Raw genomic sequence first — 115,343 nt, forward strand, 5'->3', positions numbered from 1 at the left:
GCTGAACGGGGCGGTGGTGAACCAGCCGCGCCCGCGCTCCCAGACCACCGGCGGGTTGAGGCACTCCTCGATGAGCGTCCAGATCGAGAACGCGGGCGCGAACGGCCTGCCCGGGACGACGAGGTTCCCGCCGTCGCGCACTCCCAGCTCGTCGACCCGGGAGAACAGGTGGTCCGCGGCGTAGCGGGCGAACACGTCGGAGAGCCCGGGCTCGACGCCGATCCCGACCAGCGCGAGCACCCCGGCGTCGACGAGGTCGTCGTGCAGGGCGAACTGCTCGTCGCCGAGCTTCACCCCGCACTCCTCGTAGGGCCGCTCGGGATGCGGCACCGACATGGACATCGCCATGTCCAGGTAGGTGACGCGCGCGGTGAGACAGGCCCGGAACAGCGGCATGACGAATCGCGGATCGGTGGCGCACAGCAGCGCGTCCACGCGGTGGGTCGCGATCAGCTCCTCGACCCCCGCCTGGTCCGCTGCGTCGACCCGGGCCGCGACGAGCCGCGGATCGCCCAGCCGGTCCACGACGGCGCGGGCCCTGGCGGCGTCGTAGTCGGCGAGCACCAGCTGTTCCACGAACCCGCGGCGGGCGGCGATCGCCGCCACCGCGCTCCCGACACCACCGGCACCGACGACCAGGATCCGCATGAGGCCGAAAGGTAACCGTACAGTCCCTTGTGGGTGAACGGTGTAACGCACAGTATCTGCGCATGACAGCGGAGCCCGACGCGCCTGCCGAGCTGAAGCACGGTGCCATCTCCTTCCTCGACGCGACGGTGATCGGGCTCGCGTCGACCTCGCCCGCCTACTCGCTGGCCGCGGTGATCGGGCCGATCGTCGCGCTGGTCGGCGTGTACGCCCCGGGCGTGCTGCTCGCGTCGTTCGTGCCGATGCTGCTGATCGCGTCGGCGTTCTACTTCCTCAACCGGGTCGACCAGGACTGCGGCACCACGTTCTCCTGGGTCACCCGGGCGATGGGACCGTGGTTCGGCTGGATCGGCGGCTGGGCCATCGCGATGACCGGCGTGCTGGTCGTCGGATCGCTGGCCGACACCGCGGTGCGGTTCACGCTGCTCACCGTGGGGCTGGACGACCTCGCGTCGAACCTCGCGGTGATCATCCCGCTGACCGTCGTCGTCATCGTGGTCATGACGGCACTGTGCGTGCTGGGCACCGAGCTGTCCGCGCACGTCCAGAACGTGCTCATCATCGCCCAGATCGGGGCGCTGCTGATCTTCGCGGTGGTCGCGATCTGGCGGGCGCTGGCCGGCGACAGCCCGCTGGACGCGCTCACCCCGTCGATCAGCTGGCTGAACCCGTTCGGCGAGGGCGGGTCGGCGCTCACCGCGGGGCTGCTGCTCGGCGTGTTCGTCTACTGGGGCTGGGAGTCGGCGGTCAACCTCACCGAGGAGACCACAGACTCGGCCTCCGCGCCGGGCAAGGCCGGGATCCTCTCCACCGTCCTGCTGCTGATCACCTACCTCGCCGTCGCCTACGCGATCATCGCGTTCGCCGGCACGGACTTCCTCTCCGAGAACGAGGAGGAGGCCGAGCTGATCTTCGGCCTGCTCGGCACCGAGGTGCTCGGGGGCTGGGACTGGATCCTGCTGCTGGCGGTCGCCACCAGCGCGCTCGCCTCCACCCAGACGACGATCATCCCGGCGTCGCGCACCGGGCTGTCCATGGCCCGGCGCGCCGCGCTGCCGCACCGGCTGGCGCACATCCACCCGCGCTTCCGCACCCCGGACGTCTCGACGTGGCTCGTCGCCGTGATCGCCGCGGCCTGGTACGTGCTCGTCAGCCTGATCAGCGAGAACGCCCTGCTGGACTCGCTCACCGCGCTCTCGCTGCTCATCGCGTTCTACTACGCGCTCACCGGCATCGCGTGCGCGATCTACTACCGGCGCCAGCTGCTGCGCTCGGCGTCGAACCTGCTGCTCATCGGGGTCGGGCCGGTGGTCGGCGCGGTCCTGCTGGCCTGGCTCCTGATCCGCTCGGTGATCGACCTCAACGACGCCGAGGCGTCCGCAACCGGTACGTCGTGGTTCGGCTTCGGGCCGCCGCTCGTCATCGGTGTCGTGATCTTCGCCCTCGGCGTCGTGTTCATGATCTGGTGGCGGATCGGCCATCCCGAGTACTGGCGCGAACGACCCGGCGTGGCGCCGGAACCCCAGGAGGTCTGACCGCCGTGCCCGGCATCATCCTCGGCTACGACAGCTCCCCCGGCGCCCGCCGCGCCCTCGACATCGCGATCGAGCTGGCGCGACGCTACGAGGTGCCGCTGGTGCTCGTGCACGGCATCGCACCGCCCACCCGGGTCGGCGAGGAGGCCGAGGAGGCCCGCGCCGCGATCGAGGAGCTCGACGAGTCGCTGCTGGAACCGGCGGTCGCGGCCGCGCGGGCCGCGGGCGTCACGCCCGTCGTCGAGGTGATGGACGAGAAACCCGCCCAGGCCCTCGTCGAGGCCGCCGACGCCCACGACGCCGCCGTCATCGTCGTCGGCACCTGGGGCGACAGCCCGCTGCGCGGCGCGCTGCTCGGCTCGGTGGCCCACAAGCTGCTGCAGCTGTCGCAGCGGCCGGTGCTGTGCGTTCCCGGGGACGCACCCGCCTGATCGAGCTCCCCGCGCACACTCGGCGCCGGTGCGTTCGCCGCCCCCGGGGCACCGGGATCAGGCCGCGTAGCGCAGGATCGCGGCCAGGTCTCCCCGGCCGGGCACGTCCTCGCGACGCACGGCGACCAGCCGGGCCCCCGAGAGCCAGGCGCGCCGCGCGATCTCGTCCACCACGCCGACGGTGCCCGGCCCGAGCTCCTCGGCGAAGGTGACGGCGCCCTCGTCGTCGACGGTGCCGGGGACGACGGCGTCGATGTCGAAGAACAGTGTGCCGACGGCGCCCTGGGTGGCCAGCCGGGCGACCGTGGCGACATCGGTGGACACCCGGTTCTGGCCGGCGCGCTGCTCGAACAGCGCCGTGAGCTCGGCGAGCTGGGCCGCGTGGTGGCGGTCCAGCACGGCGCGGGCCGCCTCGACGAGGTCGACATCGGAGACGACCTCGGGGCTGCCCGGCACGGACTCGGGCACGAGGTCGGGATAGCGGCAGACGGACCGGAAGATCGCGTCCAGCGGCTCGGTGGCGGCGAGCACCAGGGGCACGCCGTGGCCGGGCAGGACCTCGCGCAGCGCCGCGTCGACGAGGCGGGCGTACTGGCGCATCCGCACCTTCTGGCCCTCGCTGCCCTGCAGGCGCCGCACCGGCGCGCGGTCGGCGATCGAGGACTTGCCCACCGCGCTCGCCACGTCCGCCGGCAGGTCCGGGACGCGGACGACCTCGGGTGCGGCGTCCGGCACGGTCTCGAGCAACCGCACCCCGCCCTGGGCGAGGGCGAGCAGGAACGCCGTCTGCGGGAACGTCACCGCGCGCATCAGCGGCTTGACGTACAGCCGGTCCGCGCCGACGGCGAGCGCGCCGAGGTGGTTGGGCAGGCGGAAGGTCCGCACCCAGCCGGGGGTGGCGAACACGGCGAGCGTGCGGGCCTGGTGGCGCCAGAAGCCCGTGTCGTCGTCCTCGAGATCGGTGAGCGCCTCCTCGATCGCGGCGACGTCCTGCTTCGCGTCGTCGGCCGCCGCGAGCTGTTCCAGCGCGTCCCGCGCGAGGTTCTTGAACGCGATCCGCTCGGCCTCGCCGGAGGATGCGGGTGCGGTCGGGACGTAGAGCGAGATCGCTGCCGGCGCCGCCACCGACCAGAGCGCGTCGAGCTCACCACGGGTCGGGATGTCGGTGTAGAGCGTCATCACGGCTCCTTCTCCGGATCGGGGTCGTCAGGTCCACCCTGCCCGGGCGCACCGCGTCCCGCACCCATCCACCGGCCGTCGCGCACCGGCCACCCGCAGGACCGCGACAGGGCCCGAAAGGCCCTTGCGGTCGCCGCGTGAGGTCAGGAGCGGGTCACGAAGGGAACGCCGTCCACCGCGCGGCGGCCCACAGCCCGGCCAGGATCAGCGCCGCGGCCGCCGCACCGAACCACACCGAGAGCTCGACCTCGCGGTGCTGGGTGGTGACGCTGCGTGGCAGGTCGGTGAGGACCTGCTGGAGGCGCTGGGCGTCCTCGGCGGCGAAGTACTCCCCGCCCGTGATCGAGGCGACCTCGCGCAGCGTCGGCTCGTCCGCGACGAGGTAGCTGCCGCCGATGGCCGTGGTGGTGCGGCGCGCGCCGCCGTAGCCGTCGGTGCGGCCGCCGAGCTGGGCGGCCGAGCACACCATCATCGTCGGGTTGCGGGTGCCGAACCCGATCGGGTAGACGCGCACGCCGCGGGCGGCGGCGGCGTGGGCGGCGTCGATCGGCTCCACGCCGCGGGTGTTGGCGCCGTCGGTGAGGAGGACGACGATCTCCGGTACGTAGGATCCAGGCGCCCGCGGCGGCGCCGGGGCCGCGCCGGGTGAGCCGTCGACCGACGACGGGGCGACGTCGGGGTCGATCTCGGCGATGGCGTCGACGGACTTGAGGACGGCCGCGCCGATCGCGGTGCCCCGGCCGGTGGTGATGGCGTCGAGCGCGCGCAGCACCGGTTCCCGCTCGGTCGTGGGCGCCACCGCGATCTGCGCGAACCCGGAGAAGATGATCAGGCCGACGCTCGTGGCCGGGTCCTGGGCCGCGACGAACTCGCGGACCGCGGCCTGCGCGGCGCCGAGCCGGTTGGGATCGACGTCGGTCGCGCACATGGACCCGGACACGTCCAGCGCCAGGATGACCGTCGATCGCGAGATCGGCACGTCGATCCCCACCTGCGGACGGGCGGCGGCCAGGCCCAGCATGCCGAGGGCCGCGAGCAGCAGCGCCACCGGGACGTGGCGGCGCCACGCGCGCCGCTGCGGTGCTGCGGCCCGGACCAGCGCCAGGCTGGACAGCCGCACCGCGTTGCGGCGACGCCGCCGCTGCTGCCACACGTACGCCCCGGCGAGCAGCGGCACCACGACCAGCCCGAGCAGTGCGAGCGGCCACTGGAACGAGGGGAACATCATCAGACCGCCCGTCCCGTCCACGCGAGCGACAGGGCGACCCCGGTGAGCAGGAGCAGCCCGGCCACGGCCGCGACCAGCCCCGTCACCTCCACGCGCTCGACGGCGACCGTCCACGCCGGGTCGACGGCGTCCGCGATCCCGGCGAGCGACTGCTCGTCGGGGGCCGGCACGTAGCGGCCGTCGGTGCGCTCGGCGATCTCGCGGAGCAACCGCTCGTCCAGTGCGGTGGCGACCTGGAAGCCGTCGATCTCGACGACGGTGCCCTCCGGGCTGCCGAGCCCGACCGGGTAGACCTTCACCCCCGCGGCCGAGGCCAGATCCGCGACGTCGAGGGGATCGGGGTCGCCGGTGTTCTCGCCGTCGGTGAGCAGCACGATGACGGCCGATCCGTGGTAGCCGAGGTCGGGCCCGCGGGGCTCCACGGAGCTGCCGGTGCTGCCGGTGTCGCCGGCCCCGACGAGCACGGGACGCCCGACGATCGCGCCGAGTGCGGCCTGCATGCCGCCGCCGAGTGCCGTGGCGCCCTGCGGGCTGAGCCGGTCGACCGCGGCCAGCACGGCCGTCCGGTCCGGGGTGACCTCCTGGGTGACCACGCCGGTGCCGCCGAACGCGACCACGCCGATCCGGATCGTCTCGGGCTGCTGCGCCACGAAGGCGCGGGCGGCGGCCTTCGCGGCCTCGATGCGGCTGGGCCGCAGGTCCGTCGCCGCCATGCTGCCCGAGACGTCCATGGCCAGGATGACGGTGCCCTCCCGGCGGGGCTGGGGCACCACGGCCTCGGGCCGGGCGAGCGCGGCGATCAGCAGCCCGACGGCGACGAGCATCAGGATCGCCGGGACGGTGCTGCGGCGCGACGGCGCCCGCGTGGCGACCAGGCCGAGCTCGGCGAGCTCGGCGCGCCGGGCCGCCCGGGCCCGCAGCAGCCGCCGGTACCACACCACGACGAGCGGGAGCGCGGCGAGCGCGAGCAGCATCCACGGCCAGAGGAAGGTCATCGGATGCGCCTCCGGGTCGCGGTGAGGCGCAGCAGCGCGCGCACCAGGTCGTCGTCGGTGGCGACGGTGTGCAGCCGCAACCCGGCCGATGCGAGCTCCGCGACGAGCTCCGCCTGCCGCGCGTCGCCCGCCTCCCGCAGGCGCCTGCGGAATCCGGCGTCGTCGGTGTCGACGAAGATGACCTCGCCGGTCTCGGCGTCCTCTACGTAGAGCATCCCCGCCGAGGGCAGCTCGAACTCCCGCGGATCCACCACCTGGACCGGCACGACGTCGTGGCGGCGGGCCAGCAGCGTCAGGGGCCGCTGCCAGCCCGGTGGGGAGAGGAAGTCGGTCACCACCACGATCACGCTGCGGCGCCGGGCGATCCCCGCGGTGGCGCGCAGGGCGGCACCGAGATCGGTCTGTGCCCGGCCGGCCGTGCCGTCCGGGCGGGGGGCGAGCAGCCGCGCGAGCAGGTGCAGGACGTGGCGGCGCCCGCTGCCGGGCGGGACCGTCTCGCGCACCTGCGAGTCGAACAGCACCGCGCCGACCCGGTTGCCGCCGCGGGAGAGCAGCTGCGCCACCGCCGCGGCCACCTCGGTGAGCACGACCTGCTTGCGCCGCTGCACGGGCCCGAAGTCCATCGACGCGGACCGGTCCAGCACCAGCCACGCCGTGACCTCGCGGTCCTCGAGGTACTCGCGCACGTGCGTGACCGTGGTGCGGGCGGTGACGTTCCAGTCGATGTGGCGCAGGTCGTCGCCGACCTGGTATTCGCGCAGGTCGGCGACGTCGATGCCGTTCCCGCGGAACGCCGTGCGGTACTCGCCCTGCATCCGGCCGTCCAGGCGGCGCAGGACCCGCCACTCGAGGCGCCGCAGCAGACGCTCCGGGGTCGGCGGGACGGGGGTCATCGGTGCCTCATCGGTGCCTCATCGATGCCTCATCGATGGGGCACGACGGGCTCGACGTCGGGGACCGGGACGCCGGCCAGCAGGGGGCCGAGCAGGTCGTCGGGTGAGACGTCGTCGGCGAGCGCCTCGTAGGACAGCACGATCCGGTGGCGCAGGACGTCGCGGGCGAGCTCGCGGACGTCGGTGGGCAGCGCGTACTCGCGGCCGCGGACGAACGCGAGCGCCTTCGCGCCCAGCACCATGTTGATCGACGCGCGGGGGCTCGCACCGAACTCGACGTAGCGGGCGAGGTCGGGGTGGCCCGCCGCCGCGAGGTCGCGGGTGGCCCCGCTGAGCGCCACGGCGTACTCGATGACCTGCGGGTCGACGTACACCTGCGCCACGGCCTCCTGGAACCCGCGCAGGGTGTCGAGGTCCAGCACCCGCGCGGGTGCCTCGATCGCCGAGGTCATCCGCTCGACGACCACGTACTCCTGGGTCGCCGAGGGGTAGCCCACGAGGACCTTGAACATGAAGCGGTCCAGCTGCGCCTCCGGCAGCGGGTACGTGCCCTCGGACTCGATCGGGTTCTGCGTGGCCATGACGAGGAACGGGTCCGGGGCCGGGAACGTCTCGCGCCCGATCGTCACCTGGCGCTCCTGCATCACCTCCAGGAGCGCGCCCTGCACCTTCGCCGGCGCCCGGTTGATCTCGTCGGCGAGCAGCAGGTTCGTGAACACCGGCCCGAACGAGACCTGGAACTGCCCGTCGTGCTGGTTGTAGATGCGGGTGCCGACGACGTCGGCGGGCACGAGGTCCGAGGTGAACTGGATGCGCTGGAACTCGCCCCCGACGACCTGGGCCAGCGTCCGCACGGCCATCGTCTTCGCCAGGCCCGGCACCCCCTCCACCAGCAGGTGGCCGCGCGCCAGGAGCGCGACCAGCATGCGCTCCAGCAGCCCGTCCTGGCCGACGATGATCTTCTTGACCTGGTAGAGGGTGGGTTCGAGCGGGAGCGGCGTGGAATCGGACATCGGTCTCCCGGTCACTGTTGTGGGCCGCCGGCGCCCCCGGCGGCGGTCGCGATGGGCACCGCGAACCCGATCCCGACGAAGAAGTCCTCGTCGGCCGGGTTCGCGAGGGCGGTGACGATGCCGACGACCTGGCCCGCCCGGTTGAGCAGCGGGCCGCCGCTGTTGCCGGGGTTCACGGCCGCGTCGAACTGGATGAGATCGCCCAGGGTCGGGCTGCCGGCACCGCCGATCGTGCGGTCCAGCGCGGAGACGACCCCCGCGGAGAGGCTGCGGCGCAGCCCGAGCGGGTCGCCGACGGCGAACACCGGCTCGCCGATCGCGGGCGGGCCCGCGAGGACGGCGGGCACGACGACCTCCGGGAGCCGGTCCACGGTGAGCACCGCGACGTCCTGCTCCGGGCGGGCGGCCGCGACCGTCGCCGTGCCCGAGGTGCCGTCGGCGAAGTCGACCCGGATCACCTCCGCCCCCGCCACGACGTGCAGCGCCGTGAGCACGGACCCGGTGGCGTTGACGACGATCCCGCTGCCCAGACCCAGCAGGTCGCCGCGGCGTGCGGTGACCGTCACCAGCGACGGGCTGATGGTCTGGTAGGCGACCGCCGCGTCCGGCGGGAGCGCCTGCTCGGCCTCCTGCGCCGCTTCGACCCCGCGCTGCACCGCGGCATCCACATCGGCCTGGGTGAGCTCGGGCGGGCGGGTGGACTCGTACCACCACACGCCCCCTCCGGCGAACAGCGCGAGCGCGGCCACGCACGCCACGAGGATCCGCCTGCGCCTGGTTCCGGGGCGGGAGACCGCGGCCCCGGCCTCCTGCGATCCCACGCTCACGACGGTACGCGTGGGCGCTGGAAAATCGGCGTGAGCTGCAGCGACGTTCCCCGGATGCCGCACCGGCGCTGCGCCATCCGGGGAATCCGTCTCCGCGATCCGCAGCACCGATGACTTCCGCGGCCGCGGGTCGTCACACACTGCGACCGGATCCACCACGTGAGGAGCCCCGAGATGCGCCAGATCGTCCCCTGCCTCTGGTTCGACGGCCAGGCCGAGGAGGCCGCCGAGTTCTACTGCTCCCTGTTCCCGGACGCAAAGATCGTCGAGGTGGTGCCGTACGGGGACGCCGGGCCGGGCGAACCGGGGGCGGCGATGACCGTCGTGTTCGAGCTGATGGGTACGCAGTACGTCGGGCTCAACGGCGGGCCGCAGTTCCGGTTCAACGAGGCGGTGTCGTTCCAGATCCACTGCGACGACCAGGCCGAGGTGGACCGGCTGTGGGCGGCGCTCACCGAGGGCGGCGAGGAGGGGCCGTGCGGGTGGCTCAAGGACCGGTGGGGCCTGTCGTGGCAGGTGACGCCCGTCCGCCTGCTCGAGCTGGTGCAGGATCGCGACCCGGAGCGGGCGCGGCGGGCCATGGAGGCGATGTTCGCGATGAAGAAGATCGACATCGCGGCGGTGGAGCGGGCTGCGGACGCCGCGTGAGCGCCGGCAGGACGGCTATCGTGCGGCGGTGAGCACGCGAGCGGCCCGGGTCGAGGACGTCCACGAGCTGGCGGCGGCGATGCCGCACGTCACGGTCGAGCACGGCCCGTCGGGCAACGCCGTCTACCAGGTGGGGGGCAAGTCGTTCGTGTTCTTCCGGACCCCTCGCCCCGACGCCGTCGACCCGCAGAGCGGGGAGCGCTACCCGGACGTCATCGTGTTCTGGGTGCCGTCCGAGTCGGACAAGCAGGCGCTCGTGCAGGACCCGGACACGCCGTTCTTCACCACGCCGCACTTCAACGGGCACCCGTCGGTGCTCGTGCGGGCCGCGCACCTGGGCGAGCTGACCCGCACCGAGCTGGCCGAGGTCGTGCAGGACGCATGGCTCGCGCGGGCGTCGAGGCAGCGCGGCAAGGCGTGGCTCGCGCAAGAGAGCTGACGCGGGAGCGCAGGTCGGCAACGCTCAGCCGCTGATCGCCGCGACCCGCTTGCGGGCGTCGCGGGCGACCCCCTCGGCCTGCTTCGCGACCTCGTGGCCGACGACCGCGGCGCGGTCCGCGACGTCGTGCCCGAACCGGGCGGCCTGGGTGGCGACCCGGTCGGCGATCACCGGGGCGCGCCGCTCGACGTCGGCCCGGGTGTGCGCCGCGGCCTTGACGAGCTCGACCCGCTTCGCGGCGGCGGTGCGCTCCAGCTCGGCACGCTTCGCGGCGGCGGCCTTCTGCCAGGCGGCACCCTTCCTCGCGGCGCGCTTGCGCAGCTTGGCGCTGCGCTTGGCCGCGTGGCGCTGCAGCTTGGCGCCGCGCTTCTCCGCCCGCTTCGCGGCCTTGCGCGCGGACTTGAGAGCCCGCTGCGACCACTCGTCACCGAGCTCGGAGGCCCGCGCGCCGGCGGCGGTGGCGCGGGAGGAGAGCGCGGCACCGGGGGCGAACCCGGCGAGCCCCGCGGCCAGCCCGGCGGCGGCGCCGGAGGCACGGCCGCCCAGCTCGGCGGCCCGGTCGGCCGCCTGCCCGCCGAGGACGGACGCCCGCTCGGCCGCGACCCCGCCCAGCTCGGCGGCCCGCTCCGCGGCGGCCTCGCCGAGCTCCGAGGCGCCGGCCGCGGCCCGCGCGCCGAGGTCCGACGCGACGGCCGCGACCTCGGCGAGCCGCCCCTGCGACCCGGACGCGGTACCGCCCGGGCCCCACCCGCCCAGCCCGGCGACGGCGCCGGAGACCCGCTCCCCGATGTCGTGGGCCGCTTCGCCGACCGCGGCGGCCTGCGCGGACGCCGCCGCGGCGGCGTGCCGCGCTGCGCGGCGGCCGCGCCAGCCCAGCGACGGCTTGCCCTCCGTGTCGGCGGCGGCGAGGAGCAGGCCGCCGAGAATGCTCACGTTCTTGAAGAAGTGGATCTGCTGTGCCTGCCGCTGCTGCGGGTCCTCGACCTCCCAGAACCGGTGCCCGGCCAGCGTCGTGGGCAGCACCGAGGCGGCGAGCGCGGTGGCGGCCAGGCGCGGGCACCTGTTGAGCGCGAGCATCGAGCCCGCGACGATCTTCACCCCGGCATCGATCTTGACGAGCGTCTCGTCGTCGGGGCGGTGGTCGAGCCCGATCGGGGCGAGCTCGACGGCCCGGTCGAGGGCGGGTCCCGCCGCGTCCAGTACGGGCCGGGCGACCTGGACGTGCCGCTGCGGTGCCCGGAGCGCGGAGATGCCCCCGCTGATGAAGATGGACGCGAGCATCGGTCGCGCGATTCGACGAAGCAGCATGCCGAGGCGTTCCCCCGGCCGTCGCGGCGCAAACGCGGCCCGGGTGGTTACGACGCGGCTGCGTCGGCAATCATCCTGCGGGTGAACAGCGACGCGCGCCGGGCCGTCGGGATCGACGTCGGCGGCACCAAGATCGCCGCCGGGGTCGTGGACGGGCGCGGGCGGCTGCTGTCGGAGCTGGTCGAGCCGACGCCGGTGCCGTCGTTCGGGGAGTCGGTGACGCCGATCCTGCTGGATCTGGTGGCGCGGCTGCGCAAGGAGGACCCGGACGTCGAGGCCGTCGGGCTGGGCGCGGCGGGCATGGTGCGCTGGCCGGAGGGTCGGGTGGTGTGGGCCCCGAACAACGCCTACCGGGACTGGCCGGTGCGCGCCGAGCTGGCGGCGGCGACGGGCTTGCCGGTGGCGGTCGACAACGACGCGAACGTGGCGACCCTCGCCGAGTCGCGCCTGGCGGAGCGGCCGTACCGCGACATGGTGCTGCTCACGCTGGGCACCGGCATCGGCGGCGGGATCCTGCTGGGCGGCGAGCTCTACCGCGGCCCGACGGGGATGGGCACCGAGCTGGGGCACATCGTCGTCGACCCGGACGGGCCGGTCTGCGCGTGCGGCGGGCACGGCTGCCTGGAGGCGTACGCGTCGGGGTCGGCGCTGGGCCGGATGGGCCGGGAGGCGGCGGCCGCGGATCCGGACGGCCTGATCGCGCGGCTCGGCGGGCCGGGCGGGGTCACCGGTCCGACGGTGACGGCAGCCGCGATGCGCGGCGACGCGGTGGCGCGAGGCCTCTTCGACAGGCTCGGCCGCTGGCTGGGCGTCGGCATCGCCTCGCTGGCGACGATCTTCGAGCTGGAGGCCGTACTGATCGGCGGGGGGCTGAGCGAGACCGGGGAGCTCCTGCTCGCGCCGACCCGGTCGGCGGTGGCGGAGTTCGCCTACGCGCGGGAGGCGCGCGGCGTCGTCCCGGTGCTGGCGGCATCGTGCGGCAGCGACGCCGGCATGATCGGTGCGGCACTGCTCGCGCTGGACGCCCGGGACTCGATGGGTTGACCGTCCCTCACTAGGGTGACCGGGAGCACTGTCAGCACTGTCGGAGGGAGGACCCGGTGGTGGCTGGGGGCGCAGCGGGACAGGCGCGGCTCCTGCTCGGCCCCGTGCTGCGCCACGTCGGCGAGACCACGGCGTCGGTGTGGGTGCAGGTCGACTCGTCCGCGACCGTGACGGTGCTGGGCTGCTCGGCACAGACGTTCGAGGTGGCCGGGCACCACTACGCGCTCGTGGGCGTCACCGGCCTGGAGCCCGGCAGCACCACCCCGTACGAGGTCCACGTCGACGGGGAGAAGGTCTGGCCGCCACCGGTGAGCCCGTTCCCACCCAGCATCGTGCGCACCCGTGGCGGGACCACCACGGGGCACGCACGGCTGGTGTTCGGCTCGTGCCGGTACCCGAAGGTGGCCGATCCGGGCGCGGCCGCCCGGCTCGGCATCGACGCGCTCGACGCCTACGCCGCGCGGATGGCGCGCCGTCCCGTGGACGAGTGGCCGGACGTGCTGGTCCTGCTCGGCGACCAGGTCTACGCCGACGAGCTCACGCCGCAGAACCGCCGCCGGATCGGCGGCAAGCGCGACCGGCATCCGGACTGGCCTGCCGACGAGATCGTCGGGTTCGACGAGTACGCGGGCCTGTACGCGGACTCGTGGTCGGACCCCGAGGTGCGGTGGATGATGTCCACCGTCGCGGTCGCGATGATCTTCGACGACCACGACATCCGCGACGACTGGAACACCTCCCAGGCCTGGCGCGAGCAGATGGCCGCCATGCCCTGGTGGCGGGACCGGATCCGGGCGGGGCTCGCGTCCTACTGGGTCTACCAGCACATCGGCAACCTCGCGCCCGAGCACCTGGCCGCGGACCGCGACCACGCCGCCGTCGTCGGCCACGGCGGCGACACCTGGCAGCTTCTGGCCGAGCTCGCCGATCGCGCGGACGCCGAGAACTGCGGGGTGAAGGGTGTGCGCTTCAGCTACCGCTGGAACCTCGGCGACACCCGCCTCGTCATGATCGACTCCCGCAACGGGCGGATCCTGGCCGACGGCGCGCACCTCATGCTGGGCGACACCGAGTTCCGGTGGGTCGAGGAGCAGGTGTTCGCCCCCGGCCGGGTGGACCACCTGGTGCTGGGGACGTCGCTGCCGTGGCTGCTCCCCCCGGCGATCGGCGACGTGCAGGGGATCAACGAGGTCGCGGCCGCCCGGCCGGGCTGGCGCGGGCGCCTCGGCGAGGCGATCCGCCAGGCCGCAGACCTGGAGCACTGGGCGGCGTTCGACGAGTCCTTCGACCGGCTCACCCGGCTGATCACCCGCGCCGCCGCGGCGGGCCCGGCCACGGTCACCGTGCTGTCCGGCGACGTCCACCACAGCTACGCCGCCCGCGCGACCCTGCCCGGCGACCCGCCGGCAGCGGTGCACCAGCTCACCTGCTCGCCCGTGCACAACCACGTCGACTGGTTCCTCCGGCCCGGCTTCCGGCTGGGCTGGTCGCGGGTGGCCGCGCGCCTGACCCGGGCCTGGTCGCGCCACGTGGGCGTGGCCGATCCGGAGGTGTCGTGGCGGCGCGTGGCGGGCCCGCTGTTCGGCAACATCGTCGCCACCCTCGCCGTCGCCGGCCGCACGGCACGGGTGACGTTCGAGCAGCCGCGCACGGCCGCCACCCTCGACGAGCTCGCTGCGCTGCAGCTCACCGCCCAACCCGCCGACACCCCCGCGGAGGTGCCGTGACCGCTCCCGGAGCCATCGCAGGCCAGACCGTCGTACTGCGGCCCACCACGGCCGCCCACGTCCCGGCCTTCCTGGAGATCCTCGCCCACCCCGACGTCGCGAAGTGGTGGGGCGGCTACGACCTCGAACGCGTCCGCCGGGAGCTGCTCGGCCCGCACGGCTACGCCGTCGAGCTCGCCGGTGAGGTGATCGGGCTGGTCATCTTCTACGAGGAGACCGACCCGGACCACCGCCACGCCCGCGTGGACGTGGCGTTGCACCCGGACCACCACGGCCACGGACTGGGCGCGGACGCGGTGCGCACGATGTGCCGCCACCTGTTCGGCCGTGGCCACCACCGGATCGTCATCGACCCGGCGGCGCAGAACGAGCGTGCGATCCGCAGCTGTGCGCGGGTCGGGTTCCGGCCCGTGGGGGTGATGCGCCGCTACGAGCGTGCGAGCGACGGCACGTGGCACGACGCGCTGCTGATGGACCTGCTGGCCGACGAGCTCGGCTAGCGGCCGCGCCGAGCGTGCACCCGCTCAGCCCTCGGCCGGACGGAACGCACGCTCGACGGATGCACGGGTCGACTGCCGACACGTTCCGACGCGCGCAGGAGGAGCCATGACCCGGACGACCGTCGTGATCGGCGCCAGCATCGCCGGGATGCTCGCCGCGGCCGCCGCGAGCCGGCGGAGCGATCGCGTCCTCGTCCTCGAGCACGACGACCTCCCCGACCGGCCGCAGGGCCGGCCCGGCACCCCGCAGGCACCGCACACCCACGGCCTGCTCGCGTCGGGCCGCGCCGCCATGGAGGAGATCCTGCCCGGCCTCACCGAGGACCTGGTCGGCGCGGGTGCGCTCGCCGGCGGCGACGCCGGCCGGGCCGGGCGCTGGTGGATCGGCGGCGGCCTCATCGCCGACTGCGACCTCGGCCTCGGGGGCGCGGTCGTCTCCCGGCCCACCCTGGAGCACGCCGTCCGGGTGCGGGTCCAGAAGCTGTGCCCGGCCGTCGAGATCCACTCCGAGGCGGACGTCGTGGGGCTGCTCGGGGACGCGGGGCGCGTCACCGGTGTGGCGGCGCGCGCCCGCGGCGCGGGTGCCACCACCCGACGGATCGAGGCCGACGTGGTGATCGACGCCTCCGGTCGCGCGGGGCGGGCGATGCGGTGGCTGCCCGCCGTCGGCGCCGTCGCGCCGCGGGAGGAGCGCGTTCAGGTGGGTGTGCGGTACGCGACCGTGCACGTCGCGTCCGCTCCGGAGGATCTCGGCGGGCGCGTGGTCGTCGTCTGCGCGGCCACGCGCGAGGTGCCACGCGGAGGTGTGGCGATCCGGCAGGAGGACGCCACCTGGATCCTGACGCTGTTCTCCTACGGCGACACGGCCATCCCGAGCGACACCGACGGCCTGCGCCGGTTCGCGGCCACCCTCGTCTCGCCGGACCTCACCACGCTGCTCGCGGACCGGGACCCGCTGCACGCACCGCTCGCCTACCGGTTCCCCGACTGCCGGCGCCGCCGGGTCGAGGAGGTCGACCTCCCGCTGGGGTACGCCCCGATCGGCGATGCCGTCGCGAGCTTCGACCCCACCTTCGGGCAGGGCATGACCGTCGCCGCCCTGCAGGCCCTCGCCCTGCGGGACGCGCTGGCCGGCGGACCCGAGCAGCTGCGCGGCGCCTACGTCCGGCGGGCGACCGGGATCGTCGACCGCGCGTGGACGGTCGTCGTGGGTGCCGTCGTCCAGCTCCCCGGAGTCAGCGGGCCCGCCCCGGCAGGCCACGCCGTCATGAGCCGCTACGTCCGGCGCCTGCAGCGCGTGGCCCGCCACGACCCCCAGGTGGCGCGGGCGTTCCTGCGCGTCACGAACCTGATCGACCCGCCGCAGTCCCTGATGCGTCCGGCGCTCGCGGCGCGCGTCCTGCGGCCGGGGGCGGCCTGACCTCGCCGCCGAGCGTGCACCCACGCATGCCCCGACCTGACGCAGCCCACGCTCGGCGAACCCGGCAGGACACGCACCCGGGCCGGTGAAAACCGCAACTCGCGGCGGTGAGATGCGGAACTCGCGCTAGAAGCCCGTGCGGGCGAGCCAGGTGTCGAGCACCGCAGCGTCGCCGAGCACCTCCACGCGCTCCGGCGGCAGCCGGCGCAGCAGCACCAGCAGCAGCTCCGCCGCCGGGCCCCGGACGGCGACGGTGCCCTTCGCGTGCCCGGGCTCCCAGGTGACGCCGTCGCCCGCGGGCCGGATCATCCACTCCCCCGCCGTGCCGAGACCATCGTCGGTGGCGTGGAGGTGCATCGTCGCGACGCCGCCGAGCGGATGCTCGGCCGAGCCCGGCCGGGCGGCGAGCAGGGTGAGCCACTCGGAGACGCCGTCCGCTGCGACGTCCGCGGGCACCTCGAACGCCGCGCCCACGGCGAGTGCGGCGTCCGCGCGGTGCACGACGCACTCGTGCAGGCGCCGCCGCAGCCACCACGCGGCGGGCTGCGGGCCGGTGAACGTCCAGACCGGCGTGGTGGGGCCGGTCCTCGCGACGGCGGTGGCGAGCGCATCCACGCCGGCCAGCAGCCAGTCGACGGCGCCGCCCTCGGGCGGCTTCCCGTCGGGCACCTCCCGCGGGTCCAGCACCGTGTCCATCCGGCGCGCCACCATCGTGGCCGCCCACCGGTCCCCGCGGCCGACGTGGGTCGCGAGGTTCGCGAGCGTCCAGCCGGGGCAGGTGGGGACCGTCGTGTCCAGGTCGTGGGTGCGCAGGAGGTCCGCGAGGGCCTCGTTCTGCGCGCGCCAGGCGGCAGTGACGCCTGTCGTGACGTCCGCGGCGAGGGACGCGCCTGCGGTCGGGTCGAGTGCGGACATGGGGCGAACCTAGCGCGGCGGCATCCGGCCCACGGCCCGGCCTCGCAGGCCGTCGCTGCGGATGTCACACCTGGAAACGCTTTCGCTTCCGATAGTAGGATGCCAAACTAAATCGGAGCCCAACGAGGGAGCTGCGATGAGCCTGCACGTGCCCGCCCACCCCGTCCGGTTCGTCACGGCGGCGAGCCTGTTCGACGGTCACGACGCCGCGATCAACATCATGCGGCGCATCCTGCAGCGCCAGGGGGCGGAGGTGATCCACCTCGGCCACAACCGCTCGGTGGACGAGGTCGTCACGGCCGCCATCCAGGAGGACGTGCAGGGCGTGGCGATCAGCTCCTACCAGGGCGGGCACGTCGAGTACTTCACCTACCTCGTGGAGCTGCTGCGCGAGCGCGGCGCGGGCCACGTGAAGGTCTACGGCGGTGGCGGCGGCGTCATCGTCCCGCGCGAGATCGAGCTGCTGCACTCACGCGGCGTCGCGCGCATCTTCTCCCCCGGCGACGGCCAGCACCTCGGCCTCCCCGGGATGATCAACATCATGATCCGGGAGTGCGACGTCGACCTGGCGGTGCAGCCGCCCACCTCGTTCGACGGCCTCTACACCGGCGACCACGCGACGCTCGCCCGCACGCTCACCCTCGCCGAGACCGGTCGGCTCCCGGCGGACGTGGACCTCACCCCGCGCCGGCGCGTGCCCGTCCTCGGCATCACCGGCACCGGCGGGTCCGGCAAGTCCAGCCTGACCGACGAGCTGGTCCGCCGCTTCCGCCTGGACCAGGAGGACAAGCTGCGCATCGCCGTCCTCGCCGTCGACCCCACCCGGCGCCGCGGCGGCGGCGCCCTGCTCGGCGACCGCATCCGGATGAACGCGCTGTCGAGCCAGTCCGTCTACTTCCGCTCGCTGGCCACCCGCGGAGGCGGAGGCCGGGCGAGCATCGCAGGGAGCGCCGGCGACCGAGGAGCGCAGCCCGGGCGGGAGTCGACCATCCCGCACGGCAACGGCGGCGGGCTGCCCGAGAACCTCGGCGACGCCATCGCGGTGCTCCGCGCGGCCGGGTTCGACCTGGTGATCGTCGAGACCCCCGGCATCGGCCAGGGTGACGCCGGGATCGTGCCGTTCGTCGATCACTCGCTGTACGTGATGACGCCCGAGTTCGGCGCCGCGTCGCAGCTCGAGAAGATCGACATGCTGGACTTCGCCGACGCCGTGGCGATCAACAAGTTCGAGCGCCAGGGTGCCGAGGACGCCCGCCGGGACGTCTCGCGCCAGCTCGTGCGCAACCGCGACGCGTTCGGCGCGAAGTGGCAGGACATGCCCGTCTTCGGCACGAGCGCCGCCCGGTTCAACGACGAGGGCGTCACCGCGCTCTACCAGCACCTCGTGGCGCTGCTCGGGAAGAGCGGCCTGGTCACCCACGGCGGGCGCCTGGCCCGCACCGACCGGCGCACCTCGGTCGAGCACGCGAGCGCCATCCCGTCGAACCGCGCGCGCTACCTCGCCGACATCGCCGACACCGTCCGCGGCTACCACGAGCGGACCGCCGAGCTGGTCGAGGCCGCCCGCACGCGCCAGCACCTGCGCACCGCCGCGGCCGCGCTGGAGGCGGCCGAGGCCGACGCCGGCGGGCTGCCGGAGCTGGTCGCGCGGGCGGAGAAGGAGCTCGACCCCGAGGCGGCCGCGCTCCTCGACATCGAATGGCCGGAGTGGGTCGAGGCGTACTCGGGCGACGAGATGGTCGTGCACGTCCGGGACAGGGAGATCCGCACGCAGCTGACCCGGGAGACGCTGTCCGGCTCGAAGGTCCGGCGCGTCGCGCTGCCGCGGTTCACCGAGGACGCCGAGCTCCTGCGCTTCCTGCGCACGGAGAGCCTGCCCGGGAAGTTCCCGTACACGGCCGGGGTGTTCGCGTTCAAGCGGGACAACGAGGACCCCGCGCGCATGTTCGCGGGCGAGGGCGACGCGTTCCGCACCAACCGCCGCTTCCACTACCTGTCCGAGCACTCCGAGGCCAAGCGGCTGTCCACCGCGTTCGACTCCGTGACGCTCTACGGCCGCGACCCGGCCACGCCGCCCGACGTCTACGGCAAGGTCGGCACGTCCGGCGTCTCGATCGCGACGATCGACGACATGCGGGAGCTCTACAAGGGCTTCGACCTCTGCTCGCCCACCACGTCGGTCTCCATGACGATCAACGGTCCGGCCCCGACGATCCTCGCGTTCTACCTCAACGCCGCCGTCGACCAGCAGGTGGCGAAGTTCCGGGAGGCGCATGGGCGCGAGCCGTCGGAGACCGAGCGGGCGGAGCTCACCGCGTTCGCGTTCGCGAACGTGCGCGGCACGGTGCAGGCCGACATCCTCAAGGAGGACCAGGGCCAGAACACCTGCATCTTCTCCACCGAGTTCAGCCTGCGGATGATGGCCGACATCCAGGAGTGGTTCATCCGCCACAAGGTCCGCAACTTCTACTCGGTCTCGATCTCCGGCTACCACATCGCCGAGGCCGGCGCGAACCCCATCAGCCAGCTCGCCTTCACCCTCGCCAACGGCTTCACCTACGTGGAGAGCTACCTCGCGCGCGGGATGGACATCGACGACTTCGCGCCGAACCTGTCGTTCTTCTTCTCCAACGGCATGGACGCCGAGTACTCCGTCATCGGGCGGGTGGCGCGGCGGATCTGGGCCGTGGCGATGAAGGAGCGCTACGGGGCGAACGAGCGGTCGCAGAAGCTCAAGTACCACGTGCAGACGTCCGGCCGGTCGCTGCACGCGCAGGAGATGGACTTCAACGACATCCGCACCACGCTGCAGGCGCTGTGCGCGCTCTACGACAACGCGAACTCGTTGCACACCAACGCCTACGACGAGGCCGTGACGACGCCGACCGAGGCGTCGGTGCGCCGGGCGATGGCGATCCAGCTGATCATCAACCGCGAGTGGGGCCTGTCGATGAACGAGAACCCGCTGCAGGGCTCGTTCGTCATCGACGAGCTCACCGACCTCGTCGAGGAGGCGGTGCTGCGCGAGTTCGACGCGATCGCCGCCCGCGGGGGCGTGCTGGGCGCGATGGAGACCGGGTACCAGCGCGGCAAGATCCAGGACGAGTCGCTCCTCTACGAGCACCGCAAGCACGACGGCTCGCTGCCGATCATCGGCGTCAACACCTTCCTCGCCCCGGAGACCGACGACGCGCCGAAGGAGATCGAGCTGGCGCGGGCCACCGAGGCGGAGAAGGAGTCCCAGCTCGAGCGGCTGGCGGACTTCCAGGCCCGGCACGCCGGCGAGGCGCAGGAGGCGGTCCGGCGGCTGCAGGACGTCGCCCAGACCGACGGCAACGTGTTCGACGAGCTGATGCGCGCCGCGCGGGTGTGCTCGCTGGGCCAGCTGACCGAGGCGTTCTTCGAGGTCGGGGGGCAGTACCGGCGCAACATGTAAGGGGCTGCGGCTCGCGCTCCCGTCGCACGCCGCACCCCTCGCCCGGCCCCCTCGCGCCGCGCCCTCGCCCGGCCCCCTCGCGCCGCGCCCTCGCCCGGTCCCCTCTGCGCGAACGGCACGTACGGGAAGACCTATTTCCCGTACGTGCCGTTCGCGCGCACTGGTGGGGGCGGCAGCGCGCACTGGTGGGGCACGGCGGCGCGCACTGGTGGGGCACGGCAGCGCGCACTGGTGGGGCACGGCGGCGCGCACTGGTGGGGCACGGCAGCGCGCACTGGTGGGGCACGGCAGCGCGCACTGGTGGGGCACGGCGCGGGCGGGTACGCGCCGGCGCCACGCGCTCAGCGGCCGGGGCGGTGGGCCTCGATCACGCGCGTGAGCCCGGCGGTGATCGACGCCTGCTCCTCGGGCGTGAGGTGGTCCGCGAAGTGGCGGGCGATGCCGTCCAGGTAGCCGGGGGCAGCGGCACGCAGCCGCTCGCGGCCCTCCGGGGTGAGCACCGCCCAGCTGCCCCGCCGGTCGCCCTCCACCTGCTCGCGCCGGACGTACCCGGCGCGGGCCAGCTCGTCCACCAGCCGGCTCACCCGCGTGCGGGAGAGCACCGTACGCTCCCCGAGCTCCTGCATCCGCAGGCGGCGCTCCGGCGCGGCGTTGAGCTCCAGCAGCACGTCGTACCAGGTCAGTGGCAGGTTCTGGGCCTTCTGCATCTCCTGCTCCAGCTCGCGCAGCACCGCGGCATGTGCGCGGAGCAGGGCGGACCAGGTCGCCACGCCGTCGTCGGTCACGCCGGAATGCTAGACGCTTGTGCGTGCGCACGCACTTTGACTATTCTGTGCGTGCGCACGCACTTACGAAGGAGCCCGCCATGACCCTTGTGCACATCTCCGCCTCACCCCGGGGCGACGCCTCCGAGTCCCTCGCGATCGCCCGGACCTTCCTGGACACCTGGGCGGAGGTCCACCCCGACGCCGAGATCGTCCACCGCGATCTCTGGGACGGCACGCTGCCGGCGTTCGGCCCTCCGGCCGCCGCGGCGAAGATGGCCGTCTTCGCCGGGCAGGAGCCCCGCGGCGAGGCCGCGCAGGCCTGGGACGCCGCGACCGCGGAGTTCCGCCGCTTCGACGCCGCGGACCGCTACCTGTTCGGCGTCCCGATGTGGAACGCCGGCATCCCGTACGTGCTCAAGCAGCTGATCGACGTGATCAGCCAGCCCGGCATGGTGTTCGGATTCGACCCCGAGGCCGGCTACACCGGGCTGCTGCGGGGCAAGAAGGCCGTGGTCGTCTACACGAGCGCCGTGTACGGCGACGGGCGCGGCCCCGCGTTCGGCACCGACTTCCAGGCCACGTTCTTCACGGACTGGCTGCACTGGGCCGGTGTCGCGGACGTCGAGGAGATCCACTTCCGGCCCAACCTCGCCACGGCGGACGCCGAGTGCGGCCGCCAGGCCGCCCACGCGCGGGCACGGGAGCTCGCGAAGACCTGGTGACCCCGCCGCGAACGGGACGGATGGGAAGACCTATTTCCCGTACGTGCCGTTCGCGCGCTCGGGGACGCGGGGTGCCCCGGCAGCTCGCGAAGACCTGGTGACCGGAAGGTCAGCCCGGCTTCACCCGCACCACCGTGTCGTCGTCGGCGTTGGTGATCCACACCGTGCCCTCGGGGTCGATGTGGATGTCGCCCGCCCCCTTGCCGACGCCGTTCACGGCGGTGCCGCGGTCGGTCAGCGTCGTGATGTCGATGCGCCGCAGCTGGTTCTCGAACGGGTAGGTGATCCACGCGGCGCCGTCGCGGATCGCGAACAGGCTCCCGCCCTTGACGGGGATCGGCCTGCCGATCACGAAGGAGCGGCGGTCCACGGGCGTGACGTCGTCGACCGTGCCGACGTAGAGCACCCCGTCGTCGGCGAGGATGCCGCCCTCGGCCTGGTCTACGGCCAGCGGCGTGCCGAGGACCTGCCCCGAGGTGCCGTCCACGGTGCTGATCGTGCGGTCCGCGGTGTTGACCACGTAGAGCAGGCCCGCGTCGTAGATCATCGACACCGGCTTGTCCCCGACCTTCGCCGACTCGCCCTCGACCTGCAGCGTCTGCATGTTGACGCGGCTGATCGTGCCCTCGTTCTCGTGGCTCACCCACACGTAGCCCCCGCCGACGGCGATGCCGCTGATGGTGGCCGTCCCGGTGGTGATGGGGTCGCTGACCTGGCCGGTCGCGATGTCGACGCGGGTGATCGAGTCCGAGTAGTTCCAGACCCAGACGGCGCCCTGGTCGACACCGAGCTGGATCGGCACGCCGCCGACGGTGATCTGCTCGCTGCGCCCGGTCGACGGGGTGATCTTGGATATCGTGTCGGCGCCGCTGTTGGCCGTCCAGAGGAAGCCTGCGCCGTCCTCGATGTCGAGCGGTTCGGGACCGACCGGGATGGGCGAGCCGATCAGCGCGCCCGCGACGGCGGGGGGTGGCGGGGGCGGCTCCTCCCCGCGGGACACGAGCGCCACGACGCCGCCGATCAGCGCGAGCACCGCCACCACGGCGACGGCACCGATCACGAGCGGCGCCGAGCTGCGCTTCGGTGGGGGGCCGCCGGGGTGGCTCGGCGGGCCGGGCGGCCACGCCGGCGCCTGCGGCGGAGGGGCCCACCGCGTGGCCGCGGCGAGCGGGGCGACGTGCTGGGGACCCGAGTGCGGGCCCGACGGGTGGGGTGTCAGGTGGGGCGCGTGGTGGACCACGAATGCCGTCGGGGCGCTCCCCGTCGTCGGTGGCCAGCCGACGGGGGCGGTGAGCGCGCGGCCGGTCGCGGCGGCCAGGGCGGCCCGACCGAACTCCCCCGCCGTGGGGAACCGGTCGGCGGGGTCCTTCGCCATCGCCCGCTGGACCACCGGGTCCAGCTCAGGCGGCAGGTCCGGCGCCACCTCGGACAACCGCGGCGGCGGCTGCTGGACGTGCGCCCACATCTTCGCGGCGTCGGTGTCGCGGGGGAACGGCACGCGCCCGGTGAGGGCCTGGTAGAAGACGCAGCCGAGCGCGTAGACGTCCGCACGGGCGTCCACCGCCCGCCCCTCGAGCTGCTCCGGGGAGATGTAGTCCATCGTCCCGAGGACGGTGCCGGCGCGGGTGAGCCCGTCCGCCCCGGTCGTCTGCTTGGTGAGCCCGAAGTCGGTGAGGTAGGCGTGCACGGCCGGGCCCGTGGAACCGTCGGGGCGCTCGGCGATGAGGATATTCGCGGGCTTGACGTCGCGGTGCACGAGGCCGCGGGCGTGCGCGGCGTCCAGGGCGCCCGCGACCTGGTCGATGATCGTGGCCGCCAGGACGGGGGCGATCCGGCCGTCGCGGACGATCATCTGTCGCAGGTCGGTGCCCTCGACGAACCTCATGGCGACGTAGAGCCGCCCGTCCTCCTCCCCCGCGTGGAGCACGGGTACGACGTGCGGGTGGTCGATGGAGGCGGCCAGCTCGGACTCGCGCTTGAACCGCTCACGGAACTCGGGGTCGTCCGCGAGCGCGGGTGCGACCACCTTGACGGCCACCGCGCGGTTCAGCGCCAGCTGCGTGGCCTTGTACACCACGCCCATCCCGCCCTGCCCGGCGACGCCGTCGATGCGCAGCCCCCCGAGCACGGCCCCCACTTCGAGGTCCGCCACGCGCGGACCCTAGCCGCCCCGCGCGGCGCCGTGAAAGGGCCGGGCGGGGCTAGTGTCGAGGCCGTGATCGTGCAGGCGGTCGGCGACGACGAGGGGCGCGCGGTGGCGGTGCCCGCGCGGGTGCGGCGGGTCGTGTCGATCGTGCCGTCGCTCACCGAGGCCGTCGCGGCGACCGCCCCGGAGCTGCTCGTCGGCGCCACGGACTGGTGCACGCACCCCGCGGACCTGGACGTCGTCCGGGTGCGGGGGACGAAGAACCCGGACGTCGAGCGGATCGTCGAGCTGGCGCCCGACCTCGTGCTCGCCAACCACGAGGAGAACCGCCCGCCGGAGCTGGACGCGCTGCGCGGCGCGGGCCTCGCGGTGTACGTCACCGACATCCGCACGGTGGACGGCGCGTTCGCGTCGCTGCGCCGGATGCTCGCAGCCTGCGGGCTGGGCGAGCCGGCATGGCTGGCCGCGGCCCGCGCGGCATGGGCGGCGCTGCCCGAGCCCGCCGTCCGCCGCCGCGGTGTGGTGCCGATCTGGCGCAAGCCCTGGATGGCGGTGGGCAGCGACACGTTCACCGGCGCGGTGCTCGCGCGCCTGGGGGTGGACAACGTCCTGGCGGACTCGCCGCAGCGCTACCCGCGCTTCGACCCGGCCGACCTTCCCGAGCACGACCTCGTCGTGCTGCCCGACGAGCCGTACCTGTTCACCGCACAGGACGGTCCCGAGGCGTTCGCGGCACCGTCGGCGCTGGTCAGCGGCAGGTTGCTCACCTGGTACGGGCCGAGCCTGCTGGAGGCGGCCGACGAGCTGCCGCGGGCGCTCGCGTGACGGCGACGGTCCTCGCGCGGGTGCAGGGCGCGGCCGGGCGGCTCACCCTCAACCGTCCGGCCGCCCTCAACGCCCTGGACCTGCCCATGATCCGCGCCCTCACCGCGGCACTCGCGGAGTGGGAGCGCGACGACGCCGTCGCCGTGGTGGTGCTCGACGGCGCGGGCCCGAAGGGGTTGTGCGCGGGCGGCGACGTCCGGTTCATGTATGACGACGTGCGCTCCGGCGGGCACGAGTTCGCGACCCTGCTCGCCGAGGAGTACGCGCTCGACGCGGGGATCGCCCGCTACCCCAAGCCGTACGTCGCGCTGATGGACGGCGTGGTGATGGGCGGCGGCGTGGGGCTGTCGGCGCACGGCGGCGTCCGGGTGGTCACCGAGCGGACGGTGCTCGCGATGCCGGAGTGCTCGATCGGCTACGTGCCCGACGTCGGCGGCACGTGGCTGCTCGCGCGGGCGCCCGGGGAGCTGGGCACGCACGCGGCGCTCACGGGCGCGCGGCTGCGCGCAGCGGACGCGATCGCGTGCGGGCTGGCCGACGTCCACGTGCCCTCCGGCCGCCTTCCGGAACTGGTGGCGGCGCTGACGGCCGTGACCGGGGGGCCGGGCTGCGTCGAGGAGACCGTCCGCGGGTTCGCCACCGATCCCGGCCCGTCCGCGCTGGTGGCGGACCGCCCGTGGATCGACGGCTGCTACGCCGGCGACACCGTCACCGAGATCGTGGACCTGCTGCGCGGCGCCGGGCACGCCCCCACCGCCGAGCAGGTCCTCACCGGCGCCCCGCTCGCCCTGGTGATGACGCTGCGCGCGGTGCGGTCCGCGCGGACCCTCTCGCTGCCCGAGGCGCTGCGCCAGGAGTACCGGCTGACCCGGTCCTGCACCCGGTGGCCCGACTTCGCCGAGGGCGTGCGCGCCCGCCTGATCGACCGTGACACCCCGCGGTGGGAGCCGGCGACGCTGCGCGGGGTGACCGTGGACGTCGTGTGCGAGTTCCTGCGCGGCGGCACGGACCCGGCCGATCCAGAGATCGCGTTCCCACCGCAGTGATCGTCACGGCAGGCGCACGGCGCTCGTCCACGAGCGCTTCGCACCGGCCGTGGTGATCATGAGTCGGGTGCGGCGGGCCGCTGCGGCTCGCGCGTCGCCCCGGCGGTGGCGAACGCGACCACCAGCGCCACCACGACCACCAGCAGCGCGTGCAGGATCCCGATGCGCTCGGCGAGCAGCCCGATCAGCGGCGGCCCCGCCAGGAACGCGGTGTAGCCGATCGAGCTGACCACGGCCACCCGCGCCGCCGCGCGGCGGGGGTCGTCGGCCGCGGCGCTCATCCCCACCGGGAAGCCCAGCGCGGCGCCCGCACCCCACAGCGCGGCCCCGGCGAGCGCCCAGCCCGTCCCCGAGCCGAAGACGACGACGAGCAGCCCCACGAGGGCGAGCAGCACGAACGCGCGCAGCACCGCCACCCGCCCGAACCGGGTCAGGAGCGCCCCGCCCCACACCCGCGCGGCGGTCATCGACGTCATGAAGAGGCCGTAGCCCAGGGCGCCCACGGCCTGGGCGGCGCCGTGCCCGTCGACGAACGCGACGGCCGACCAGTCGTAGGCGGTCCCCTCGGTGAACGCGGACGACAGCACCAGCACGCCCACGAGCAGCGTGCGCGGATCCCGCCAGGCGGCGAGGACCGCGCGCGGGCCCGCGTGCTCCTCGCCGGGATCGGCGGGCAGGAACGCGCGCACCGCGGGCACCACCACGGCGGCGACCAGCACCGCCACCCCGACGAGCTGCGCCGCGAACGAGACACCCAGCCCCGCGCACGCCGCCGCGATCCCGGCCCCGGCCACCGCGCCGAGGCTGAACCCGGCGTGCAGACGCGGCATGAACGGGCGCGCGAGCGCCCGCTCCACGGCCGCCCCCTCGACGTTCATCGCGACGTCCCACACCCCCGCGCCCAGGCCGACGAGGAACAGCGCCGCACCCGCCGCGGCCTCCTGGCCCGCGCCGAGCGCTGCGGCGAGCGCGACCATCCCGGCGACCGACGTCGCCATCGCCGCCACGACCGCCCGGGCCGCGCCGATCCGGCCCACGACGACCCCCGACAGCGGCAGCCCGATCACCGAGCCGGCGGACAGGCACAGCAGGAGCAGCCCCAGGCCCGCGGGGCTCAGCCCGAACGCGTCCCGCAACGCCGGCGTGCGGGCGAAGATCGACGCGAACAGCGTCCCGTTCGCGACGAACACGACGGCGACGGCGGTGCGGGCCCGGATCACGGCCCCCTCGTCGACGAGCACCCGGCCCATGGTGCCTGCCCGGCCCGCGGATGGCCCGCGGATCGGAAGCCGGTCCCGTCACACTCCGCGACGGATCGGCGGGGATCGGCGGGGATCAGGCCTGGATCGGCAAGGATCGGCTCTGTGCCGTACACGACGACCGACGACGGCGTCGCGCTGCACTGGCGCGAGACCGGCAGTGGCGCCCCGGTGCTGTTCGTGCACGAGTTCGGCGGGGACTCCCGCTCGTGGCGACCTCAGATCGCCCACTTCGCGCGGCGCCACCGCTGCCTGGTCCACGACGCCCGCGGCTACCCGCCCTCGGGCGTCCCGACCGATCCGGGCGCGTACTCCCAGGATCGCGCGGTGGCGGACGCCGTGGCCGTGCTCGACGCGGCCGGGGTGGACACCGCGCACGTCGTCGGGAACTCGATGGGCGGCTTCTGCGCGCTGCACCTGTGCCTGCGCCACCCGGAGCGCGTGCGCTCGGCCGTCGTGGCGGGCTGCGGCTACGGCGCCCACCCGGACGTCGCCGCGCAGGCCCGGGCGGCGTTCCTCGCGCTGGCCGACCGCTACCGCGACGAGGGCGCCGCCGCCGTCACGGCCGACTACGGCCACTCGCCCGCGCGGCAGCCGCTGCGGGAGAAGGACCCGGACGGCCACGCCGAGCACCTGCGCGTCCTCGCCGAGCACGATCGCGTCGGCGCCGCGCTGACGCTGCGCGGCGTCCAGGCGGCGCGGCCGTCGCTGTACGGGCTGCGCGCCGAGCTGGCGGCCGTGCGGGTGCCGGTGCTGCTCGTCGTCGGCGACCGTGACGACGACGCGCTCGACGCCACGCTCATGCTGCGGCGCACGATCCCGGGCGCGCGCCTCGCGGTGCTGCCGAACTCGGGGCACCTCACCAACCTGGAGGAGCCCGCCCTGTTCAACGCGCTGGTGGAGGCGTTCCACGCCGACGTCGCGGCCGGCCGGTTTCGGCCGTAGCCCCGCGAGTTGCGCGTTCCGCCAGGGCGAGTTGCGGAATCCGCCGGAGCGCCCCGGCCGCGTGCCGGCCGCCGACGGGCGGGACGTGCGGGAGCCCCCGCCCGGTCCGGGCGGGGGCTCCCGGCTTCAGGGCCGGCGAGAGGTCAGTGCGCGACGGCCTTCTCCGCCCCCGCTCCGGTGAGGGAACGGACCTCCATCTCGGCGTACTTGGCGGCATCGCCCGCGTCCCGGCGGCCGATCCAGGCGCCGATCGCGCCGAGCAGGAAGGACAGCGGGATCGAGATGATGCCCGGGTTGTCCAGCGGGAACCAGTGGAAGTCCACGCCCTGCAGCATCGACGGGCTGCGCCCGGTCACCGGGTCGACCGGCTTGCCGGACACGACCGGCGAGAACACGATCAGCACCACGGTGACGAACAGGCCGCCGTAGATGCTGAACAGCGCACCGGTGGTGTTGAACCGCTTCCAGAACAGCGAGTAGAGGATCGTCGGCAGGTTCGCCGAGGCCGCGACGGCGAAGGCCAGTGCGACGAGGAAGGCGATGTTCTGGCCGTTGGCGAGGATGCCGCCCGCGATCGCGACCACGCCGATGACGACGGCGGTGATCCGCGCGACCCGCACCTCGGCGTTCGGGTCCTCGACGTTGCCCCGCTTGATCACGTTGACGTAGATGTCGTGGGCGAACGACGCCGACGCGGTGATCGTGAGCCCGGCGACGACGGCGAGGATCGTCGCGAACGCGACCGCGGCGATGATCCCCAGCAGGAGCGGTCCACCGAGCTCGAAGGCGAGCAGCGGCGCGGCAGAGTTGGCCGCCCCCGGGGCCTTCTTGATGACGTCGGAGCCGACGAGCGCACCCGCGCCGTAGCCCAGCACCAGGGTGAACAGGTAGAACAGGCCGATCAGCCAGATCGCCCACACCACCGAGCGGCGGGCCTCCTTGGCCGTGGGCACGGTGTAGAAGCGCATGAGGATGTGCGGCAGGCCAGCGGTGCCGAGCACGAGGGCGAGGGCGAGGGAGAGGAAGTCGAGCTTGGAGAGCTCGGACTTGCCGTACTGCTTGCCCGGGCTGAGCAGCGCCTGGCCTGCGTCGCCGGCGCGGTCGACGGCCGCGCCGAGCACCGCCGAGAGGTTGAACCCGAACAGCGCGAGCACCCACAGCGTCATGATCCCGGCACCGCTGATGAGCAGGACGGCCTTGATGATCTGCACCCAGGTGGTGCCGCGCATGCCGCCGATGAGCACGTAGGCGATCATCACGACGCCGACGATCGCGATGACGATGCCCTGCTGCGCCTTGCTCGTGACGTTGAGCAGCAGCGCGACGAGGCCGCCCGCGCCCGCCATCTGCGCGAGCAGGTAGAAGAACGACACGGCGAGGGTCGACGTGGCCGCGGCGGCGCGGACGGGGCGCTGGCGCATGCGGAACGCCAGCACGTCGCCCATCGTGTACTTGCCGGTGTTGCGCAGCAGCTCAGCGACCAGCAGCAGCGCGACGAGCCATGCGACGAGGAAGCCGACGGAGTAGAGGAAGCCGTCGTAGCCGTTGATGGCGATGGCACCCGCGATGCCGAGGAACGACGCGGCGGACAGGTAGTCGCCGGAGATGGCGACCCCGTTCTGGGGGCCGGAGAAGCCGCCGCCCGCGGTGAAGAAGTCCGAGGCGCCGCTGGATGCGCGCCTGCTCACCCGCACCACGATGGCGAGGGTGGCGACGACGAAGAGGCCGAAGATCGAGATGTTGAGGATCGGGCTGCTCGCGACGATGCCCTGGGCGAGGACGGTCTGCGTGGTCACTTCTCACCCTCCAGGCGCTCGCGCAGGCTGCTCGACAGGGGGTCGAGGCGACGGTCGGCGAAGCGCACGTACCAGGCGGTGATCGCGAACGTCGAGACGAACTGGAGCAGGCCCATCACCAGGCCGACGTTGATGTTGCCCCACAGCGGGATGCTCATGAAGCCCGCCGCGTAGGTCGCGAGGAGCACGTAGAGCGCGTACCAGCCGAGGAAGAGGGCGGTGACGGGGAAGACGAACCGGCGCAGCCGGCCGCGCAGCTCGGCGAACTCGGGGCTCGCCTGGACCGTCTGCCAATCCTCCGAGCTGGGGGATCGCGAGCCCGGCGGGGTCTCGATGGTCACGTCGCTGAACCTCCTTGTCCGCGCCCGGCGTCCGCGGGCATGGCGGACACGCAACCGTGCCGCGACGCCCGGCGGTAGCACGAAACGCCACGACGACGGACGGCGCGACCGGCGGCCGACGAACGGCACCACGGACGGACGAGCGGTCCGGTCTCACCGCTCACGCAACGGAGTGGTCGGCGCTCCTACGCCCCCCTGGACGGGTGGCGGGACGGGGTTCGTCGTCCAGGTGCAGCCGCAGCATGGCGTCCTCGGCCCAGCTCGGCGGCTCGGTGCGCCACGAGACGACGATCATCGTGGCGAACGCCAGCGGCACCGACAGGAGGGCGGGCGAGGTGAGCAGCAGCGCGAGCATGCCGGGCTCGACCGGCAGCACCACGCCCAGCGCCATCACCCCGGCCGACGCGGCCAGCCCGACCGACATCCCGGCCATCGCCCCGCGCCGGGTGAGCCCCGACCACCAGATCCCGAGCACCAGGAGCGGGCAGAACGTCGACGCCGCCACCGCGAACGCCGACGTGACCAGCGGTCCGACGTCCAGCTGGGAGGCGGGCAGCGCGAGCAGCACCACGACCCCGGCCGCGAAGAACCCGGTGAGCCGCAGCCGCCGCAGCGACCCCGGCACGAGGTCGTGGGACAGCGCCCCGGACATCGCGAGCACCAGGCCCAGCGACGTCGCGAGGAACGCTGCGATCGCACCGGCCGCGAGCATCGCCGTGAACATCGCCCCGACGCTGCCGGGATCGACCCGTGACGGGAGCGCGACGACGACCGTGTCCGTCGCCCCGGACAGGTACAGCTCCGGCAGGAGCACCCGGCCCAGCGCCCCGTACACCACCGGGAACAGATAGAACGCCCCGAGCAGCGGCACCGTGAGTGCGGCCGTGCGCCGCGCGGCGCGGCCGTCCGGGCTGGTGTGGAACCGCACCAGGATGTGCGGCAGGCCCATCGTGCCGAGCACGGTCGCCACCAGCACCGACCACGTCGACAGCAGCGGGTGTCCCGTCTCCCCCGCGTCCAGCAGCGGGACGCTCCACTCCGGACCACCCAACGGCGCCGAGCCCACCACCCGGGGCACCGCAGCACCCGCCGGGAACACCCACGTGCTGCCGCCCGCGGCCTCGTGCTCCCCCGCCGGGATCTCGCGGACCGGGCCGCCGTCCACCGCGATCGCGAGCGGGGCGTCCAGGACCATGACCGTGTCCAGCTCGAACTGGACCGGCGTCGGCGCCGCGAACGTCGTGACGTGCAGCGGCGTGAACGCCTCGGCGCGCACCTGCGGCCCGACCTGCACGAGCAGCCACACCGCGGGCACGGCGAACAGCAGGAGCTTCACGAGGAACTGGAACGCCTGCACGTAGGTGGCCGCGCGCATCCCGCCCAGCGCGAGCGTCGTCGCCACGACAGCGCCCGCCGTGACCACGCCGAGCCAGTAGGGCGTCCCCGAGACCCGCATGAGCACCTGGCCCGCCGCGATGAACTGCGGGACCAGGTACATCGTGGCGATCACGAGCACCACCACCGCCGAGAGCCTGCGCAGCCGCACCGACCCCAGCCGGGCCTCCGCGAAGTCCGGCACGGTGAGCGCACCGGTGCGCCGCATCGGCGCCGCGACGAGGGTGAGCATCGCGACGTAGCCCGCCGTGAAGCCCACCGGGTACCACAGTGCGCCCACGCCGTCCTTCACCATGAGCCCGGCGACCCCGAGGAACGACGCCGTCGACAGGTACTCCCCCGCCACCGCGGCGGCGTTGAGCAGCGGCGACACCCGGCGCGAGGCCACGAGGAAGTCCGACGTGGACCGCATCGCGGCCACGCCGCGGGCGCCGATCACCAGCGTCGCGCCGATGATGGCGAACACCGCGATCGTCGTGACCGAGAGCCCCGCGGTCACGGGCTGCCGTCGCGCTCGATCCGTTCGGCACCGCGCAGCTGCCCCGCCGCGATCGCCGCGAGCATCGGGTAGGGCAGGATCGCGACCGCGAACCAGGCCAGCGGCATCCCGGCCACCTGCACGTCCACGAGGCCCGGCGCGAGCCACAGCAGCAGCGGCCCGCCGATCGCCAGCGCCGCGACGACGGCGAGGCCGAGCACCGCGAAGCGCAGCTGGCGGCGGCGCACCCAGCGGGCCCGTGCTGCGGACGCGGCCGGCAGGCGGGGCTGGCGGCGCGGCGGCCCGGACCGGGGGCGGGCGAGCGCGAGGCGCGTCTGGGGGCTCGTGACGGTGACGCGCCGCGGGGTGCGCCCCGGCCGGCCCCGCCCGGCCTGCGGACGGTCGGTCACGACGACCCCGCCTCGAAGTCCCCGCGCGCCGCCGCGGCCATCAGCTCGTCGCGCAGTCCCCGGGCGTGGCGGCGGCTCACCGGCACGTCCCCGACGTCGGTGTGTGCGAGCAGGCCGCCGCTGACGTCGCTGCGCAGCTCCTGGACCGCTGCGATGCCGAGCAGGTAGCTGCGGTGCACCCGGACGAACCCGGCGTGCGTCCAGTGCTCCTCCAGCCGGGAGATCGGGATGCGCACGAGGTGCGCCCCTGACGGCGTGTGCAGCCGCACGTAGTCCCCGTGCGCCTCGACGAACCGGACGTCCGCGCGCGGCACGAACCGGGTGCGCCCGCCCAGCTCGACGGGGATGACGGCGAGCGCGTCCACCGCGGCGGCCGCCCGGGCCGCCCCCTCGCCCTGGGGGGTGGAGCGGCGGATCCGGCGGATCGCGGCGGCGAGCCGGTCCGCGGCCACCGGCTTGAGGACGTAGTCGACCGCGCCGATCCCGTAGGCCTGCACGGCGTGCTCGGCATGCGCGGTGACGAACACGATCAGCGGTGGCTCGGCCATCCGGCCCAGCAGCTCCCCCAGCTCGAGGCCGTCCAGGCCCGGCATGGAGATGTCGAGGAAGACGGCGTCGAAGGGCCGGTCCCGGATCAGGCGCAGCGCGCTGACCGGGTCGCCCGCCGTGGCGACCTCGGCGACCTCGGGCGACTCCTCAAGCAGGACCCGGAGCTCCTCCAGCGCCGGGGCGACGTCGTCGACGGCGAGCACGCGCAGTCCGGTCACGACACCACGACCCCGGGGTGGAACCGCGGCATCCGCACGGTGACCTTCGTGCCGGCCCCCGGCGCGGTCTCCAGGACGAGGCCGAACGCGGGGCCGTACACCGCGCGCATCCGGCGGTCCGCGTTGACCAGGCCGAGGCCGTCGCCTCCTCCCGTTCCGGCGAGCATCGCCCGGGCCACGTCCGGGTCCATCCCCGGGCCGTCGTCCTCGATCGTGATGACGCAGTCCGGGCCGAGGGCCTCACCGCTCACCTGCACCGTCCCGCTTCCACCCGACAGCTCCACGCCGTGCTGCACGGCGTTCTCCACCAGGGGCTGCAGCACGAGGAAGGGCACCGCCACCGGCAACACCTCCGGCGCCACCCGCACCTGCACCCGCAGCCGCTCCCCGAGCACCGCCCTGGCCAGCGCGAGGTAGGCCTCGATACCGCCGAACTCCTGGGCGAGCGTCGTGTAGTCGCCGTGGCGGCCGAGGCCGTGGCGGGTGTAGTCGGCGAAGTCCAGCAGAAGGTCGTGGGCACGGTCGGGATCCGAGCGGACGAACGACGCCACCGTCGTGAGTGCGTTGTAGACGAAGTGCGGCGAGATCTCCGCACGCAGCGCACGCAGCTCAGCGGCCTCCGCCACCTCCGCCGAGGCCTCCAGCCTGCCCCGCTCCACCGCGTCCCCGACCCAGGCCGCCGCCTCCTCCGCGGAGCGCACCCGCACCGGCCCGGTGACGATCAGCACGCCCACCAGCTCGTCGCGCACCCGCAGGGGCAGTGCCAGTGCCCCGGCGCCGCCGATGCGCCCGGCGCCCACCCGAGCGTCGGTGCGCAGCACCTCCTCGACCAGCCGATCCGCGTCCGCAGGCGCGCGCCCCGACCAGGACGGCTCACCGGACAGTCCCACGAGGCCCACCGCGTCCGCCTCCAGCAGGCGCCGCAGTTCGCGGGCCGCCAACCCCGGGCCCGGGCCGGTGAGGCCGCCACGCAGGTGCGCCGCGACCCGCCGCGCGACCGCGAGGACATCCGCAGCCGCCGCGCCGTCGCGGCGCCTGCGCCGGTGCGTGCCGCGCCCGTCCACCGGCGGATCGGCGGAGGCCCCCACGTCGGTGCCGGTCGCGAGCATCCCGCCCCCCGCCTCCTTTGTCACCGGGGGCGCCACCGGGAGCGCCACTGGGAGCCTGACGTTAGCCAACCTGGGCCGTCCCGTGCACGCGACACCGTCGGCGGGATCCTCAGCCGCGCCCGCTCTCGGCCGCGGTCAGGGCCCGCTCGGCCACCGGGAGGTCGCGCGCGTAGGTGATCTTCAGGTTGCGGCCGGTCGCCACCACCCAGCGCGCGCCCACGCCCGCATACCGCTCGACGCAGGACGCGGTGTCCGTGCCGACGAAGCCGTCGCGCAGCGCCGCCTCGCACGCCGCGAGGAGCGGTCCGGCACGGAAGCCCTGCGGCGTCTGCACCGCGACCAGCCCCGGCACCGTCGCCGTCAACCGTTCCCCGACCGGGAACGGCATGTCGTCGCTCTCCGTGACCGCTGCCGCCGCTGCGGCGACTGCGAGATCGGGCACCGCCACGCCCGGCACCGCCCCGCCGTGCGCGCGCGCCATCGCCAGCACCTCGCGCGCCAGCTCAGGCGTCGCGAGGGGCCGTGCACCGTCGTGGACCAGCACCGCATCGATCAGACCTGCCGCGACGCGCCCGGACAGCGCGCGCAGTCCGGACAGCTCGGACTCCTGGCGCGACGCCCCGCCGTCCACGACCAGCAGCTCGGCCGCCCCGGCGAGGTCCGGATCGGCTTCGATCATCGCGCGGGCGGCCGCCCGCTCCTGCGGCCGCGTGACCAGCACGATCGGGCCGATCTCGGGCATTCGCACGAACGTCGCGAGCGATCGGGCGAGCACCGGCCTGCCTGCCACCGGGAGCAGCACCTTGTTCCGGTCCGCGCCCACCCTGGTGCCGCTCCCGCCCGCGAGGACGACCGCTGCGGCGAGGATCTCCGTCACTTTCAGTAGGCTAGTCGTTGGACTCGACATGGCTGCGGCACGCGGGTCCCGTCCGGGACGGCTCGCCGGCATGCCCCGCGACGCCGCGGGAAGGCACGGGACGGGCATCGGACGCGACGGCACACGGGCCGTCCGGCACAGGACGGGCGGCACACCGACCGGCACGGGCAGCAGACCGGCCGAAAGGCGAGGAGGGCGCGGGGTGGAGGACACCTCCGTTCCACGGGCCGGCGGTCGCCCGCCGGGCCGCAGGCCCGCGCCGCCACGCGGCCCCGCCCGGCCCGGCCCGGACCCGCAGAACGGCGTGCCCGGCCCCGTCCCCGGCCCGCAAGCGGGTGGGCCCGGCCCGCAGGCGGGTGGGCCCGGCCCCGTCCCCGGCCCACAGGCGGGTGGGCCCGGCCAGCCGCCCACGCCGGGTGGCCAGCAGGCGCCGCCCGGAGCGCAGCCGACCCCGTCCCCGGCCGGCCCGTCCGCACCCGCTCTCTCCGACACCGCTCTCTCCGACACCGCGACCCGCCCCCTGCGCGGGATCCTCCCCCCGGCGGGCGAGCTGCCGACCCGCCGACTGCCCCGCACCGTCGACGACCCCGACGACCGGCCGACCACGCTGATCGGACCGTCCGGGCCGGCCCCGGGCGCGGCCTGGGACGACGCCCACGACGGGGCGGGTGCTCGCCACGACGGCGCCGAGGCCGCGCAGGATCCGATCGCTCCCTGGACGGGGGCCATCCCGGCCACGAGCCCGGACGAGGCCGGGGACCGGGCCGCAAAGCCCGGGGCGCCGCCCACCGATCCGCCGGCCGCGTCCCCGCAGCTGCGCCGCGTGGCGTGGCCGGAGAAGCGCGACCCCCGCACGCTGAAACGGGCGCTGCTCGCGGCGGCGGCGTCCACCGTCGCGCCCGGCGCCGGGCAGATCCTGCTGCGCCGCCGCCATCTGGGCACGGTGCTGCTGGGCGGCTTCGTCGTCGTCGTGGCGGTCGTCGCGGCGCTGGCGGCGACCACGGACCGCGCGGCACTGCTGGAGAAGCTGCTCTCCACCCGGGTGCTCATCGGCGCCGCGATCGTGTGCCTCGCCGCCGCCGCCACCTGGATCGGCGTGATCGTGCACGCCTACCTGATCGGCCGCCCGCGCCGGATGCGCGCGGGCAAGCAGGTCCTGGGGGCGGCCACGGTGGCCGTGCTGTGCCTCGCGGTGGCCACCCCCCTCGGCCTGGCGGCGCACGTCGCGAACTCCCAGCGCAGCCTGCTCGACGCGCTGTTCCCGAGCGGTGGCGCGGACGCCGCGGCCGCGATCGGCAAGCCGCGGCTCACCATCCTGCTCGTCGGCAGCGACGCGGGTCCGGACCGCACGGGCACGCGCACGGACACGATGATGGTCGCGAGCATCGACACGAGGACGGGCCGGACCACGCTGTTCGGGCTGCCCCGCAACATCGGGTTCGCCCGGTTCCCACCGGGCTCGCCGATGGCCGAGAGGTTCCCCAACGGCTTCCACGACCGGTCCCAGCCGCTGTCCGGGGACTACCTTCTGAACGCCGTCTACGCCTACGGGCACGCGTTCCCGCAGGTGGCGCCGCCCGGACCGACCGCGGACCCGGGGCTGAACCTGCTGCAGTCGTCGATCTCCTACATGCTCGGGCTGCCGATCGACTACCAGATCGTCGTCGACATGGCCGGGTTCGCGGCGCTCATCGACGCCCTCGGGGGCCTGACGGTGGACGTCGGGCCCGAACGGATCACGATCGGTGGCATCGGGCCCCACGGGCAGAAGGTCAGGCCTCAGGGCTTCATCGAGCCGGGCGTGCAGCAGCTCACCGGGGAGCAGGCGCTCGCGTTCGCCCGGTCGCGAACGAACTCGAGCGACTACGTCCGGATGGGGCGCCAGCGCTGCCTCATCCAGTACGTCCTGGAGCAGAAGACGCCCACGGACCTCCTGACCAACTTCCAGGCGGTGGCGCGGGCGACCACGGCGAGTGTGTCGACGGACGTCCCGCGCGAGGTGCTCCCCGCCCTCGTCGCCCTCGCGGGCGGCGACGGGTTCACCCTGGAGAGCATCGCGTTCGACCCGAACCTGCCCGACCCGAACACCCCGGACGGGCGGTTCAACACCTACAACCCGGACGTGCCGTACATGCGTCAGGTCGTGCGGGAGGCGATCAGCCGGCCCGCCTCGGCGCCCGCCGGGTCCGCTGCAGCGCCGCCCGCCGCCCCGTCCGTCGAGCCGGATGACGGCGCGACGGCGGCGAGCACGCGCGGCTCCCGCGCCGGGTCCGGGCAGACCGGCGCCCCGGTGTCGCCCCCGGTGCCGCAGGCCCTGGCCGAGTCCTGCACGCCGTCCGCGGTGGCTGCCGCAGCGGCGTCGGACGCCGGGCCCGCCCCCGACGCGGTCGAGGCCCCCCGTCCGCAGGTGACGAAACCCCCGCGGAGCTCGTCCTCCCAGGCGACGAGCTCGCGGGGCTCCTCGTCGGGCAGCTCCCGCAACTCGGCCTCCGCGGAGGGGTCGGGGTCCTCGACGAGCGGCAGCGACGCGGCGTCCGACGGGCCGTCGAGCACGCGTTCCCGGTCCTCCGGTGGCACGAGCGACTCCTCGGACGACTCCGGGGACGGCAGCACCTCCGACGGCACCTGACACCCCCGCCGACCGGTCCCGCCAGCGGATTTGCCACCCTGGGCCCCGACGAACATCGTGTCGCGCGCCGTTCGGTTGCCGGCACGGAGAGGAGAAGACGTCATGGCACTGCCCCAGCTCACCCCCGAGCAACGCGCCGAGGCCCTGAAGAAGGCCGCCGCGGCCCGCACCGCCCGCAAGGAGCTGCGCGACGCCATCGCCCGCGGTGACGAGACCATCCCGGCGGTGCTCGGACGCGCGAAGTCCGACTCGGTCGTCGGCAAGACGAAGGTCGCGGACCTGCTCAAGAGCCTGCCCGGCTACGGTCCCGCCAAGGTGTCGGCGCTCCTGGAGCAGACGGGGATCGACGCGTCGCGGCGGGCCGCCGGCCTGGGCGAGCGGCAGCGCCAGGCGCTGCTGGACGCTCTCAAGTAACCCGGGGGGAACTCCCAGGGCGTCCTCAGGGAGCTACCAGGTTCGGTCCCCATCCTGGGAACCATGAACCAGACCGCCCCGCTCCCGGGGCCCGGCCGGGTGCCGGGCTCCCCCTCCCCCGCCGAGCCCTCCGGCGTCGACGCGCCCATCGCCGGGTACGCCGCAGCGGGGCCCGCCGCAGGTCCGACCGTCCCGGGGCCGTCGTGGCCGCCGGTCGGCCCGCCGCCCGCCCAGGCCCCGCCGGGCGCCGCCCGCCCGGGTGGGCGGCGCCCGGTCACCGCCGTCGTGACCGCCGCCGTGGTCGCCGCCCTCGTGGGTGGGGCCGCCGGTTTCGGCGGTGCGTACCTGGCGGAGGGCCGCACGTCCAGCCCGGTGCTCGGCTCGGTCTCGTCGGCCACCACGAGCACCGCGGACGGCACGGTCGCCGGGGCCGCGGCGGTCGCGACGCCGAGCACCGTCGACATCCGGGTGACCACGGCGCGCGGGGCGGCCGAGGGCAGCGGGGTCGTGCTCACCGCGGACGGCGCGGTGCTCACCAACAACCACGTCGTGGCGGAGGCGGCGTCCGGCAACGGCTCGATCACCGTGACCCTCGCCGACGGCAGCCAGCACCCGGCGCGCGTCGTCGGCACCTCCCCCAGCTACGACATCGCCGTGCTGCGCATGGACGGTGCCACCGGGCTGACCCCGGCCGCGCTCGGTCGCAGCGCCGATCTGACGGTGGGCCAGCAGGTCGTGGCGATCGGCTCGCCGCAGGGCCTGGAGGGCACCGTCACCACCGGCATCGTGAGCGCGCTGAACCGCACGGTGGCCGTGGCGGGCGACGGCGGTCAGGCCGTGGTCTACAACGGCCTGCAGACCGACGCCCCGATCAACCAGGGCAACTCCGGCGGCCCGCTGGTGGACCTGTCCGGGCACGTCGTGGGCATCAACTCGGCGATCGCGACAGCGGGCCAGCAGAGCACCGGCAGCATCGGCCTTGGCTTCGCGATCCCGATCGACCAGGCTCGCCGGGTCGCGCAGGAGATCCTGGACTCCGGCGTGGCGACCAAGCCCCTGCTCGGGGTCCAGGGCAGCGGGGGCGGCAGCCTCGCAGGCGGGTTCGGCGGCAGCGACGGCACCGGGGCCACCGGGGGATCGGCCACCGGTGCGACGGTCCAGGCGGTCACCAGCGGCTCGCCCGCGGCGAGTGCGGGCATCGTGGCCGGGGACACCGTCCTGCAGGTCGGCGACGCCCGTGTCGCGGACTTCACCGACCTCGTCGCCCGGATCGGCGCGCACGCCCCTGGCGAGACCGTGACGCTCACCGTCCGGTCCGCGGACGGCCAGCAGCGGCAGGTGCAGGTGACGCTCGCGAGCACCGAGGACCGCGCCCCGACGACGAGCAACCGGGTCGTGCCCGGCGGGCTCAACTGACCCGCCCGGCCGGGCGGCGGCGCGCCGTTCGGCCGGGCATTCCGCCGGGCCGGCTCGACCACCCCCTGGGCGGGCCGGCCCGGCCCTGATGCGCGAACGGCACGTACGGGAAGACCTATTTCCCGTACGTGCCGTTCGCGCATCTCGGGCGGGGCGGGGCGGGTGACCGGGTGACCGGGTGACCGGGTGACCGGGTGACAGGGCGGCGGCGATTCCGACGGTTGACCGGGCGGGAAGTGGGGACCCTCCCACGGTGACGCTGCGTCGACGACGCAACGAACTCGTTGCTGCGACCGTGCGGATTTTTCGCGACCGCTACCTCGCCAAACGCTACCGAAGAGTATAGTTACGCGTCACTCCGTGATGCGCGACAGGTGCTCTTGTGCTCCATGCGTGGGGTCGGTTGGGTTGGCGTCACCGCATCGTGCCCGTCCGGAGGGAGACCCCACTCGTATGAAACCGTTCGTCGTCAACAGGCACGGCCGCCTCGTCTTTCCGGCGACGGTCCTCGGCGAGCTCGACGTCTCGGTCCTGCAGACGCTCGACCAGCTGTCGGCCGTGATCTCACGCGACTTCGAGGCGAAGGCCCCGACGGGAACCGACATCCTGGAGCGCGTCGAGGCCGGCTCCTACCCCGGCCGCTTCGAGCTGCTGCGCGATCTCGGGCAGAACCTCTTCTGGGTCAACCGCTACTCCCTGCCGCTCTACGACAAGCGCCCCACCCGGTGGCGTGACGTGCCGCGCAACCGCTCCGACGTGTTCCTCCCGGTGCTCACCCCGTGGCAGGACGGCGACCGCAAGGTCGCGGCCGTCGAGAAGGCCTACCGCGAGCTCCCCGCCTCGTTCGACGCCGCAACCGAGGACCGGATCTTCGGCCTGCTGTTCGACGTGTTCGGCCACCGCCGCCACCACGCCACGGAGCTGCCCGCCGTGAAGCCGACCGTCGCCGAGCTGCTCGCGCAGCCGGGCGCGCTCACCTTCGTGCTTCCCGAGCACGACCCGGACTACCCCGTGTTCGGCACGGCCGCGGTCCTCGACGCCCACGCCGACGTGCCGGAGCTGGAGGCCCTGCTGCGCTGGGCGATGGTGCTGCACGACCAGTACCCGTGGGACCGCTCGCGCACGGAGCTGCGCCCGCTCTCCGAGGTCGGCGACGACGAGTTCGTCGTGACGTTCCACCCGCGCAACCGCGACGTGGAGGCGTTCCTGGAGCGGGCCCGCTCCGGTTCCGCGACGCGTCCCGCCGCCGCGACCACCCCGGTCGAGGCCAAGCCCCCGGTCCGCCCGTACCCGGCGGTGCGGGTGCAGGAGACGTTCGCGGTGAAGCCGCGGATCGAGTCGCTCGCGGTGGCGCGCGGCGAGATGGTCTGCTCCAACGAGGACGTCATCCGCAACGCGAGCTTCTCCTGGTCGCCCATGAGCGCGAGCGAGATCAGCCGCAAGACCGGCATCGACGCACGCCGCTACTCCGCGCGGGACCTGGAGGAGCTGGCCCTCGACGCGGCCCGCGACGCACTGGCCCATGCCGGGCGCGAGCCGGAGGAGATCGGCGCCGTCCTGGTGGCCACGTGCACCAGCACCCGGCTCATCCCGTCCGTGGCGTGCTGGCTGTCCGGCGAGCTGGGGATCCTGCAGACCCACGCGTCGGCCGACATCGTCGCGGCCTGCGCGGGGATGCCCTACGGGCTCTCGGAAGCGGTGCGCCTGCTCCAGGAGGTGGAACGTCCCATCCTGCTGGTCTGCGCGGAGAAGTTCTCCGACAAGATCGGCGGCGTGCGCACGTCCCGCATGATCTTCGGCGACGGAGCGGCCGCGATGGTCGTCGCGCCCGCACCCGACGGCGACGCGGGCGACGTCGAGCTGCTGCAGACCTACGCGAGCGGCCCCTGGTCCCAGGTGAACTCGATCATCTGGCCGAACCCCGAGTTCGACAACGACATCACCGTCTACGGTCCGCAGGTCAAGGCGCTCGCCGGCCGCTACCTCACCCAGATGATCGACGAGCTGGGCGCGATGCCAGCGGACGGCGGCTCGGTGATCGACACCGTGGACCTGATCGTCCCGCACCAGGCCAACCGCACCATGATCGTGGACCTGGCCGAGAAGGCCGGGCTGCGCGAGGAGCAGCTGTACTTCAACATCGCCGACGTCGGCAACGTGTCGTCGGCGTCGATCCCGCTCGCGCTCTACGACGCGGTGCGCGACGGCGTGGTGGACCGGCCGATGCGGGTGTTCGCGCCCGGGTTCGGCGCGGGCGCGGTGGGCGGCTACGCCGTGTTCACGATGGATCCCGCGATCGTCGCCCCCGAGCGGGCGGTCCCGGCCGGAGCGACGGCGTCGCCCGGCACCGACGGGGACGGCGCCGCGCCGCACTATCCGCCCGTCCCGCCCACGAGCGACAACGTCGAGGCCGCATTCGGGTGAGACCGCCCGGGAGCAACACCGAGACCAGCACCGCGACCGACCCCCCGCTCCAGGCACCGATCCACGGAGGTTCATCGATGTCCTCGCCGCAGTCCGCCCCGGCAGCCGACATGCGGCAGCTGCGCCGGGTGGCGATCGTCAACCGCGGGGAGCCGGCGATGCGCCTGATCCACGCGGTGCGGGAGTGGAACGCCGAGCATCCGGACGACGAGCCGCTGCAGACGATCGCGGTGCACACCGCGGTGGACCGCAGGGCGATGTTCGTGCGTGAGGCGGACGAGGCGATCCTCATCGGGTCCGACGATCCGGACGACATGGGCCCGAACCCCTACCTCGACTTCGCCGTGCTGGAGCGCGCACTGCGGGAATGCCGGGCGGACGCGGTGTGGCCGGGCTGGGGCTTCGTGTCGGAGAAGGCCGAGTTCGCGCAGCTGTGCCGCGATCTGGGCATCGCGTTCGTGGGCCCGCCGCCGGAGGTCATGCGCCGGCTGGGCGACAAGATCGAGTCGAAGCTGCTCGCCGAGGCCACCGGCGTGCCGATGGCGGCGTGGAGCGGCGGCCCGGTCGCCGACGTGGACGCGGCGCGCGCCGCCGCGGAGCGGATCGGCTTCCCGCTGATGGTGAAGGCCACGGCGGGCGGCGGCGGGCGCGGCATCCGCAAGGTCGAGCGGCCGGAGGACCTCGCCGAGGCATTCGAGCGGGCGAGTGCCGAGGGGGCCCGCACCGCGGGTGACGCCACCGTGTTCATGGAGCGCGCCATCCCGGGAGGGCGCCACGTCGAGGTGCAGGTCGTCGCGGACGCCACCGGCGACGTGTGGACGCTCGGCGTGCGGGACTGCTCGGTGCAGCGACGCAACCAGAAGGTCATCGAGGAGTCCGCGTCCACGGCGCTGGACGCCGAGCAGGAGCATCTGCTGCGCTCCTCCGCCGCGGCGCTCGCGAAGGCCGCGGGCTACGTCAACGCGGGCACCGTCGAGTTCCTCTACGAGCCCAAGGAGCGGCTGCTGTCGTTCCTGGAGGTCAACACGCGGCTGCAGGTGGAGCACCCGGTCACCGAGCTGACCACGGGCGTGGACATCGTCAAGCTGCAGCTGCACGTCGCGATGGGCGGGCGGCTCAACCAGGTCGCGCCGTCGGCCCCGCCCGCGCGCGGGCACGCGATCGAGGCGCGGCTCACCGCGGAGGACCCGGAGCTGGGCTTCGCGCCCGCGCCGGGGCGGATCGAGCACCTCGCCCTGCCCAGCGGGCCGGGCATCCGCGTCGACACCGGGGTGACCTCGGGCGACGTCATCCCGCCGCAGTACGACTCCATGATCGCCAAAGTCATCGCCTGGGGTCGCGACCGCGACGAGGCCCGCGCCCGCCTGGCCCGTGCGCTGCGCCAGACGATCGCGGTGATCGACGGCGGCACCACCAACAAGTCCTTCCTGCTGGACCTGCTGGAGCGGCCCGAGGTCGTCACGGGCGAGGTCGACACGACCTGGCTGGACTCCATGATGGCCGGCGGCTACGCCCCGCCGCGCAAGCTGGACGTGGCGCTGCTCGCCACCGCCGTCGAGGCGCAGGACCTGCACGTCACGCGCCAGCTCGACCGGCTGTTCACCTCGGCTGAGCGGGGTCGTCCGGAGGTCAACGCCGAGACCTGGCACCAGGTGGACGTGCGGGCGGCCGGGCAGTCCTACCGCCTGCGGGTCGCCCAGATCCGCGGCGCGCACTACCGCGTCGTGCTCGACGGCCGCGCCGTCGACGTCCGGGCGGAGCGCAGCGGCCGCTTCGAGCGCCGCCTCACCGTGGGCGGGCGGACGTACGCGGTGCTGTCGGTGCCGCAGGGCTCGGACTACCTCGTCGAGGTGGACGGCGCCGTGCACCGCATCTCCGGCGGTGAGCTCGGCCTGGTCCGCGCGCCCGCGCCGGCGATGGTCGTGTCCATCCCGGTGGCGGCGGGGGACGAGGTCGCCGCGGGCGACGTCGTGGCCGTCGTCGAGAGCATGAAGCTGGAGACGCCGCTGCGCGCGCCGGTCGCCGGACGGGTGCGCGAGGTGCTCGTCGCGGCGAACACGCAGGTGGAGGGCGGTACCAAGCTCGTGCGGCTGGAGCCCGAGGCGGCCGGTGAGGACGCCGCCCCGGGTGAGCGGGCGAGCTTCGCCGCCTTCGACGGCTCCGGCGGGGTCACCACCGCGCCGGACGCGCTGACGTCGCTGCGCGCGCTGGTGCTCGGCTTCGACGTCGACGAGGGCGTGGCCCGCCCGGCACTCGCGCAGCTCGCGCGCTCCGACGCGGCCGCCCCGGACACCGTCGCCGCCGAGATCGGCGTGCTGCGGATCTTCGCGGACCTCTGCGCGCTCTCGCGCAACCGCCGCGGCCCCGAGGGCGCGGACGTGTCCGATCCCGCCACCGGCTGGGGCGGCGAGGACGCCGGCAACACCCAGGAGTACCTCTACGCGTACCTGCGCTCGCGCGACGCCGACGCCGAGGGGTTGCCGGAGTCGTTCCGGGAGAAGCTGCGCCGCGCGCTCGCGCACTACGACGTCCACGACCTGGAGCCCGCACCCGCGCTGGACGCCGCGCTGTACCGGATCTTCCTGGCGCACCGCCGCGCCACCGGCCACGTGCCCGTGGTGATGCAGCTCCTGCAGTGGCGGCTGCGCCATCCGGAGGCGCTGCCGGCGGACCTGCGCGAGGAGTACGAGAGCGCCCTGGACGCGCTGGTGATCGCCACCCAGGTGCGCCACCCCGCCGTCGGCGTGCTGGCGCGGCGGGTGCGCTACCGCTGCTTCGACGGACCGGTGATCGCGCAGTCCCGGGTCCGCGGCCAGCAGCAGGTGCGCGACCTCCTCGGACGGCTCCCGGACCGCGAGGCGGACCCGCAGGGCTGGCGCGCGGGCATCGACGCGATCGTGGCGGCCGCCGAGCCCATCCTCGGCGTGTTCGACGCGGGCCAGCACGCGGCGATGCTCGAGGTGATGACGCGGCGCTACTACCGCATCCGCACCCTCACCGACGTCACGCTGCTCGACCGCGACGGCCGGCCGACCCTCACCGCGAGCTACACCCACGACGGCACCGAGCGCCTCGTCGTCGCGACGACGGTGTACACCACCCCGGACGCCCCCGCGTGGGGCGACCCGAAGGCGGTGGCGGGCGACCTGCGGCGGCTGCTGCCGACGCTGCCGGGCCGACCGGTGCTGCTGGACCTGTACGTCATCGCGGGCGAGGCGCCGGACTCCGACCCGGAGCGCTCGGCCGAGAAGATCAAGGCGCTGCTCGGGCGGCTCCCGGCCCCGCTGGAACGGATCGCGGTGGCGGTACGGCGGCCCGAGGGCGACGAGCGCTCGTCCTGGTTCACGTTCCGGCCGGGCGAGGACACCCGGCCCGTCGAGGACCGGACGCTGCGCGGCCTGCACCCGATGGTCGCCGAGCGGCTGGGGCTCTGGCGGTTCACGCACTTCGAGCTGACCCGCCTGCCCTCGCCCGTCGACGTGCACCTGTTCCGTGCCGTCGGCAGGCAGACTCCGGACGACAAGCGGCTCATCGCGCTGTCCGACGTGCGCGACTTCGAGGTGCTGCGCGCCGAGGACGGCCGGATCCGGGCGCTGCCCCAGCTGGAGCAGGTCCTGGACTCCTGCCTGGACGCGCTGCGTGACGCCCGGGCCGCGGATCCGGCGGACGGCAGGCTGGACTGGAACCGGGTGCTGCTCTACGTCTGGCCGGTGATCGACCTGCCGCTCTCGGAGTTCGACTCCGTCGTACGCCAGCTCGCGCCGCGCACGGACGGGCTGGGGCTGGAGCAGGTGATGGTCCAGTTCCGGGAGTCGGCCTCGACCGGCGAACCACGGGAGCGCATGCTGCGGCTCTCACGCCCGCCGGGGCAGGGCCTCACGCTGGCCGTCACCGCGCCGCCGACGGAGCCGATGCGCGAGCTCGACGCCTACACGCAGAAGGTGATCCGGGCCCGCCGCCGCGGGGCGGTGTACCCCTACGAGCTCGTCCCGATGCTCCTGCGCAGCCCGGACGGCGGCGCGCCTGGCACGTTCACCGAGTACGACCTCGACGAGCACGGGGTCGCGGTGCCGGTGCAGCGCCCGCCGGGGCAGAACACGGCCAACATCGTGCTGGGCGTGGCGACCACGCCGACGACGCGCTACCCGGAGGGCATGACGCGGGTCGTCCTCATCGGCGACCCGACGAAAGCCCTCGGGGCGCTCGCGGAGCCGGAGTGCGCGCGGGTGATCGCGGCGATCGAGCTGGCTCGGCGGCTCTCCGGGGACGCGAAGGGCGTGCCGATCGAGTGGTTCGCCGTGTCCGCAGGCGCGAAGATCGCCATGGACTCCGGCGTGGAGAACATGGAGTGGATCTCCCGGGCCCTGCGGGCGATCATCGAGTTCACCCAGGACGGCGGCGAGATGAACGTCGTCGTCACCGGGATCAACGTCGGCGCCCAGCCGTACTGGAACGCCGAGGCGACGATGCTGCTGCACACCAAGGGCATCCTCGTCATGACGCCGGACTCGGCGATGGTGCTCACCGGCAAGCAGTCGCTGGACTACTCCGGCGGCGTCTCGGCCGAGGACAACTTCGGCATCGGCGGCTACGACCGGATCATGGGCCCCAACGGCCAGGCGCAGTACTGGGCCCCGGACGTCTCCGGGGCGGTGGACGTCCTGCTCGCCCACTACGCGCACACCTACACCGCACCCGGCGAGCGGTTCCCGCGGCCTGCGGCGACCTCGGACCCGGTGGACCGCGACGTCTCGCCGTCGCCGCACTCGGGGCCGGGAACGGACTTCCGGCGCGTCGGGGAGATCTTCACCGACAACCCCGAGCGGAAGAAGCCGTTCGACATCCGCTCGGTGATGCGGGCGGTCGCCGACGCCGACCACCCGACGCTGGAGCGGTGGGCGGACATGATCGACGCGGAGGGCGTGGTCGTGCTGGACGCCCACCTGGGCGGGCAACCGGTGGCCCTGCTCGGCGTCGAGTCGCGGCCGCTGTCGCGACGCGGGCGGATCCCGATGGACGGGCCCACCTCGTTCACGGCCGGGACGCTGTTCCCGCGGTCGTCGAAGAAGATGGCCCGCGCGATCAACGCCGCCAGCGGCAACCGGCCGCTGGTGGTGCTCGCGAACCTGTCGGGCTTCGACGGCTCGCCGGAGTCGTTGCGCCTGCACCAGCTGGAGTACGGCGCCGAGATCGGCCGGGCGATGGTCAACTTCGACGGCCCGATCGTGTTCTGCGTGGTCTCCCGCTACCACGGCGGCGCGTTCGTCGTGTTCTCCGGGACGCTCAACGACAACATGGAGGTCGCCGCCGTCGAAGGCTCCTACGCCTCGGTCATCGGCGGTGCCCCGGCCGCAGCGGTCGTCTTCTCCGGTGAGGTGAACAAGCGCACGGCGGCCGACCCGCGGATCGCCGGGCTGGAATCCCGGCTCGCCGACGCCCGCCGCGCGGGCGAGGAGAGCGAGGTGGCGCGGCTCACCACCGAGCTCGCCACGGTACGGCCGGCGGTGCGGGCGGAGGTCCTGGGCACCGTCGCCGACGAGTTCGACACCGAGCACAGCATCGAGCGCGCCCAGCGCCTCGGCGCCGTGCACCGGATCGTCGAGCCGACGCAGCTGCGGCCCTACCTCGTCGACGCCGTGCGGCGGGGGATGGCGCGCTACGGAGTCGAGTTCGCACAGGCCGGGTCAGCAGAGGGGAAGGGATAGGACATGACGAACACATCGCCGCAACGGGTAGCGATCGTCACGGGCGGCGCGCGGGGCATCGGCGCCGCCATCACCACCGCCCTCGCGAAGTCGGGCGTCCACGTGGCTGCGGGGTACTCCAGCAACGCCGCCGCCGCGGAGGAGCTCGCGGGCAAGCTCGGCGCCGAGGGCTGCTCGGTGTCGGTCCACCAGGGCAACGTCGGCGTCCCCGAGGACTGCGAGCGGGTCGTGCAGGAGGTCCTCGACTCCCACGGCCGCGTGGACGTCCTCGTCAACAACGCGGGCATCACCGTCGACAAGACGATGCGCAGGATGAGCGTCGAGGACTGGCACGCCGTCCTGCGGATCAACCTCTCCGGCGCGTTCTACATGTCGAAGTCCGTGCTGGAGCAGATGATCGCCAACAAGTACGGGCGGATCGTGAACATCAGCTCCGTGGTCGGCCAGATGGGCAACATCGGCCAGGTCAACTACGCGGCGTCCAAGTCGGGCCTGTTCGGCTTCACGCAGAGCCTCGCGCGGGAGACGGCGAACAAGGGCATCACCGTCAACTGCGTGGCGCCGGGCTACATCGAGACCGAGATGGTCGCCGCGGTGCCGGAGGCGGCGATGGAGAAGATCCTCGCCAGGATCCCGGTCGGCAGGCTGGGCCAGGCCCACGAGATCGCGCGGGCCGTGCAGTTCCTGGTCGACGACGACGCCGGCTTCATCACCGGCAGCGTCATCTCGGTCAACGGCGGCATGGACATGTAGGTCCGCCGGGGTCGCCCCGGTCGTCCGGGTCACCCCGGTCGCCCGGGTCACCCCCGTCACCCGGGTCGGCGGTCGCGAACGGCCCGTATGGGAAGTGGGATTTCCCGTACGGGCCGTTCGCGGTCACTGCGCCGATCGCTGTGCACCGGTCACGCTGCACCGGTCACTGTGCACAGCGGCCCTTCGCGATCAGGATGCGGGTGACGGCGCGGTCGTTGGCCGCCGCGTCCAGCTCGCTGCGCGCGAGGGCCGCCTCCAGGTCGTCCAGCACCGTTGCGGGAGACACGGGGTTGCTCCACAGCGCCATGTCGGCACCGGCGTCCAGGGCCGTGCGGACCGCGTCGGCAAGGCCGAAGCGGCCGGTCACGGCCTTCATCGCGCCGAGGTCGTCGGTCATGACCACGCCGTTGAACCCGAGCTCGCCGCGCAGCAGCGCGTACGTGGCCGGGGTGAGCGAGGTCGGCAGCCCGGAGGTCAGGCCGGGAACGTCGAGGTGGCCCACCATGACGGCCGCCGCCCCGCCGGGGAGCAGCTCCGCGTAGGGGCGCAGGTCCGCGACCCGCAGCTGCTGGAGCGGCGGGGTGGCGACGCGGCCCTGGTGGGAGTCCCCGTCGGCGCGGCCGTGGCCGGGGAAGTGCTTGAACACCGGCAGGACACCGGCGTCGCGCAGGCCGTCGGCGAACGCTCCCGCGTAGCGGGCGACGGTGGTGGGGTCCGTCGAGAACGCCCGGTCCCCGATCACCGCGGTGCGCGGCTGCCCGCCGAGGTCCACGACGGGGGCGAGGTCGGTCGTCACGCCGCGGGCCTTCAGCTGCTCGCCGCGGGCCCGCGCGAGGGCCCGCACCTGCTCGGGTGTCATCGTGGCGGCCATGCGGGCCGCGCTGGGCAGCTCGCCGTCCAGGTCGTCGATGCGCTGCACGCGCCCGCCCTCGTCGTCCACCGACACCCAGACGGGCACGGTCGCGGCCCCCTGCACGCGGGCGAGCGCACCGCCGCGCAGCAGCGCCGTCGCGTTCCCGCCGAGGAACACGCCCCCGACCTGCGTGGAGCGCACCAGCTCCGCCGTCGCGTCCGGATCGGCCGCGTCCACCCCGACCATCAGGCGCTGGGCGAGCCGCTCCCGCACCGACATGGCCTCGACGATCGGGGCGCACGGTGGCCCGGCGGGCACAACCGGCTCGGCGGCGGGCGGGGGCGGATCGGCGGCGGGGATCTCCCGCGACGGCAGCACGGTGAGTGCGGTGGCGATGACACCCGCGGCGAGCAGCCCGGCGAGCAGCGGCAACGCCGTCCGCCGCCGCCGTCGCCCGGGCGCCGGTGGTACCGGGGGCGGGATCGGGGACGTGCGCGGGCGGGCCATCACCGCCCATCCTGCCGCTCAGCCCGGCGGCGGGCCGAGCGGCCCTCCGCGGTCGTGCCCCTCGTCGATCAGCCGTCGTCGTCGTTCCCGCCGCCGCCGTTCCCGCTGTCGCCGTCGCTGTCGCCGTCGCCGCCGTCGCCGCCGTCGTCGTCGTCCTGCGTGACGCCCGGGACGCCGCCCTCCTCCCCGTCCTCCCCGCCGCCGCACGACCCGGCGGCGGTCAGGACCACGGCGAGGCCGGCGAGCACGGCGAGGACCGGTCGGCGCAGACGCGTCATGACCCCACCGTGCCAGCCCGGGCGGTACCCGGCATCACGGAGCGGGCGCGGCGGCGACCTCGGGGACGGTGATCGCCGAAGCGATCGGCGCGGTCGGGGCGAACACCCAGGACCGCAGCAGCAGGAACCTGCCCATGCCGCCGAGCAGGCTCGTCGTGGCGATCGACAGCGTCTCCTGCAGGCGGGTGGGCTCCGCGACCACCACGTGCAGCAGCGCCAGCACGACGGCGCTGTACCAGGCGTAGAACGCGATCGTCCCGAGGCTCTGCAGGTGGAGCCGCCAGCGATGCACCACGGGCGCGCCGAACGTGTAGCGGCGGTGCGCCTCGGTGCTGTAGGCGGTGCTGAGCACCAGCGACAGCGCCGCCGCCGGGGCCGGGTCCCACCACGCGCGCAGCAGGTAGAACAGTACGGCGTTGAGGGCGGTGGACGCGCCGCCGACCACCGCGTAGCGCACCACCTGGCGCAGCGCGGGCGGCAGCCGCTCCGTCGGCAGCGTGCGGGGCCGGGCGGTGGTGACACCTGCGGCGAGTGACGTCGCGGGCACCCACACCTCCTCCGCAGACACCCGGCACCTGGCCTTCCACGCTAGATCAGGCGCCGCCCCCGCGTCCCCGTGCAGCGGCGTGATCCACCCGACAGGAGGGTGTGGATGCGCGGGATTCTCCGGATACCGCACCGCTGCGGGCCGCCGCAGCATGGTCCGGCGCCGACCGCCGGACCGACCGGGAGAACCCATGCCCCGAGATCTGCCCCACTCACCGATCCACGCCGGGTTCCCCGCGGCACCCCGAGACCTGCCCCACTCACCGATCCACGCCGGGTTCCCCGCGTCGGGCACGCGGCCGGCCGCGAGGATCGCCGTCGCACTGCTCGCGCTGCTCGCCCTCCTGGCGGCAGGCTGCGGCGCCGCCGATCCGGCGACCCCGGCGTCGCCCGCCCCGGGCGGCCTGCGGGAGTTCGCGGGCCCGGTGCCCGGCACCGACGCCTTCCTGGCCGTGCTGAGCACCGACGGGGCCGCCCTCGCCTACCTCTGCGCCGGGGACTCCCTCGCCGAGCTGTTCGACGGTCCGGCCCTGCCGCTGCACAGCCCGTCGGGGGCCGAGCTGGTGGGCACCGTGGGGCCGGACGGCTTCAGTGGGACGGTCCGGCTCGCCGACGGCCGCAGCCTGCCTGTCGACCTGCCGGAGGTCGGCGGTCCGGCGGGGCTCTACGCCCTCGTCGACGGGGCGGGCGTCGCGCAGCGGGCGCTGTGGATCGTGCTTCCCGACGGCAGCCAGCGTGGCGCGCTGACCGATCGCGAGGGGAAGCGGCGGACGGCGCCGCGGCTGGAGATACGGGGCAAGGACGGCGGTGGCTCCTCGGGCAGCAGCTCCTCGGGCAGCGGCCCCGACGACAGCGACAGCAACGACACCGACACCGACAGCGCAGACAACAGCGGCCCCGGCGCGGTCGCGGAGGTCGACGGCGCAACGGTCGGCGCCGGCAAGGTGATCGCCGGGCCGGGGAGCCCGACCGGCGGCACCGGGTCCGGCCAGGGTGGCTTCCAGTCCGGCGGCTTCCAGAGCTTCCAGCCCGAGGGCGGCCAGTCCGGCGGCTTCCAGAGCTTCCAGCCCGAGGATGGCTTCCAGTCCGGCGGCTTCCAGAGCTTCCAGCCCGACGATGGCCAGTCCGGCGGGTTCCAGAGCGGGTACCAAGGTGGCTGACCCGCACAGCACGACCCGGCCGCACAGCACGACCCCTCCGCACAGCACGACCCCGCCGCCCGGCACGCGGTGCCGGATCGTCGCGACCGCGATCTGGCTCGCCGCCCTCCTCGGCTGCTCGCTCGGGGTGCTGCCCGAGGCGTGGCCGGTCGGCTCGGCGGCGATGTTCGCCTTCACCGCCGACACCGCCACCGAGTACCACCTCGACGGCACGAGCGCCGACGGGCGGGCCGTGCCGATGCCGGCCGCCGCCTTCGGGGTGACGACCTACGAGCTCGGCCGCCACCTCGCCGAGGTCACCCGCCCCGGCACCGGCTTCGCCGGCAGGCGCGCCCTCGCCGATCTCGCCGCCTGGTGGAACGCCCACCACCCCGACCGCCCCGTCGCGGCCGTGACGCTGCGGGCGCGGATCATCGAGATCCGCCCGGGACTGCCCGAGCGCCGCGTGACCCTGATGACCTGGCCGGGGGCGCCGTGACCAGCGGGCTCAGGGGGATCACCGACCGCCTGCTCCCCGAGGTGCCGGTACGCAGGCTCGCGGCAGTGCGCATCCTGGTCGCGGCCTACGTGGCCGTCGACCTGCTCGCCCACCACCACTGGATCGGCTACGGCGACGCGCCCGCGGCGCTGTACCACCCGCGGGGGCCGCTGGCCGGGACGGCCGCCGGCAGCCTGCTCGATGCGGCGCGGCTGGGGACCGCGGAGCTGACGCTGCTCTGGAGCACCTGCCTCACCCTCGCCGTCCTGGCGCTCGCGGGCCGCTGGAGCCGCGCCGGCTGCGCCGTCCTCGCCGTCACCTACTGGTGGTGGGTGGTCGAGCACCACGCCTACGGGTTGCCGACACACGGACGGACGGCGATCGTCGTCGCCCTCGCCGCGCTCGCGACCGCCCCGGCAGGCGCCGCATGGTCGCTCGACGCCTGTCGCAGGCGTCGCCGCGGGCTCCCGGCCGAGCCGTCGGACAGCCGCGCCGCCGGGTGGGTGCTCTCCGTGATCGCCCTGCAGCTCACCTACCTCTACCTGTCCTCGGCGATCTGGAAGCTCGCCGTCGGCGGGCCTTCCTGGTGGAGCCGCGGTGCCGTCGACACCGGGATCGTCCTGTTCGGGCCGTCCTGGGCCGTCCGGATCGTGGGCGAACACCCCGGGGCCGTGCACGCGGCGGCGCTGGCCGCCCTGCTCTGGGAGCTGTGCGCGCCGCTGCTGCTCGTCCCGGGGCGCCCACGCCGCCTCTTCGCCGCGAGTGCCATCGCCTTCCACCTCGGCGTGCTCGCCACGATGCGGATCGACTTCACCGGCACCGCCGTGGCCTGCCTCGCGCTGCTGCTGGCCTCTCGGCCCGCGCGTCAGCCCGCGGCCGTGTCCTCCTGCGAGCCGTCGCCCGCCGCAGCGGACATCACCATGAACACCGCTCCCTGCGGGTCGGTGAGGCACGCCATCCGTCCCCAGGGGCTGTCCTGCGGACCGGCCACGACCTGGCCACCCGCCGCCGTGGCCGTGGCGATCGCGGCGTCCGCGTCCGCCACGGCGAAGTACGGCAACCAGTGCGACGGGACCCCGTCGGGCAAGCCGTCGAGCCCGCCGAGGCCACCCAGCGGATGACCACCCGTGTGGAAGATCGTGTAGCCGGCCGGTGCGCCCTCGACCGGCTCGTACCGGTGGCCGAACACGCTCGCGTAGAAGGCACGGCCCGCGTCCGGATCGGACAGCCGCGCATCCTCCCACAGCAGGCCGCCGGGCTCGTTGTAGATCCCGATGCCGACCATGCCCTGCGACTCCCACACGCCGAACACCGCCCCGGCGGGATCCTGCGCGATCACCATGCGGCCGTTGCCGGGGATCTCCATGGGCGGCACCAGCACGTTGCCGCCCGCCTCGCCGATCGCCTTCACGGTGGCGTCCGCGTCGTCCGAGGCGAGGTAGACCGTCCAGGCGCTGGGCTGGCCCTCCTCCATGATCGGGCCGATGCCGGCCGCGGCGCGGTCGCCGACACTGCAGATGTGGTAGTGGCCCATCTCCTCGCCGCTGTCGACCGCCGTCCAGCCCAGCAGGCCTCCGTAGAACTCCGCGGCGGCCGCGACGTCGGGCACGGCCAGGTCGACCCAGCACGGGGTGCCGTGGGGCCAGGGTTCGGTGCGCGTGGGCACGGGATACCTCCTCTGATCGGGCCTCTGATCGGGCTCCGTTCGGGAGGTCAGTGAACCAGCGGGCACCGACAATCCGGTGGCGCGAGGATGAACGGATGGACGGGCGGTGGGTCGAGGTCGGTGACGGGGTCCTGGCGCGCCGGTACGCGGAGCTCGACCTCACGGTCGGGCTGGTGGTCGGCGACGAGCGGGCGCTGGTCGTGGACACCCGCGGGGACGCGACGCAGGGCGCGGAGCTGGCCGCGGCCGTGCGGGAGGTGACGGCGCTGCCGCTGGTGGTGGCGATCACGCACGCCCACTTCGACCACTGCTTCGGCACCGCGGCGCTCGCCCCGGACGCGGTGTACGCGCACCCGCGGTGCACGGCCGCGATCCGGTCGACCGCGGCGGCGCAGCGGGCGCGCTGGTCGGCGTGGTACCGGGCCCGCGGCGATCCGGGCGACGGGGCGGTCGCGGCGGCGCTCGCCGCCACCGATCCCCCGCTGCCGGACCGGGCCGCCCCCGCCGTGGTCGATCTCGGCGGCCGGACCGCGGCCCTGCTGCACCTCGGCCCGGGCCACACCGACCACGACCTCGTCGTGCACACCGGCGGGGTGGTCTTCGCGGGCGACCTCGTCGAGCAGGGCGCCCCGCCCGACCTGGAGGACGCGGTGCTCGGCGGGACCCTCGCGGCCTGGCCCGCCACCCTGGACCGGCTGCTCGCGCTCGGCCCGCGGACCGTCGTCCCCGGGCACGGCGATCCCGTGGACGCGACGTTCGTCGCGGCCCAGCGCGCCGAGCTGGCCGAGTTGGCGGGCCTGTGGGCGCCCGACGGCCGTCCATGATCCGCTTCTGCGGTGCAGGACGGCCACGGATGGCCGCGCCGTACCACGGATGCGGATCACGACCGGAACGACGGCCGCGTTCGGCGGCACCCCTGCCGCCGTGCGCGACACGTGCCCGTCACATCGAGCACATACGGTCGGTGCATGCCCGCGACGCCCGAGCCCTCGTCCGGCACCCCCGCGATCGGGGTCGAGGAGGAGTTCCACGTCGTCGACCTGGAGACCCGCCGTTCCGCCCCCGAGGTCGATGCGCTGCTCGCCCAGCTCGACGGCGAGGAGTTCGCCCCTGAGCTGCAGCGCTCCCTGGTGGAGACCAACACCCCCGTCTGCCACACCCTCGACGAGCTGCGCGGGCACCTCCGTCGGCTGCGGGCCACGCTGGAGAGCGTGGCCGAGCCGCTCGGGCTGGGCGTCGTCTCGGCCGGCACGGTCCCGCTGGTCGACCTGTCCTCCGACGCGATCTCCGCGGGCGCCCGGTACGAGCGGATGCAGCACGAGTACCAGATGCTCGTGAGCGAGCAGCACATCTGCGGCGCCCAGGTGCACGTCGACGTCCCGAACCGGGACGTCGCCGTCGAGGTCGTGCAGCGCGTGGCACCCCACCTGTCGACGCTGCTCGCCATCTCGGCCAGCTCCCCGTACTGGCGCGGCCGGGACTCCGGCTACGCGAGCTACCGCAGCATCGTGTGGTCGCGCTGGCCCACCTCCGGCCCGCCGGCGGACGTCGCCACCGGCGCCGAGTACGACGCGATGGTCGACGAGCTCATCGCCTCGGGCACGATCAGCGACGCCGGGATGGTCTACTTCGACATCCGGCCCAGCGCCCACGTGCCCACCGTGGAGCTGCGGGTGTGCGACGCATGCCCCCAGGTCGACGACGTGGTGCTGATCGCGGGGCTGTTCCGCGCCCTGGTAGCGCGCGCCCGCGCGGACGCCGACGCCGGGCTCCCGCCGCCCACCTTCCGCCGCGAGCTGCTGCGCGCCGCAAGCTGGCGGGCCGCCCGCTCGGGTTTGGAGGGCGACCTCGTCGATCTCGTCGGGCCACGTCTGCAGGACCCGGCCCGCCTCATCGGCAGGCTCGTCCGGCACCTGCGCCCGCAGCTGGAGGACGCCGGCGACTGGGAGCAGGTGCTGGAGCTGTCCGAGGCCACCCTGGCGCGCGGCAGCTCCGCCGCGCTGCAGCGGCGCGCGTACGGCCGCCGCGGCGAGCTCGCCGACGTCGTGGACGCGCTCGTGGCCCGCACCCAGGGCCGCGCCGTCCGCACCGAGCCGCCCGCCGCCGTCCCGGTCGCGCCCGCGCTGCTCGCGAACTACGGGTCCAGCGCCGTCGACGCCCCGTTCGACGAGGCCGTGGGCCCGGACCTCGCCGTGCTGCCCCACTACGGGTTCCTCTTCCGCGCGCTGGACCGGCTGGGGCCGCGGGGCATGGTCGCCGCCGAGTCCGCGCTGCGGACCGAGCAGCGGGCCCGTGGGGTCACGTTCCGCGTCGGGGACGGCCAGCCGGACCGCCTGTTCCCCCTCGACCTGGTGCCGCGGATCATCACCGCCGAGGAGTGGGCCGACGTCGGCGCCGGGCTCGCCCAGCGCGTGCGGGCGCTGGAGGCGTTCGTGCGCGACGTCTACGCGGGCCGCGAGATCGTCGTCGACGACGTCGTCCCGGCTTCGATCGTCGACGCCGCGCCCGGCCGCACGCGGCTCGGCAAGCTCGCGCCCGCGGACAGCGTGCGGATCGCCGTCGCGGGCATCGACCTGGTGCGCGACCGCGCCGATCGCTGGCTCGCGCTCGAGGACAACCTGCGCGTGCCGTCCGGCATCGGCTACTCGATCATGAGCAGGCGGCTCGTCCGCTCGGTGATGCCGGACCTGGAGCCGCCCGGTGGCGTCGTCGGGGTCGAGGCGGTGCCCGCGGCGCTGCGCGCGGCGCTGCTGTCGGCCACCGAGGACGACGAGCCCGGATCGGACGAGGTCGCGGTGCTCTCGGCAGGCCCGTCGGACTCCGCGTGGTTCGAGCACCAGCTGCTCGCCGACCAGATGGACGCCCCGGTCGTCACGCCGCGGGAGCTGCAGGTCACCGACGACGGGGTGTACCTCGTCGGCGAGGGCGCCCGCCGCCGCCTGGCGGCGCTCTACCGCCGCATCGACGAGCGCGACCTCATGGAGTCCATCGGCGCCGACCGCAGACCGCTGGGCCGGGCGCTCGCCAACGCCGTCGCCCGCGGCCGGGTGAGCCTCGCCAACGCGCTCGGCAACGGCATCGCGGACGACAAGCTCGTCTACGCCTACGTCCCCGACATGATCACCTACTACCTCGGGGAGAAGCCGCTCCTGGACAACGTCGCGACGTACCCGTGCGTCGACCCGCAGCGGCGTGCGGAGGTCCTCGACCGCATCGGCGAGCTCGTGATCAAGCCTGTCGACGGCTACGGCGGCGTTGGCATCGTCATCGGCCCGCACGCGAGCCGCGCCGAGCTGGCCGAGATCGCGGAGAAGGTCCGGCGCAACCCGTCCGGCTGGGTGGCGCAGGAGCTCGTGGCCCTGTCGACCCATCCCACGTTCGCCGAGAACCGTCTCGAACCGCGTGCGGTGGACCTGCGAGCGTTCGCCCTGCAGTCCCAACGCACGGACGGCTCCGTCGTCGACGTGCTGCCCGCCGCGCTCTCCCGCGTCGCCCCGGCGGGCAGCCTCATCGTCAACTCCTCCCGCGGGGGCGGGGCGAAGGACACGTGGGTGCTGCGGTAGGGCCCGTCACCCGGCGCCCTGTCGTGACCTGCGTCGCCCCGGGTGGTTGTCCCGGGCGCGCTCGACCCGGCATGGTCACACTCGGTCGGAGCTGCCCACCGGAGTGCGGTCATACCCGGTGACGATCCAGACACGAGGAGACGCGACATGTGCGGCATCGCCGGCGAGATCAGATTCGACGGGGCCCCCGCCGACGTGGCGGCGGTCGGGCGGATCACCGCCGCGATGCACCGGCGCGGACCGGACGGCTCCGGGGTGCACGCGGCGGGCCGCGTCGCGTTCGGCCACCGCCGCCTGAAGATCATCGATCTGTCGGAGCGCGGCGCCCAGCCGATGGTCGACTCCGAGCTGGGGCTCACCGCGGTGTTCAACGGCTGCATCTACAACTACCGCGAGCTGCGCGCGGAGCTCCAGGGCCTCGGCTACCGGTTCTTCTCCGACTCCGACACCGAGGTGCTGCTCAAGTCCTTCCACCGCTGGGGCGCGGACTGCGTGCAGCGCTTCCTCGGCATGTTCGCCTTCGCCGTGCACGAGCGCGACTCCGGCACCGTCACCCTCGGCCGCGACCGCCTGGGCATCAAGCCGCTCTACCTGTCCGAACGGCCCGGGCGGCTGCGCTTCTCGTCCGCGCTGCCCGCGCTGCTCGCCGGCGGGGACGTCGACACCTCGATCGACCGGGTCGCCCTGCACCACTACATGACGTTCCACTCCGTCGTCCCGGCGCCGCGGACGATCCTCTCCGGGGTCCGCAAGCTGCCGCCAGCCACCGTCCGCACGATCGCCGCCGACGGGTCGTCCACCGAGCACGTCTACTGGCGCCCGCGCCACGTCCGCCGTCTCGAGCTGGGGATCACCGACTGGAACGAGGCCGTCCTCGAGGCGCTGCGGACGGCCGTGCGCCGGCGCATGGTCGCGGACGTCCCGGTGGGGGTGCTGCTCTCGGGCGGGCTGGACTCGTCGCTGGTGGTGGGCCTGCTCGCCGAGGCGGGCCAGCGCGGGCTGAAGACGTTCAGCGTGGGGTTCCACGCGGCCGGCGGCGAGTCCGGTGACGAGTTCGAGTACTCCGACCTGGTCGCGCAGGCCTTCGACACCGACCACCACCAGATCCTCGTCGACCCGGCGCGGATGCTGCCCGCCGTGGACGACGCGATCGCCGCGATGGCCGAGCCGATGGTCTCCCACGACTGCGTCGCGTTCTACCTGCTCTCCGAGGAGGTGGCGAAGTCCGTCACGGTGGTGCAGTCCGGGCAGGGCGCGGACGAGGTCCTCGCGGGCTACAGCTGGTACCCGCCGCTCGCGGACGTCCCTCGCGGGCGCGGCGTCGCGGCCTACGCGGCCGGGTTCACCGACCGCCCGCACGCCGAGCTCGCCGACATCCTCGAACCCGAGTGGCTGCTCGACCACGACCCGAGCCGCGCGTTCGTCGCCGCGCACTTCGCCGAGGAGGGCGCGGACTCCACGCTCGACGCCGCGCTGCGGCTGGACTCCACGGTCATGCTCGTCGACGATCCGGTGAAGCGGGTCGACAACATGACGATGGCGTGGGGACTGGAGGCGCGGGTGCCGTTCCTCGACCATGAGCTCGTGGAACTCGTCGCCGCGTGCCCGCCCGAGCTGAAGCTCGCGCACGGTGGCAAGGGGGTGCTCAAGGAGGCCGCCCGCGGGCACGTCCCGGACGGGGTCATCGACCGGCCGAAGGGGTACTTCCCCGTACCGGCGATCCGCCACCTCGCCGGGCCGTTCCTGGAGCGGGTCCGCGACGCGGTGACCGACCCCGTCGCCAAGGCGCGGGGCATGGTGCGCCCGGACTGGCGCGATGCGATGCTCGCCGATCCGAACACGACGCGCACCAACCTCGGTTCGAACGCGTTGTGGCAGGTGGCACTGCTGGAGATGTGGTTGCAGGAGAGGGGGATCTGACCTGGACACGCCGATCACCGAACGGTTCCCGCCCGCGTACGGGTGCCCGGTCCCGTCCCCGGACGGGCTGTCGCTGGCCTGGATCTCCGACCGCGACGGCAGGCCCCGCGCCTGGGTGGCGCCGCTGCCCGGCGAGGGCGAACCGCTGCCCGAGCCGGGCTGGCCCCTGCCCACCGGTCCGGAGGATCCGGTCCCCGGCGACGTCACCGCGCTCGCGTGGTCGCCGGACGGCACGTGGCTGGCCTGCCAGCTCGCCCCCGGCGGCGGCGAGCGCACCCGCGTGCGGCTGATCTCCCCCGACGGCACGCCGCGCGACGGCGAGACGCTGCGCGAGCTCGCCCCCGACGCGGCCGCGGTCACCCTCGGCACCTGGTCACCCAACGGGCGCCAGCTGGGCATCACGCTGTTCACCGAGGGCGGCGGCGAGGGCCACGCCTGCCTCGTCGACGTCCGCGACGGCTCGTCCACGGTGCTCGCGAGCGGCCCGGCCGCCCGCGTGTGCGCGATCAGCGGTGACGGCAGGCGCGCGGTGGTCCGGCTGGGCAGGCGCGGAGCGCGCAGCCTGGAGCTCATCGACCTGCGTTCCGGCCGCCGCACCGATCTCCTGCCCGGCGGCGCCACCGTCGCCGAGGCGCGCTTCGGCGTCACCGGCGACACCCTCTACGTCCACACCGACGCCGGGCGCGAGCACGTCGCACTGCTCGCCGTCACAGTGCACGGGGACGCCGAGCCGCCGCTGGTGCACCTGGTCGCCGAGCGTCCGGACGCCGATCTCGACCTCGTCGCCCTGGACCCGGCGGGGGCGCGGGCCGCGCTGGTGTGGAACGTCGCGGGCGTCAGTGAGGCGGAGGTGCTCGACCTGCGCTCTGGGCTCGTCGACGCCCTGCCCGACGTGGCGGGCGACGTGGTCACGGGCGCCGCGTTCACCCGGGACGGCCGCGCCCTGCTGCTGGCCGCCGAAGGTCCCACCGTCGCCCCCCGGATCTCGCGGGTGCCGCTGGACGACGGCGGCTGTGCCACCCTGCCGGTCACCCTGCTGCTCGGCGCGGACACCCCCGCGGGTCTCGTGGCCCCGACGCTCGTCGCCTACCGCGGCGAGGACGGGCTCCCGCTGCAGGGCTGGCTGTTCCGCCCGCCTGCCGCGCTCGTCCAGCACGGTCCGCTGCCCACGCTCGTCTGGCTGCACGGCGGGCCCGAGGCGCAGGAACGGCCCGTGTTCCAGCCGCTGTTCCAGGCGCTCGTGGCGAGCGGTGTGGCCGTGTTCGCGCCGAACGTGCGCGGTTCCGGCGGGTACGGGCGCAGCTTCGCCTGCGCGGACGACCGCGGTCGCCGCTTCGCCGCGATCACCGACGTCCGCGCCACCGCCGAGCACCTCGTCGCGGCCGGGTTGGCCGACGCGGACCGGCTCGGTGTCGCCGGCCGCTCCTACGGCGGCTACCTCACGCTGGTCGCACTCACCTGGTACCCCGACCTGTTCCGGGTCGGGGTGGACGTCTGCGGCATGGCGGACTTCGACACCTTCTACGCCCACACCGAGCCGTGGATCGCCGAGGCCGCCACGGCGAAGTACGGCGATCCCCGCCGCGACCGCGCGCTGCTCGGCGGGCTGTCGCCGCTGCGCCGCATCGACCGCCTCACAGCACCGCTCATGGTGGTGCACGGCCGCCACGACACGAACGTGCCGGTCATCGAGGCCGAGCAGGTCGTCGCGGCCCTGCGCGAGCGCGGCGCCGCCCCCGCCTACCTGCTGTTCGACGACGAGGGCCACGAGGTGAAGGACCGGGAGAACCGCGCCCGTTTCGTGCAGGAGGTGGTGGCGTGGGTCACCGGGCATCTGCTGGAGCTCGGCGAGCAGACCGCCTGACCCTCAGTCCAGCTTGCTGAACGAGCGCATGACCGGTTGGCCGTCCACCTCGTCGACCACGAAGCGGTAGCGCTCGCGGGTCTCGCCGCCGCCCTGCAGGTCGAACACGACGGTGGCCTCGACGGTGCCCTCGCCGGTCTGGTCGACATCGTCGAGATCGACGTTCTCGATGCCGCTCCAGAACCGCTGGTAGCCCGCGAGGCCGCCGGAGCCGGCCTGCGCCTGCGGGCCGAGCAGCGCCCACGCGGCGTCCGGGTTGCCGGGGAGCAGCGCGTAGTAGTCCCGGACGAAGTCCTCCGGGTTGTCGGCCGGGACGGGCGCAGGCGTCGTCGTGGCCGGCGGCCGCGTGGTGGTCGGCGCGGCGCTCGTCGTCGGGGACGCCGCGGGCGGCGCCGCGATCGGCGTCTCGGCGCCCGTGCGGTTGACCAGCAGCACCGCGGCCGCCCCGATCGCGACCAGCAACGCACCGAGCAGCACCATCAACACCGGCGACGTCCGCCCCGGTGGCCGGCGCGGACGCTGCGCCGGCGGGGCCGCGGCGATCGTCGGCGGGTTCATCGGGTTCATCGGGCCCACCGGCGCCGCCGCGGCGGCCACCGGCGCCGGTGGCGGTGCCAGCACCGCGGTGCCGCTCGGCAGGACCGGCGGGGCGCCCGCCGCCACGGCGGCCAGCGCGTCGCGGGCCTGCGCGGCGGTCGGGCGCTGCTCCGGCTCCGGTGCGAGGAGCCGCATCAGCAGGTTCGTCAGCGGTCCCGCCTGCGCGGGAGGCTCGATGACGCCCATCGCGACCTTGTGCAGCAGCGCGTACGCGTTGTCGTCCAGGCCGAACGGCGGATGGCCCTCCACCGCGGCGTAGATGGTGGCGCCCAGCGCGAACACGTCCGACGCCGCCGTCGGCTCCCGGCCGCGCGCCACCTCGGGCGCCAGGAACGCCGGCGTGCCCGCGATCAGTCCGGTGCGCGTGACCTGCACGTCGTCCACCGCCCGCGAGACCCCGAAGTCCGTGAGCTTGACCCGCCCGTCCTCGGCCAGCAGGACGTTGCCGGGCTTGACGTCGCGGTGCACCACCCCGACGTTGTGCGCGGCTGCGAGCCCGTCCGCGACCTGGCGAGCGACCTCCGCGACCTCCTGCGGCGGCAGTGTCCCCCGCTGCGCCAGGACCGTGGCCAGCGACTGCGACGGCAGGTACTCCATCACCAGCCACGGCCGCTCGTCGTGCACCACCACGTCGAACACGCCGATGACGTGCGGGTGCTGCCGCAGCCGGGCCCCGAGGCGGCCCTCGCGCATCAGGCGCTGGCTCGCCTCCTCCAACGGATCGCCGTTCTGGCGGCCCGACGGGACGGCCGCCAGCAGCTCCTTCACCGCCACCTGGCGGTTGAGCAGCTCATCCGTCCCCCGCCAGACGACCCCCATGGCACCGGAGCCGATCTTCTCGTCCAGCCGGTACCGGCCGCCGATGCGGGCAGGGGGCGATTCCGGGGTGTCGGCGGGGGCGTTCATCACCCTTCAGGGTATCGGGCCCGCTACCCGGGGGCAGCGACGGCGGCAGGCTGGGACGCGCGTCACCGCGGCAGCCCCAAGCGGGCCGCACAGGCAGGCCACGCACCGTAACCGCCGCGGGCGTCCCGGACCCGGGTGGCGACGGCGACCTGCTCCTCCCGGCTGGCTTCGTGCGGGCGCGGTGCGTACGCGGTGCCGCCGAAGTCGCGCCACGTGGGCAGATCGAACTGGAGCCCGCCGTAGTAGCCGTTGCCCGTGGCGATCCGCCAGTCGCCGCCGGACTCGCACCGCGCGAGGCGCTCCCAGACGGCGCCGACCGCGTCGGCGACCTCGGGTCGGCGCGGGAGCGGCGGGGACGCGGCACCGCGAGCGGTAACGGGCGTGGTGGGGCCCGGCGCAGCGGGAACAGGGTCCGGCTCGGCGGGGTCAGGGTCCGGCGCGGGGTCGCCGCCCGCCGGAGCGAGGGTCACGCCCTCCATCCAGGGGCGTGGCGCGAGGTGCGTGCCCGGCTCCCCGTCGAGATCGTCGCCCCCGGCACCCGCCCGACCGACGGCCCCGGCGCGGGCCACCCCCACCGTGGCGCGCCCCTCGGCCGCCGGCGCGGTGGCGGGATCCGACGGCGGCGCGGCCGCGTCCCAGCCGGCGCCCGCGGCCCCCACGACCACGGCGGCCACGACCCCGAGCAGCAACGCCCGTGGCGCGGTGGCACCCTCTGCCCGCCGCGCCCGGCCCCGCCCCGGCGCGGGCGGCACGGCCCGCCGCGGACGTCGCCGGCGCGCGACCCGGGGCACGCCCGCCTGCGCACGCACCCCCGGCCCTCCGGCCCGCACGGCGAGCGGCGGCCCCGTCCGCGGCCACCCGGGCCGTGGAGGGGCCGCCGGATGCAGGGCACGCACGGCGGCAGCCTGCGGGACGGGACGCGGCGGGGGCTGCATGCCGCGGCACGCTAGGAACCCCACCCCCGCCCGCGGGCCGTTTCGCGCACGTCACCACGACCGCCCGGACCCTCGCCGACGCCCTCGGTCGGCGCATCGCGGGCGCGTCGTCGCAGGTCGGGACGGGTCAGCGCTGGATGGACTTCACCTCGCAGAACTCCTCCAACCCGAACCGCCCGAGTTCACGGCCGTTACCGCTCTGCTTGTACCCACCGAACGGGGCCATCGGGTTGAACGCCCCACCGTTGACGTCCACCTGCCCGGTCCGCAGCCGCCGCGCCACGGCCAGGGCGTGGTCCGGCTCGCCGAAGACGGCGCCTGCCAGGCCGTAGACGGTGGAGTTGGCGATCTCGACGGCCTCGTCCTCGTCGCGGTAGGGGATCACCGACAGCACCGGCCCGAAGATCTCCTCCTGGGCGATGACGCTGTCGGGCGCGACGTTCGCGAACACGGTGGGCCGCACGTAGTAGCCGCGCTCCAACCCCTCGACCTGGCCCGGCCCGCCGAACGCGACGGTCGCGCCCGACTCGACCCCCTTCTCCAGGTAGCCCGCCACCCGCTGCTGCTGGGCGGCCGACGCCATCGGGCCGATGCGCGTGGTCGCCTCCGTGGGATCGCCGACGGTGTAGCGCCCGGCGGCCGCCACGGCGAGTTCCACCGCCTCGTCGTGGCGCTGCGCGGGGACGAGCATCCGCGTCCACGCCGAGCACGTCTGGCCACCGTTGATGAAGCACTGGGCGACGCCGACCTTCACCGCCGCCCCGAAGTCCGCGTCGGGCAGCACGACGTTCGCGGACTTCCCGCCGAGCTCCAACGCCACCCGCTTGATGGTCCCTGCCGACACCTCGCTGACCCGTCGCCCGGCGCGCGCGGACCCGGTGAAGGACATCATGTCGATCCCGGGGTGGGCGGCCATCGCCTCGCCGACCACCGGCCCGTAGCCGTGGACGACGTTGTAGACCCCCGCCGGGACCCCCGCCTCCGCGACGATCTCAGCGAGGATCCCGGCCGTCAGCGGGGCGATCTCGCTGGGCTTGAGTACCACCGTGCAGCCCGCGACCAGCGCGGGCGCCACCTTCGCGACGATCTGGTGCAGCGGGTAGTTCCACGGCGTGACGGCGCCGACGACGCCCACGGGCTCGCGCACCACGAGGGAGTTGCCGATCTCCTCGCTCCACGGGAAGTCCGCGGCGAGCGCGGCGACCCCGGCCGACGTCGCGCGCGGCATCGCGGCCTGGACCTTCTGCGCGAACGTCGCGGGCGAGCCCATCTCCGCGGTGATCGCCGAGGCGATCTCGTCGCGGCGCGCCTTGATGCCCTCGGAGATCCGCCCGACGGCGGCCGCCCGCTCCTGCACCGGGGTCACCGACCATCCGGCGAACGCCGCGCGGGCCGCCGCGACGGCCCGGTCCACGTCGGCGGCGGAGCCCGCCGGAACGGTGGCGATCACCTCCTCGGTGGCGGGATCGACCACTTCGATGTGCTCGCCCCCGCCCTCGGCGAAGGCGCCGTCGATCCAGTGCCCGGTGCGGTATGTCGTCGGTGTCGTCGGTCCAGCCATGCCCCCGATCCTCACACGGACAACCCGTCGCTCCCACCCGCTCGCCGGATTCGCGGCGTAGCCTCGGCAGGGATCATCGGGGTCACGCGGACGTGACAGGAGGCGCGCTGATGCTCATCGCCGACATCCTCGAAGCCAAGGGCCACCAGGTGCATACGGCGCTGCCGTGGACGACCGTGGCACAGGCCGCGGCCAGGCTCGACGACGCAGGCGTGGGCGCGCTGCTGGTCTGCGAGACGAACGGGAGGATCCGCGGGATCGTCTCGGAGCGCGACATCGTGCGCGGGGTCGTCCGGCACGGGCGGGCCCTGCTCGACATGCCAGTGAGCGAGATCATGACCCGCAACGTCTCGACCTGCGCCCCGGACGACACGGTGCCCTCGGCGATGGCCCGGATGACCCGTGGCCGGTACCGCCACCTGCCCGTCGTGTCCGGCGGCGAGCTGGTCGGGCTGGTGAGCATCGGCGACCTGGTCAAGCACCGGGTGCGGGAGATGGAGCTCGAGACCGGGGTCCTGCGCGACACCTTCATCGCGCACCACTGATCCACTGGCACCCCTGATCCATCGGGCACCGCGCCGTCGCCGTGCTCACCTGGCGGCGCCGTGCACACCCGGCGGCCCCGTGCACATCTCGCGGCGCCGTGCACATCTCGCGGCGCCGTGCACATCTCGCGGCGCCGTGCTCACCTGGCGGCGCCGTGCATACCGTGAGGTCACGGTGCGCACGTCCCGCCGTGTGCACGGTGACGTCGACGTGTGCACGCCGCCCGACCGTGTACACGGTGGCCCGGTTGTCCACCTGACGGGCGGTCATCCACAGGAGCCGGGACGGGCCTGGCGCCCGGCGCGTCGGCACCTGCAGGGTCGGATCATGAACCTGCGACTGCGTCGCGACCTGCACGCCGATGGCTACACCGACGCCGAGATCCGCCGCGCGCTGCGGGCCGGGCGCCTGCGCGCGATCCGGCGGGGTGCCTACCTCACCGAGCCGCCCGGCGATCCCGTCGACCGCCATCTCGCCGCGGTCCGCGCGGCGGCCGCCGTGCTGTCCGCGGACGCGGTCGTGAGCAACGTCTCGGCGGCGCTCGTGCACGGCCTACCCGTGTGGGCCGTCCCGCTGGACCGGGTCCGCGTCACCCGCCCGCGGCGACGTTCGGGTGCCCGGATCGGCGCCCGGGTGCACGTGCGGTGCGCGCCCCTCGACACCCGCGACGTCGTCGTGCGCGACGGCATCTCCGTCACCTCGCCCGCCCGCACCCTGTCCGACGTGGCGCGCACGGTGCCGTTCGAGCAGGCGGTGGTGATCGTCGACGCGGCGCTGCGCCGCGGGCTGGTGGACCACGACGCGTTGGCCGCGGAGCGGGAGCGCTGCCGGCGCTGGCCCGGCGGGCCCGCGGCAGCACGGGTGTTCGCGTTCGCGGACGGCCGCAGCGACAACCCCGGCGAGTCCCGCAGCCGGGTCGCGATCGCCGCGGCGGGGCTGCCGCCCCCGCAGCCGCAGTGGGAGGTGCGCACCGCAGGCGGCGAGCTGCTGGGAATCGGCGACTTCGGCTGGAAGCGCGGGCGCACCGTCGGCGAGTTCGACGGCCGGCGCAAGTACGGGCGCGACCTGCGTCCCGGTCAGGAGCCCGGCGACGCCGTCTTCGCCGAGAAGCGCCGGGAGGACGCGTTTCGCGCCGAGGGTCTCGCGGTCGTCCGGTGGACGTGGGCCGATCTCGACTGCTTCGCCCCGGTCGCCGACCGGATCCGGGCGCGGCTGGCCGGCCGGTGACCGGGGGCCAGGGGCCAGGGGGCCAGGGACTGTGGCTCAGTGCGGGCCGTTGACCGGGGGCCAGTCACCGGGGACCAGGGGCCGGCGACGAGGCCCGTGCACACCGTCACGTCGCCGTGCACACCTCCCGCCGTGTGCACGGCGACGCCGCCATGTGCACGGCGACGGCGGCGTGCGCAGCCCGCCGCCGTGCGCAGGCCGCCGCGGGTCAGTCGAACACCGGCCGCAGGTCGCGGGTGCGCTTCAGCTCGAAGAAGTACGGGTAGGACGCGAGCGTGCGGGCACTGTCGAAGATCGTGCCGGCGTCCTCGCCGCGTGGGATGCGGGCGAGCACCGGGCCGAAGAACGCGACCCGGTCCACGTGGATGGTGGGCGTGCCGACGTCCAGGCCGACCGGTTCCATGCCGCGGTCGTGACTCGCCTTCAGCTCCTCGTCGAACTCCGTGCTGGTGGCCGCCTCGGCCAGCGACGGTGGGAGGTCGAGCTCGGCGAGGGCCTCCTTGATCACGACGTCGAAGTCCTTGTTGCCGCCGTCGTGGATCCGGGTGCCCATCGCGGTGTAGAGCGGGCGCAGGATCTCCTGACCGTGCGCCCGGGCGGCGGCGATCGCGACGCGCACGGGTCCCCACGCGCGGTCCAGGTGATCGCGGTATGCCTGCGGCACGTCCCGATCCGCGTTGAGCACCGCGAGGCTCATGACGTGGAAGTGCAGGTCGATGTCGCGTACCTGCTCGACCTCGAGGATCCAGCGGGACGTGATCCACGCCCACGGGCACATCGGGTCGAACCAGAAATCGACGCGGGTCCTGTCGGCCACGAAGGTACTCCTCCACCTCGACGATGTTCTCCAATGCTCAACCATCACGCCCGCCGGGCTGTTCCTCCACGCGACCGCGAATTCCCCGCCACGCGGACGCACCACACATGGTTGGATCGGCAGCCACGCCTCACCCGAAGGAGCAGAATCCCGCATGGCGCCGCCCAACCTCACCCGGTCCGACGCCGAGCGCCGCGCGGCGCTGCTGGACGTCGCCGAGTACGTCGTCGACCTCGACCTCACCGATGGTGGAGGCAAGCCCGGCGAGTCGACGTTCGCGAGCACGACGACGGTCCGCTTCACCTGCCGCGAGCCCGGGTCGTCGAGCTGGATCGACTGGGTGGGCGCCTCGGTGGGGTCGGCCACGCTGAACGGCACCGCGCTCGACGTCTCGGGCTACGTCGAGGACGACGGCATCGCCCTGCCGCAGCTGGCCGCCGAGAACGAGCTCACCGTCGTCGCGACGGGCCGGTACATGAACACCGGCGAGGGGCTGCACCGCTTCGTCGACCCGGTCGACGGTGGGGTGTACCTCTACTCCCAGTTCGAGACGGCCGACGCGAAGCGCCTGTTCGTCTGCTTCGACCAGCCGGACCTCAAGGCCCGCTACACGATCACCGTGACGGCCCCCGAGGACTGGAAGGTGATCTCCAACGCGGTGGCGGAGAGCGTCGAGGAGGGCGTGCACCGCTTCGCCACCACCGAGATCATGAGCACCTACCTGGTCGCCCTGGTCGCGGGCCCGTACGCGCAGTGGCGCGACGAGCACGTCGACCCCGACGGCGCCCACCCACCCATCCCTCTCGGCATCTACTGCCGCGCCTCGCTCGCCGAGCACATGGACGCGGAGCGGCTGTTCACCGAGACCAAGCAGGGTTTCGACTTCTACCACCGCCACTTCGGCGTGCGGTACCCGTTCGGCAAGTACGACCAGCTCTTCGTCCCGGAGTTCAACGCCGGCGCGATGGAGAACGCCGGCGCGGTGACGTTCCTGGAGGACTACGTCTTCCGCTCCCGCGTCACCCGCTTCCTCTACGAGCGGCGCGCCGAGACGGTGCTGCACGAGATGGCGCACATGTGGTTCGGCGACCTCGTCACGATGCGCTGGTGGGACGACCTGTGGCTCAACGAGTCGTTCGCGACGTGGGCGTCGGTGTTCTGCCAGGCCGAAGCCACCGAGTACCGCAACGCCTGGACGACGTTCGCCAACGTGGAGAAGAGCTGGGCCTACCGGCAGGACCAGCTGCCGTCCACGCACCCGGTGGCGGCCGACATCCCGGACCTGCAGGCCGTCGAGGTGAACTTCGACGGCATCACCTACGCCAAGGGCGCGAGCGTGCTCAAGCAGCTCGTCGCGTACGTGGGGCTGGAGCCGTTCCTGGCAGGTCTGCGCGACTACTTCCGCACCCACGCCTGGGGCAACGCCACCTTCGACGACCTGCTGGGGGCGCTGGAGAAGGCGTCCGGGCGGGATCTGTCGGGGTGGGGGGCGCAGTGGCTGCGCACCACGGGGCTGAACCTGCTGCGCCCGCAGTTCGAGGTGGACGCGGACGGGAACTTCGCGCGGTTCGAGGTCGTGCAGGGCGGTGCGCGTCCCGGAGGGGGCGAGCTGCGGACGCACCGGATCGCGGTCGGCGTCTACGCCGACCAGGACGGCAGGCTCGTGCGCACCCACCGGGTCGAGGTGGACGTCACCGGCGAGCGCACCGCGGTGCCCGAGCTCGTCGGGGTGTCGCGCGGCGAGCTGGTGCTGGTCAACGACGACGACCTCACCTACTGCGCGCTGCGGCTGGACCCCGGCTCGCTCGCGACGCTGGTGGACCGCATCGGCGACATCGCCGACCCGCTGCCCCGCACGCTGTGCTGGTCGGCGGCGTGGGAGATGACGCGCGAGGCCGAGCTCAAGGCACGGGACTTCACCGCGCTGGTCGCGGGCGGGTTCGGCGCGGAGAGCGAGATCGGGGTCGTGCAACGGCTGCTGATGCAGGCGCAGACGGCCGTGGCGTCCTACGCGGAGGAGTCGTGGGCCGCCGAGCGTGGCTGGCCGATGCTCACCGACGCGCTGCGCTTCCGGCTGGACACCGCGCCGCCCGGTTCGGACGCGCAGCTCACCGCGGTGAACGCGCTCTCGTCGAGCGTGCTGCCGCCGGTCGTGCTGGAGCAGATGAAGGGCTGGCTGCTCGACGTGGCCGTGCCGGACGGCCTGGTCGTCGACACCGACGCGCGGTGGCGGCTGCTGCATGCTCTGGTGGCACACGGCGAGGCGGGCGAGCACCAGATCGACGAGGAGGCCGAGCGCGACCCGACGGCCACCGGCCGCCGGCAGGCCGAGCGGGCCCGCGCGCTGGTCCCCACCGCCGAGGCCAAGGAGCGGGCCTGGCAGCGGGCCGTCCACGACGACGAGATCCCGAACGCCGTGCAGGAGGCGATCATCGGCGGGTTCTCGCACCCGGCGCAGCGCGGCCTGCTGGCCGGGTACGTCGAGCGGTACTTCGCGGAGGTCGCGGAGGTGTGGCAGCGCCGCACGAGCGAGCGGGCGCAGTCCGTCGTCATCGGGCTGTTCCCGTCCTGGGCGGTCGACAAGGCCACGGTGGACGCGGCGGATGCCTGGCTGGCCGACGAGGAGCACCCGCCCGCCCTGCGCAGGCTCGTGTCGGAAGGCCGCGCGGGGATCGTGCGGGCACTCGCGGCACGGGAGTTCGACCGCTCCTGATCCCGCCCGGCGTCCGGGCCGTCAGCGTCCGGCCCGGACGCCCAGCCGCTCGCGAGCCGTTGCGGTGAGTGAGTCGGCGAGCGCCCCCGCCACGTCCCTGGCGAGCCAGACGAGCTTCCCGGGCTCGCGGCGCAGCGCCCCGAGCGCGTACGGCAGGTACGCCGTGCCGTACGGCACGTACACGCGCACCGGCAGGCCCAGCTCCCGGGCCTGCCGCAGCGACGCGCGCATCGGCAGGCCGTGCAGCAGCTCCAGCACGCAGGGCGTGCCCGCCGTCCGCAGCCGGCGGCAGGCCTCGGCGGCGAGCGGGACGTCGTGCGAGGCGACCGCGACCTCCCGCGCACGGCCGGCGAGCGCGTCGACGACGCGCAGGAAGCCCGCCCGCCGGTCCGCGTCGGGATCCTCGGGGTCAGCCCACTGCCCCTTCACGACCCGCGCGGCCACCCCCAGCTCGACGGCGGTGTCGGCGTCGGCGACGCTGCGTCGCCAGCGGCCGGGCAGGGTGTGGCCCAGGTCGGCGGCCGGGTGACGCTCACGCATCCCGGCGAGCACGGCGAGGGTGGGCCCGGCGGCAGGGTGGTCCATGGCGTCGAGGTGGACGCGGCGGCCGAGCTCGGCGGCGCGGGCGAGCACGCGATCGGACTCGTCGGCGGACAACCGCAGCGCCGTCAGCTTGATCGACACGTGCCCCGGCCGGCCCGCCGGCAGGGCGTCGAGGCAGGCGAGATACTGCGCGGCCACCTCGGCGGGCGTGTCGTCGGGCCGGTCCCAGTAGCCGATCGTGGTGGCGATCCCCCGGGCGGCGAGGCGCTCCGCGACCCGCGCGGCCGCATCGGCGGTCTCGCCTGCGACGTGGTTGCGGGCGAGGACCTCCGCGGCCCGCAGCAGGCGCGGGCGGGCCCATCCCTTCAGGCGCGCCCGGGTGTCGGTCACCGGCGCCCGCCGAAGAGCTTGCGGCGCACCGCGCGGCCCGTGTCCTTGGCGAGCACGGGGAGCGAACGCATCGCGGCAGGGTAGCCGGCGAGCCGGACGCACTCCCGCGACCGGGTCGCCCACAGCCCGGTCCACGCCTCGGCGGTGCCGAGGAACTCGACGTGCGTGAGGCCCCCGTCGGCCGCCGCCGCGACGACCGCGAGCATGAGCAGGGTGCCCGGCGAGCATCGCTTGACGGTCTCGTCGTAGCCGATCTTGAGCAGCCACAGGCGCCGGTTCACCTCGGCCGCGACCTGCATGGCGACGGGCTTGCCCCCGATCCGCAGGAACGACATCCGCAGCTGCCCTGCCGAGGCGGCCCGGCGCGCCCAGCGCCGGAAGAAGCCGCCGAGCGGCTCGTCGACGGCGAGGGCGGTGCCGCCGCGCCCCTTCCAGCCCGCCGACTCGACGGCGTAGGCCTCGTCGAGGAGGCCGTCGACCTCGCCCGGCACCGGGGCGAGCAGCTCGTAGGAGACGTCGCCGAGCGCGGCGGCCCGCCGCCGGGCGCGCCGGACGTCGGAGCGCCGCCCGGCGTTGAAGTGCTGCTCCGGATCGCGCCAGCCCTCGTCCAGGTCGACGACGGGGTACGCGGAGGTCCTGCGGCGCCGCAGCACTCCGCGGGACCGGAACGCCTCGGCGAGCGCCACGTCGGTGGGCGATCCCGCGACGACCCGTCCGAGCTTGAGCGGAAGGCCCATCCGGACGAGGGCGGCGCACAGGCGCACCAGCGACTCCTCGTCGCGGTAGACGAACCCGGACGGCTCACCGTGCGCCGCGAGGCGCAGCTGCCCCGTCGATCCCGGGGCGAGCAGGAAGGTAGCCAGCGCCGAGGGATTGTCGCGCCCGCCGACGATGACAGTCACCCGGCGCACGCCGGCCCGGGTCTCGTCGTCTGCCGCGGCCCATTCATGGGACTGCATCGGGCTCGCCAGGCCGTCCGACAGACCCCGCCAGACGTCGGCCAGTCCCTCGGCACCCCCGGTGACGATCTCCACGTCGCCGAACCGGCGGCCAAGGCTTCGGGGTACCCCCGGCCCGAAGTCGGTGTCGCGCACCCACATCCTCCTCGTCGTGGACCTTCGCGGGACGGCGGTCACCGTCCCGACGAGCCCCCCGCAGCTCGGGAGAGGTGATCGTCGCATCGGACCGATCCGCTGCCGGTCGGAGGGCGGGTGTCCGCCGGACGGACGCGCGGCATAGGCTGCGGCAGGCCCGAACCCGACCGATTCGTGGAAGGCACGCACAGACACACGATGGTGGACACGGCGGACGCTCCCGCACCGCAGACGACTCCGCACCGGACGTGATCCTGAGGGCGCGACGGGTCCCGGGCCACACGCCGCTCACCCGCACCGGCCCGCTGGCGGGCGTGGCACGCCGCGGGGCAGCAGTCTCCGCGGTGACGCTCGTACTGGTCCAGGGCATCTCCTTCGGCACGACGCTCGTGCTGGCCCGGCTGCTGAGCCCGGCGGAGGTCGGCCTCTTCGCCGCCGGGACGATCCTGTCCGGCTTCCTCACGATGTTCGTCGAAAGCGGTATGAAGAACGCGCTGGTACAACGGCGTGACGATGTCGAGGACGCCGCGGACACCGTGTTCTGGGCGACGCTCGTGGGCGGCGTGCTCGTCGCGCTGCTCGCCCTCGCGGCCGCGCCGCTCGTCGGCCTGCTGTTCCGCAGCGATCTCGCGGCGGAGATCGCCGCGGTCACCGCGGGCCTGTTCGTCCTGCAGGCCCTGACCATCGCCCCGGACGCGATCATGGTGCGCCGGTTCGACACCACCCGGCGCCTGGTCATCGACCCGATCCGGTCCGTGGTGTTCGGCGCCACGGCGATCGGCTGCGCGGTCGCCGGTCTCGGGGTGTGGGCGCTGGTGATCGGGACCTACGCGTCGGCGCTGGTCTGGCTGCTCGGGAGCTGGTCGCTCGCCCGCTGGCTGCCGGGGCGCGGCGCGTCGGTGCGGCTGTGGCGCGAGCTGGGCCGCTTCGGGTTGCCGATCCTGGTCCTGAGCCTGTCCTGGCGGGTCCGCGCGATGGCCCAGACCGCGCTGCTCGGGCGCACCCTCGGCGAGTCGGCGCTCGGCCAGTACCGCTACGGCAGCCGGCTGGGCGAGCTGCCGCGGACGGCGGTCATCCAGGTCGGGGCGTTCGCGATCCTGCCGGCGTTCTCCCGGATCTCCGACGACGCGCAGCGGTTCCGCCGCGGGTTCGTGCAGGCGATGCGCTGGAGCTGGGTACTCGCCGCACCGGTGACGGGCCTGATCGTCGCGCTCGGCGAGCCCGCGGTGGTCGTGCTCCTCGGCGAGCGGTGGCGCGAGGCCGGGACGTTCCTCGTGGCCTCGGCGGCGATCGCCGCCTGCGTCGGGCTGCACGAGGTGTGCGGCGAGGCGATCAAGGCGGCAGGTGCCTCGACGAGGCTGCACTGGATCTCCGTGATCGTGCTGGTCGCGGGCCTCGGGCTGCTGGTGGCGCTCCTGCCGCTCGGGCTCCTCGGCGTCGGGCTCGCGGCCTCGGCGACGGAGATCCTCATCACCGTCGCCTCGCTGGTGCTCGCCCGCCGCATCGTCGGGTTCCCGCTGCGCGATCTCGTGCCGCTCCTGGCACCGGCGGCCGTGGCGACCGTGGTGGCGACCGGCCTGGTGGGATCGTTCGAGTGGCTCACCGGCCACTCCGACCGGCTGCCGGTGGGTTGGGGCATCCTCCAGCTGACCGGGCTCACCCTCGCGTTCGCAGCGGTCTACGTGCTCGTCCTGCGCGTGCTCGACCCGCCGACCGTCCGGCAGCTCGTCGCCACGGTACGGTCGAAGCTGCCGGGAGGGATGGTCCCCGACCGCACGTAGCAGAGATCGCCTGCGCGAGGCGGTCGATCTCCGCCGAGGGCGCGCCGTTCGGCGCAACGTCGCCCGCGACGCGATCAGTTCGGCTCGCTCCATAAGCCGTTCACCGCTTGATCGGACCGATGAGGCAACCTCGTCGATCGACGTCACCCGGCCGGGGAAGGGAGCTGCTAGCGTCGCACGCACTGTGCTCCCCGACAGCAACCGTTCCCCGAACGCGCCCCACGAGACGGTGACGATCGACGTCGCCCAGCTCGTGGCGCTGCACCGGCAGACGAGCGTCGCCGTCGCCGAACGTCCCGTCACGCACGCCGGCCGCGCTGGCTCTGCCGGCTCTGCTGAGTACGGGCGGCACGGCGGCCCCCGGCGCCCACGCCGCATGCGCGATGTCCTGGCCGCCGCGGCCCTCACCGCGGCCGTCCTGACCTCCGCCACCATGGCGGTGGACTCCGCGGACGACGGCGACCCGGTGTTCCCCGGGCTCAGCTCGCTGCCCCTGCCGCGCGATCCCGAGCCCCCGGCGCCGGTCGAGCCCGCGCCACCCACCCCCGCGCCGCCGGAGCCGGCCGGGCCGACGGCGCCGGCCGAGCCCGCGAAGCCCCAGGCGCCGCAGGTGGCCGTCGGCCGCAACCTGGTCTTCCTCGCCGACTACGAGACGGGGGACTTCAGCCAGTGGGGCACCTGCCAGTCGGCGCTGGTCAACGGCTCGTGCGACCGCGTGAGCGGGGACCGCGCGATGAAGGTCGTGCCTGCGGACGTGCCGGGCGGCGGGAAGTTCGCGGCCCTGTTCACCGTCCGCAACGGAGACGTGCCGGAGTTCGGCGGCGGCGAACGCTCCGAGGTGTCGGAGAACGAGGCCGGGGCGGAGACCCGCGAGGGTGACGAGCGCTGGTACGAGTGGTCCATGCGGCTGCCGGAGGACTTCCGCACGCCCAGCGGCGGCTGGTTCATCGTCATGCAGTGGCACGGCGGGAGCGGGTCGCCGCCGCTCGCGATCGACCTCAGCGAGGGCAGTGTGGACATCGGCGGGGACGGCACGGACGCGCCGCGCAGGACGATCGGCCCGCTGCGTCGCGGCGAGTGGGTGCACTACGTCATGCACGTGAAGTTCTCGCGCAGCGGCAGCGGGTACGTGGAGGCGTGGGAGAACGGCAGGCAGACGGTGCCCCGCTTCCACCGGCCGACGATGTCGAGCAGCGAGAACTACCTGAAACAGGGCATCTACCGCGACGACGCGGGCGACGGGACCACCCAGGTCGAGTTCGGGGGGCTGCGCGTCACGGCCCCGTGAGCGACCGCCCGGGCGGTCAGCGGTGGTGGTGGCGCTCCCCCGCGGCGTCCGCGAGCATCCGGAGGCCGCTGAGCAGCCCACCGAAGAGGTCGCTCTCCTTGAAGGAGGTGACCATGCTCATCACGGCCAGCTTCGCGCCGTTGTCCGGCAGCCGGACGCGGGCACCCGCCCCGGTGAGGACCTCGACGATGCGCTGCTCGGGGCTCACCGCGACCAGCACGGCCTCCGCTGAGCCCTCGATCTCGTCGTGCAACTGTGCGACTCGGCCGTTCGGATCCTCGCCCAGGTCGCCGAGGTAGACGGCGAAGCGCAGCCCGGTCTCCCTGCTGCACATCGTCAGCGCCTCGTCGAGGCGGCCGAGCTGGGCGGGCGTGAACGGGCCGCTGGCGGGGGTGTCCCTGAACTCCTCGGCGGCCGAGACGCGGCCCGAGGCGGTGACCACCGACCCGACGGGCAGCTCGTCGGTGCCGGGCAGCGTGACGGCGGTTCCGGAACCGCCGTGGTCCGTCGTCGCCCCGGGGGCCTCACCAGTCGCCACGGGCTCCTCCTCGTTCACCGGTCACCACGCGCTGCTCGGGCGCGGGCAGCTGGGCTCCCTGCGGGTTGGCCGTCCAGAACAGGGGCTGGTACGGCCACGGCTGACCCACGCGGTAGCGCGGGCGGCGCGCCCGGCGCGGCATGACGACCAGCAGGGCGATGAGCCCGTACACCAGGGCCGCGGGCACCGCGACGACCAGCACCGTATCGAAAGTGCTCACGGGCGGAGAACCTACTGGAGAACGACGGAGCCCGGGGAGATCCGTGCGGCCCCGGTCACCCCGTGATGCGGCGGCGCAGCCGCTGCGCGCGGCGGCGGTTGCGGGCGCGGACGCGGTCGACGAACGGGCCGGGGTCGCGCAGGGCGAACGACGCGAACACCCGCCGCCGCGTGTACGGCGCCGCGCCCTCGCGCAACGTCGCCTCCCCGCTGCGCCAGCGCGCGACCGCGGCGCGCGGATCGGTGGCGTCGTTGATCCACGCGACGTCGACGTCCCAGTCGGGGCGGAACGTGGCCGGGTCGACGCGGCCCTCGACGAGGTGGCGGTAGGTCAGCAGCGGGAAGTCGACCCCGCAGGCCACGGCGAGCGCGCCGGACATGTTGGGCCGCCCGTTGACCTCCATCAGCTTGTACGCCCCGTCACGGGCGTCGCGCTTGAACTCGACGTTGGCGAAGCCCTCGATCCCCATCTCCCGCACGATCCGCCGCCCGGGCGCGACCACCTCCGGGACCCGGCCGCTGACGACCGCGCTCGGGAAGCCGAAGTTGCGCGGCGCGAGGCGCAGCTTGCGGGAGGTGAACTCGACGACGGGCTCGCCGTCGACGACGTAGGTGTTGTAGTTGATCCCGCCGGTCTCCGGACCGGGGATGAGCTCCTGCACCACGACGCCGATGTCGAGCTCGTGGGCCCGAAGCCACGCCTCGCGCAGCGCGTCGGCGGTGTCGACGCGGTGCATCTTCACTCCGAAGGCGCGGCTGTAGCGGTAGCTCTCACGTGGCTTGACCAGGCACGGCAGCTGCAGATGCGTGATCAGCGCCGCCAGCTCCTCCGGCGAGGCCGGGGTGACGGTGCGGGGTGCGACCACGCCGGCCCGCTCGGCGGCTTCTCCGGTCAGGCGCTTGTCGAGGAACACCCGCGCGACGTCCTGCGGGGGGCAGGCGACCAGGTGGCGGGCGGCGAGCCGGTCGCGGTGGGCGGAGACCGCCTCCAGGCTCTCGTCCGTCGTGGGGATCACGACGCCCGGGGCGAGGTCCGCGACGGCGTCGACCAGGCCGTCCGGATCCTCCGCCGGGTCCGGCGCTGTGCGGACCGCGGTGACGTGGGTCGACCGGCGCGCGTGCTCCCGCTCGGCCGCCACCACCGAGGTGACGGGAACCCCGGCGCGGCCGAGCGAGCGGATCACCGCGAGCCCGGCCTCGTAGCCGCCCAGCACGTACGCGGGTGGCGTGGCCGGGAGATCGACCGGCCGGGCGGACGTTCCGGGTTCCTCGTCTGTGGCCGTCACGTCGCGCGACCCTAGCCGTTCACGGTCCGGCGCCGCCGCGCGGAGGGGGTCGGTAGGGTCGGGCGCCGTGCGTGCACTGGTCACCGGCGGCGCCGGGTTCATCGGATCCCACCTCGTCGACTCGCTCGTCACGGACGGCGCCGACGTGTGCGTCGTCGACGACATGAGCCACGGGTCCGAGGCCAACCTCGCCGCCGCCCTCGACGCCGGCGCGCAGCTGGCGAAGGTCGACATCCGCGAGGCGGGCGCCGTCGCGGAGGTGTTCGCCCGCTTCCGTCCCGAGGTGGTCTTCCACCTCGCTGCGCAGATCGACGTGCGGACGTCGATGGTCGAGCCCGCCCGCGACGCGGAGATCAACGTGCTCGGCTCGCTCAACGTGTTCACGTCCGCCAAGAACACCGACGTGCGCCGCGTCGTGAACACCTCCACGGGCGGCGCGATCTACGGCGAGCCGGCCGTGGTCCCGACCCCGGAGACGGCGCCGGCGCGGCCCCTGTCGGGCTACGGGCTGGGCAAGCGCACGACCGAGGAGTACGGGCGGTGGTTCGGCGAGGCCCACGGCCTGGACGTCGTCTCGCTGCGCTACGGCAACGTGTACGGCCCCCGCCAGGACCCCACCGGGGACGCCGGGGTGATCGGGATCTTCTGCAACCGGGTGCTCACCGGAGCCCGGCCCGTCGTGTTCGGCGACGGCCGCCAGACCCGCGACTACGTCTACGTCGGCGACATCGTGCGCGCGAACCGGGCCGCCGCGGCCGCGGAGGGGCTGCGGCACTCCCGCTACAACGTGGGCACGGGTGTCGAGGTGAGCGTCCTCGACCTCGTCGCAGCCGTCGCCGCCGCCGCCGGGATCGATGCCGCCGCGTTCGCGCCCGAACTGCGCCCCGCCCGCCACGGCGAGGTGCTGCGCAGCTGCCTGGACGTCACCCGGGCCCGCGAGGACCTGGGGCTCACCGATCCCACCCCGCTCGCCGAGGGCCTGCTGGCCACGCTGGACTGGGTCCGCGGCGTCACGCCCGACGCGGTGCGCTGACCGAGAGTCCACCGTTCGGCCCATCTTTACGACCGTTCGCCGCATTCTCGGGCCATCCGGACAACCTTCCGGGCCACTGGGCGACCGGGGGATCGACAACCGCTCGTCGGTCGTTATTGACCGCTCACAGCAGCTGGTGTGGATCAGCCGTAACGGCGTACGAACCCGTGACGTTGGCCCCGGTGAGGGTTCCAACAACATCAGCTTCGGCGGTCGACCGACCCGTCGGGTCGAACGGTCCGCTGCTCGTCACGTGGGGTTGTGTGTGAATCAGAAGTCCGATACGCGGGAAGCGCCCCAGGGCATCGTCGGGGACGCGCACGCGGACCCCGTAGCGTCCGACATGGCCGGACCGTCGCGGACCTCGCCGTCGGCCGACACCGTCTCCGCCACGCTCCCGCTGGGCGTCCACAAGATCACCCCGAAGACCCACCTCGACCGGCCGCTGGAGCCGCAGCACGCCTCCCGCTGGGAGTGGCGCTACAAGACCGCCGTCGTCACGGGCGACATCGGCGTGATCGTCCTCGGCGCCCTCGCGGGTGGCCTGCTCGGCCTCGGCAACGGCTCCACCGGCGTCTGGGCGTCCTGGTACCTCGCGGGGGCCGTCACGCTGCTGATGGTCGCCTGCGTCGCGACCTGCGGCGCCTGGGACATCCGGGTGCTCGGGCAGGGCTCGGAGGAGTTCGGCCGGGTCCTGCGCGGCGTCGTCCTCGGTGCCGTGGTGCTCGGCCTGGTCGGCCTGGCCTTCGAGCTCACCGCCGTGCGGCCGTGGGTGTTCGGGATCATCCCCGTGATCGGCATCGTCACCGAGCTGCTGCGCTACGGCCTGCGCCGGATGGTCCACCGCCGCCGCCGCCAGGGCCGCTGCATGCGCACCGTCCTCGCCGTCGGCACGGCGAGCTCCGTCGCCGAGCTCATCACCCGCACCCGTCGCGCCAAGTACTCGGGCTGGACGGTCACCGGCGTCTGCACGCCGGACGGCCGCGGCCTGGACGGCGAGAACCACGTGCTGGACGTCCCGGTGGTCGGCGATCTCGACAACCTCCCGCTGGCCGTCGGGCTGGACCAGTACCGCGTCGTCGCCGTCACCCCCACGCCCGAGCTCGCCCCGAAGCGGCTGCACCGGCTGGCCTGGGAGCTCGAGGGCTCCGGCGCGGAGATGGTGGTCGACCCGGGCCTCATGGAGATCGCGGGCCCGCGGCTGCACGTCGCGCCGGTGGACGGCCTGCCGCTGCTACGGGTCACCGAGCCGGCCTTCACCGGCATCGCCCGGGTCCTGAAGACCGTCGTGGACAGGACGGTCGCCGGCACGCTGATCCTCATGCTGCTGCCGGTGCTGCTGGCCGTCGCCATCGCGATCAAGGCGGACGGCGGTCCGGTGTTCTTCCGCCAGGTCCGGCTCGGGCAGGGCGGCCGCCCGTTCCCGATGGTCAAGTTCCGCTCGATGGTGGTGAACGCGGAGCGCCTGCGTTCCGACCTGCTCACCGCCAACGAGGGCGCGGGCCCGCTGTTCAAGATGGCGCGCGACCCCCGCGTGACGGCCGTCGGCGCCTGGCTGCGCCGCTACTCCCTCGACGAGCTGCCCCAGCTGTTCAACGTCCTCACCGGGTCGATGTCGCTGGTCGGGCCGCGCCCGCCGCTGCCGGAGGAGGCCCGCGGCTACACCCCCGAGGCGCAGCGGCGCCTGCTCGTCAAGCCCGGCATGACGGGCCTGTGGCAGGTCAGCGGCCGCAGCGACCTCTCCTGGGAGGAGTCGGTCCGGCTGGACCTGCGCTACGTCGAGAACTGGTCCATGGCCCTCGACGCCATGATCCTCTGGAAGACGATCGGCGCCGTCGTCACGGGCCGCGGGGCGTACTGATCACCCGTCCCGATCACCCCTGATCGCCGCGACCCTCCACTTCGTTCGGTCGAGCGATTCACATCGGCCGGCGAACATGACATTGAACTCTCCGTCCGGACGGTAACGCGGCGCCGGTTCTCCTCGATGTCCGAACAGCACCGCTTCGGATCTCGAAGGAGGAGAGCAGATGAACGGCCCCGCACAGCCGCTACCCGAGCGCCGTGCGGACCGGGCCCGTCTGCGCCTGTCCGACGTCCCGCTGCGCGCCGTCCCTCCGGCCGGGCAGGCGCCTGCCCCGGAGCCGCCGCCGCGCCACCATCGCCGCTGGGAGTCCTGGTACCACTCCACGGTCGTGGGGTCGGACCTCGTGATCGTGCTGCTCGCAGCCGTCCTCGGTAGCGAGCTGAACGTCGGCGGCGGATCACCGTTCGGCCGGGAGGGCTCCCTCGCGCTCGCCGCGGTCACCGCTGTCGCGCTCACCGGAAGCCTCGCCGTCCATCGCGTGTGGGATCCGCGGATGCTCGGTGCGGGATCCGAGGAGTACGCCCGCATCGTCCGCGCCACCGTCACCACGGCCATGGTGCTCGGCCTGCTCGCCCTTGCCGTGGGTGTCGAGTCGCTACGCGCCTGGGTGTTCGTCGTCGTGCCGATCGCGGGCGTCACGATGCTCCTGGCCCGCTGGCTGCTGCGGCGGTTGCTGCACGCGCGGCGCAGCCAGAACCGGTGCCTGCACCCCGTGCTCGCCGTCGGGCCGCCGGAGTGGGTGGCCGACATGGTCGCGCGCACCACCCGCTCCCGCCACCACGGCTGGGTCGTCGGGGCCGCCTGCACGCCGTCGGGCACGGGCGAGTCCGGCGCGGACACGGTCGCGGACGTGCCGGTCGTCGGCGACTTCGACACCGTGAAGCGCACCGTCTGGGCGGGCGGGTACGACATCGTGGCCGTCGCCCCCGCCCCGGGCTGGTCGCCCCGGCGGCTCCAGCAGCTCGCCTGGGACCTCGAGGGCACCGGCACCGACCTGGTCGTCGACCCGGGCCTCATGGAGGTCGCCGGTCCGCGGCTGCACGTCGCGCCGGTGGACGGCTTCCCGCTGCTGCGGCTCACCGAGCCCGCGTTCACCGGGATCGCCCGGCTCGTCAAGGGCGTGATGGACCGGATCGGCGCGCTCCTCCTGCTCGTGATCACCGCGCCCCTGATGCTCACACTCGCGATCGCCGTCCGCCGCGACGGCGGACCTGCCTTCTACATGCAGACGCGCACAGGCAAGGGCGGCGAGCCGTTCCGCATGGTCAAGTTCCGCTCGATGGTCGTGGACGCGGATCGGCACCGGGCCGCCCTCGCGAGCGTCGACGAGGGCGCGGGCCCGCTGTTCAAGATGCGGCGCGATCCCCGCGTCACCCCCGTCGGCCGCTGGCTGCGCCGCTACTCCCTCGACGAGCTGCCCCAGCTGTTCAACGTCCTCACCGGGTCGATGTCGCTGGTCGGGCCGCGCCCGCCGCTGCCCGAGGAGGTCGCGGTCTTCACCCGCGACGCCCATCGGCGCCTGCTGGTCAAGCCCGGCATGACGGGCCTGTGGCAGGTCAGCGGCCGCAGCGACCTCTCCTGGGAGGAGTCGGTCCGGCTGGACCTGCGCTACGTCGAGAACTGGACGCTGGCCATGGACATGTCGATCCTCTGGAAGACACTGCGCGCTGCCAGGACGGGTGCGGGCGCCTACTAGGGTGGTGCGTCCCGGCTCCCCGACCGTCTGAGGTGAATGCTCCCGTGTCACGCGGCGGATCCCGGCTGCTCGTCCTGGGCTACCACAACGTCGACTCCACGTGGCGCTGGCCGGCCACGCCGTCCGGCGGGCCGCGCAACTTCGCCCGCCAGATGGCGTGGCTCGCGCGTAGCGCGAACGTCGTCCCGCTGGACGCCGCGCTCGCCGATCTCGCCGCGGGGCGGCCGCTCCCGCCGCGATCCGTCGCGATCACCTTCGACGACGGCTACCGCGACAACCTCGTCCACGCCGTGCCCGTGCTGCGCCGCCACGGCCTGCCCGCCACGGTGTTCCTCGTCCCCGGGTTCCTCTCCCACAAGGTCCACGCCTGGTGGGAGCGGCTCAGCTGGGCGCTGCGCACCACGGCCGCGCCGTCGGTCGAATTCGAGGACGCGGTGCTGCCGCTCGGCGCGGACGGCGACCACGCCCGCGCACTCGGCGTGATCGAGGCGAGCCTCAAGCGCGACGACCTCGCCACCCGCCACGACCGGCTGGAGCGGCTCGTCGACGCCCTCGAACCGCCGGGGGAGCTGCATCCCGGCGACCTGTACATGGACTGGGACGAGGCCCGCCAGCTCGTCTGCGCGGGCATCTCGATCGGCTCGCACACGATGAGCCACGCGATCCTCGCGCGCGAGACGGCCGCCGACCAGCAGCAGGATCTGCGCGAGTGTCGCGAGTCCCTGCAGCGCGAGCTCGCGGTCGAGGTGCGCTCGCTGGCCTACCCGAACGGCCAGAAAGGCGACTACGACGACGTCACGATCGACGCGGCCCGGGCCTCCGGCCACGAGTTCGCGGTCACGACCCGTGGGCGCGTCACCGAGTCGGGTACACCTCCGTTCGAGACGTCTCGCTGGATCGTCTCGCCGGAGAAGCCGGCCGCCCGGCTCGCGGCAGGTTGCCTGCGTAGCCTGCTCGCGGCGCGCTGAGCGGACTCGCCGGATCGTCCGGTTCGACCGTTCGTCGCATTACTCCGCCCACCCATCCCACCTCACGCGGACTTCACAACTCTCACGGAAATCGCCCTCTGTTCACCCGGACGGTGCTGACGATCTCTGCCTGATCGGGCGACGTCACCTGCCACAGATCATCCGAATGTGATCGTCGATTCGGTGCAGTATCGCCGCGTCCACCCGCTGACCCGGGCAACGAGGAGCGACGATGAGGCCAACCACACGTCCGAAGACCCGCCTGTTCGCGGTCCTGCCGGCGACGATCGTGACCGTCGCGATACTCGCGCTCGGCGCGGGGTCCGCGCCGAGTCCTGTCACTGTCAGTCACGACAGCGCGCCAACCGGGGTGGCCGTGGCCGCACCGGACATCGGGGCAGGCGATCCCGGCACCGCGACCGTCCCGGAGCCCGCTGACGAGACCTCGCCCCTGCAGCCGTGCCCACCTGCGGGGACGGGCGGGGCGGCGGCCGCCGGCTCGTCCGCCGACGGCAGCGGCGCCACGGCGTCGGCCTCGACGAGCGGCTACGGGGTCGCGTCCGCCGGCGCCACCGCGAGCCTCGGCGGCGCGAGCGCGCAGGCCGACGCGGGCGTCACCGCGTGTGACCCGGCGGCCGGGGCGGCACCGCCGGTCTCCCCCACCACTCCCGGTGACACGGCAGGAACCCTGCCGGAGGCGCCGGAAGCGCCCGGCACGCCGGGGGTTCCGCCGGTCGCCACCACCCCGGACCTCACGCCGCCGGTCGCCACCGCCCCGGACCTCACGCCGCCGGTCGCCACCACCCCCGGCACCACGCCGCCGGTCACCACCACCCCGCCCCCGCCCGCCGCGCCAACCCCTGGCGACATCCGTGCCGCCCCGGGGACGGTGCCGGAGGAGTGCGTCACCGCACCGGCGACTCCACCGGTCGGAGACCCGGTCACTCCCCCCACCGCCCCGGAGAGCGACGACGAGCGCCGTCCCGACTCCGGCGACTCAGGTGGCTCAGGTGACTCAGGTGACAGCACGGGCGACTCAGGTAGCTCCCGCGACTCAGGCGAGTCGGGTGACTCCAGCGACTCAAGCAGCACCGAAGACTCAGGCGAGTCCGGCAGCTCCGGCGAGGAGTCCTCGGACGACACCGGTCCCGCGGCGGCCGACACGTCCGGCCTGCGGCCGATGTCCCTGCCGTATGCCGACCCGGCGCCGACCGACCCGGACACCACCCCGCCCACGGCCAGCACCGCCCCCGCACCAGCACCGGCCACGCCCGCACCAGCCACCCCCGCACACCCGGAGCTGACCACGCCCGCACCGGCCACGCCCGCACCAGCCACCCCAGCACCGCCCACCCCCGCACACCCGGAGCTGACCGCCCCCGACCCGTGCGCCCCCGGCACCGTTCCGACCACCCCGCAGGAGCCCGCCCCGACCCCGCCGACCGCCCCCGTTCCCGGCCTCCCGGCGCCGGGGACCCCGGCCGTGCCCGGCCCGCCCGTCACGCCACCGGCGTCGCCCGTCCCCGTCGGCGACCAGCTGTACTTCACCAGCGACTACGACGACGGGTTCGCCGACTGGGGGACCTGCCAGTCCTCGGTGATCAACGGTGACTGCCCCGCCGAACCCGACCACTACAGCCTCCAGCTGATCGACCGCGACGACCGTCCGGGCGGGGGCAAGGCGGCCCGGTTCGTGGTGAAGCCGGGCGACGAGGCGTCGTTCGGCGGCGAGCGCTCCGAGGTGCGTTCCAGCGGCGACGGCGCGGTCGTGAAGGAGGGTGACGAGCGCTGGTACCAGTGGTCGATGCGGGTCGCCCAGGACTTCCCTGAGCCCGACGGCGTGTGGTTCATCGTGATGCAGTGGCACGCCAGCAAGGGCTCGCCACCGCTGGCGATCGATCTCGCGAAGGGCTCCGTCGACATCGGCGGTGACGGGGTGAAGGACGCGCGCAAGACGATCGGCCCGATCCGCCGCGGCGAGTGGGTGGACTACACGCTGCACGTCAAGTTCTCCAACAACGCCGACGAGGGGTTCGTGGAGGCGTGGGAGGACGGGGTGAAGACCGTTCCGCTGACGAAGCGCCGCACGATGACGAGCGACAGCAACTACCTCAAGCAGGGGATCTACCGCGACAGCTCCGACACGACGGCGACGATCGACTTCGACGACTTCCGCGTCTCCGGCCCGCCCGGGCAGGGGCCGGTGCAGCCGAAGCTCCGCGGGTTGCTCGAGCCCGTGCTGGAGACGACCGACGGCCTGCTGGAGCCGGTGGTCGGCGCGGCGGGTGGCCTGCTGAAGGGCCTGCTGAGCTGACCGGGACGGCGAACCCGCCCGCCGCCCCGCCCCCGCGACCGCGCGAACGGCACGTACGGGAAACCTAGCTCCAGTACGTGCCGTTCGCGCGGTCGGCGGGGCCGGTCCCGGAGGGCGGGCGTCCACGCGAGGAGTGCGCTCAGGTCAGCGCGACCGCGTCGCGTGTGCTGCCGATGCGCCAGCTGTCGAAGTAGAGGATGCCGGGAGCGGTGATGTCCTCGCTGCGGTAGTAGCCGGTCTTGAGGTAGCTCTCCGGCTGCTCCCCGCGCTTCTCGGCCGGGTACATGGTGCCGCCGGGCGGCGAGAACCGCGGCAGGACGGGGTTGCCGTTCTGCCACACCTCGACGTAGCCCGTGCGCGGGTCGGGCGAGAACACGACGTGCACGACCCAGTCCGCCCACTTGCCGGTCTCGGCGGGCGCCAGCTCCTGCTCGAACGGCTGCTCCTCGTCCGGGTGGCCCGCTCCGCCCGCGAGGACGTAGTGGCCGTCCTTCACGTTGAGCGACACGGGCGGGGAGCCGTCGGCGCGGCCCTTCCACTGGGTGATGACCTGCCATTCCTCATCCACCGGGAACCCCGCGGCGAGCATGGTGGAGAAGCCGAACCAGAGATCGTCGCCCTCGCGGATGTCACCGATGTCGGGTTCGACCTCGGCGCGCGGGTCGCAGCAGGCGCCCTCCTTGTCATCGGTCTCGCCGGTCGGGATGGAGATCTTGAGGGCGTAGCGGCCCTCGCGGACGAACTGGGGGTCGCTCACGATCTCGGGCTGCAGGCCACCGCGGGTGACGTTCCACGGGGTGTCCTTGAACTGGGTCAGGTCGTCGGTCTCCAGGTCGCCGACCCACAGGAGATCGGGCAGGTCGGTGGGTCGCTGCGGGCGCGGCTCATCGGGCCCGGTGCCGCACGCTGCCAGCAGGGCGAGCGCGAGCGCGGCGGGCACCAGGACGCGGGCGCGCCGCATGGGATGTCGCACGACGTTCTCCTTCATCCCCGGGGAGTGGACTCACGGGTGTCAACGTCGATGATCATGCTGGCGTTCCACCCCCGACCGGGTACGCGGCTGCGAGGCCGTCCGACCCGCCCCGGTAACCTCGCCGACCATGGCAGCGGCGGAGTCGACCCTGATGGTCCTGGGCTGGCACAACGTCGAGGGCACCTGGTGCTTCCCGGCGGCCCCCGGGGTGGGGACGCGCGGGCTCACCCGGCAGCTGAACCTGCTGCGCCGTGTGACGAACATCGTGCCGCTGCGGTCGGCGCTGCAGGATCTGCGGGAGGGCAGGCCCCTGCCGCCGCGGGCGCTGGCCGTGACGTTCGACGACGGCTACGCCGACAACCTCACGATCGCGGGTCCGCTGCTGCGCCGGTTGGGCATCCCGGCGACGTGCTTCCTCGTGCCGGGGATCCTCGACGGTGACGTCGTGCCGTGGTGGGAGCGCCTGGGCTGGGCGTTCGCGCGGGCCCGGGCCGCGCGGCTGGCGTGGGAGGGCCACTCCTGGGAGCTGCCGGGTGGCGGCAACCGGGCGGCGTTCAAGGAGGTCTCGGCGCTGCTGAAGCGGCGGGACCGGGCGGCCCGCGAGGCCGCCGTGGACCTCCTTCAGGACCTGCTGGAGCCGTCCGGCGAGTACCGCCACCGCGAGCAGTTCCTGGACTGGGACGGCGCCCGGCGGCTCGGCGAGTTCATGGACCTGGGCTCGCACACGATGTGGCACTGCATCATGTCGCAGGAGCCGCCGCAGGCGCAGAAGGACGATCTCGCACAGGCCCGGGAGCAGCTGTCGCAGCGGATCGGCGGCGACTTCGACGTCCTGGCGTACCCGAACGGCACGCGCGCGGACTACGACGACGCGACGACCACGGGCTGCGCGGCGGCGGGCTACGAGTTCGCGGTGACGACGCAGGGGGGCTGGAACACCGCGGACACCCCTCGCTACGAGATCCGGCGCTGGGTGATCAACCCGGAGCGCGCCGAGCTGGATCTCGCGAAGATCCTGCGGGATCGGGTGCGCGCGGCCTGACCCGCGGCGCTCCCGGTCGCAGGCGGGGATCCTCAGGGCGCGGTGACCCGCAGGCCGTCGTGCCAGAGCACGGCACGCGCGGTGTCGGTCTTGTCGCGGTAGAGCCCCTCCTTGAGGTAGTTGGACGCGGTGGGCATCCCACGCCAGGGCGTCCGCCGCACGACCGTGGTGCCGTTCTCGGCGACCTCGACGAATCCGATCGACGGGTCGTCGGAGAACCTCACGTGCAGCACGTAGTCGACCCACTGCCCGCGCTTGATCCTCCCGATGACCTCGCTGGTCTCGCCGACGTTCGCGTTGCGGACGATCAGGTTGCCCGAGCGGTCGACCTCGACGGCCAGCGGCGGCGGCCCCGTCACGGGATGCCACTGCATGACGACCATGTAGCTGCCGGTCGGGCTCGGGAAGTCGCGGTCGAACTTCAGGCTGAAGGCGTACCAGCGCTCGTCGCCCTCGTGGACGTCACCGGCCCGGCCGGCGCGGACCTCGGAGCGCTCCCCGCCAGGAACGTTCGGGACGTCGCCGTCACGCAGCTCGTAGCGGGCCGCGGTGCGGTGACCGTCGCCGCCGTCCCCGAGGCGCGCGCTGTAGTGGTCGCCGCGGTAGCCGCAGGCCTGGCCGTTCTGGACCACGCTCTGCAGGGTGTTCCACTGGCAGAAGTCGCCGGTGTCGTAGTCGCCGACGAAGACCGTGCGGCTGCCGGAGGACACGAGCGGCGCGGCGGCCGCCGCCGGGGCGACGACGCCGGCGGCGAGTGCGGCCGTGGCGGCCGTGGCAGCGGCGAGCAGCGCGAAGCGGCGCGGAGCCGGCATGGACGAGTTCCCCCTGGTCTCTCCCGGGTGCAGAGGAGCACCCGTCCGGATCAACGATCCGGGGGGTCGTCCGGCCTTCGCTCGACCGGTGGACCGATCAGCCGGTAGCCGCCCGGTAGGCGTCCAGGAGTGCCTCGGCGGAGTGCTTCCAGGACAGCGGGCCTTCGACGCGGGCCCGGCCGATCTCCCCCATCCGCTCACGCGCGTCCGGGTCGTCCAGCAGCCGGGCGACGAGCGCGCCGAACTCCACCACGTCGTTCGGGGTGGCGTAGAGCGCGGCGTCGCCCGCGGACACCCGGGCCTCCCGCAGGTCGAACGAGACGATCGGACGGCTCATCGCCATGTACTCCATGATCTTGTTCATCGTGGAGACGTCGTTGAGCGGGTTCTTCGGGTCCGGTGCGAGGCAGACGTCCGCGGTGGAGAGCCACCGCGTCAGATCCTCGTCGGAGACCCGGCCGGTGAACGTCACACGGTCCGCGAGCCCGAGGGTGTCGCGCAGCGCGACCATCTCGTCGAAGCAGTCCCCCGACCCGAGGAACACGGCGTGCCAGTCGTCGCGTCCGGTGTCGCGCAGCGAGGCGAGCGCGCGCAGCGCGTAGTCGATCCCGTCCTGCGGGCCCATCACGCCGACGTAGCCGAGCAGGTAGGGCTTGCCCTGCTTGAGCGCCGGATCGGGCGGGGTGGGCCGGAACCGCTCCACCTGTGGCGCGCTGCGCACCACGAACACCCGCTCCGGGCGCTTGCGACCGCGGGTCAGCGCGGCGGTGCGGTAGCTCTCGTTCGTGGCGACGACGACGTCCGCGGTGGCGTACGTGAGCCGCTCGGCCAGGCACACGGCCCGGTAGAGCAGGTCCCGGCCGCGGGCGAAGCGCGACTCGTAGAGCTCCGGCACGAGGTCGTGCTGGTCGAACACGAACCGCGACCCGCCCAGGAGCTTGAGCAGCAGGCCCACCACGAAGAAGACGTCCGGCGGGTTGCAGGCGTGCACCACGTCGATTCGGCCGAACCGCCGCCGCACGCTCAGCGCGAGCCGCACCGTCTGCAGCAGCGCCGTGCCGTACTCCGTGACGAAACCGACCGGTCCCCCCGTCGCCGCCTTCAGCGGGTAGCGCAGGATGTGCACGCCGTCGATCGTGATCTCGCGCTCCGTGTCGCGCGTGGTGCCCGTGGGGCAGACGACGTGCACCTCCCACCCGTCCTCGCGCAGCGCCGTGGCCTCCTGCCACACGCGGCGGTCGAACGGGACGGAGAGGTTCTCGACGAGAATGAGCGCCCTACCAGCCAAGTCCCACATATCCCTTCTGCCCCCGCCGCTGTGCGGCGTCGGGGAGGCGGACCAGGTCGATCACCGGGCGCTCCCCCGCCGCGTCCAGCGCGGCGAGGACCGCCCGCTCCGTCGTGCCGACGACGAGGACCTCGCCGTGCGCGAGGACCTCCTCGACCGAGTCGGTGAGCAGCTCCTGCAGGTGCGGGAGGTGGCGCTCGATGTACTCCCGGTTCGCACCCATGAGCTGCGACAGCGCCACGTTCGCATCGTAGATCTTGACCGAGTAGCCCTTGCCGACGAGGCGCTCGCACAGCTCCACCAGCGGGCTCTCCCGCAGGTCGTCCGTGCCGGGCTTGAACGACAGCCCGAAGATGCCGACGTTGCGCCTGCCCGTGGCCGCGACCAGCTCGAACGCCCGCTTGAGGTGCTCCTCGTTGGACGGCAGCACGTGCGAGAGCAGCGGCACCGCGACGTCCGCACGGTGAGCGGCGTAGACCAGGCCGCGCAGGTCCTTCGGCAGGCAGGAGCCACCGAAGGCGAACCCGGGCTTGAGGTAGGCGCGGCTGACGTTGAGCTTGGTGTCGGAGAGGAAGATCTCCATGACGGCGTGGGAGTCCAGGCCCAGCGCCGCGCTGATCGCGCCGATCTCGTTGGCGAAGCCGATCTTGACCGCGTGGTAGCAGTTGTCGGCGTACTTGGTCATCTCCGCCACACGGATCGGCACCCGGAACACCGGGCCCGGCAGGCCCTCGTACAGCGCGAGGACGGGGCCGCCGCTCGCGTCGTCGAGCTGGCCGACGACGGTCTTCGGGGGCTCGTGGAAGTCCCGGACGCTCGTGCCCTCCCGCAGGAACTCGGGGTTCACCGCGACGCCGAAGTCCTCGCCCGCCGTCATGTCCGACGCCTTCTCCAGGATCGGGATCAGCAGGTCCTCGCAGGTGCCGGGCAGCATCGTCGAGCGGAAGACGACCGTGTGGCGCTCGCCCGGCTTCGCCGCGATCGCCGCACCGATCTCCTCTGCGACCTTCTCCAGGTACGCAGTGGAGAAGCTGCCGTTGGGCGCGGACGGCGTGCCCACGCACACCAGGGAGACCTCGGTGCGGGCCACGGCCTCGGCGACGTCCGTGGTGGCGGTGAGGGCGCCCGAGGCGACGACCTCGGCGGTCAGCTCCCCGATCCGCTCCTCCACCACGGGGGCCTTGCCCTCCGCGATGAGCCGCACCTTCGTCGGGTTGACGTCGACGCCGACGACCTCGTGCCCGCGGCCTGCCAGGCACGCCGCCGAGACGCAACCGACGTAGCCGAGTCCGAACACACTGATCTTCACGTGCTGAACCTCTCCTGATGACGATCGGGGCAATCGCGCCAGGCCCGCCGTTGGTGCACCGGGATCGGAATGGTCACGGACTCATCCCCGCCCGGTCAGCTCCGCCATGAGCCGCTGGTAGCGAGCGGCAGTGTCCTCGATCCGGAAGTCGTGCTCGGCTCGGGCCCGCCCGGCGCAGCCCATCCGGGCGCGCAGGGCAGGATCGACGACCAGACGGTCCAACCGGTCCGCGAGCGCCGCGGCGTCCCCCGGCGGGACGACGAAGCCCTCGGCACCGTCGCCGACCATGTCCCGCACCGCCCCCACGTCGCTCACCACGACGGGGACGCCGGCCGCCATCGCCTCGATGACCGACAGCGGCGCGCACTCGAACCGCGAGGTCAGGCAGGCGACGTCGAAGGCGGGAACGAGGGTCGCCACGTCGCGGCGCAGCCCCGCCCACCGCACGCGGTCCGAGATGGCGAGGTCCTCGGTCAGCCGGACCAGCTCCGCGGCGCGATCGCCGCCGCCGATGCAGACCAGCCGCAGCCGCGGATGGCTCGGGGCGAGCTTCGCGACGGCCTCCAGCAACACCTCGTGCGCCTTCACCGGGGCGAGCCGGGCGACGATGCCGACCACCACGTCCTCGGCGTCCAGGCCGAGCTCCGCCCGCGCTGCCGCCCTGGCATCCGGGGTGGTGACCGGCGGCAGCGCGATCCCGTTGGGGATCACCACCTCGCGCACCCGGCTGCGCCACGACGAGTTCACGCCCTCGAGGCGGCGCAGGTACTCCCCCTGGCTCGGGGCCACCAGCGCGATGGCGTCCGACCAGAACAGCGTCCCGACGTCGTGACGGGGCAGGATCCGGTTGCCGTTGAAGGTCAGCGTGTCCATGCCGTGCGGGGCGACGATGCCGGCCCGCCCGGTGAGCCACGCGGTGAGCCGGGCGAACGTCAGCGCGCGGCGGTGCAGGTGGGTGACGAGCACGACCTCGGTGCGGTGGCGCCGGAACGCCCGCGCCAGCCGCGCGACGGTGCCCACCCCCCAACGGCCGCCGCCGACCACCTCGACCGGGAAGCCCGCCGCCGCGAACTCCGGGCCGAGCGTGCCCAGCTCCTTCAGGCACAGCAGGTTGGGCGTCACCGCCGCCGGGTCGAGGTGGCGGAACAGGTTGAGCAGCAGCACCTCGGCCCCACCGACCTGGGCCTTGTCCATCACCAGGGTCAGCCGGACGGGCCCGGCGGGGCGGCCTACTGTGTTGAACTGTTCGCTCACGCGCGCGCCTCGCCCGCGGGGACGCGCCGCCCCGCCGTCTCCTCGATCGCCCGCTCCGCCTCGCGCACCGAGCTCTCCAGGGTGAACCGGGCCTCCAGGCGCTCGCGGCCGGCGCGGCCCATCTTCTCCGCCTTCGCCGGGTCCGCCAGCAGCTCGGCGAGCCTCTCGGCCAGCGCAGCGGGGTCGCGGGGCGGCACCACATACCCTGTGACGCCGTCGTCGATCATATCCGGGACGCCGCCGACCGCCGTGCAGACCGCGGCTCGTCCCGTCGCCATCGCCTCCAGCAGCGAGATCGGGAAGCACTCCACGGTGTGCGAGGTGAGGCAGAACACGTCCATGAGTGCCACGACGTCCGCGACGTCGGCGCGGCGCCCGGTGAACACGACGCGATCGGCGATGCCGAGCTCGCGGGCCAGCGCCCGCACCCGCTCGAGGTCGGCGTCGTAGCGGCCGCGGCCGACGACAAGGAAACGCGCGTTCGGCACGTCCCGAACAACGAGCTGCGCGGCCCGCAGGAACGTGGCGTGGTCCTTCTCTGGCCGGATGGCGGCGACGATGCCGGCGACCGTGTCGCCCGGCTCGATCCCCAGCTCCGCGGCGAGGGCCGCCCTGCGCTCCTCGAACGGCACGTACAGGTACTCCGCCGGGTCGACGCCGTTGTGCATCAGCCGGATGCGCTCGCGCGGGTAGCCGAGCTCACCGGTCAGGTACGGCACCTGGCCGCGGGCGAGGCCGTAGTAGGCGCTGGTGGCCGGCCCGAGCAGCCGGTCCGCGATCCGCCGCGCGCGCGGCCGCGGGGCCGCCGTGCCGCAGTTGTGCACCCACACCACCGTGCGCGGCACCCCGGCCAGCACCGCGGCGAGCCTGCCCAGCGTCTCGGCGTTGGAGCCGCGCGTCACCACCACGTCCGGGCGCTCCCGGCGCAGGTGGGCGACCAGCTGCACGAAGCCGCGGACGAGCCCGCGGGGATCGCCCTTGGCCTGGCCCAGCGCCCTGGCCGGGATCCCCGCCCGGGTGACGTCGGCGAACAGCGGGCCTTCCTGGTTGATGCACAGCACGGACGGCGCGAACCGGGCGGGATCCATCGCGGGCATCAGCGTGACGACGTGGCGCTCGGCCCCGCCGACGGTGAGATCGGGCACCACGAAGAGCACCCGGAGCGGACCGTCGGGACGTACTGATCGCCTGAGCACCGGGGGCATCCTATTCAGCGGTGGGTGAGCAGCTCGCGGTAGAGGGTGTCGAACCGGTCCCGCACGACCTCGACGTCGAACCGTTCCCGGGCGGTGGCCAGCGCGGCATCGCCCAGCCGGTGGCGGAGATCGGCATCGGTTGCGACCGACCACAGCGCCTTGGCCAGGGCGTCCACGTCGTCCGGTGGGACGAGCAGCGCCGAGATCCCGTCCTCGACGAGGTCCGGGATGCCGCCGACGGCGGTGGCGACCACGCAGATCCCGCGGGCCATCGCCTCCAGCACGGACATCGGCTGGCCCTCGTTGCGCGACGGGAGCGTGAGCACGTCCGCGGTGGCGAGGAGCTCGCGCACCTCCTCCGGGGTGAGCCACTCGCGGATCGTCACCGACCCGCCCAGGCCCAGCCGGGCGACCGCCTCCCGGGTCCGTTCCACCTCGTCGTTGCCCGCGAGGGTGAGCCGGGCGCCGGGTTCGTCCGCGACGACGCGAGCCCAGGCGTCCAGCAGCACGTACGTGCCCTTGTCCGGGTGCATCCGGCCCAGGTAGACCACGTGCGCGGGGCCGTCGCGCCGCTCCAGCGCGCCGACGATCGGGATCCCGTTGGGCACCGACTCCAGCCGCGCGGACGGCTCGATCTCCCGCAGCCGCTCGCTCCAGCCGCCACCGAGCGCCACCAGGCGGTCCGCGGCGGCGAGCGTGCGCCGGATGTACCACCGCCCCGGCGCCGGCATCCGGTCGTAGAACACGCGGAACATGCCGGCGTGGACGTGCAGCACGACCGGCACCCGGGCGGCCTTGGCGAGCCACAGCAGGACGGACTTGCGGGCGAAGCTGCCCATCTTCCCCGAGTGCAGGTGCACCAGTGCCGGGCGGCGGGCGACCAGCAGCCACGCGTACCGGGCCAGGCCGCGGGCGAACACGCCCAGCCGCGCGGCCGCGGAGCCCGCGCAGTGCGTCTCGACGTAGACGACGTTCCACTCCCGCCACAGCGACGTGTCGCGCATCGTGCGCACGAACGTCGTCATCCCGCCGGGGGTGGCGACGCTCGTGGACGCCCAGACCACCGGGCCCCGTGCTCGCGTCACCGGGCGCCCACCCAGCGCAGGTAGAGCTCCTCGTCCTCGGCCAGGTGCACGCCGCCGGGCTCGGGCGCCCGCTCGGGGACCGGTGCCACCTGAGGCCGGTCCGCCGTGCCCACCACGACACCCATGAGCAGCCAGGCCATCGCGTTGGCGAACGACAGGAACCGCAGGTCGACGGTGAACCCGACGATCGTCCAGAGCACGCCGAAGCCGGCGAACATCGCGATGAGCTCGCGCCCCACGAGCAGGTCGCGCCCGGGCCGGGCGAGCTTCACGGCGGTGCGGAGCTTGCGCCACACCAGGATCAGGATCGGCAGCCACAGCGCCAGCCCGACGAAGCCCAGCTCGGTGGTGATGCCGAGCTCCATGAAGTGGGCCTCGATGCCGTAGCCGCGAAACCAGGGGATCTCCTGGGACCACTGCTGGTGGTGATAGGTGTTGACCTTGTCGAAGCGGGCGATGCCCCAGCCCGCGATCGGCTTCTCCCCGATCGCCCAGATCGCCGTGGCGATCATGTTGAGCCGGTCCTGGATCTCGTAGGACGAGAGCAGGCCGCCGGAGTTGCGGTCGTCGGTGAGCAGGACCGGGGCGAACGCGACCATGGCCACGACGCTCGCGCCGAGCATCGACGCACAGATCGCGCGCACCCGCGGGACCAGGAACACCGCACCGATCAGCACCAGGGCGAACACGAGGTACACGACCCGCGTGCGGGTGAGGTAGATGGCGTAGAGGCTTACCACGGCCATGGCGTAGAGGAACACGCGCGGCAGTGGCCGGGTCGACGGTGTCCGCGCGATGAACAGCGCGATCACGAAGCCCAGCACCAGGACGTAGCCGTTCTCGACCGGGTTGCCGAACACCCCCAGCGCGCGGTTGGACCAGGACGCGGACGCGCTGTAGTTCTCGAACGTCGCGGGCCAGGCGAGGCCCTTCGCGTGGAACTGGAGGATGCTGTGGGCCACCGAGTAGACCCACACCCCGACCAGCGCCCACAGGAAGACCGTGATCGTGCGGTCGTTGTCGATGACCGTGCGGCCGACGATGTAGAGCGTGAACGGCACGAAGACGCCGAGCAGGATGAAGTAGTGGGCCGGAGTGCCGTCGCTCTCCGGGTACGGGTGCGGGAGCACCGCGGAGAAGATGCACCACAGCACGAACATGGCCATGAGGCCCTCGACGGCCCCGAACTGCGGGGCGCGGCTGCGCCGCCGCGACAGCGCCACACCCGCGGCGCCGAGCACGCCCGCGAACGCGAACAGGTACGGCTCGGCGGGTAGCGCCTCGACCCGCAGGCCCTGGCGCAGGAACAGCGTGAAGACCAGCAGCAGGACGGCGATCGTCGGGCTGTTCAGCCCGGCGAGCACGAGTGCGGTGCCCACCCCGACCGCGGCGATGCCCAGCCCGGGGCCCACCGTGCCGGGCACGACCACGATCGCCGCCGCGAGCAGCACGATCGCGACGAGCACGACACCGGTGACCCGCACCCCCGACCCGCGGCTCCCGTGCTCGTAGCGCGAGGCCATGAACCCGCCGTCCGGGCCGTTCCACTCCCCCACCGGCGCGGGCCTCTGGCGCGGCAGCGCCGGGGGGGAGATGGTGTCAGGCACGGGCCTCGACCTCGTCCGGGGCCACCGCCACGGAATGGGTCGGCGCGCCGTTCGTGGCCTGGCGCGGGGACGATGAGACAGGTGCGGCCGCCCGCGGCAGGGACGCGCCCTCGGCCGAGCGGCCCAGGACCGCACCGAGCATCTGCACGTGCACCCGCTCGAGGCGTTCGCGGGCCTCGACGGCGTCCGAGGACTTGGTGACGCCCTCCTCGATGACGAGGATCGTGCGGTCCGCCGAGGCGCAGATGACCTGGGCCTCCGCGGCCTCGATCACCGGCGGGGCGTCGATGACGACGAGGTCGGCCAACCGGCCCGCCTGCTCGACGACGTCCACGAAGCGATCGGGGGCGAACAGCGAGTAGGGGTCGTCGCGGGCCGTGCCTGCGGGGAGCACGAGCATCCCCGACAGCGCGTCGCGCACCACGATCGGCTGCAGCCGCACTCCCGGGCGGCCGGCGAGGAACTCGCCGAGGCCGGGGCGGCCGGGGTAGCCGGGGTGGTGGCGGCCGGGGTCGAGGTCCGCCCGGATGAGCAGCGTGCGCTGGCCCTGCTGGGCCCTGTAGAACGCGACACCCTCGGCGACCTGCGCCGACAGCTTCGCCGACCGCACCGCCGTGACGGCGAGCGTGGCGGGCTGGCTCATGTCGCTCAGGCTGACGACGTTGGCGAGGCCCTTGAGCTGCTCGGCGCGCTGCGCGGTGCTCGTGTCCGAGCTGCCGCCGCCGACGACGGCGAGGGTGTCCAGGCCGACGCGCTGGCGCACCTCCTGCGGCGAGGTGATGCGGTTCTCGGCACCGGCGAGCGCCAGCGCGGCCGCGACGCCGAGGATCAGCCCGCCGAACAGCGCCAGGACGCCGTTGACGACCGGGTCCGGCGACGTCGACGAGACGGCCGGGGTGAGCTGGAGGTCCTTGAGCTGGCGGCCGATCGCGTCGGTCTGGACCTTGAGGATCTGGTCCTGCAGCGAGTTGATCTGGGTGGCGATGACCTGCTTCTCGGCGTCCGGGGTCAGCGGTCGGGCCAGCGCGGTCTGCGCGGCCTCCAGCTGGGTGCGCAGTGCGGCGATCGTCGAGTCCGCCCCGGCCTGGATACCGGCGTTGACCTGCTCGCGGAACGTCTGCGCGATCGTCTTCGCCGCCGTGCCGGCGAGTTGGGCGTTGTCCGCCGTCGCGTCGATGTACACGATCGGGCTCGACGCCCCGGTGCGGGCCTCGAAGCTCACGTCGGAGAGGTTCGCCGCCTGCAGCAGCGCCTCCTGTGCCGACTCCTCGTTGATGTACTCGACGTAACCCTGGGCGAGGACGGCGTCCTCCTCGGCCCGCGCCCCCGAGGAGACGATCAGGGTGGACGTGCCGGTGTAGGTGACCGGGGACGCCAGCGAGTAGGCGACCGCGCCGACCACCGCGATCACGGTGATGGCGACGATCAACCCGATTCGGCGCCGCACCCGGTCGAGCTGCACCTGCAGCGGACTCATCGGCATTCCTCCACGAATTCCTCGTTCACGGACGACCCGGGGCGCGGATGACGCCGGCCGTCCCCCAAGGACGGGGCACAGCATAGGCCGCATGGACCTATCGCCGACCGCGCCTACCGTGTTACCGGGCCCCGCCGGGCGCGACCTGGGAGAACCCTCGCGACGTAGGTCCGGCTGACGCCCAGCAGCCCGAGGACCGCGATCGGGTCCAGCAGCCGCAGCACGGCGAAGTAGATGGCGAGGAACGCGAACACCTCGCCGCCGAGGATCGTGACGCCGAGGACACCCGAGAAGTCGTCGACGTCGATCACGAGCCGGTCCAGCAGGCCGATGATCGCGAGCCCGGACGCCGATCCCACCAACGGCGGGACGAGCAGCCGCATCAGCTCGCGCCCCGAGTAGCCGATCACCGAGCGGGCCAGCACCATCGCCATCACCGCGAGCGTCATCTCCGTCGCCGAGATCGCGAGCCCGACGGCGAACAGCCCGAACGGCAGGGCCACGAACACCAGCCCCAGCCCGAGCACGAGCTGCACCACCGACACCCGGTTGAGCAGCCGGGACCGCCCGCTGCCCTTGATCACCTCGTTGGCGGTGGCCTTCAGCCCGATCGTGGCGCCGTAGCCCGCCATCGCGACGAGGAACATCCCGGCCTCCCGCCAGCGCTCGCCCAGCAGGATCACCACGGCGGGCTCGCCCACCGCGATGATCAACGCCGCGACGGGGGCCGTCGCGATCCACAGCCAGCGCAGCGAGCGCAGGAAGGCCTGCTTGAGCCGCAGCGGGTCGTCCGCGAGCCGGGAGAACGCCGGGAACAGCACGTAGGAACCGACCTGCACCACCGCCTGCGTGGGCAGCAGGCCCACCCGGCGGCCGTAGCGGAACTGGCCCAGCGATGCCGCGCCGAGGAAGCGGCCGACGAGCGCGGCCTGTCCGGCGTCGCGCACCTGCCAGACCACGCTCTGGATGAGCAACGGGTAGGCGAAGCGCGCCAGCTCGCGCCACAGCCGGTACGACGGGCGCCCCTTCCCCGGCCGCCACCGGCCCAGCGCCCACGTGCCGACCAGCCACACCGCCATCGAGAAGTAGTTGCCGATCGCGAGCGACCACACCCCGAAGCCGAGGTAGGCGAGCAGCACGGCCATCGCCCCGAACGCGATCGACCGCGCCGGGTCCACGATCATGCGCCGCTTGAAGTTGAACTGGCGCTGCAGCAGGCCGTCCGGGACGTTGGTGAGCGCCTGCATGAGCAGCATCCCCGACGTCACGGCGGCGATCTCCCCGGCCAGCGGGCTGGAGAAGAACCACGCCACGAGCGGCGAAGCCGCGAGGGCCCCCAGGCTCATCAGCACGCCGGTGGCGGCGGTGGCCCAGAACACGGTGTCCGCGGAGTCCTCGAGCTCGGTCTGGCGCTGGATCAGCGCGCCGCGCAGCCCGCCCTCGGCGAACATCACCAGGAACCCGGTGAGCACGGTGCCCGCGGCGTAGATGCCGATCTCCTCGGGCGAGAGCAGCCGGGCGAGCGCGAGCGTCGTCACCAGCGAGGTGACCTGGACGAGCACCAGCGTGAACGCGGAGATGGTCGCGCCGCGGCGCAGCGTGCGGCCGAGTGGCCCGACGGGAGGGCGCTCGGAGGTGGCGGTGGGCGCCGCCGGGACGCCCACCGCGGACGCGCCGCCACCGGTCACCATGGCCGGCTCGGTGGCCGGCTCGGCCGGCTCGCGGCGCACCTGCTCGCTGTCCATTCGGTCCCAGGGGTCCAAGCGATCCGGCGCCCGCCTCGGGGGTGGGGGCGCGTCGATCCTCTGGCGGAGGGGCCGGGGCGACCCGGCCGGGGGCAGACTACCCACAGCCCGGATGCCGCCCGCCCGGGCCGCCCTCCCCTCCACGCCCCGCCCCGCCGTCCGGGCCCGCCACCCGGCTGGCCTATCGTGGCCCGGCCGGCGGGCCGCCACGGCACCCGGCGACGACCCCGGCCGGACGAGGATGGCCCATGACAGTTCCCGTGATCGTGCTCGGCGGCGACACCACCGCCCTCTCGATCGCCCGCAGCCTCGGCCGGCGCGGTGTCGACGTGTACGGCGTCGGCGTGGCGGCCTGGGTGGGCGCCTCACGACACCTCACCGCGCTGCCGGTCGCGGTGGCGCCGGGCACGCCGCCCGAGGACGCCTGGGCGGAGCTGCTGCTCGGGCCCCAGGTCCCGGCCCGCCTGCACGGCGCGGTGGTGCTGGCCGGAAGCGACGTCGGGCTCACGGCGATCGCGCGCCACCGCGACACCCTGCTGGGGCGCTACCTGCTCGACGACTCGGACGTCCCGGCGCAGCTCACGATGCTCGACAAGCTCGCCACCTATCGCCGCGCCCGCGAGGCCGACGTGCCCACGCCGCGGTTCTGGGAGGTCGACGACCCGGCGGACCTGGAGCGGCACCGGCCCGAGCTCGTCTACCCGCTGATCGTCAAGCCGCTGCTGTCGCACGAGTTCAAGGCGCGGTTCCCCGGCATCCGCAAGTTCCGCCTCGTCGAGGACTGGGCGGGGCTGCACGAGGCGTTCGCCGAGCTGCACGGGGCCGGCGTGGCCGTGATGCTGGTGGAGCAGATCCCGGGTTCGGACGAGCAGCTGATCAGCTACGCGACCTACCTCGACGAGGCGGGCGACCCCACCTACGACTTCGTGAAGCGGGTGATCCGCCGCTTCCCGCCGGGCGAGGGCCTGGCCTGCCACCACACCACCGTGTACGGCACCGCGGAGGCCCGTGAGGTCAAGGAGCTGGCCCTGCGGCTGTTCAAGCACGTCGGGGTGCGCGGGGTCGCGCACGTGGAGTTCATCCGGGACGTCCGCGACGGGCGGCTCAAGCTCGTGGAGTGCAACGCCCGGTTCTCCGCGGCCGACCCGCTGCCCACGGCAGCGGGGCTGGACCTGCCGCTGCACGTCTACAGCCGGGTGCTCGGCACGCCGCACGCGATGCCGGCGTCCTACCCGGACGGGCTGCACATGATCTATCCCACCGACGACCTCCGGTCGTTCCTCGCGCTGCGCCGCCGGGGCGAGCTGACGACCGGGAGGTGGCTGCGCAGCCTGGCACACCGTCAGGTGTTCCCGGTGCTGCGGGCGGAGGACCCCGCCCCCGCGGCGGCGCGGGCGTGGGCCCGGGTGCGCAAGACGTTCGGGAAGACGGCCAGGACGCTCGCCCGCATGCTCCCGCGGCGGTGAGCGGCGCGACCAGCGACCCGTCGGTCGCGGGCCACCTCGTCGACGTCGACGCCGCCGCACTGGAACGGGCCGTCGCCGCGTGCTTCACGGGCTTCGGCGTCCCCGCAGCGGACGCCGCGCTCGTGGCCGAGGTGCTCGTGTACGCCGACCTGCGCGGGCTCACCGGCCACGGCGTCTACCGCGCACCCGCCTACCTGGAGCGGGTCCGCCGCGGCCTGGCGGGCGGGACCCGGGACATGGCCGAGATCGGCGGCGTCGGCGCCGCCCGCCGCATCGACGCCGGCCACGCGCTCGGCCCGGCGGCGGCCACCCGGGCGGTGGACCGCGCCACCGAGCTCGCCCGCACCCACGGCGTGGGACTGGTGGCGCTGAGACGCACCACGCACCTCGGCGCGGCCGGTTTCTACGTCCAGCGCGCGGCCCGGGCCGGGATGGTGGCGATCGTCACGTCCAACGGGCCGAGGGCCGTGGCCCCGCACGGTGCCGCGGAGGCGTTCCTCGGGACGAACCCCCTCGCCGTCGGGATGCCGCTGGGCCGCCACGGCGAGCTGGTGCTGGACATGTCCACGGCCGCGATGCCGCGCGAGCAGATCCGCATCGCCGCCGCCGCGGGTCGGGAGATTCCGCCCGGCATGGCCGTCGATCCCACGGGACGCCCCACCACGGACGCCGCGGCGGCGATGGCGGGCAGCGTCCTGCCGGTCGGCGGGGTCAAGGGTTCGGGGCTCAGCCTCGTCGTCGCGCTGCTCGCCGGCCTGGTCTGCGACGCCGAGTTCGACGACGAGATCGGCTCCATGTACTCCGACTTCGACCGGCCCCAGAACCTCGGGCAGGTGTTCGTCGTGATCGATCCGGGGCTGCTCGGCCCGCGCGAGCACGCACTGGCCCGGGTGGAGGCGTTCGTGGACCGGCTGCATGCGCTGCGCGTCGCCGAGGGCGCGGACGGCGTGTGGTTCTCGGGCGAGCGGGGCAGCGAGCGGGCCGCCCGGCGGCGCGCCGAGGGCATCCCCTTGCGCCCCGCCGTGCTGGAGGACCTCGCGCAGGCCTGCGAGACGCAGGGCCTCGCCGCCGAGGCGGCCGCGGTGCGAGCACTCACCGGCTGAGCGTCCCGCCGCCCGGTCAGCCCTGCCCCGCGTCCAGCCGGGTCGCGTGGGCGCGGATGCGCGCCGCCACCGCCTCCAGGTAGCGGGTGATCACGTCACGCTCGGCGTCGGTGAAGCCCGCCACCAGGTCGTCCAGGTCGGCGACGAGCGGGGCGAGCACCCGCAGCAGGCGTGCGACGGCCGCCCCGTCCGGTTCGAGGACGACGCGGCGGCGGTCGCCCTCCGCGCGGCGGCGGTGCAGGTGCCCGGCGCGTTCGAGCCGATCGGCGAGCTCCGTGCCCGAGCCGGTCGAGATCCCGAGCCGCCCGGCGAGCTCGACGGGCCCCATCGGGGTGCCGGCGAGGTGGCTCATGGCATGCAGGTCCATCGGGCGCAGCCCGAGGTGGCGGGCCAGGGCGAGCTCGAACTCGCCCTGGGCGACCAGCACCTGCCGCATCCGCGCCGTCGGCTCGGACGCGGCGAGGCCGGGTTGCGCTCGCTCGGACACGGAGGCATCCTACTGAGCAGATATCTCGTTTTCCGAGCTACTCGGTATCGGAGGAAAATCCATGGACGAGCAGGACTGCGTCGTCGTGGGCGGCGGGCCTGGCGGCGTGGTCCTGGCCTACCTGCTTGCGCGCGCCGGACGGCGGGTCACGCTCCTCGAGGCGCGCGGGGACTTCGACCGCCGCTTCCGGGGCGACGCCCTCGCTCCCGCCGTCCTGGACTTCCTCGACGCCCTCGGCCTCGCCGACGAGATACTCGCCCGTCCGCACTCCACCGCGACGGCGTTCACCTGGCACACCTCGCGGCGGGCCTACCGCGTCGCGGACTACTCCACCTCCAGCACGCACCACCCGCACTACGTGCTGATCCCCCAACCGGAACTGCTCGGCCTGCTGGCCGAGAAGGCCGCCGGGTTCGGCGGGTTCACCCTGCGCACCGGTGCCCGGGTCAACGGCGTGCTCATGGACGCCGGCCGTGTCACCGGCGTGCGCTACCGTGCCGACGGGGCACATCACGAGGTGAAGGCCCGGCTCGTCGTGGGCACGGACGGCCGGTTCTCCCAGATGCGCAGGCTCGGCCGATTCGAGTCCGAGGAGCTCGGCGCGGGCCTGGACATCCTGTGGTTCGAGGTGCCGCGCCACCCGGACGACCCGCCCCAGTCCGGGCTGGACTACCACTCGCTGCCCGGGCGGGCGCTTGCCGTCCTCGGCCAGGGACGGACGTGGCAGCTCGGCTGGGTGATCCCCACCGGCTCCGTCGACGAGGCCCGCACCGAGGGGATCGGCCCGCTCGTGGACGCTGTCCACGAGCGCCTGCCGTGGCTGGACGAGCGGATGGCCGCGCTCACCGACTTCACCCAGCTCACGCTGCTCAACGTACGGATCACCCGGCTCGCGCGCTGGTACCGGCCGGGTCTGCTGCTGCTCGGCGACGCCGCGCACGTCATCTCGCCGGTGGGCGGCAACGGGATCAACCTCGCCATCGCCGACGCCGCCGACGCCGCGAACGTCCTCGCGCCGCTGCTGCCGGACGGGTCCCCGGAGGCCCTCGACGCCGCGTGCGCCGGGATCGAGGCCCGCCGCCGCGCGGTGAGCGACGCCGAGCAGGACGACCAGGTGCGCGCGGAGCGCGGCACGCTCGAACGCCTGCGCCGCGGCGACCCCGAGCCCGCGTGGCCGCTCAAGGTCGCGGCCGCGCTCCCGCCGCTGGCCCGCGCGGTGGGCCGGCGCAACGCCACGGGCATCGCCATCCCGCCGCCGAGCGCGCTGGTGCTCGGTGGTCCGGCGGGCGGGCCTACAGGTGCAGCGTGACGATCCCGTCGTCCACCGTGACGGGGAACGTGGGGACGCTCGGGTCCTCCTCCGGCGGCGCCGCCGGGTCCGGGTGCTCCACGCTCACCTCGAACGTGCGCACCCGCGTGCGGTGCGGGTTGAAGATGCTGCGCCCGGTGGTGACGTCGAACTCCCAGCCGTGCCACGGGCAGGAGAGGATCTCGCCCTCGCGCCCCCACAGGTACTCCCCCGGCGCGGACGGCAGCGCGGTGCCCTTCAGCGAGCCCTGGCACAGCGGCGCACCCTGGTGCGGGCAGATGTTGCGCAGCGCGTAGAAGCGACCGTCGACGTTGAACACGCCGATGGTGCGGCCGCCGACGTCGACGATCTTGCGCTCGCCCGGCGGGATCTCCGAGACCTTCCCGACGACGAAGGTCCGGTCGCGGGTCGGCGCCGCGCTCATCGGGCGAGGCCGTAGAACTCGCCGGCGTTGTCCACGAAGATCCGCTGCCACAGGTGGTCCGGCAGCTGCGGGAACGCGCGGCGCGGGGAGTCGAAGTCCCAGTGCGGGTAGTCGCTGGAGAACATCAGGATGTGCTCGGCGTCCAGGGCGTCCAGGATGGAGAGCAGGTGCTCGTCCTTGGCGGGGCGCTCCAGGGGCTGGCTCGCGAGGCGGACGTGGTCGCGCAGGTACTCGCTGGGGGGCTTGCGCACCCACGGGATCTCGCGGCGCAGCGCCTTCCAGTACGAGTCCAGCCGCCACATCAACGGAGCCAGCCAGGCGACGCCACCCTCGAGCAGGGCGATGCGCAGGCCCGGGAACCGCTCGAACACCCCCTCGGTGAGGATGCTCACCAGGTGGCTCTGGAAGGCCAGCGACATCGAGCAGTGCCACTCGATGTAGTGGGTGGGCATCCCGGGCGAGACCTGGATGTTGACGCCCATCCCGTCCGTGCCCGGGTGGATGGACAGCGGCAGGCCGTGCCGCTGGCAGGCCTCGTAGATCGGGTGGTAGAAGCGCTGCCCGAACGGGAAGCGGGCCCCGGAGTCCGTGGTGACCTGGACCATGTGCGGGTGGCCCGCCCACTTCTCGATCTCCTCGACCGCCCGCTGCGGGTCGTGGTGGTTGATCGAGATCGAGCCCTTGAAGGCGCCGTCGTGGTTGGCCTTCTCCAGCCACTCGGCGGCGAGCCACTCGTTGAACGCCGCGGCGATGGCCGAGCCGTAGTCCGGGTCCGGCTGGATGTTGCAGAACGTGCGCGAGACGAGGATCGGGTGGCTGACCCCGTACTCCTCCATCAGCTGCTTGCGCAGGAAGTCGGGGTCCGAGCCCTTGGGACCGCCGTCCGGGGGGACGCTGTCCAGCCGTGAGCCGTGCACCGGGTTGTTGAAGAAGGCGCGCCGCTCGCCGTGGTACATGTCACGGAACGGCATCGGCAGGTACTGGCGGATCTCGTCGACGTGGCGGGGCACCGGATGCACGTCGGTGTCGATGATGCCGGTGCGGGGGGGTTCGCCACCGGCCTCCCGCTCGATCGTGTCGGTCGCCGTAGTCACGTGGATCGTCTCCCGTTCCGCTCTCCAGCACGCATCGTTCGTCTGGTCATCGTAGCGAGGGGCCCCGGCGCTACCCGCCGGCACGACCCCCTGCACGTCGTGCTCATCACGTCCGAAAGACCCTGACCTGGCAGAGTGCGCGCATGCACAGCAGCGATCCCGCCGGACCCGCGGTCACCGTGGGGATGCTGCACCCGGGGGTCATGGGATCGGCCGTGGCGGCCACGGCCCGGGCGGGCGGCGCGCGGGTGCTGTGGTGCCCGCGCGGGCGAAGCGACGCCACCCGCGCCCGCGCCGAGGCGGCCGGGCTGGAGGCCGTCGACGACCTCGGGGAGCTGCTCGACGCCTGCCGGATCGTCCTGTCGATCTGCCCGCCCGCCGCCGCCGAGGACCTCGCCAACGACGTGGCCGCCCGCGGCTATCGCGGCGTGTTCGTGGAGGCCAACGCGATCAGCAGGGACCGCATGCTGCGCATCGCGGACCGGGCGACGGCGGCGGGCGGGCACGTCGTCGACGGCTCGATCATCGGCCCGCCGCCGAGGACGGGCAGCAACACCGCGGGCACAGCGGGCACCGGCAACACCGCAGCCACGGCAAGCGCCGCAGGCACGGCGGGCACCGGCGACACCGCAACCACCGGCAACACGGCAAGCACCGGCACTACTGCACGCACCGCGGGCTCGACGGCGCGGCTCTACCTCTCCGGGGCCACCGCGGACACCGGGGCCGTCGCCGCCCTGTTCCCGGCGCCGTCACCGCTGGAGGTCGTCGTCCTCGGGGAGGCGCTGGGCTCGGCGAGCGCGCTGAAGATGGCCTACGCCGGATACCAGAAGGCGGCCCGGACCCTCGCCGCCGTCGCGCACGCGCTGGCGGCCCGCCACGGGGTCACCGAGGCGCTGCTCGCCGAGGGCCGCCGCCTCACCACGTCACCGCTGGCCGATCCGCACTACCTGCCGAGCGTCGCCGCGCGGGCGTGGCGCTGGGAGCCGGAGATGCACGAGGTGGCCGACATCCTCGCCGCCGAGGGCCTGCCCGACGACCTCGCACTCGCCGCGGCGACCGTGCTGGAGCGCTGGGAACCCGACCGCGACCACCCCCTCCCGCTGCGCGTGGTCCTCGAGCAGCTCCACGACCGGCAGGCGTGACTCCACTCACGTGATCATGGCGGAGGCAGTACCTCCGATCGGGTGACCACACGGACGGCGTGGCGGCGTAACAGCCCGGTGTTCTCAGCGATTGCTCAGGTGACATCGAGGACCCATCCGGGCCGGGACGTGCGAGGAAACCACATGAACGAGCGGGCGCAGCACCACCTGGCGCCGTGGGACGGGCTGAAGGCCCCGAGCCCGGCCATCCCCGCCCAGCGCCCGGTGCCGCCCGCGGAGACGGACATCGTGCAGGCGTCGGAGTCGGACACCGTGCAGCTGCAGGCCCGCCGTCCCGCCGCGAAGGAGCCGCAGCGGGCCGCCACCTCCGGCGCGAGGACCGCCGCGGCCGGACGCGGCTTCACCCCCGCCCGGCTCGTCACCCGGTCCGCCTGGTCGGTGTGGGCGGTCACGTTCGCCGTCGGGGTCGTCGTCTTCGAGTGGCAGGCCGTCGTCCCGCTGTTCTCGCTGCACACCCTGAGCGGCGTCCTCGCCTGCTTCGTGCTGCTGCGCCCCAGCGCCGTGTGGCGCACGATGCTGCTCTGCGCCGTCGAGGCCGTCGAGCTGATCGCGCTGCTGCCCAACCCGTACAGCGCCTCGCTGCTCATGCACCTCTCGGCGGTGGCGCTGACCGTGTGGTACGGCGTCGAACTGCTGCGCACCCGCACCCTCGTGCACGACCGCGGCGCCGTCTTCGAGCGGATCGCGCCCTTCCTGCGGTGGGGCTTCCTGCTCGCCTGGTTCTCCGACGCGATCTCCAAGCTCAACACCGGCTTCCTCGCCACGATCGGCAGCTGCGCGCCGGACGTGCTCGACGACATCCCGATCGTCCACACGCCGCAGAGCCTCTACGGCGCCGTCGCGATCGTGACGCTCGTCCTGGAGTTCGCGATCCCCACGCTGCTGCTGATCCGCGCCACCCGCGCCATCGGCGTCGTCCTCGCGATCGGCTGGTACCTGATCATCGCCGCGGGCGGCAACCCCGCCCACTCGGCGATCATGCTGAGCTTCGTCCTGCTGTTCGTCCCGCCTGCGGTGCTGGTCGCGGCCGGCGCGCGGATGCGGCTGATGGGCAGGCGGCTGGGCCGCGGGCCGCTGCGCGCCCTCGCGGACTCGCCGTGGGCGCCCGCGATCCTCGCCGCGGTCTGGCTCGCCGGCCTGACCGTCGCCGCGCTGCTGCCCTTCGAGCTGTCGGTCCGCCTGAGCCGGTGGTCGGCGATCCTGATGACGGCCGCGTGGCTCGGCCTGTGGATCTACCTGCTGCTGGCCCAGCACCGCCAGTGGCTCACCGGCGGGGACCGCTCCACCTCGCTGCGGGTCCGCGACGGCGTCCTGATCGCCGCGCTCGGCGTGATCCTGCTGAACATCGCGAGCCCGTACCTGGGCTACAAGACGGACGGCTCGTTCAGCCAGTACGGCAACCTGCGCACCGAGGCCGGGCACTGGAACCACCTCGTGATCCCGGAGGCCGTCCGCATCGTCGACGCCCAGGACCACCTGGTCCGCCTGGTGCACGCGACGGGCGACCACGAGCTGCTCAAGCTCGTCGACGCCAACGCGGGCAGTCAGTTCGTGCTGCTGGACGCGAAGCGCCTGCTGGCCCCCTACCCCTACGCGACCCTCGACTACGAGCTCGACGGCGTGATGCACCACACCGACAGGCTCGGCAAGGACCCCAACCTCGGTGGCGGCGTGGACTGGTTCACCGACCTCGTCGGCCGCTTCCGCCGCGTCCCGCTCGCCCCCACCTGCCAGTTCTGAGCCCGTCCCTGAGCGATCCCCCGCGCTCTGCCCCGGACCCACCGGACGGGTCCGCGAAAGGACCCGTCATGGCCCGCCACGCCGCTCCCCGACGCCGGATGCTCGCCGCCGCCGCGCAGGTGTCCGACCCGCAGCTGCGCTCCACCTACTCCACCTGGGTCGTGGCCTTCGCCGTCGGCGTGGTGGTGTTCGAGTGGCAGGTCGTCATGCCGGTGATCTCGGTGCAGACCCTGAGCGGCGTCCTCGCCTGCTTCGTGCTGCTGCGCCCGGGCGCGGTGTGGCGGCTCGCGCTGCTGTGCGCCGTGCTGGCCGTCGAGTTCGGGTCGCTCCTGCCCAACCCGTACAGCGCCGGGCTGCTGCTGCACCTGTCCGCGGTGGCGCTCAGCGGCTGGTTCGCGTTGCGCCTGCTGCGGGAGCGGGCCATGCCGGACCACGCCGAGATCGTGGCGCGGGTGCTGCCGTTCCTGCGCTGGGGGCTGCTGCTCGCGTGGTTCTCCGACGCGATCTCCAAGCTCAACACGGGGTTCCTGTCCTCGGTCGGCTCCTGCGCGCCGCACGTGCTGGAGGAGCTGCCGCTGCTGCACATCGGCGAGGACCTGTACGGCCCGCTCGCGATCACCCAGCTGCTGGCCGAGTTCGCCATCCCGCTCATGCTGATCTTCCCCCGCACGCGCACGGCGGGCGTCGCGCTCGCCGCCGCCTGGTACGCCCTCGTCGCGCTGGGCGGCAACCCCGCCAACGCGGCGCTGATGTTCGCGTTCGTGCTGCTCTTCCTGCCCGCCGCCACCCTGTCGGCGGCGGGCGCCCGGCTCCGGGAGACGGGCCGCACGCTCACCACGCCGCGGCTGCGCACCCTCGCCCGCTCCCGATGGGCGCTGGCCGGGCTCGCCGCGGTGTGGATCGCCGGGCTGACGGTGAACGAGGCCATGCCCTACGAGATCGCCGTGCGGCTGAGCCGCTGGAGCGCCATCGCGATCGTCGTGGCCTGGATCGGGCTGTGGGCGACGCTGCTCGTGCGGCTGCGGCCGGGACCGGGCGACGCCCACGCGCTCCGGCTGCGCGACGGCGTGCTCGTCTGCGCCCTGGCCCTCATGGTGGCGAACTCGCTCAGCCCCTACATCGGCCTGAAGACGGACTGGTCGTTCTCCCAGTACGGCAACCTGCGCACGGAGGCCGGGCACTGGAACCACCTCGTGCTGCCCGAGGCGATGCGCGTGTTCGGCAGCCAGGACCACCTGGTGCGGCTGATCGCCGTCGACGGCGACGACCGGCTCGCCGGCCTGGCCGAGCGCAACAGCGACAACCTGCTGGTGCTGCCCGACGCCCGCCGCATGCTCGCCGCGTACGACCAGGACGCGTCGGTGTACTACGAGCTGGACGGCGTGCGCCGCTTCGCCCTGCGGCTGGGTGAGGACCACGTGCTCGGCGGCGGCGTGTCCCCGTTGACGGACCTGCTGGGGCGGTGGCGGCGGGTGCCCCTGGAGCCGACCTGCCAGTTCTGAGCTGCCGGTTCTGAGCTGCCGGGTTCTGGGCGCGGTCGGCCGGGGCGCTCAGCGCCGGAAGTGCGCCCGCAGGAAGGGCGCCACCCGGGAACGGGCCTTCGCGAAGGCGGGACCCGGGTCGTCCCAGCGGAAGAACGGCCAGACCTGGGGGTGCGCCATGTCCCGCAGCCACTCGCCCAGCGTGAGTTCGCCGCGGGCGCGCAGGATGCGGTACGAGCGCCAGTCGTTGAAGGGATAGACCATGCGCTGCCCCGGCTCGTACGTGGCGGGCAGCGGGTAGGGCTCCCCGAGCACCTGGAAGTAGACGTGGCGGGCCATGTCGAACCCGGCGGCGCCCCACAGCGCTGCGGCGTCGGTGAAGCGGGCGTTGGACTCGATCAGCTTGAGCCCGCCGTCGCGGACGTCGCGCTTGAACTCGGCGTTGGCCACGCCGACGAGCCCGACGTGCTTGAACAGCCGCAGTGCCACCTCCTTGACCTCGGGGTTCCAGTCAGAGAGGTGGTGGCTGCCCAGGCCCATCCCGGGTGGGTAGCGACGCAGCGTGCGCTTGGTGAAGTCGAACATCGGGCTGCCCGACGCGTCCAGGTAGGTGTTGTAGCTGCACAGCAGCGTGTCCGGGCCGGGGATGCGCTCGGTGAGCATCACGGCGAGGCCCGCCTCCGTGACCTCCCGGTGGACCCGGCGCAGCTCCGCCCAGTCCTGCGCCACCCGGAACTTGCCCCACGCCGGGAGCTTCGCCTGGTACCGGTGCGACAGCAGCGGCTTGACGATGAGCGGGTAGACGTACTCGGCGCGCTGCCGTTCCAGGTCCGCCGGGTCGTCCACCGTCCAGTAGCGGGGCGTGGGAACGTCCGCGGCGGTGGCGTGGCGGTAGGTCGAGAGCTTGTCGAGCAGGGACAGCTGCGCGTCGACGTCGGAGATGTCGAGGCCGTAGCGCTCGCCCAGCTCGGCGCGGTGCCGGGCGATCACGGTGATGCCGACGTCGCTGCCGGCGAGCAGGACGGCGCCGTGCAGGCCCGCCGCCCGCGGGCCCAGCAGGAACTCCGCCCAGCGCTCCTCGGGCTCGCCGTGCTCGGGCACCCGAAGCGACGTCAGGAACCGGGAGGCCGCCGCGGCCATGTGCACACCGAGGCCGTACACCCGCACGCCGAGGGCACCGAGACTGCGCGCGATGAACACCGCGTTGGCCGCACCCCCGGCGACGATCACCGGGGGGCGCGACGGTGTGGTCATCGGCGGGCCTCGGTGTTCACGGTGGCCGATGGTATCGACCACCATCACGGTCAGTGCTGGCAGGTGCTCCCGCTCGGATAGGGCCGCGCAGCGCCGTACCACTCCTCGGCGAAGGTCAGCGGACGGCCCAGCACGGGATCGGCGGACACCGGCGAGGCGACCCGCACGACGCCGTCGAGCGTGTAGCGGACCGTGGCGTCCGGGAACTCCTGCGCGATCCGCCGCGCCCCGAGCAGGACGACGTGGCCGGCACCGTTCTCGACGATGGCGACCTCCATGGCCGGGTCGTCCGTGGCGAGGAACGCGACGTCGCCGCCGTCGAGCCAGCCGAACACCCGCACCTGTTCGGGGACGATCAGGTGGTTCCAGTGGCCGGGCTCCGTGCGCAGGTTGGAGAACATCGTGAACGCCGCCCGGCTCTTGACGCCGAGGTAGGGCATGGCCGCGTTGACCACGAGGACCGCGATGCCGAGCCACATGACCACACTGCGGACGCGCAACCGCGCGCGTGGCCCCGGGGCGGGGATCCAGTGACTCCGCAGGCGCAGGAGCACCACCCCGGTGAAGGCCATCCAGCCCACGCATAGCAGCACGGCGCCCCACTGGCGGGCCGCCGCGAGGGAGCCGGGCAGGACCGGGGCCAGCCCGTAGCGCACCGCGACCCAGGCGGCCCCGGCCAGGATCGGGGCGAGCATCGGCCGGGCGGCGGCCGCGGAGATGCCGTCCAGGAGCGGCGTCGGGAGCATCCGCCGGGCCGTGACGACACCGCGGGCGAGCACCACGGGCGGCAGGAACAGCACATAGAAGGCCCACGCGAACCCGGAGAACCAGGAGTGCCCCGCGAAGGCCGACACGGCGTGGAACCCGAACGCCAGCACGATCGCGTACGGGCGGGTGCGGTGGAACAGCAGCAGCACCGGGATCGCGAGCTCCAGTGCGATCGTGCCCCAGACCGCGGCCGGGGCGAGCATCTGTGGCACGACGATCGCGGGGACGGACTCGAGGATCCAGACCGCGCACGAGGTCACGACGTCGGTGAAGCCGCTGTTGAGCTTCGCGAACGCGGCGAACGCCCACGTGAGGATGAACGCCACGCGCAGGTAGGGCGCGATCCGCCCGTAGAGGACGGCCGGGTCGCGCGCGATGTGCGGGGAGCGGATCCGCAGCCCGATCCACCAGGCGCCGAGCGTGGCGCCGAGGATGCCGACGAGGACCTGGTGGTTGACGGGGTTGGGCAGCCGCGAGAGGCACTCGACGAGGAGCGTCCCGAGCAGCAGGACGAGCCGGGCGGGCGACGCCGGCCGGACGAGGACGGCGAACGCCGCCACCACGACCGGCACCGCCACCCACGTGGGGAACGTGCTGTTCCACTCGTGAACGAGCGCGCCGATCGCGAGCGCGACGGCGAAGACCGCGAACGCGACGCCGTGGAACGCACTACCCGGCGGCCGCTGCGTACGCGGAACCAGCCGGTGCCGGCCGGTTCTGGTAACGGTGTGTGTCATCGGGAGCCCCCGTTCGGGTTACTCCCTCATCGCAGCGACGGCGAGCGTCGTTACTGATCCTTTGCCTTGGCCGAACCCCGGATCCGCCCCGGGGCCGGCTCAGGCGTTGATCTCCGCCTGCGCCGCGAGCCGCACGAGGAGCTCCCGGGCGACGTCCACCTGGCCCGGCTTGCCGTGGTAGTGCATGGCGAGCCCGGGAGTGGTGTTGACCTCCAGGACCCGGCCGCCACCCTCGGCGAGCGGCACGGACGGATCCGGGGTCAGCACGTCCACGCCTGCCCAGCGGACGCCGACCAGCGCCGCGGCCTGGGCGGCCTCGGCCACGATCGCGGCGCACAGCTCGTCCCGCGCCGGGGCGTTGGTGTCGGCCGCCGAGGCGTTGATCGTGGTCTTGATCCGCACGATCCGCCCGACCGCAGGCACGGACGACGCCGCGAGCCCCTGGTCGGCCAGCGTGCGCTCGGAGTCCAGGTCGTACTTCACCAGGGACTGGCCGATCACCCCGCCGGCGCGGAGGCGGTCCGCGTTGACCTTCTCCATCAGCTGCTCGACGGTGGACTCGCCGTCCCCGACGACACTCGGCACGCCGCGCCGGATCGCGTCCACGAGCTCGCCGTCGAGGAACAGCAGCCGGTAGTTGCCGCCCTGGACCTGCCGCTCGATCAGCAGGGGCACGTCCGCGAGCTGCGCGTAGGTGGCGGTGATCCGCTTGACGCGCCCGGCGCTGCGGGCGCGCCGGCTGGAGCGGGCACCCACCTGTGCGGCCTCGGCGGCGGCGCGCACGAGGTCGCGCGGCGTGCGCACGAGGGTGGTGACGCCGCTGCCCGCCGAGCTGTCCTGGCCCGGCTTCACCACGCAGTCCCCCGGCGAGGCGGCGAGGAACCGGAGAGCCCCGTCGAACGTGGCGAGGGTGAAGGTCTCGTGCTCGGGCGCGGCGAGGCCCGCCTCCCCCAGGAGTCGGTGCACCAGGATCTTGTCGCCCGCGCGCTGCAGGACCTCGCGGCCGTCGATCGCGCAGTGGGTGTTGCGCACCCGGGTGGTGAGCGCGCCGAGGGTGACCTCCAGGTAGCCGTTCTCGACCGGACGGACGTCGGCGCCGAGGCCCGCGGCCACCTCGTGCCACAGCGAGCGGTAGTAGGCGTTCTGCTGCTGGCGCTCGGTACGCCGGATCGTCGAGACACGCTGGCGGACGATCCCCCGGGTGAGGTCGGCCGCGGCGCGCAGCCGCACCGCGGCGCCGGTGGTGGTGGGCATGTGTCCTGTCGTGGCTTTCCGGTCGTGAACGGTCACTCGGCGCCGTCGCCGTAGGGCTCGACGGGGCAGCCCTGGGCGGCGAGCTGCACGTCGACCCAGGCGTTGGAGAACTCACCCCGCTGGACGGCCTCGACATAGGCCTGACCCGACTCGGCCTTGGACCGCAGGCGTTCCAGGAGGTCCTTCGCGATCCCCTGCGGCACGACGACGACGCCGGCCTCGTCCGCGACGACCACATCGCCCGGGTTCACGACGACGCCACCGCAGGCGACCGGGTAGTTGATCTCACCGGGCCCGCGGTGCAGCGGCCCCATCGGGGTGGTGCCGCGGGCGTAGACGGGGAAGTCCAGCGGCCGCAGGTCCGGCAGGTCCCGGATCAGGCCGTCGATGACGAACCCGGCGATCCCGCGGTGGCGGGCCTTCGTGGAGATGATGTCGCCGAGCACGGCGTTGGAGCGCCCCACCCCCGCGTTGATCACGACGACGTCGCCGGGGCGGGCCACGTCGAGCACCTTGTGCACCATCAGGTTGTCGCCGGGGTAGGTGCGCACGGTGCACGCGAGGCCGACGACGGGGCCGCCGGTGAGCAGGGCGATGTCCGGGTCGATCGCGTAGAGCCGGTTGAGCAGGTCCGAGATGTCCGGGGTGCCGAACTCCGCGAACCCCTGCACCGTCTCGGCGTCCATGCGCGGGAAGTCCAGGCGGATCCGGAAGCCGGGCCCCGGGTGCAGATCCGCGGACTGCGGCTTCGCCGATCCCGTGCCTGCACCCGACTCCGCCGCGGTCGACGTACCGGTCACGCCTCATCATCCCCTGTCGTGTCTCGACCCGTCGTGCGTGCGCCCGTCACGGTACGGGCACGCTCAGTGTTGGCAGGTGCCGCCCTCCACGAAGGGACGCAGCGCGCCGAAGTACTCCTGTGCCGGCGAGAGTGGCAACCCCAGGACCGGGTCCGACGACACCGGCGCCGCGACCCGCTCGACCCCGTCCAGCGTGTAGTGGACGGTGGCGTCCGGGAATTCGTCGGCGATCCGACGGGCGCCGAGCAGGACGGTGTCCTCGGCGTCGAGCGCCTTGATCTTGCGATCCAGCACAGGGTCGTCGGTGGAGATGAAGTGCACCTCCCCGTCCTGCCAGTCGAAGACCCGCACCGACTCGGGGATGAGCAGGTGGTTCCAGTGCCCCGGCTCGGTGCGCACGTTGGAGAACATCGTGAACGCGGCCCGTGTCTTGAGGCCCACGTAGGGCATGGCAGCCGTGAAGGCGACCAGGCCGATGCCGAGGATCATGACCACGCTCGTGACGCGCAGGCTCGCCCTGGGCGCGCGGGGGGCGGGCAGCCAGTGCGGGCGCAGCCGCAGCAGCAGCCATCCCGATGCGAGCATGAACGTCACACAGAGCAGCAGGGCGCCCCAGTGCCGGGCCCCGCCACGCAGCGAGGCGGGCAGCATCCCGATCGCGACGTAGCGGCCGAGCACCCACACCGCGGCGAGCACGGCGACCGTGAGCACCGGGCGGGCGATCGCCGCCGCCACCGCCCCGCGCATCCGCTCCGGCACCGAGCGGCGGGCGAGCACGACGCCGCGGGCGAGCACGGCGGGCGGCAGGAACAGGATGTACATCGACCAGGCGAACCCGGAGAACGAGGAGTGCCCGGCGAAGCAGGACACGAGGTGGAACCCGAACGCCAGCACGATGGCGAAGGGCC

General features: G+C 74.0%; 91 protein-coding genes and 2 pseudogenes (1 of these 93 running past the window's edge). 43 read left to right on the forward strand and 50 right to left on the reverse strand.

The genetic code is table 11. From position 1 onward, the window contains the following. Nucleotides 1-648, reverse strand: a 648-nt coding sequence (locus tag AB7J25_RS00815) for a saccharopine dehydrogenase NADP-binding domain-containing protein (protein ID WP_428503886.1), incomplete at its 3' end; no start/stop codon positions are given. 62 nt (nucleotides 649-710) lie between these two features. Here AB7J25_RS00815 and AB7J25_RS00820 point away from each other — a divergent pair. Beyond that, entirely contained in the window at nucleotides 711-2,183 is a 1,473-nt protein-coding gene (locus tag AB7J25_RS00820; protein WP_428503888.1) for an APC family permease, read from the forward strand. A 5-nt stretch (nucleotides 2,184-2,188) separates the two neighbouring features. Continuing rightward, entirely contained in the window at nucleotides 2,189-2,614 is a 426-nt protein-coding gene (locus AB7J25_RS00825) for a universal stress protein (RefSeq protein WP_428503890.1), read from the forward strand. 57 nt (nucleotides 2,615-2,671) lie between these two features. On the opposite strand, the gene AB7J25_RS00830 is transcribed toward AB7J25_RS00825, so the two are convergent. From AB7J25_RS00830 to AB7J25_RS00855, 6 genes are all read right to left on the reverse strand, one after another. Further along, nucleotides 2,672-3,793 (reverse strand): hypothetical protein, encoded by a 1,122-nt coding sequence (locus AB7J25_RS00830; protein ID WP_428503892.1) that lies wholly within the window; start codon nucleotides 3,791-3,793, stop codon nucleotides 2,672-2,674. 154 nt (nucleotides 3,794-3,947) lie between these two features. Next, nucleotides 3,948-5,021, reverse strand: coding sequence for a vWA domain-containing protein (locus AB7J25_RS00835; RefSeq protein WP_428503894.1), 1,074 nt, complete (start codon nucleotides 5,019-5,021; stop codon nucleotides 3,948-3,950). Further along, on the reverse strand, nucleotides 5,021-6,016 hold the full coding sequence (locus AB7J25_RS00840; RefSeq protein ID WP_428503896.1) for a VWA domain-containing protein: 996 nt from the start codon (nucleotides 6,014-6,016) through the stop codon (nucleotides 5,021-5,023). The genes AB7J25_RS00835 and AB7J25_RS00840 overlap by 1 nt, the downstream gene beginning before the upstream one ends. Continuing rightward, entirely contained in the window at nucleotides 6,013-6,909 is an 897-nt protein-coding gene (locus AB7J25_RS00845) for a DUF58 domain-containing protein (RefSeq protein WP_428503898.1), read from the reverse strand. The genes AB7J25_RS00840 and AB7J25_RS00845 overlap by 4 nt, the downstream gene beginning before the upstream one ends. A 29-nt stretch (nucleotides 6,910-6,938) precedes the next feature. Beyond that, nucleotides 6,939-7,922, reverse strand: coding sequence for an AAA family ATPase (locus AB7J25_RS00850; protein WP_428503900.1), 984 nt, complete (start codon nucleotides 7,920-7,922; stop codon nucleotides 6,939-6,941). 11 nt (nucleotides 7,923-7,933) lie between these two features. Then, entirely contained in the window at nucleotides 7,934-8,743 is an 810-nt protein-coding gene (locus AB7J25_RS00855) for a S1C family serine protease (protein ID WP_428503902.1), read from the reverse strand. Nucleotides 8,744-8,923: 180 nt separating this feature from the next. Between AB7J25_RS00855 and AB7J25_RS00860 the strand changes: the two genes are divergently transcribed. Both AB7J25_RS00860 and AB7J25_RS00865 read left to right on the forward strand, forming a co-directional pair. Beyond that, nucleotides 8,924-9,397 carry a VOC family protein gene (locus AB7J25_RS00860; RefSeq protein ID WP_428503904.1) on the forward strand — a complete coding sequence of 158 codons (474 nt, stop codon included), beginning with the start codon at nucleotides 8,924-8,926 and terminating at the stop codon, nucleotides 9,395-9,397. 28 nt (nucleotides 9,398-9,425) lie between these two features. Further along, nucleotides 9,426-9,836: an MmcQ/YjbR family DNA-binding protein gene (locus tag AB7J25_RS00865; protein WP_428503906.1), complete on the forward strand. Its 411-nt coding sequence runs from the start codon at nucleotides 9,426-9,428 to the stop codon at nucleotides 9,834-9,836. A gap of 24 nt (nucleotides 9,837-9,860) precedes the next feature. On the opposite strand, the gene AB7J25_RS00870 is transcribed toward AB7J25_RS00865, so the two are convergent. Continuing rightward, nucleotides 9,861-11,117, reverse strand: coding sequence for a DoxX family protein (locus AB7J25_RS00870; RefSeq protein WP_428503908.1), 1,257 nt, complete (start codon nucleotides 11,115-11,117; stop codon nucleotides 9,861-9,863). A gap of 108 nt (nucleotides 11,118-11,225) precedes the next feature. Between AB7J25_RS00870 and AB7J25_RS00875 the strand changes: the two genes are divergently transcribed. From AB7J25_RS00875 to AB7J25_RS00890, 4 genes are all read left to right on the forward strand, one after another. Further along, nucleotides 11,226-12,188 carry an ROK family protein gene (locus tag AB7J25_RS00875; protein WP_428503910.1) on the forward strand — a complete coding sequence of 321 codons (963 nt, stop codon included), beginning with the start codon at nucleotides 11,226-11,228 and terminating at the stop codon, nucleotides 12,186-12,188. A 59-nt stretch (nucleotides 12,189-12,247) separates the two neighbouring features. Then, the gene (locus tag AB7J25_RS00880; RefSeq protein WP_428503912.1) at nucleotides 12,248-13,915 is read left to right on the forward strand and encodes an alkaline phosphatase D family protein; all 1,668 of its coding nucleotides are present in this window, start codon (nucleotides 12,248-12,250) and stop codon (nucleotides 13,913-13,915) included. 14 nt (nucleotides 13,916-13,929) lie between these two features. Then, entirely contained in the window at nucleotides 13,930-14,415 is a 486-nt protein-coding gene (locus AB7J25_RS00885; RefSeq protein WP_428504132.1) for a GNAT family N-acetyltransferase, read from the forward strand. A gap of 106 nt (nucleotides 14,416-14,521) precedes the next feature. Continuing rightward, nucleotides 14,522-15,835 carry an NAD(P)/FAD-dependent oxidoreductase gene (locus AB7J25_RS00890; protein WP_428503914.1) on the forward strand — a complete coding sequence of 438 codons (1,314 nt, stop codon included), beginning with the start codon at nucleotides 14,522-14,524 and terminating at the stop codon, nucleotides 15,833-15,835. A gap of 126 nt (nucleotides 15,836-15,961) precedes the next feature. Here the strand turns inward: AB7J25_RS00890 and AB7J25_RS00895 are convergent, their stop codons facing one another. Beyond that, nucleotides 15,962-16,750: a maleylpyruvate isomerase N-terminal domain-containing protein gene (locus AB7J25_RS00895; RefSeq protein WP_428503916.1), complete on the reverse strand. Its 789-nt coding sequence runs from the start codon at nucleotides 16,748-16,750 to the stop codon at nucleotides 15,962-15,964. A gap of 136 nt (nucleotides 16,751-16,886) precedes the next feature. On the opposite strand from AB7J25_RS00895, the gene AB7J25_RS00900 reads away from it, so the two are divergent. After that, nucleotides 16,887-20,186: a methylmalonyl-CoA mutase family protein gene (locus tag AB7J25_RS00900; RefSeq protein WP_428503918.1), complete on the forward strand. Its 3,300-nt coding sequence runs from the start codon at nucleotides 16,887-16,889 to the stop codon at nucleotides 20,184-20,186. A gap of 341 nt (nucleotides 20,187-20,527) precedes the next feature. Here the strand turns inward: AB7J25_RS00900 and AB7J25_RS00905 are convergent, their stop codons facing one another. Next, the gene (locus tag AB7J25_RS00905) at nucleotides 20,528-20,971 is read right to left on the reverse strand and encodes a MarR family winged helix-turn-helix transcriptional regulator (RefSeq protein ID WP_428503920.1); all 444 of its coding nucleotides are present in this window, start codon (nucleotides 20,969-20,971) and stop codon (nucleotides 20,528-20,530) included. A gap of 80 nt (nucleotides 20,972-21,051) precedes the next feature. Between AB7J25_RS00905 and AB7J25_RS00910 the strand changes: the two genes are divergently transcribed. Further along, a complete protein-coding gene (locus AB7J25_RS00910) occupies nucleotides 21,052-21,675 on the forward strand; it encodes an FMN-dependent NADH-azoreductase (protein WP_428503922.1) in 624 nt (207 codons plus the stop codon). 109 nt (nucleotides 21,676-21,784) lie between these two features. On the opposite strand, the gene AB7J25_RS00915 is transcribed toward AB7J25_RS00910, so the two are convergent. Continuing rightward, a complete protein-coding gene (locus tag AB7J25_RS00915; RefSeq protein ID WP_428503924.1) occupies nucleotides 21,785-23,827 on the reverse strand; it encodes a protein kinase domain-containing protein in 2,043 nt (680 codons plus the stop codon). 69 nt (nucleotides 23,828-23,896) lie between these two features. On the opposite strand from AB7J25_RS00915, the gene AB7J25_RS00920 reads away from it, so the two are divergent. Further along, nucleotides 23,897-24,646, forward strand: coding sequence for a helical backbone metal receptor (locus AB7J25_RS00920; RefSeq protein WP_428504134.1), 750 nt, complete (start codon nucleotides 23,897-23,899; stop codon nucleotides 24,644-24,646). Next, complete coding sequence (locus AB7J25_RS00925; RefSeq protein ID WP_428503926.1) at nucleotides 24,643-25,692, forward strand: enoyl-CoA hydratase/isomerase family protein; 1,050 nt, start codon at nucleotides 24,643-24,645, stop codon at nucleotides 25,690-25,692. The genes AB7J25_RS00920 and AB7J25_RS00925 overlap by 4 nt, the downstream gene beginning before the upstream one ends. Nucleotides 25,693-25,748: 56 nt before the next feature. Here AB7J25_RS00925 and AB7J25_RS00930 read toward each other — a convergent pair whose 3' ends face one another. After that, nucleotides 25,749-26,933 carry an MFS transporter gene (locus AB7J25_RS00930; RefSeq protein WP_428503928.1) on the reverse strand — a complete coding sequence of 395 codons (1,185 nt, stop codon included), beginning with the start codon at nucleotides 26,931-26,933 and terminating at the stop codon, nucleotides 25,749-25,751. 123 nt (nucleotides 26,934-27,056) lie between these two features. Between AB7J25_RS00930 and AB7J25_RS00935 the strand changes: the two genes are divergently transcribed. Further along, nucleotides 27,057-27,896 (forward strand): alpha/beta fold hydrolase, encoded by an 840-nt coding sequence (locus tag AB7J25_RS00935; protein ID WP_428503930.1) that lies wholly within the window; start codon nucleotides 27,057-27,059, stop codon nucleotides 27,894-27,896. Between the two features lie 143 nt (nucleotides 27,897-28,039). On the opposite strand, the gene AB7J25_RS00940 is transcribed toward AB7J25_RS00935, so the two are convergent. From AB7J25_RS00940 to AB7J25_RS00970, 7 genes are all read right to left on the reverse strand, one after another. Beyond that, nucleotides 28,040-29,692, reverse strand: a complete 1,653-nt coding sequence (locus tag AB7J25_RS00940; RefSeq protein WP_428503932.1) for a solute symporter family protein — start codon at nucleotides 29,690-29,692, stop codon at nucleotides 28,040-28,042. Beyond that, on the reverse strand, nucleotides 29,689-30,033 hold the full coding sequence (locus tag AB7J25_RS00945) for a DUF485 domain-containing protein (RefSeq protein WP_428503934.1): 345 nt from the start codon (nucleotides 30,031-30,033) through the stop codon (nucleotides 29,689-29,691). Before AB7J25_RS00945 ends, AB7J25_RS00940 begins: the two co-directional genes overlap by 4 nt. Nucleotides 30,034-30,193: 160 nt before the next feature. After that, nucleotides 30,194-31,927 carry a cation acetate symporter gene (locus AB7J25_RS00950; protein ID WP_428503936.1) on the reverse strand — a complete coding sequence of 578 codons (1,734 nt, stop codon included), beginning with the start codon at nucleotides 31,925-31,927 and terminating at the stop codon, nucleotides 30,194-30,196. Continuing rightward, entirely contained in the window at nucleotides 31,924-32,316 is a 393-nt protein-coding gene (locus AB7J25_RS00955) for a hypothetical protein (RefSeq protein ID WP_428503938.1), read from the reverse strand. Before AB7J25_RS00955 ends, AB7J25_RS00950 begins: the two co-directional genes overlap by 4 nt. Continuing rightward, nucleotides 32,313-33,083, reverse strand: coding sequence for a LytR/AlgR family response regulator transcription factor (locus tag AB7J25_RS00960; protein ID WP_428503940.1), 771 nt, complete (start codon nucleotides 33,081-33,083; stop codon nucleotides 32,313-32,315). Before AB7J25_RS00960 ends, AB7J25_RS00955 begins: the two co-directional genes overlap by 4 nt. Continuing rightward, the gene (locus AB7J25_RS00965) at nucleotides 33,080-34,216 is read right to left on the reverse strand and encodes a sensor histidine kinase (protein WP_428503942.1); all 1,137 of its coding nucleotides are present in this window, start codon (nucleotides 34,214-34,216) and stop codon (nucleotides 33,080-33,082) included. Before AB7J25_RS00965 ends, AB7J25_RS00960 begins: the two co-directional genes overlap by 4 nt. Nucleotides 34,217-34,301: 85 nt before the next feature. Further along, nucleotides 34,302-35,069: an IspD/TarI family cytidylyltransferase gene (locus AB7J25_RS00970; protein WP_428503944.1), complete on the reverse strand. Its 768-nt coding sequence runs from the start codon at nucleotides 35,067-35,069 to the stop codon at nucleotides 34,302-34,304. A 202-nt stretch (nucleotides 35,070-35,271) separates the two neighbouring features. On the opposite strand from AB7J25_RS00970, the gene AB7J25_RS00975 reads away from it, so the two are divergent. The 6 genes from AB7J25_RS00975 to fabG all read left to right on the forward strand — a co-directional run bounded on the left by AB7J25_RS00975 (nucleotide 35,272) and on the right by fabG (nucleotide 48,410). After that, on the forward strand, nucleotides 35,272-37,698 hold the full coding sequence (locus AB7J25_RS00975; protein WP_428503946.1) for an LCP family protein: 2,427 nt from the start codon (nucleotides 35,272-35,274) through the stop codon (nucleotides 37,696-37,698). Between the two features lie 102 nt (nucleotides 37,699-37,800). Further along, on the forward strand, nucleotides 37,801-38,112 hold the full coding sequence (mihF, locus tag AB7J25_RS00980; protein WP_428503948.1) for an integration host factor, actinobacterial type: 312 nt from the start codon (nucleotides 37,801-37,803) through the stop codon (nucleotides 38,110-38,112). Nucleotides 38,113-38,175: 63 nt separating this feature from the next. After that, nucleotides 38,176-39,528: a S1C family serine protease gene (locus tag AB7J25_RS00985; protein ID WP_428503950.1), complete on the forward strand. Its 1,353-nt coding sequence runs from the start codon at nucleotides 38,176-38,178 to the stop codon at nucleotides 39,526-39,528. Nucleotides 39,529-39,981: 453 nt separating this feature from the next. Next, the gene (locus AB7J25_RS00990) at nucleotides 39,982-41,952 is read left to right on the forward strand and encodes a 3-oxoacyl-ACP synthase III family protein (protein WP_428503952.1); all 1,971 of its coding nucleotides are present in this window, start codon (nucleotides 39,982-39,984) and stop codon (nucleotides 41,950-41,952) included. A gap of 77 nt (nucleotides 41,953-42,029) precedes the next feature. Further along, nucleotides 42,030-47,657: a carboxyl transferase domain-containing protein gene (locus AB7J25_RS00995; protein ID WP_428503954.1), complete on the forward strand. Its 5,628-nt coding sequence runs from the start codon at nucleotides 42,030-42,032 to the stop codon at nucleotides 47,655-47,657. 3 nt (nucleotides 47,658-47,660) lie between these two features. Next, a complete protein-coding gene (gene fabG / locus AB7J25_RS01000) occupies nucleotides 47,661-48,410 on the forward strand; it encodes a 3-oxoacyl-[acyl-carrier-protein] reductase (protein WP_428503956.1) in 750 nt (249 codons plus the stop codon). Between the two features lie 163 nt (nucleotides 48,411-48,573). Here the strand turns inward: fabG and AB7J25_RS01005 are convergent, their stop codons facing one another. From AB7J25_RS01005 to AB7J25_RS01015, 3 genes are all read right to left on the reverse strand, one after another. Next, nucleotides 48,574-49,770 (reverse strand): glycoside hydrolase family 3 N-terminal domain-containing protein, encoded by a 1,197-nt coding sequence (locus AB7J25_RS01005; RefSeq protein WP_428503958.1) that lies wholly within the window; start codon nucleotides 49,768-49,770, stop codon nucleotides 48,574-48,576. Between the two features lie 68 nt (nucleotides 49,771-49,838). Next, nucleotides 49,839-50,048, reverse strand: a complete 210-nt coding sequence (locus tag AB7J25_RS01010; protein WP_428503960.1) for a hypothetical protein — start codon at nucleotides 50,046-50,048, stop codon at nucleotides 49,839-49,841. A gap of 34 nt (nucleotides 50,049-50,082) precedes the next feature. Further along, nucleotides 50,083-50,595 carry a GtrA family protein gene (locus AB7J25_RS01015; RefSeq protein ID WP_428503962.1) on the reverse strand — a complete coding sequence of 171 codons (513 nt, stop codon included), beginning with the start codon at nucleotides 50,593-50,595 and terminating at the stop codon, nucleotides 50,083-50,085. A gap of 190 nt (nucleotides 50,596-50,785) precedes the next feature. Between AB7J25_RS01015 and AB7J25_RS01020 the strand changes: the two genes are divergently transcribed. The 3 genes and pseudogenes from AB7J25_RS01020 to AB7J25_RS01030 all read left to right on the forward strand — a co-directional run. Further along, nucleotides 50,786-51,754, forward strand: coding sequence for a hypothetical protein (locus AB7J25_RS01020; RefSeq protein ID WP_428503964.1), 969 nt, complete (start codon nucleotides 50,786-50,788; stop codon nucleotides 51,752-51,754). Next, entirely contained in the window at nucleotides 51,747-52,232 is a 486-nt protein-coding gene (locus AB7J25_RS01025; RefSeq protein ID WP_428503966.1) for a hypothetical protein, read from the forward strand. The genes AB7J25_RS01020 and AB7J25_RS01025 overlap by 8 nt, the downstream gene beginning before the upstream one ends. An 89-nt stretch (nucleotides 52,233-52,321) precedes the next feature. Then, a pseudogene (locus tag AB7J25_RS01030) lies at nucleotides 52,322-53,008 on the forward strand (HTTM domain-containing protein); the annotation flags it as partial. Nucleotides 53,009-53,097: 89 nt separating this feature from the next. Here AB7J25_RS01030 and AB7J25_RS01035 read toward each other — a convergent pair. Next, on the reverse strand, nucleotides 53,098-53,898 hold the full coding sequence (locus AB7J25_RS01035) for a VOC family protein (RefSeq protein ID WP_428503968.1): 801 nt from the start codon (nucleotides 53,896-53,898) through the stop codon (nucleotides 53,098-53,100). Nucleotides 53,899-53,993: 95 nt separating this feature from the next. Here AB7J25_RS01035 and AB7J25_RS01040 point away from each other — a divergent pair, with 95 nt between their 5' ends. The 4 genes from AB7J25_RS01040 to AB7J25_RS01055 all read left to right on the forward strand — a co-directional run bounded on the left by AB7J25_RS01040 (nucleotide 53,994) and on the right by AB7J25_RS01055 (nucleotide 61,245). Continuing rightward, nucleotides 53,994-54,722, forward strand: coding sequence for an MBL fold metallo-hydrolase (locus tag AB7J25_RS01040; RefSeq protein ID WP_428503970.1), 729 nt, complete (start codon nucleotides 53,994-53,996; stop codon nucleotides 54,720-54,722). A 144-nt stretch (nucleotides 54,723-54,866) separates the two neighbouring features. Beyond that, nucleotides 54,867-57,461, forward strand: coding sequence for a glutamate--cysteine ligase (locus tag AB7J25_RS01045; RefSeq protein ID WP_428503972.1), 2,595 nt, complete (start codon nucleotides 54,867-54,869; stop codon nucleotides 57,459-57,461). A 147-nt stretch (nucleotides 57,462-57,608) separates the two neighbouring features. Next, nucleotides 57,609-59,381, forward strand: a complete 1,773-nt coding sequence (locus AB7J25_RS01050) for an N-acetylglutaminylglutamine amidotransferase (RefSeq protein ID WP_428503974.1) — start codon at nucleotides 57,609-57,611, stop codon at nucleotides 59,379-59,381. A 115-nt stretch (nucleotides 59,382-59,496) separates the two neighbouring features. Beyond that, nucleotides 59,497-61,245 (forward strand): S9 family peptidase, encoded by a 1,749-nt coding sequence (locus tag AB7J25_RS01055; protein WP_428503976.1) that lies wholly within the window; start codon nucleotides 59,497-59,499, stop codon nucleotides 61,243-61,245. Nucleotides 61,246-61,248: 3 nt separating this feature from the next. Here the strand turns inward: AB7J25_RS01055 and AB7J25_RS01060 are convergent, their stop codons facing one another. The 3 genes and pseudogenes from AB7J25_RS01060 to AB7J25_RS01070 form a co-directional block, all read right to left on the reverse strand. Continuing rightward, nucleotides 61,249-62,748, reverse strand: a complete 1,500-nt coding sequence (locus tag AB7J25_RS01060; RefSeq protein ID WP_428503978.1) for a serine/threonine-protein kinase — start codon at nucleotides 62,746-62,748, stop codon at nucleotides 61,249-61,251. Nucleotides 62,749-62,810: 62 nt separating this feature from the next. Beyond that, nucleotides 62,811-63,089 (reverse strand): annotated as a pseudogene (locus AB7J25_RS01065) (transglycosylase family protein); the annotation flags it as partial. A gap of 721 nt (nucleotides 63,090-63,810) precedes the next feature. Further along, nucleotides 63,811-65,244 carry an aldehyde dehydrogenase family protein gene (locus tag AB7J25_RS01070; RefSeq protein WP_428503980.1) on the reverse strand — a complete coding sequence of 478 codons (1,434 nt, stop codon included), beginning with the start codon at nucleotides 65,242-65,244 and terminating at the stop codon, nucleotides 63,811-63,813. A 110-nt stretch (nucleotides 65,245-65,354) separates the two neighbouring features. Between AB7J25_RS01070 and AB7J25_RS01075 the strand changes: the two genes are divergently transcribed. Together AB7J25_RS01075 and AB7J25_RS01080 are read left to right on the forward strand one after the other, a co-directional pair. After that, nucleotides 65,355-65,789, forward strand: coding sequence for a CBS domain-containing protein (locus tag AB7J25_RS01075; protein WP_428503982.1), 435 nt, complete (start codon nucleotides 65,355-65,357; stop codon nucleotides 65,787-65,789). Nucleotides 65,790-66,117: 328 nt separating this feature from the next. Beyond that, a complete protein-coding gene (locus tag AB7J25_RS01080; RefSeq protein ID WP_428503984.1) occupies nucleotides 66,118-67,017 on the forward strand; it encodes a hypothetical protein in 900 nt (299 codons plus the stop codon). Between the two features lie 208 nt (nucleotides 67,018-67,225). Here AB7J25_RS01080 and AB7J25_RS01085 read toward each other — a convergent pair whose 3' ends face one another. Further along, on the reverse strand, nucleotides 67,226-67,879 hold the full coding sequence (locus AB7J25_RS01085; RefSeq protein ID WP_428503986.1) for a disulfide bond formation protein DsbA: 654 nt from the start codon (nucleotides 67,877-67,879) through the stop codon (nucleotides 67,226-67,228). Between the two features lie 109 nt (nucleotides 67,880-67,988). Here AB7J25_RS01085 and pepN point away from each other — a divergent pair, with 109 nt between their 5' ends. After that, nucleotides 67,989-70,547 (forward strand): aminopeptidase N, encoded by a 2,559-nt coding sequence (gene pepN / locus AB7J25_RS01090; protein ID WP_428503988.1) that lies wholly within the window; start codon nucleotides 67,989-67,991, stop codon nucleotides 70,545-70,547. Between the two features lie 21 nt (nucleotides 70,548-70,568). Here pepN and AB7J25_RS01095 read toward each other — a convergent pair whose 3' ends face one another. Then, complete coding sequence (locus tag AB7J25_RS01095) at nucleotides 70,569-71,480, reverse strand: hypothetical protein (RefSeq protein WP_428503989.1); 912 nt, start codon at nucleotides 71,478-71,480, stop codon at nucleotides 70,569-70,571. Then, nucleotides 71,477-72,574, reverse strand: a complete 1,098-nt coding sequence (locus AB7J25_RS01100) for a GNAT family N-acetyltransferase (RefSeq protein WP_428503991.1) — start codon at nucleotides 72,572-72,574, stop codon at nucleotides 71,477-71,479. The genes AB7J25_RS01095 and AB7J25_RS01100 overlap by 4 nt, the downstream gene beginning before the upstream one ends. Nucleotides 72,575-72,888: 314 nt before the next feature. Between AB7J25_RS01100 and AB7J25_RS01105 the strand changes: the two genes are divergently transcribed. Both AB7J25_RS01105 and AB7J25_RS01110 read left to right on the forward strand, forming a co-directional pair. Continuing rightward, entirely contained in the window at nucleotides 72,889-74,355 is a 1,467-nt protein-coding gene (locus AB7J25_RS01105) for an oligosaccharide flippase family protein (RefSeq protein WP_428503993.1), read from the forward strand. Between the two features lie 184 nt (nucleotides 74,356-74,539). Next, a complete protein-coding gene (locus AB7J25_RS01110) occupies nucleotides 74,540-75,643 on the forward strand; it encodes a polysaccharide lyase (RefSeq protein WP_428503995.1) in 1,104 nt (367 codons plus the stop codon). A gap of 16 nt (nucleotides 75,644-75,659) precedes the next feature. Here AB7J25_RS01110 and AB7J25_RS01115 read toward each other — a convergent pair whose 3' ends face one another. From AB7J25_RS01115 to AB7J25_RS01125, 3 genes are read right to left on the reverse strand one after another with little or no spacing between them, the layout of a single operon-like run. Further along, nucleotides 75,660-76,181 carry a DUF5130 family protein gene (locus AB7J25_RS01115; protein ID WP_428503997.1) on the reverse strand — a complete coding sequence of 174 codons (522 nt, stop codon included), beginning with the start codon at nucleotides 76,179-76,181 and terminating at the stop codon, nucleotides 75,660-75,662. Continuing rightward, on the reverse strand, nucleotides 76,168-76,401 hold the full coding sequence (gene ctaJ / locus AB7J25_RS01120) for an aa3-type cytochrome oxidase subunit CtaJ (protein ID WP_428503998.1): 234 nt from the start codon (nucleotides 76,399-76,401) through the stop codon (nucleotides 76,168-76,170). Before ctaJ ends, AB7J25_RS01115 begins: the two co-directional genes overlap by 14 nt. 55 nt (nucleotides 76,402-76,456) lie before the next feature. Further along, nucleotides 76,457-77,686 (reverse strand): ATP-grasp domain-containing protein, encoded by a 1,230-nt coding sequence (locus AB7J25_RS01125; protein ID WP_428504000.1) that lies wholly within the window; start codon nucleotides 77,684-77,686, stop codon nucleotides 76,457-76,459. A gap of 67 nt (nucleotides 77,687-77,753) precedes the next feature. On the opposite strand from AB7J25_RS01125, the gene AB7J25_RS01130 reads away from it, so the two are divergent. The 5 genes from AB7J25_RS01130 (at nucleotide 77,754) to AB7J25_RS01150 (ending at nucleotide 85,564) form a co-directional block, all read left to right on the forward strand. Then, on the forward strand, nucleotides 77,754-78,719 hold the full coding sequence (locus AB7J25_RS01130; RefSeq protein WP_428504002.1) for an NAD-dependent epimerase/dehydratase family protein: 966 nt from the start codon (nucleotides 77,754-77,756) through the stop codon (nucleotides 78,717-78,719). 343 nt (nucleotides 78,720-79,062) lie between these two features. Next, nucleotides 79,063-80,580: a sugar transferase gene (locus AB7J25_RS01135; protein ID WP_428504004.1), complete on the forward strand. Its 1,518-nt coding sequence runs from the start codon at nucleotides 79,063-79,065 to the stop codon at nucleotides 80,578-80,580. A gap of 169 nt (nucleotides 80,581-80,749) precedes the next feature. Beyond that, nucleotides 80,750-82,282, forward strand: coding sequence for a sugar transferase (locus AB7J25_RS01140; protein ID WP_428504006.1), 1,533 nt, complete (start codon nucleotides 80,750-80,752; stop codon nucleotides 82,280-82,282). Nucleotides 82,283-82,326: 44 nt separating this feature from the next. Further along, nucleotides 82,327-83,250 carry a polysaccharide deacetylase family protein gene (locus AB7J25_RS01145; RefSeq protein ID WP_428504008.1) on the forward strand — a complete coding sequence of 308 codons (924 nt, stop codon included), beginning with the start codon at nucleotides 82,327-82,329 and terminating at the stop codon, nucleotides 83,248-83,250. A 376-nt stretch (nucleotides 83,251-83,626) separates the two neighbouring features. Next, the gene (locus AB7J25_RS01150) at nucleotides 83,627-85,564 is read left to right on the forward strand and encodes a heparin lyase I family protein (protein WP_428504010.1); all 1,938 of its coding nucleotides are present in this window, start codon (nucleotides 83,627-83,629) and stop codon (nucleotides 85,562-85,564) included. 139 nt (nucleotides 85,565-85,703) lie between these two features. Here AB7J25_RS01150 and AB7J25_RS01155 read toward each other — a convergent pair whose 3' ends face one another. Beyond that, nucleotides 85,704-86,537, reverse strand: a complete 834-nt coding sequence (locus AB7J25_RS01155) for a polysaccharide lyase (RefSeq protein WP_428504012.1) — start codon at nucleotides 86,535-86,537, stop codon at nucleotides 85,704-85,706. A gap of 127 nt (nucleotides 86,538-86,664) precedes the next feature. On the opposite strand from AB7J25_RS01155, the gene AB7J25_RS01160 reads away from it, so the two are divergent. Then, complete coding sequence (locus AB7J25_RS01160; protein ID WP_428504014.1) at nucleotides 86,665-87,579, forward strand: polysaccharide deacetylase family protein; 915 nt, start codon at nucleotides 86,665-86,667, stop codon at nucleotides 87,577-87,579. A 32-nt stretch (nucleotides 87,580-87,611) separates the two neighbouring features. On the opposite strand, the gene AB7J25_RS01165 is transcribed toward AB7J25_RS01160, so the two are convergent. From AB7J25_RS01165 to AB7J25_RS01205, 9 genes are all read right to left on the reverse strand, one after another. Then, nucleotides 87,612-88,391 carry a heparin lyase I family protein gene (locus AB7J25_RS01165; RefSeq protein ID WP_428504016.1) on the reverse strand — a complete coding sequence of 260 codons (780 nt, stop codon included), beginning with the start codon at nucleotides 88,389-88,391 and terminating at the stop codon, nucleotides 87,612-87,614. Between the two features lie 97 nt (nucleotides 88,392-88,488). Beyond that, the gene (locus tag AB7J25_RS01170) at nucleotides 88,489-89,679 is read right to left on the reverse strand and encodes a glycosyltransferase family 4 protein (protein WP_428504018.1); all 1,191 of its coding nucleotides are present in this window, start codon (nucleotides 89,677-89,679) and stop codon (nucleotides 88,489-88,491) included. Next, the gene (locus tag AB7J25_RS01175) at nucleotides 89,669-90,988 is read right to left on the reverse strand and encodes a nucleotide sugar dehydrogenase (protein WP_428504020.1); all 1,320 of its coding nucleotides are present in this window, start codon (nucleotides 90,986-90,988) and stop codon (nucleotides 89,669-89,671) included. The genes AB7J25_RS01170 and AB7J25_RS01175 overlap by 11 nt, the downstream gene beginning before the upstream one ends. A gap of 81 nt (nucleotides 90,989-91,069) precedes the next feature. After that, entirely contained in the window at nucleotides 91,070-92,242 is a 1,173-nt protein-coding gene (locus AB7J25_RS01180) for a glycosyltransferase (RefSeq protein ID WP_428504022.1), read from the reverse strand. Then, nucleotides 92,239-93,438 carry a glycosyltransferase gene (locus AB7J25_RS01185; protein WP_428504024.1) on the reverse strand — a complete coding sequence of 400 codons (1,200 nt, stop codon included), beginning with the start codon at nucleotides 93,436-93,438 and terminating at the stop codon, nucleotides 92,239-92,241. Before AB7J25_RS01185 ends, AB7J25_RS01180 begins: the two co-directional genes overlap by 4 nt. A gap of 14 nt (nucleotides 93,439-93,452) precedes the next feature. Beyond that, the gene (locus AB7J25_RS01190; protein WP_428504026.1) at nucleotides 93,453-94,523 is read right to left on the reverse strand and encodes a glycosyltransferase family 4 protein; all 1,071 of its coding nucleotides are present in this window, start codon (nucleotides 94,521-94,523) and stop codon (nucleotides 93,453-93,455) included. Next, a complete protein-coding gene (locus AB7J25_RS01195) occupies nucleotides 94,520-96,130 on the reverse strand; it encodes an O-antigen ligase family protein (RefSeq protein WP_428504028.1) in 1,611 nt (536 codons plus the stop codon). The genes AB7J25_RS01190 and AB7J25_RS01195 overlap by 4 nt, the downstream gene beginning before the upstream one ends. Continuing rightward, nucleotides 96,123-97,607, reverse strand: a complete 1,485-nt coding sequence (locus AB7J25_RS01200) for a hypothetical protein (RefSeq protein ID WP_428504030.1) — start codon at nucleotides 97,605-97,607, stop codon at nucleotides 96,123-96,125. Before AB7J25_RS01200 ends, AB7J25_RS01195 begins: the two co-directional genes overlap by 8 nt. Before the next feature lie 113 nt (nucleotides 97,608-97,720). Further along, nucleotides 97,721-99,352: a lipopolysaccharide biosynthesis protein gene (locus AB7J25_RS01205; protein ID WP_428504032.1), complete on the reverse strand. Its 1,632-nt coding sequence runs from the start codon at nucleotides 99,350-99,352 to the stop codon at nucleotides 97,721-97,723. Between the two features lie 248 nt (nucleotides 99,353-99,600). Between AB7J25_RS01205 and AB7J25_RS01210 the strand changes: the two genes are divergently transcribed. After that, on the forward strand, nucleotides 99,601-100,818 hold the full coding sequence (locus tag AB7J25_RS01210; protein ID WP_428504034.1) for a hypothetical protein: 1,218 nt from the start codon (nucleotides 99,601-99,603) through the stop codon (nucleotides 100,816-100,818). Next, the gene (locus tag AB7J25_RS01215; RefSeq protein ID WP_428504036.1) at nucleotides 100,815-101,921 is read left to right on the forward strand and encodes an Ldh family oxidoreductase; all 1,107 of its coding nucleotides are present in this window, start codon (nucleotides 100,815-100,817) and stop codon (nucleotides 101,919-101,921) included. The genes AB7J25_RS01210 and AB7J25_RS01215 overlap by 4 nt, the downstream gene beginning before the upstream one ends. A 16-nt stretch (nucleotides 101,922-101,937) precedes the next feature. Here the strand turns inward: AB7J25_RS01215 and AB7J25_RS01220 are convergent, their stop codons facing one another. Next, a complete protein-coding gene (locus AB7J25_RS01220) occupies nucleotides 101,938-102,408 on the reverse strand; it encodes a MarR family transcriptional regulator (protein WP_428504038.1) in 471 nt (156 codons plus the stop codon). Between the two features lie 61 nt (nucleotides 102,409-102,469). Here AB7J25_RS01220 and AB7J25_RS01225 point away from each other — a divergent pair, with 61 nt between their 5' ends. Beyond that, entirely contained in the window at nucleotides 102,470-103,717 is a 1,248-nt protein-coding gene (locus AB7J25_RS01225) for an FAD-dependent monooxygenase (RefSeq protein ID WP_428504040.1), read from the forward strand. Here AB7J25_RS01225 and AB7J25_RS01230 read toward each other — a convergent pair. After that, entirely contained in the window at nucleotides 103,701-104,141 is a 441-nt protein-coding gene (locus AB7J25_RS01230) for a Rieske (2Fe-2S) protein (RefSeq protein WP_428504042.1), read from the reverse strand. The two genes, AB7J25_RS01225 and AB7J25_RS01230, sit on opposite strands and share 17 nt — an antisense overlap. Then, nucleotides 104,138-105,235 carry an amidohydrolase family protein gene (locus AB7J25_RS01235; RefSeq protein ID WP_428504044.1) on the reverse strand — a complete coding sequence of 366 codons (1,098 nt, stop codon included), beginning with the start codon at nucleotides 105,233-105,235 and terminating at the stop codon, nucleotides 104,138-104,140. Before AB7J25_RS01235 ends, AB7J25_RS01230 begins: the two co-directional genes overlap by 4 nt. A gap of 143 nt (nucleotides 105,236-105,378) precedes the next feature. On the opposite strand from AB7J25_RS01235, the gene AB7J25_RS01240 reads away from it, so the two are divergent. From AB7J25_RS01240 to AB7J25_RS01250, 3 genes are all read left to right on the forward strand, one after another. After that, nucleotides 105,379-106,380 (forward strand): DUF1932 domain-containing protein, encoded by a 1,002-nt coding sequence (locus tag AB7J25_RS01240; protein WP_428504046.1) that lies wholly within the window; start codon nucleotides 105,379-105,381, stop codon nucleotides 106,378-106,380. 144 nt (nucleotides 106,381-106,524) lie between these two features. Continuing rightward, the gene (locus AB7J25_RS01245) at nucleotides 106,525-108,141 is read left to right on the forward strand and encodes a hypothetical protein (RefSeq protein WP_428504048.1); all 1,617 of its coding nucleotides are present in this window, start codon (nucleotides 106,525-106,527) and stop codon (nucleotides 108,139-108,141) included. Nucleotides 108,142-108,209: 68 nt separating this feature from the next. Further along, nucleotides 108,210-109,643, forward strand: coding sequence for a hypothetical protein (locus AB7J25_RS01250; RefSeq protein ID WP_428504050.1), 1,434 nt, complete (start codon nucleotides 108,210-108,212; stop codon nucleotides 109,641-109,643). 48 nt (nucleotides 109,644-109,691) lie between these two features. Here AB7J25_RS01250 and AB7J25_RS01255 read toward each other — a convergent pair whose 3' ends face one another. The 5 genes from AB7J25_RS01255 to AB7J25_RS01275 all read right to left on the reverse strand — a co-directional run. Next, nucleotides 109,692-110,876: a hypothetical protein gene (locus AB7J25_RS01255; protein ID WP_428504052.1), complete on the reverse strand. Its 1,185-nt coding sequence runs from the start codon at nucleotides 110,874-110,876 to the stop codon at nucleotides 109,692-109,694. Between the two features lie 50 nt (nucleotides 110,877-110,926). Next, nucleotides 110,927-112,381 carry a hypothetical protein gene (locus tag AB7J25_RS01260; RefSeq protein ID WP_428504054.1) on the reverse strand — a complete coding sequence of 485 codons (1,455 nt, stop codon included), beginning with the start codon at nucleotides 112,379-112,381 and terminating at the stop codon, nucleotides 110,927-110,929. Between the two features lie 99 nt (nucleotides 112,382-112,480). Continuing rightward, entirely contained in the window at nucleotides 112,481-113,635 is a 1,155-nt protein-coding gene (locus AB7J25_RS01265) for a hypothetical protein (RefSeq protein ID WP_428504056.1), read from the reverse strand. Nucleotides 113,636-113,667: 32 nt separating this feature from the next. Continuing rightward, nucleotides 113,668-114,435, reverse strand: a complete 768-nt coding sequence (locus tag AB7J25_RS01270; protein WP_428504058.1) for an RraA family protein — start codon at nucleotides 114,433-114,435, stop codon at nucleotides 113,668-113,670. A 63-nt stretch (nucleotides 114,436-114,498) separates the two neighbouring features. Continuing rightward, a protein-coding gene (locus tag AB7J25_RS01275; RefSeq protein ID WP_428504060.1) for an HTTM domain-containing protein crosses the window boundary here: on the reverse strand, nucleotides 114,499-115,343 show its 3' portion. It continues 595 nt past the right edge of the window; 845 of the gene's 1,440 nt are visible here — the last part of the coding sequence; the start codon falls outside the window, past its right edge; it ends in the stop codon at nucleotides 114,499-114,501.

Origin of the sequence: Pseudonocardia sp. (genome assembly GCF_050246655.1) — a bacterium.
Lineage (GTDB): Bacteria > Actinomycetota > Actinomycetes > Mycobacteriales > Pseudonocardiaceae > Pseudonocardia.

Excerpts from the sequence above, each read along its gene's own strand:
- mihF (WP_428503948.1), top strand. The coding sequence starts at position 37,801 with ATGGCACTGCCCCAGCTCACCCCCGAGCAACGCGCCGAGGCCCTGAAG.
- AB7J25_RS00840 (WP_428503896.1), bottom strand. The coding sequence starts at position 6,016 with ATGACCTTCCTCTGGCCGTGGATGCTGCTCGCGCTCGCCGCGCTCCCG.
- AB7J25_RS01080 (WP_428503984.1), top strand. The coding sequence starts at position 66,118 with ATGAACCTGCGACTGCGTCGCGACCTGCACGCCGATGGCTACACCGAC.
- AB7J25_RS01205 (WP_428504032.1), bottom strand. The coding sequence starts at position 99,352 with ATGGACAGCGAGCAGGTGCGCCGCGAGCCGGCCGAGCCGGCCACCGAG.
- AB7J25_RS01040 (WP_428503970.1), top strand. The coding sequence starts at position 53,994 with ATGGACGGGCGGTGGGTCGAGGTCGGTGACGGGGTCCTGGCGCGCCGG.
- AB7J25_RS01075 (WP_428503982.1), top strand. The coding sequence starts at position 65,355 with ATGCTCATCGCCGACATCCTCGAAGCCAAGGGCCACCAGGTGCATACG.
- AB7J25_RS01010 (WP_428503960.1), bottom strand. The coding sequence starts at position 50,048 with ATGACGCGTCTGCGCCGACCGGTCCTCGCCGTGCTCGCCGGCCTCGCC.
- AB7J25_RS00995 (WP_428503954.1), top strand. The coding sequence starts at position 42,030 with ATGTCCTCGCCGCAGTCCGCCCCGGCAGCCGACATGCGGCAGCTGCGC.
- AB7J25_RS01265 (WP_428504056.1), bottom strand. The coding sequence starts at position 113,635 with ATGCCCACCACCACCGGCGCCGCGGTGCGGCTGCGCGCCGCGGCCGAC.
- AB7J25_RS00870 (WP_428503908.1), bottom strand. The coding sequence starts at position 11,117 with ATGCTCGCGTCCATCTTCATCAGCGGGGGCATCTCCGCGCTCCGGGCA.
- AB7J25_RS00900 (WP_428503918.1), top strand. The coding sequence starts at position 16,887 with ATGAGCCTGCACGTGCCCGCCCACCCCGTCCGGTTCGTCACGGCGGCG.
- AB7J25_RS01050 (WP_428503974.1), top strand. The coding sequence starts at position 57,609 with ATGTGCGGCATCGCCGGCGAGATCAGATTCGACGGGGCCCCCGCCGAC.
- AB7J25_RS01160 (WP_428504014.1), top strand. The coding sequence starts at position 86,665 with ATGGCAGCGGCGGAGTCGACCCTGATGGTCCTGGGCTGGCACAACGTC.
- AB7J25_RS01260 (WP_428504054.1), bottom strand. The coding sequence starts at position 112,381 with ATGACACACACCGTTACCAGAACCGGCCGGCACCGGCTGGTTCCGCGT.
- AB7J25_RS00895 (WP_428503916.1), bottom strand. The coding sequence starts at position 16,750 with ATGTCCGCACTCGACCCGACCGCAGGCGCGTCCCTCGCCGCGGACGTC.
- AB7J25_RS01200 (WP_428504030.1), bottom strand. The coding sequence starts at position 97,607 with ATGAGTCCGCTGCAGGTGCAGCTCGACCGGGTGCGGCGCCGAATCGGG.
- AB7J25_RS01085 (WP_428503986.1), bottom strand. The coding sequence starts at position 67,879 with ATGGTTGAGCATTGGAGAACATCGTCGAGGTGGAGGAGTACCTTCGTG.
- AB7J25_RS01020 (WP_428503964.1), top strand. The coding sequence starts at position 50,786 with ATGCCCCGAGATCTGCCCCACTCACCGATCCACGCCGGGTTCCCCGCG.
- AB7J25_RS00850 (WP_428503900.1), bottom strand. The coding sequence starts at position 7,922 with ATGTCCGATTCCACGCCGCTCCCGCTCGAACCCACCCTCTACCAGGTC.
- AB7J25_RS00890 (WP_428503914.1), top strand. The coding sequence starts at position 14,522 with ATGACCCGGACGACCGTCGTGATCGGCGCCAGCATCGCCGGGATGCTC.
- AB7J25_RS01060 (WP_428503978.1), bottom strand. The coding sequence starts at position 62,748 with ATGAACGCCCCCGCCGACACCCCGGAATCGCCCCCTGCCCGCATCGGC.
- AB7J25_RS01240 (WP_428504046.1), top strand. The coding sequence starts at position 105,379 with ATGCACAGCAGCGATCCCGCCGGACCCGCGGTCACCGTGGGGATGCTG.
- AB7J25_RS01245 (WP_428504048.1), top strand. The coding sequence starts at position 106,525 with ATGAACGAGCGGGCGCAGCACCACCTGGCGCCGTGGGACGGGCTGAAG.
- AB7J25_RS01005 (WP_428503958.1), bottom strand. The coding sequence starts at position 49,770 with ATGGCCCGCCCGCGCACGTCCCCGATCCCGCCCCCGGTACCACCGGCG.
- AB7J25_RS01045 (WP_428503972.1), top strand. The coding sequence starts at position 54,867 with ATGCCCGCGACGCCCGAGCCCTCGTCCGGCACCCCCGCGATCGGGGTC.
- AB7J25_RS00845 (WP_428503898.1), bottom strand. The coding sequence starts at position 6,909 with ATGACCCCCGTCCCGCCGACCCCGGAGCGTCTGCTGCGGCGCCTCGAG.
- AB7J25_RS01140 (WP_428504006.1), top strand. The coding sequence starts at position 80,750 with ATGAACGGCCCCGCACAGCCGCTACCCGAGCGCCGTGCGGACCGGGCC.
- AB7J25_RS01070 (WP_428503980.1), bottom strand. The coding sequence starts at position 65,244 with ATGGCTGGACCGACGACACCGACGACATACCGCACCGGGCACTGGATC.
- AB7J25_RS01165 (WP_428504016.1), bottom strand. The coding sequence starts at position 88,391 with ATGCCGGCTCCGCGCCGCTTCGCGCTGCTCGCCGCTGCCACGGCCGCC.
- AB7J25_RS00910 (WP_428503922.1), top strand. The coding sequence starts at position 21,052 with ATGACCCTTGTGCACATCTCCGCCTCACCCCGGGGCGACGCCTCCGAG.
- AB7J25_RS01255 (WP_428504052.1), bottom strand. The coding sequence starts at position 110,876 with ATGACCACACCGTCGCGCCCCCCGGTGATCGTCGCCGGGGGTGCGGCC.
- AB7J25_RS00830 (WP_428503892.1), bottom strand. The coding sequence starts at position 3,793 with ATGACGCTCTACACCGACATCCCGACCCGTGGTGAGCTCGACGCGCTC.
- AB7J25_RS00990 (WP_428503952.1), top strand. The coding sequence starts at position 39,982 with ATGAAACCGTTCGTCGTCAACAGGCACGGCCGCCTCGTCTTTCCGGCG.
- AB7J25_RS01230 (WP_428504042.1), bottom strand. The coding sequence starts at position 104,141 with ATGAGCGCGGCGCCGACCCGCGACCGGACCTTCGTCGTCGGGAAGGTC.
- AB7J25_RS01210 (WP_428504034.1), top strand. The coding sequence starts at position 99,601 with ATGACAGTTCCCGTGATCGTGCTCGGCGGCGACACCACCGCCCTCTCG.
- AB7J25_RS00985 (WP_428503950.1), top strand. The coding sequence starts at position 38,176 with ATGAACCAGACCGCCCCGCTCCCGGGGCCCGGCCGGGTGCCGGGCTCC.
- pepN (WP_428503988.1), top strand. The coding sequence starts at position 67,989 with ATGGCGCCGCCCAACCTCACCCGGTCCGACGCCGAGCGCCGCGCGGCG.
- fabG (WP_428503956.1), top strand. The coding sequence starts at position 47,661 with ATGACGAACACATCGCCGCAACGGGTAGCGATCGTCACGGGCGGCGCG.
- AB7J25_RS01135 (WP_428504004.1), top strand. The coding sequence starts at position 79,063 with ATGGCCGGACCGTCGCGGACCTCGCCGTCGGCCGACACCGTCTCCGCC.
- AB7J25_RS01225 (WP_428504040.1), top strand. The coding sequence starts at position 102,470 with ATGGACGAGCAGGACTGCGTCGTCGTGGGCGGCGGGCCTGGCGGCGTG.
- AB7J25_RS00835 (WP_428503894.1), bottom strand. The coding sequence starts at position 5,021 with ATGATGTTCCCCTCGTTCCAGTGGCCGCTCGCACTGCTCGGGCTGGTC.
- AB7J25_RS00820 (WP_428503888.1), top strand. The coding sequence starts at position 711 with ATGACAGCGGAGCCCGACGCGCCTGCCGAGCTGAAGCACGGTGCCATC.
- AB7J25_RS01250 (WP_428504050.1), top strand. The coding sequence starts at position 108,210 with ATGGCCCGCCACGCCGCTCCCCGACGCCGGATGCTCGCCGCCGCCGCG.
- AB7J25_RS00860 (WP_428503904.1), top strand. The coding sequence starts at position 8,924 with ATGCGCCAGATCGTCCCCTGCCTCTGGTTCGACGGCCAGGCCGAGGAG.